This window comes from Aquidulcibacter paucihalophilus (assembly GCF_002105465.1).
In the GTDB taxonomy this organism is placed as follows: Bacteria; Pseudomonadota; Alphaproteobacteria; order Caulobacterales; family Aquidulcibacteraceae; genus Aquidulcibacter; species Aquidulcibacter paucihalophilus.
Genome location: NZ_NCSQ01000084.1, coordinates 1 through 109,523, shown reverse-complemented (window position 1 = coordinate 109,523; position 109,523 = coordinate 1). Strand labels below are relative to the sequence as shown.

The 109,523-nt window shown below is 56.1% G+C and carries 104 protein-coding genes and 1 tRNA gene; 67 read left to right on the top strand and 38 right to left on the bottom strand.

The annotated features are described in order from the left end of the window. Positions 1–864 precede the first annotated feature (864 nt). The 6 genes from B7364_RS07870 to B7364_RS07845 all read right to left on the bottom strand — a co-directional run bounded on the left by B7364_RS07870 (position 865) and on the right by B7364_RS07845 (position 6,074). On the bottom strand, positions 865–1,626 hold the full coding sequence (locus tag B7364_RS07870) for an outer membrane protein (protein WP_085339467.1): 762 nt from the start codon (positions 1,624–1,626) through the stop codon (positions 865–867). A gap of 325 nt (positions 1,627–1,951) precedes the next feature. Next, positions 1,952–2,698, bottom strand: a complete 747-nt coding sequence (locus B7364_RS07865; protein WP_085339466.1) for a gamma-glutamyl-gamma-aminobutyrate hydrolase family protein — start codon at positions 2,696–2,698, stop codon at positions 1,952–1,954. A gap of 10 nt (positions 2,699–2,708) precedes the next feature. Further along, positions 2,709–3,836: an ABC transporter ATP-binding protein gene (locus tag B7364_RS07860; RefSeq protein ID WP_085339465.1), complete on the bottom strand. Its 1,128-nt coding sequence runs from the start codon at positions 3,834–3,836 to the stop codon at positions 2,709–2,711. A gap of 3 nt (positions 3,837–3,839) precedes the next feature. After that, a complete protein-coding gene (locus tag B7364_RS07855) occupies positions 3,840–4,670 on the bottom strand; it encodes an ABC transporter permease (protein WP_085339464.1) in 831 nt (276 codons plus the stop codon). Beyond that, complete coding sequence (locus B7364_RS07850) at positions 4,670–5,566, bottom strand: ABC transporter permease (RefSeq protein ID WP_085339463.1); 897 nt, start codon at positions 5,564–5,566, stop codon at positions 4,670–4,672. The genes B7364_RS07855 and B7364_RS07850 overlap by 1 nt, the downstream gene beginning before the upstream one ends. Before the next feature lie 130 nt (positions 5,567–5,696). Beyond that, positions 5,697–6,074: a RusA family crossover junction endodeoxyribonuclease gene (locus B7364_RS07845; RefSeq protein WP_085339462.1), complete on the bottom strand. Its 378-nt coding sequence runs from the start codon at positions 6,072–6,074 to the stop codon at positions 5,697–5,699. 272 nt (positions 6,075–6,346) lie between these two features. On the opposite strand from B7364_RS07845, the gene B7364_RS07840 reads away from it, so the two are divergent. Next, positions 6,347–6,610 carry a hypothetical protein gene (locus B7364_RS07840; RefSeq protein ID WP_157893571.1) on the top strand — a complete coding sequence of 88 codons (264 nt, stop codon included), beginning with the start codon at positions 6,347–6,349 and terminating at the stop codon, positions 6,608–6,610. Here B7364_RS07840 and B7364_RS07835 read toward each other — a convergent pair. After that, entirely contained in the window at positions 6,607–7,122 is a 516-nt protein-coding gene (locus tag B7364_RS07835) for a dihydrofolate reductase (RefSeq protein ID WP_085339460.1), read from the bottom strand. The two genes, B7364_RS07840 and B7364_RS07835, sit on opposite strands and share 4 nt — an antisense overlap. Positions 7,123–7,145: 23 nt before the next feature. Continuing rightward, positions 7,146–7,919: a ferredoxin--NADP reductase gene (locus B7364_RS07830; RefSeq protein WP_198534100.1), complete on the bottom strand. Its 774-nt coding sequence runs from the start codon at positions 7,917–7,919 to the stop codon at positions 7,146–7,148. 244 nt (positions 7,920–8,163) lie between these two features. On the opposite strand from B7364_RS07830, the gene infA reads away from it, so the two are divergent. The 8 genes from infA (at position 8,164) to B7364_RS07790 (ending at position 15,352) form a co-directional block, all read left to right on the top strand. Then, entirely contained in the window at positions 8,164–8,382 is a 219-nt protein-coding gene (gene infA, locus B7364_RS07825) for a translation initiation factor IF-1 (RefSeq protein ID WP_085339458.1), read from the top strand. A gap of 10 nt (positions 8,383–8,392) precedes the next feature. After that, the gene (locus B7364_RS07820; RefSeq protein ID WP_085339457.1) at positions 8,393–8,968 is read left to right on the top strand and encodes a Maf family protein; all 576 of its coding nucleotides are present in this window, start codon (positions 8,393–8,395) and stop codon (positions 8,966–8,968) included. Next, the gene (locus B7364_RS07815) at positions 8,965–10,059 is read left to right on the top strand and encodes a ribonuclease E/G (protein WP_085339456.1); all 1,095 of its coding nucleotides are present in this window, start codon (positions 8,965–8,967) and stop codon (positions 10,057–10,059) included. Before B7364_RS07820 ends, B7364_RS07815 begins: the two co-directional genes overlap by 4 nt. Next, positions 10,056–10,244 carry a DNA gyrase inhibitor YacG gene (locus tag B7364_RS07810; protein ID WP_085339455.1) on the top strand — a complete coding sequence of 63 codons (189 nt, stop codon included), beginning with the start codon at positions 10,056–10,058 and terminating at the stop codon, positions 10,242–10,244. Before B7364_RS07815 ends, B7364_RS07810 begins: the two co-directional genes overlap by 4 nt. A gap of 21 nt (positions 10,245–10,265) precedes the next feature. Further along, a tRNA-Phe gene (locus B7364_RS07805) sits at positions 10,266–10,341 on the top strand. A 166-nt stretch (positions 10,342–10,507) separates the two neighbouring features. Further along, a complete protein-coding gene (locus tag B7364_RS07800; RefSeq protein WP_198534099.1) occupies positions 10,508–11,500 on the top strand; it encodes a glycoside hydrolase family 16 protein in 993 nt (330 codons plus the stop codon). 72 nt (positions 11,501–11,572) lie between these two features. Next, positions 11,573–12,865: a sugar MFS transporter gene (locus B7364_RS07795; protein ID WP_085339454.1), complete on the top strand. Its 1,293-nt coding sequence runs from the start codon at positions 11,573–11,575 to the stop codon at positions 12,863–12,865. A 15-nt stretch (positions 12,866–12,880) separates the two neighbouring features. Next, positions 12,881–15,352: a glycoside hydrolase family 3 protein gene (locus tag B7364_RS07790; protein WP_085339453.1), complete on the top strand. Its 2,472-nt coding sequence runs from the start codon at positions 12,881–12,883 to the stop codon at positions 15,350–15,352. A 125-nt stretch (positions 15,353–15,477) separates the two neighbouring features. On the opposite strand, the gene B7364_RS07785 is transcribed toward B7364_RS07790, so the two are convergent. After that, positions 15,478–16,983, bottom strand: a complete 1,506-nt coding sequence (locus B7364_RS07785; RefSeq protein WP_085339452.1) for a tryptophan halogenase family protein — start codon at positions 16,981–16,983, stop codon at positions 15,478–15,480. A 165-nt stretch (positions 16,984–17,148) separates the two neighbouring features. Here B7364_RS07785 and B7364_RS07780 point away from each other — a divergent pair, with 165 nt between their 5' ends. The 3 genes from B7364_RS07780 (at position 17,149) to B7364_RS07770 (ending at position 22,822) form a co-directional block, all read left to right on the top strand. Further along, positions 17,149–20,397 (top strand): TonB-dependent receptor, encoded by a 3,249-nt coding sequence (locus tag B7364_RS07780; protein ID WP_232780842.1) that lies wholly within the window; start codon positions 17,149–17,151, stop codon positions 20,395–20,397. A gap of 347 nt (positions 20,398–20,744) precedes the next feature. Continuing rightward, complete coding sequence (locus B7364_RS07775) at positions 20,745–21,791, top strand: LacI family DNA-binding transcriptional regulator (RefSeq protein WP_085339450.1); 1,047 nt, start codon at positions 20,745–20,747, stop codon at positions 21,789–21,791. Between the two features lie 41 nt (positions 21,792–21,832). Continuing rightward, entirely contained in the window at positions 21,833–22,822 is a 990-nt protein-coding gene (locus B7364_RS07770) for an endonuclease/exonuclease/phosphatase family protein (RefSeq protein WP_157893570.1), read from the top strand. On the opposite strand, the gene B7364_RS07765 is transcribed toward B7364_RS07770, so the two are convergent. After that, positions 22,806–23,936: a zinc-binding dehydrogenase gene (locus B7364_RS07765; RefSeq protein WP_085339448.1), complete on the bottom strand. Its 1,131-nt coding sequence runs from the start codon at positions 23,934–23,936 to the stop codon at positions 22,806–22,808. The two genes, B7364_RS07770 and B7364_RS07765, sit on opposite strands and share 17 nt — an antisense overlap. A 155-nt stretch (positions 23,937–24,091) precedes the next feature. Here B7364_RS07765 and B7364_RS07760 point away from each other — a divergent pair, with 155 nt between their 5' ends. The 3 genes from B7364_RS07760 (at position 24,092) to B7364_RS07750 (ending at position 28,585) form a co-directional block, all read left to right on the top strand. Next, positions 24,092–25,339, top strand: coding sequence for a Vps62-related protein (locus B7364_RS07760; RefSeq protein WP_085339447.1), 1,248 nt, complete (start codon positions 24,092–24,094; stop codon positions 25,337–25,339). A 167-nt stretch (positions 25,340–25,506) separates the two neighbouring features. Next, positions 25,507–27,621: an acylase gene (locus B7364_RS07755; RefSeq protein ID WP_085339473.1), complete on the top strand. Its 2,115-nt coding sequence runs from the start codon at positions 25,507–25,509 to the stop codon at positions 27,619–27,621. 25 nt (positions 27,622–27,646) lie between these two features. Beyond that, positions 27,647–28,585 carry an NAD(P)H-dependent flavin oxidoreductase gene (locus B7364_RS07750; protein ID WP_085339446.1) on the top strand — a complete coding sequence of 313 codons (939 nt, stop codon included), beginning with the start codon at positions 27,647–27,649 and terminating at the stop codon, positions 28,583–28,585. Here the strand turns inward: B7364_RS07750 and B7364_RS07745 are convergent, their stop codons facing one another. Both B7364_RS07745 and B7364_RS07740 read right to left on the bottom strand, forming a co-directional pair. Next, positions 28,586–29,806: a pilus assembly protein TadG-related protein gene (locus B7364_RS07745; RefSeq protein WP_085339445.1), complete on the bottom strand. Its 1,221-nt coding sequence runs from the start codon at positions 29,804–29,806 to the stop codon at positions 28,586–28,588. Between the two features lie 147 nt (positions 29,807–29,953). Beyond that, positions 29,954–31,105 carry a hybrid sensor histidine kinase/response regulator gene (locus B7364_RS07740; protein WP_085339444.1) on the bottom strand — a complete coding sequence of 384 codons (1,152 nt, stop codon included), beginning with the start codon at positions 31,103–31,105 and terminating at the stop codon, positions 29,954–29,956. Between the two features lie 261 nt (positions 31,106–31,366). Between B7364_RS07740 and B7364_RS07735 the strand changes: the two genes are divergently transcribed. Together B7364_RS07735 and B7364_RS07730 are read left to right on the top strand one after the other, a co-directional pair. Beyond that, positions 31,367–35,065, top strand: coding sequence for an EAL domain-containing protein (locus B7364_RS07735; protein WP_232780841.1), 3,699 nt, complete (start codon positions 31,367–31,369; stop codon positions 35,063–35,065). Between the two features lie 103 nt (positions 35,066–35,168). Then, on the top strand, positions 35,169–36,371 hold the full coding sequence (locus B7364_RS07730) for a chromophore lyase CpcT/CpeT (protein WP_085339443.1): 1,203 nt from the start codon (positions 35,169–35,171) through the stop codon (positions 36,369–36,371). 3 nt (positions 36,372–36,374) lie between these two features. Here B7364_RS07730 and B7364_RS07725 read toward each other — a convergent pair whose 3' ends face one another. From B7364_RS07725 to dapF, 3 genes are all read right to left on the bottom strand, one after another. Next, positions 36,375–36,596 (bottom strand): hypothetical protein, encoded by a 222-nt coding sequence (locus B7364_RS07725; protein ID WP_085339442.1) that lies wholly within the window; start codon positions 36,594–36,596, stop codon positions 36,375–36,377. Between the two features lie 6 nt (positions 36,597–36,602). Continuing rightward, the gene (locus B7364_RS07720) at positions 36,603–37,892 is read right to left on the bottom strand and encodes an adenylosuccinate synthase (protein ID WP_085339441.1); all 1,290 of its coding nucleotides are present in this window, start codon (positions 37,890–37,892) and stop codon (positions 36,603–36,605) included. Between the two features lie 76 nt (positions 37,893–37,968). After that, positions 37,969–38,802 carry a diaminopimelate epimerase gene (gene dapF / locus B7364_RS07715; protein ID WP_085339440.1) on the bottom strand — a complete coding sequence of 278 codons (834 nt, stop codon included), beginning with the start codon at positions 38,800–38,802 and terminating at the stop codon, positions 37,969–37,971. 322 nt (positions 38,803–39,124) lie between these two features. On the opposite strand from dapF, the gene B7364_RS07710 reads away from it, so the two are divergent. Together B7364_RS07710 and B7364_RS07705 are read left to right on the top strand one after the other, a co-directional pair. Continuing rightward, positions 39,125–39,877 (top strand): SDR family NAD(P)-dependent oxidoreductase, encoded by a 753-nt coding sequence (locus B7364_RS07710; RefSeq protein WP_106407583.1) that lies wholly within the window; start codon positions 39,125–39,127, stop codon positions 39,875–39,877. Positions 39,878–39,880: 3 nt separating this feature from the next. Next, positions 39,881–40,585, top strand: a complete 705-nt coding sequence (locus B7364_RS07705) for a lysoplasmalogenase (RefSeq protein ID WP_085339438.1) — start codon at positions 39,881–39,883, stop codon at positions 40,583–40,585. Here the strand turns inward: B7364_RS07705 and B7364_RS07700 are convergent. Genes B7364_RS07700 through B7364_RS07685 form a run of 4 tightly spaced genes read right to left on the bottom strand, consistent with a single transcriptional unit; the run spans position 40,557 to position 43,702 of the window. Continuing rightward, the gene (locus B7364_RS07700; protein ID WP_085339437.1) at positions 40,557–41,489 is read right to left on the bottom strand and encodes a DMT family transporter; all 933 of its coding nucleotides are present in this window, start codon (positions 41,487–41,489) and stop codon (positions 40,557–40,559) included. The genes B7364_RS07705 and B7364_RS07700 overlap by 29 nt on opposite strands. 12 nt (positions 41,490–41,501) lie before the next feature. Further along, on the bottom strand, positions 41,502–42,356 hold the full coding sequence (locus tag B7364_RS07695; protein WP_085339436.1) for an SDR family NAD(P)-dependent oxidoreductase: 855 nt from the start codon (positions 42,354–42,356) through the stop codon (positions 41,502–41,504). Between the two features lie 30 nt (positions 42,357–42,386). Further along, positions 42,387–42,710, bottom strand: coding sequence for a putative quinol monooxygenase (locus tag B7364_RS07690; protein WP_085339435.1), 324 nt, complete (start codon positions 42,708–42,710; stop codon positions 42,387–42,389). Next, positions 42,707–43,702 (bottom strand): NADPH:quinone oxidoreductase family protein, encoded by a 996-nt coding sequence (locus B7364_RS07685; protein ID WP_085339434.1) that lies wholly within the window; start codon positions 43,700–43,702, stop codon positions 42,707–42,709. Before B7364_RS07685 ends, B7364_RS07690 begins: the two co-directional genes overlap by 4 nt. A 128-nt stretch (positions 43,703–43,830) precedes the next feature. Here B7364_RS07685 and B7364_RS07680 point away from each other — a divergent pair, with 128 nt between their 5' ends. The 14 genes from B7364_RS07680 (at position 43,831) to B7364_RS07615 (ending at position 55,356) form a co-directional block, all read left to right on the top strand. After that, positions 43,831–44,697, top strand: coding sequence for an isoaspartyl peptidase/L-asparaginase family protein (locus B7364_RS07680; RefSeq protein WP_085339433.1), 867 nt, complete (start codon positions 43,831–43,833; stop codon positions 44,695–44,697). 239 nt (positions 44,698–44,936) lie between these two features. Further along, complete coding sequence (argB, locus tag B7364_RS07675; RefSeq protein ID WP_085339432.1) at positions 44,937–45,866, top strand: acetylglutamate kinase; 930 nt, start codon at positions 44,937–44,939, stop codon at positions 45,864–45,866. Further along, positions 45,863–46,585 carry a pyrimidine 5'-nucleotidase gene (locus B7364_RS07670; RefSeq protein WP_085339431.1) on the top strand — a complete coding sequence of 241 codons (723 nt, stop codon included), beginning with the start codon at positions 45,863–45,865 and terminating at the stop codon, positions 46,583–46,585. The genes argB and B7364_RS07670 overlap by 4 nt, the downstream gene beginning before the upstream one ends. After that, positions 46,578–46,895: a cupin domain-containing protein gene (locus B7364_RS07665; RefSeq protein WP_085339430.1), complete on the top strand. Its 318-nt coding sequence runs from the start codon at positions 46,578–46,580 to the stop codon at positions 46,893–46,895. The genes B7364_RS07670 and B7364_RS07665 overlap by 8 nt, the downstream gene beginning before the upstream one ends. Before the next feature lie 8 nt (positions 46,896–46,903). Beyond that, positions 46,904–47,275 carry a tRNA-binding protein gene (locus B7364_RS07660; RefSeq protein ID WP_085339429.1) on the top strand — a complete coding sequence of 124 codons (372 nt, stop codon included), beginning with the start codon at positions 46,904–46,906 and terminating at the stop codon, positions 47,273–47,275. A 102-nt stretch (positions 47,276–47,377) separates the two neighbouring features. After that, positions 47,378–48,229: a 2,3,4,5-tetrahydropyridine-2,6-dicarboxylate N-succinyltransferase gene (gene dapD / locus B7364_RS07655; protein WP_085339471.1), complete on the top strand. Its 852-nt coding sequence runs from the start codon at positions 47,378–47,380 to the stop codon at positions 48,227–48,229. Between the two features lie 8 nt (positions 48,230–48,237). Then, entirely contained in the window at positions 48,238–48,720 is a 483-nt protein-coding gene (locus B7364_RS07650) for a DUF3291 domain-containing protein (protein WP_085339428.1), read from the top strand. 180 nt (positions 48,721–48,900) lie between these two features. Then, positions 48,901–49,872, top strand: coding sequence for a Gfo/Idh/MocA family protein (locus B7364_RS07645; RefSeq protein ID WP_157893569.1), 972 nt, complete (start codon positions 48,901–48,903; stop codon positions 49,870–49,872). A 28-nt stretch (positions 49,873–49,900) separates the two neighbouring features. Continuing rightward, a complete protein-coding gene (gene dapE, locus B7364_RS07640) occupies positions 49,901–51,055 on the top strand; it encodes a succinyl-diaminopimelate desuccinylase (RefSeq protein ID WP_085339426.1) in 1,155 nt (384 codons plus the stop codon). A gap of 54 nt (positions 51,056–51,109) precedes the next feature. Continuing rightward, positions 51,110–51,907 carry a hypothetical protein gene (locus tag B7364_RS07635; protein ID WP_157893568.1) on the top strand — a complete coding sequence of 266 codons (798 nt, stop codon included), beginning with the start codon at positions 51,110–51,112 and terminating at the stop codon, positions 51,905–51,907. Between the two features lie 88 nt (positions 51,908–51,995). Continuing rightward, a complete protein-coding gene (locus B7364_RS07630) occupies positions 51,996–52,595 on the top strand; it encodes a DUF1214 domain-containing protein (RefSeq protein ID WP_085339424.1) in 600 nt (199 codons plus the stop codon). Continuing rightward, positions 52,595–53,149 carry a DUF1254 domain-containing protein gene (locus B7364_RS07625; RefSeq protein WP_085339423.1) on the top strand — a complete coding sequence of 185 codons (555 nt, stop codon included), beginning with the start codon at positions 52,595–52,597 and terminating at the stop codon, positions 53,147–53,149. The genes B7364_RS07630 and B7364_RS07625 overlap by 1 nt, the downstream gene beginning before the upstream one ends. 5 nt (positions 53,150–53,154) lie before the next feature. Further along, on the top strand, positions 53,155–53,871 hold the full coding sequence (locus B7364_RS07620) for a DUF6445 family protein (RefSeq protein ID WP_198534091.1): 717 nt from the start codon (positions 53,155–53,157) through the stop codon (positions 53,869–53,871). A gap of 36 nt (positions 53,872–53,907) precedes the next feature. Beyond that, complete coding sequence (locus B7364_RS07615; RefSeq protein WP_157893567.1) at positions 53,908–55,356, top strand: serine hydrolase domain-containing protein; 1,449 nt, start codon at positions 53,908–53,910, stop codon at positions 55,354–55,356. On the opposite strand, the gene B7364_RS07610 is transcribed toward B7364_RS07615, so the two are convergent. After that, the gene (locus tag B7364_RS07610) at positions 55,353–56,069 is read right to left on the bottom strand and encodes a TonB family protein (RefSeq protein ID WP_085339421.1); all 717 of its coding nucleotides are present in this window, start codon (positions 56,067–56,069) and stop codon (positions 55,353–55,355) included. The two genes, B7364_RS07615 and B7364_RS07610, sit on opposite strands and share 4 nt — an antisense overlap. 212 nt (positions 56,070–56,281) lie before the next feature. Here B7364_RS07610 and B7364_RS07605 point away from each other — a divergent pair, with 212 nt between their 5' ends. Next, a complete protein-coding gene (locus B7364_RS07605) occupies positions 56,282–57,925 on the top strand; it encodes a GMC family oxidoreductase (RefSeq protein WP_085339420.1) in 1,644 nt (547 codons plus the stop codon). Between the two features lie 2 nt (positions 57,926–57,927). Here B7364_RS07605 and pbpC read toward each other — a convergent pair whose 3' ends face one another. After that, positions 57,928–59,943, bottom strand: coding sequence for a multimodular transpeptidase-transglycosylase PbpC (pbpC, locus tag B7364_RS07600; protein WP_085339419.1), 2,016 nt, complete (start codon positions 59,941–59,943; stop codon positions 57,928–57,930). A 242-nt stretch (positions 59,944–60,185) separates the two neighbouring features. Between pbpC and B7364_RS07595 the strand changes: the two genes are divergently transcribed. The 22 genes from B7364_RS07595 to B7364_RS07490 all read left to right on the top strand — a co-directional run bounded on the left by B7364_RS07595 (position 60,186) and on the right by B7364_RS07490 (position 84,642). Further along, a complete protein-coding gene (locus B7364_RS07595; RefSeq protein WP_157893566.1) occupies positions 60,186–61,454 on the top strand; it encodes a terminase large subunit domain-containing protein in 1,269 nt (422 codons plus the stop codon). Between the two features lie 94 nt (positions 61,455–61,548). Further along, on the top strand, positions 61,549–62,490 hold the full coding sequence (locus B7364_RS07590) for a DnaJ C-terminal domain-containing protein (protein ID WP_085339417.1): 942 nt from the start codon (positions 61,549–61,551) through the stop codon (positions 62,488–62,490). 23 nt (positions 62,491–62,513) lie between these two features. Continuing rightward, positions 62,514–63,254 carry a gamma-glutamyl-gamma-aminobutyrate hydrolase family protein gene (locus B7364_RS07585; protein ID WP_085339416.1) on the top strand — a complete coding sequence of 247 codons (741 nt, stop codon included), beginning with the start codon at positions 62,514–62,516 and terminating at the stop codon, positions 63,252–63,254. A gap of 77 nt (positions 63,255–63,331) precedes the next feature. Beyond that, positions 63,332–63,745, top strand: coding sequence for a PepSY domain-containing protein (locus tag B7364_RS07580; protein ID WP_157893565.1), 414 nt, complete (start codon positions 63,332–63,334; stop codon positions 63,743–63,745). Positions 63,746–63,812: 67 nt separating this feature from the next. Beyond that, positions 63,813–64,499 carry a response regulator transcription factor gene (locus B7364_RS07575; RefSeq protein ID WP_085339414.1) on the top strand — a complete coding sequence of 229 codons (687 nt, stop codon included), beginning with the start codon at positions 63,813–63,815 and terminating at the stop codon, positions 64,497–64,499. After that, the gene (locus B7364_RS07570) at positions 64,496–65,881 is read left to right on the top strand and encodes an ATP-binding protein (protein WP_085339413.1); all 1,386 of its coding nucleotides are present in this window, start codon (positions 64,496–64,498) and stop codon (positions 65,879–65,881) included. Before B7364_RS07575 ends, B7364_RS07570 begins: the two co-directional genes overlap by 4 nt. Before the next feature lie 120 nt (positions 65,882–66,001). Continuing rightward, complete coding sequence (locus B7364_RS07565; RefSeq protein WP_085339412.1) at positions 66,002–67,408, top strand: hypothetical protein; 1,407 nt, start codon at positions 66,002–66,004, stop codon at positions 67,406–67,408. A gap of 83 nt (positions 67,409–67,491) precedes the next feature. Continuing rightward, entirely contained in the window at positions 67,492–68,688 is a 1,197-nt protein-coding gene (gene ccmI / locus B7364_RS07560; RefSeq protein ID WP_085339411.1) for a c-type cytochrome biogenesis protein CcmI, read from the top strand. A 74-nt stretch (positions 68,689–68,762) separates the two neighbouring features. Continuing rightward, positions 68,763–69,281, top strand: a complete 519-nt coding sequence (ccmE, locus tag B7364_RS07555; RefSeq protein WP_085339410.1) for a cytochrome c maturation protein CcmE — start codon at positions 68,763–68,765, stop codon at positions 69,279–69,281. 84 nt (positions 69,282–69,365) lie between these two features. Further along, positions 69,366–71,390 carry a heme lyase CcmF/NrfE family subunit gene (locus B7364_RS07550; RefSeq protein WP_085339409.1) on the top strand — a complete coding sequence of 675 codons (2,025 nt, stop codon included), beginning with the start codon at positions 69,366–69,368 and terminating at the stop codon, positions 71,388–71,390. Beyond that, positions 71,387–71,869: a cytochrome c-type biogenesis protein gene (locus tag B7364_RS07545; protein ID WP_085339408.1), complete on the top strand. Its 483-nt coding sequence runs from the start codon at positions 71,387–71,389 to the stop codon at positions 71,867–71,869. The genes B7364_RS07550 and B7364_RS07545 overlap by 4 nt, the downstream gene beginning before the upstream one ends. A gap of 150 nt (positions 71,870–72,019) precedes the next feature. After that, positions 72,020–73,636, top strand: coding sequence for a Do family serine endopeptidase (locus B7364_RS07540; RefSeq protein ID WP_085339407.1), 1,617 nt, complete (start codon positions 72,020–72,022; stop codon positions 73,634–73,636). Positions 73,637–73,659: 23 nt separating this feature from the next. Further along, positions 73,660–74,331, top strand: coding sequence for a response regulator transcription factor (locus tag B7364_RS07535; RefSeq protein ID WP_085339406.1), 672 nt, complete (start codon positions 73,660–73,662; stop codon positions 74,329–74,331). A 5-nt stretch (positions 74,332–74,336) separates the two neighbouring features. Further along, positions 74,337–75,794, top strand: coding sequence for a sensor histidine kinase (locus tag B7364_RS07530; RefSeq protein ID WP_085339405.1), 1,458 nt, complete (start codon positions 74,337–74,339; stop codon positions 75,792–75,794). After that, entirely contained in the window at positions 75,791–78,604 is a 2,814-nt protein-coding gene (locus B7364_RS07525; RefSeq protein ID WP_085339404.1) for a bifunctional [glutamine synthetase] adenylyltransferase/[glutamine synthetase]-adenylyl-L-tyrosine phosphorylase, read from the top strand. Before B7364_RS07530 ends, B7364_RS07525 begins: the two co-directional genes overlap by 4 nt. An 80-nt stretch (positions 78,605–78,684) precedes the next feature. Further along, positions 78,685–79,410, top strand: coding sequence for an EF-hand domain-containing protein (locus tag B7364_RS07520; protein WP_198534090.1), 726 nt, complete (start codon positions 78,685–78,687; stop codon positions 79,408–79,410). 21 nt (positions 79,411–79,431) lie between these two features. Beyond that, complete coding sequence (locus tag B7364_RS07515; protein WP_085339402.1) at positions 79,432–80,025, top strand: sigma-70 family RNA polymerase sigma factor; 594 nt, start codon at positions 79,432–79,434, stop codon at positions 80,023–80,025. Further along, positions 80,022–80,324 (top strand): hypothetical protein, encoded by a 303-nt coding sequence (locus B7364_RS07510; RefSeq protein ID WP_085339401.1) that lies wholly within the window; start codon positions 80,022–80,024, stop codon positions 80,322–80,324. The genes B7364_RS07515 and B7364_RS07510 overlap by 4 nt, the downstream gene beginning before the upstream one ends. A gap of 107 nt (positions 80,325–80,431) precedes the next feature. Then, complete coding sequence (locus B7364_RS07505; RefSeq protein ID WP_085339400.1) at positions 80,432–81,769, top strand: TldD/PmbA family protein; 1,338 nt, start codon at positions 80,432–80,434, stop codon at positions 81,767–81,769. 3 nt (positions 81,770–81,772) lie between these two features. Next, positions 81,773–82,561 (top strand): inositol monophosphatase family protein, encoded by a 789-nt coding sequence (locus B7364_RS07500; protein ID WP_085339399.1) that lies wholly within the window; start codon positions 81,773–81,775, stop codon positions 82,559–82,561. Positions 82,562–82,568: 7 nt separating this feature from the next. Then, complete coding sequence (locus B7364_RS07495) at positions 82,569–82,829, top strand: DUF4170 domain-containing protein (protein WP_085339398.1); 261 nt, start codon at positions 82,569–82,571, stop codon at positions 82,827–82,829. Further along, a complete protein-coding gene (locus tag B7364_RS07490) occupies positions 82,813–84,642 on the top strand; it encodes an ABC transporter ATP-binding protein (RefSeq protein ID WP_085339397.1) in 1,830 nt (609 codons plus the stop codon). The genes B7364_RS07495 and B7364_RS07490 overlap by 17 nt, the downstream gene beginning before the upstream one ends. 6 nt (positions 84,643–84,648) lie before the next feature. Here B7364_RS07490 and B7364_RS07485 read toward each other — a convergent pair whose 3' ends face one another. Continuing rightward, positions 84,649–85,194 (bottom strand): PAS domain-containing protein, encoded by a 546-nt coding sequence (locus B7364_RS07485; RefSeq protein ID WP_085339396.1) that lies wholly within the window; start codon positions 85,192–85,194, stop codon positions 84,649–84,651. Between the two features lie 161 nt (positions 85,195–85,355). Here B7364_RS07485 and B7364_RS07480 point away from each other — a divergent pair, with 161 nt between their 5' ends. Then, entirely contained in the window at positions 85,356–86,270 is a 915-nt protein-coding gene (locus B7364_RS07480) for a hypothetical protein (RefSeq protein ID WP_157893563.1), read from the top strand. A gap of 88 nt (positions 86,271–86,358) precedes the next feature. Here B7364_RS07480 and B7364_RS07475 read toward each other — a convergent pair whose 3' ends face one another. Further along, on the bottom strand, positions 86,359–86,748 hold the full coding sequence (locus B7364_RS07475; RefSeq protein WP_085339394.1) for an MAPEG family protein: 390 nt from the start codon (positions 86,746–86,748) through the stop codon (positions 86,359–86,361). A gap of 175 nt (positions 86,749–86,923) precedes the next feature. Here B7364_RS07475 and B7364_RS17865 point away from each other — a divergent pair, with 175 nt between their 5' ends. The 3 genes from B7364_RS17865 (at position 86,924) to B7364_RS07465 (ending at position 87,969) form a co-directional block, all read left to right on the top strand. Then, complete coding sequence (locus B7364_RS17865; RefSeq protein ID WP_157893562.1) at positions 86,924–87,088, top strand: hypothetical protein; 165 nt, start codon at positions 86,924–86,926, stop codon at positions 87,086–87,088. Between the two features lie 53 nt (positions 87,089–87,141). Next, a complete protein-coding gene (locus tag B7364_RS07470) occupies positions 87,142–87,618 on the top strand; it encodes a YaiI/YqxD family protein (protein ID WP_085339393.1) in 477 nt (158 codons plus the stop codon). Between the two features lie 111 nt (positions 87,619–87,729). Further along, positions 87,730–87,969 carry a hypothetical protein gene (locus tag B7364_RS07465; RefSeq protein WP_085339392.1) on the top strand — a complete coding sequence of 80 codons (240 nt, stop codon included), beginning with the start codon at positions 87,730–87,732 and terminating at the stop codon, positions 87,967–87,969. Between the two features lie 15 nt (positions 87,970–87,984). Here B7364_RS07465 and B7364_RS07460 read toward each other — a convergent pair whose 3' ends face one another. Beyond that, positions 87,985–89,526, bottom strand: coding sequence for a UbiD family decarboxylase (locus B7364_RS07460; RefSeq protein WP_085339391.1), 1,542 nt, complete (start codon positions 89,524–89,526; stop codon positions 87,985–87,987). Between the two features lie 160 nt (positions 89,527–89,686). Here B7364_RS07460 and B7364_RS07455 point away from each other — a divergent pair, with 160 nt between their 5' ends. Together B7364_RS07455 and B7364_RS07450 are read left to right on the top strand one after the other, a co-directional pair. Then, positions 89,687–90,265, top strand: a complete 579-nt coding sequence (locus B7364_RS07455; protein WP_085339390.1) for a DUF2239 family protein — start codon at positions 89,687–89,689, stop codon at positions 90,263–90,265. Positions 90,266–90,270: 5 nt separating this feature from the next. Continuing rightward, a complete protein-coding gene (locus B7364_RS07450) occupies positions 90,271–90,777 on the top strand; it encodes an AAA family ATPase (protein WP_085339389.1) in 507 nt (168 codons plus the stop codon). Here B7364_RS07450 and B7364_RS07445 read toward each other — a convergent pair whose 3' ends face one another. The 4 genes from B7364_RS07445 to B7364_RS07430 all read right to left on the bottom strand — a co-directional run bounded on the left by B7364_RS07445 (position 90,778) and on the right by B7364_RS07430 (position 93,078). Further along, the gene (locus tag B7364_RS07445) at positions 90,778–91,086 is read right to left on the bottom strand and encodes a GNAT family N-acetyltransferase (protein ID WP_085339388.1); all 309 of its coding nucleotides are present in this window, start codon (positions 91,084–91,086) and stop codon (positions 90,778–90,780) included. Positions 91,087–91,091: 5 nt separating this feature from the next. Further along, on the bottom strand, positions 91,092–91,472 hold the full coding sequence (locus B7364_RS07440) for a DUF2237 family protein (RefSeq protein WP_085339387.1): 381 nt from the start codon (positions 91,470–91,472) through the stop codon (positions 91,092–91,094). Further along, a complete protein-coding gene (locus tag B7364_RS07435) occupies positions 91,472–92,338 on the bottom strand; it encodes an alpha/beta hydrolase (protein ID WP_157893561.1) in 867 nt (288 codons plus the stop codon). Before B7364_RS07435 ends, B7364_RS07440 begins: the two co-directional genes overlap by 1 nt. Positions 92,339–92,430: 92 nt before the next feature. Then, the gene (locus B7364_RS07430) at positions 92,431–93,078 is read right to left on the bottom strand and encodes a class I SAM-dependent methyltransferase (protein WP_085339469.1); all 648 of its coding nucleotides are present in this window, start codon (positions 93,076–93,078) and stop codon (positions 92,431–92,433) included. Positions 93,079–93,291: 213 nt separating this feature from the next. Here B7364_RS07430 and B7364_RS07425 point away from each other — a divergent pair, with 213 nt between their 5' ends. Next, positions 93,292–93,711 carry a PEGA domain-containing protein gene (locus B7364_RS07425; RefSeq protein WP_085339385.1) on the top strand — a complete coding sequence of 140 codons (420 nt, stop codon included), beginning with the start codon at positions 93,292–93,294 and terminating at the stop codon, positions 93,709–93,711. Between the two features lie 210 nt (positions 93,712–93,921). Then, positions 93,922–94,116 carry a hypothetical protein gene (locus B7364_RS07420; RefSeq protein WP_085339384.1) on the top strand — a complete coding sequence of 65 codons (195 nt, stop codon included), beginning with the start codon at positions 93,922–93,924 and terminating at the stop codon, positions 94,114–94,116. Between the two features lies 1 nt (position 94,117). On the opposite strand, the gene B7364_RS07415 is transcribed toward B7364_RS07420, so the two are convergent. The 10 genes from B7364_RS07415 to prmC form a co-directional block, all read right to left on the bottom strand. Further along, on the bottom strand, positions 94,118–95,047 hold the full coding sequence (locus B7364_RS07415; protein ID WP_085339383.1) for a fatty acid desaturase family protein: 930 nt from the start codon (positions 95,045–95,047) through the stop codon (positions 94,118–94,120). A 3-nt stretch (positions 95,048–95,050) separates the two neighbouring features. Beyond that, positions 95,051–95,611, bottom strand: a complete 561-nt coding sequence (locus tag B7364_RS07410) for an NnrU family protein (protein WP_085339382.1) — start codon at positions 95,609–95,611, stop codon at positions 95,051–95,053. Beyond that, a complete protein-coding gene (locus B7364_RS07405) occupies positions 95,608–96,288 on the bottom strand; it encodes a CpcT/CpeT family chromophore lyase (protein ID WP_085339381.1) in 681 nt (226 codons plus the stop codon). Before B7364_RS07405 ends, B7364_RS07410 begins: the two co-directional genes overlap by 4 nt. After that, positions 96,281–96,895: a DNA-3-methyladenine glycosylase family protein gene (locus B7364_RS07400; RefSeq protein ID WP_085339380.1), complete on the bottom strand. Its 615-nt coding sequence runs from the start codon at positions 96,893–96,895 to the stop codon at positions 96,281–96,283. Before B7364_RS07400 ends, B7364_RS07405 begins: the two co-directional genes overlap by 8 nt. Then, positions 96,892–97,848: a 4-hydroxybenzoate octaprenyltransferase gene (gene ubiA / locus B7364_RS07395; protein WP_085339379.1), complete on the bottom strand. Its 957-nt coding sequence runs from the start codon at positions 97,846–97,848 to the stop codon at positions 96,892–96,894. Before ubiA ends, B7364_RS07400 begins: the two co-directional genes overlap by 4 nt. A 72-nt stretch (positions 97,849–97,920) precedes the next feature. Next, positions 97,921–98,487, bottom strand: a complete 567-nt coding sequence (locus B7364_RS07390) for a copper chaperone PCu(A)C (RefSeq protein ID WP_085339378.1) — start codon at positions 98,485–98,487, stop codon at positions 97,921–97,923. Next, positions 98,487–99,236 carry a hypothetical protein gene (locus B7364_RS07385; RefSeq protein ID WP_085339377.1) on the bottom strand — a complete coding sequence of 250 codons (750 nt, stop codon included), beginning with the start codon at positions 99,234–99,236 and terminating at the stop codon, positions 98,487–98,489. Before B7364_RS07385 ends, B7364_RS07390 begins: the two co-directional genes overlap by 1 nt. Before the next feature lie 129 nt (positions 99,237–99,365). After that, positions 99,366–100,226, bottom strand: coding sequence for a DUF4167 domain-containing protein (locus B7364_RS07380; protein ID WP_106407582.1), 861 nt, complete (start codon positions 100,224–100,226; stop codon positions 99,366–99,368). 534 nt (positions 100,227–100,760) lie between these two features. Then, a complete protein-coding gene (locus B7364_RS07375; RefSeq protein ID WP_085339376.1) occupies positions 100,761–103,739 on the bottom strand; it encodes a TonB-dependent receptor domain-containing protein in 2,979 nt (992 codons plus the stop codon). Positions 103,740–103,886: 147 nt separating this feature from the next. After that, positions 103,887–104,747 carry a peptide chain release factor N(5)-glutamine methyltransferase gene (gene prmC, locus B7364_RS07370; protein ID WP_085339375.1) on the bottom strand — a complete coding sequence of 287 codons (861 nt, stop codon included), beginning with the start codon at positions 104,745–104,747 and terminating at the stop codon, positions 103,887–103,889. A gap of 179 nt (positions 104,748–104,926) precedes the next feature. On the opposite strand from prmC, the gene B7364_RS07365 reads away from it, so the two are divergent. From B7364_RS07365 to groL, 3 genes are all read left to right on the top strand, one after another. Beyond that, a complete protein-coding gene (locus B7364_RS07365; protein WP_085339374.1) occupies positions 104,927–107,101 on the top strand; it encodes a prolyl oligopeptidase family serine peptidase in 2,175 nt (724 codons plus the stop codon). Positions 107,102–107,285: 184 nt separating this feature from the next. Then, positions 107,286–107,576 carry a co-chaperone GroES gene (gene groES / locus B7364_RS07360; protein ID WP_085339373.1) on the top strand — a complete coding sequence of 97 codons (291 nt, stop codon included), beginning with the start codon at positions 107,286–107,288 and terminating at the stop codon, positions 107,574–107,576. Positions 107,577–107,612: 36 nt separating this feature from the next. Beyond that, positions 107,613–109,259 carry a chaperonin GroEL gene (groL, locus tag B7364_RS07355; protein ID WP_085339372.1) on the top strand — a complete coding sequence of 549 codons (1,647 nt, stop codon included), beginning with the start codon at positions 107,613–107,615 and terminating at the stop codon, positions 109,257–109,259. The last annotated feature ends 264 nt before the right edge of the window (positions 109,260–109,523 follow it).

Sequence of the window (109,523 nt, the reverse complement as noted above, 5' to 3'; positions counted from 1 at the left end):
CTGTTTCACCAAAATGGAGTATCGAGGATGGCCGCGACATCGGGGTAGTCAAGTGTCCGTTTTCGAAGAAAACGGACACTTGACTACCCCGATGTCGCAGAAACAATTGAGGTTGCGGTTGGGTGACCAGAAGGGTCACCAAAGCGCTTCTAGATAAAATATCCAAAACGATGTCATCCCCGCCGGAGCGAAGCGCAGAGCGGGGACCTCCTTGTGCTTGTGCGGCACAGGGTCCCGGATCGGCTCACGCCGTCCGGGATGACACCGTGAAAAAGGTTTTTATCTGGAAGGCTTTGGCGCAGGCTGTGCCTGCCCCAAAGGCCAAACTCACTTGTTGGTGGGCGATTTGACGCGACAAATCGCCCGATCACACTGGATGAAGCGGTTGGGTGACCAGAAGGGTCACCAAAGCGCTTCTAGATAAAAAAACTCTCCCCGCCGCCTCAATGCCATCCCCACCGAAGCGAAGCGCAGAGCGGGGACCCGGTTACGCATGTGCGATACGAGATCCCGGATCGGCTAGCGCCGTCCGGGATGACACCGTGAAAAAGGTTTTATCTGGAAGGCGTTGGTGCAGGCTGTGCCTGCCCCAAAAGCCAAACTCACTTGTTGGTGGGCGATTTGACGCGACAAATCGCCCGATCACGCTAGAGGAAGCGGTTGGGTGACCAGAAGGGTCACCAAACCGCTACTAGACAAAAAGAAATCCAAAGCAGCGCCATCCCCACCGAGACGTGCGCTGCCAGCGGGGGGCCTCGTGTGACTTTGTGGCGCAAGGCCATGCGTCGGCCGATCTTACCTAAAGGGCCGCGCAGCGGGTGCTACGCGGCCCTAGGATTTCTGAATTTGCAATCGGATCGTGACTTAGAAAGTAAACAAAAGGCCCAAGCGGACTTCGCCGCCACGATAATCGGTGCGGGCGACATAATCGATGCCGTTCAAAGCTGCGATCCCGCGCACGGTTGAATTACCGGCGGCGGTAACTGTGCTATCGCCGAGGTCTGTGTACAGATATTCACTGCGCAGAATGATCCCATCATTAATCTGGAACTCTGCCCCGGCACCAAGTGTCCAGCCGGTGAGGGTCTCTTCATTAGTCCCGTTCCAAGCCACTGTCGGCGCACCATTGGCCACAACCGAAGCCTTGGTTTCAACTTGGGCAAAGGCCACACCGCCCGTGCCATAAACAAAGATTTCGTCGGTCAATGAGGTACCAAGTCTGCCCCGCAGCGACCCGCGTAGGCTATATTCCTTGGTGGCTGAAGTTGTGATGCCAGCTGGGGCTAGGCCGGGAATGGGGGCACCAGAGAATGAAGCCGACTTAAAGTCACCGCCGCCAATCACATCGGCTTCCACGCCCCAAACCAGCGCGCCATCGCTCCCGAAATTGAGGCCAAGCACGCCACCATACGTAACACCCTCGACCTTTGGCTTCAGTTGGCGCGGTGCACTATTTGGCACCAAGGTGTTAAAGGCGGATGTGCCAATCGTATCAACATTGCGTTCGGTGCCGATTTGGCTGCCAATCAATACGCCACCATAAAGGCCACCATCTTTGGCCAAGGCGGAACCGGCACTGAAATATAGGGCGATTGCGGCCGTTGCGGCCACTAAAGTTCTACGCATATCTAGCCTCCAAGTTGCAAGAAGGAGTCGCGCGAAACGCGACTGGAAATCAGGCTTCCAGCCGGTCAGTTAGGTTTTCAATCTTTGGGGTCAAATTACAAATAGTTTAACTTTGGGTAACAGCTCCGTGAGCCGTTTGTTACCAGTGAAGCTGGTTCTTGCTGCGGGCAAAACGACAGTTTGTGGGCGCGGGAGAGCTTGCGTTGCCGGGTGCAGCGGCGACCTTGGGGGAAGCTCGCGTCACAAGGTCTGCGACTGGGCTTTGCTGTCCGGGATGACACGATAGAGAAAGTGCACCCGACGCTGATGCGCCCAATATCGCCCCTTAAAGCGACCCACCCCGCAAGACGCGACCCATCAAGCCAAATAGTTGGCGGCTGTTCTCATTGGCTTCGGGCTTCCACTCAGGGTGCCATTGCACGGCAAGGACAGGCCCGCCTCGGGCGGTGCTGGAAAAGGCTTCGACCACGCCATCGGGGGCGCGGGCCTCGACGCGTAAGTCTTTCCCGAGTTTGTCCACGCCTTGATAATGGACCGAATTGACCTTGATTGTGGTTTGGCCGATGGCCGCCAAAATGGCCCCGCCTTCTTCAAGCGTCACGTCATGCTCATGGGCAAACATCGCATCAAAGCTGACCCCATCGGGGGCGTGATGTTGGAGGGCGCGCGCTGGGTCGGCCATGTCGCGCCGCAGCGTGCCACCAAAATGGACATTGAGTTCTTGAAAACCCCGGCAAATGCCAAAGACGGGCTTACCAGCTTTCAGCATCACATCGGCCAAGGCCATCGCCATTTCATCGCGATTGGGATCAAACGGCCCGGGTGCATCGTCACGATCTTCGCCATAGCGGTGGGGCTGCATGTTGGAGGGCGAGCCCGTTAACAACAGTCCTTCGAGGCGGCCTGCCACGGCTTCTGCGTCAACAAAAGCGGGCAGGGAAGGGATCAAGAGCGGAATCGCATCCACATGCGGGCTGACTCCATAAAGATAGCGCTCCATCACCGCTTGGGCATATTCGGTGCCAACATGGCGCTGGCAACAAATCATGCCGAGAATGGGTCGTGCGTTCATCTAGGGGCCTCTAGCTCTGCAGCAAGACAGGGCTATCGCCATGCCAACGCAGCCAGACTTCATCATCCCACGTGAAGTCCTCTTGATCCCAGCGCGACAGATTGGGACGTGAGACCTGCATGCGCCGCCCATTGATCAAGTCGATTTCATAAATGCTCTCGCTGCCGAGATAGGATATTTGGCGGATGGTTCCTGCCGTTACATTGCAGCCTGAGGGCGCGTCTTCAGGTGTCGGCGGGGTAGAGCCCTCTTCACGCTTGAGCAATTCGATCTTTTCTGGACGAATGCCGACCCACATTTTCTCGCCACCCGCACCCGAGACGCCATGGTCAAAGAAGATCCGCCCGCCCAATTCTTCCGACTGGACAATGGCATGGTCGGGCTCGTCAACTTCTAAGGTTCCTTCAAACAAATTTACGCTACCAATGAAGTCGGCTACAAATTTGTTGGCAGGAAATTCATACAGGTTCGAAGGTGTGGCCGTTTGCATCAGCTTGCCCCGGTCCATCACGGCGCAGCGGCACGCCATGGCAAGGGCCTCGTCCTGATCATGGGTCACCATCACAAAGGTAATGCCGATCTTGTCTTGCAGCTCGGCCAGTTCAAAGCGCATGGCTTCACGCAGTTTCGCATCGAGCGCGCTTAACGGCTCGTCCAGCAGGAGAACTTTGGGCTTTTTGACAAGCGCGCGGGCCAGAGCCACGCGCTGGCGTTGACCGCCACTCATCTGATCGGGCTTGCGCTCGGCCAGATGATCCAGCTTCACATCGGCCAAGGCGGCCATGACGCGACCATATTGGTCGGCCTTGGCGACATTATCGAACTTCAAGCCATAGGCGACATTTTCAAACACCGTCATATGCGGGAAAACGGCATAGGATTGAAACACCATGTTCACGGGCCGCTTATTGGGCGGGATGGTCGACATATCGACGCCGTCGATGAAAATCTTGCCTTCGCTCGGCATTTCAAAGCCAGCCAACATCCGCAACAAGGTCGTTTTGCCGCAGCCGGAAGGGCCTAAGAGGGCAAAGAACTCACCGCGCGGGATTTCCAACGTCACGCGGTCAACTGCGGTCACCTTACCATAGCGCTTGGTAACTTCTTCGACCCGAATAATGGTGTCACGATCACTCATGATTTAGCTCTCTTTGGTGGTAGCGGCTTGGGCGCGCAAGGCAAGGACGGTAGCGATCACCGTGATCAGAATGATGATGGTAGAGGCAGCATTGACCTCTGGCGTGACCGAGAAGCGCACCATGGAATAGACTTTGACCGGGAAGGTGATGGTACCAGGCCCGGACGCAAAGAAGGTAATCACAAAATCATCCAACGACAGGGTGAAGGCCAGAAGGCCACCGGCGATCAGGCCGGGTTTCATATGGGGCACGATCACATCGCGAAAGGCTTGATAGCGCGAAGCCCCCAAATCCAAGGCAGCTGCTTCCAATTCTGGATTAAAGCTCTCCAGCCTTGCCCGCACCACAATGGCGACAAAGGGGAAAGCAAAGGTCACATGGGCCAAAATGATCTGGGTTAGATTGAAGGGATAGGGCAGATCGTTGGGGAATCCGATTTTGGCGAAGAACAGCAAGACCGCCACGCCAAAGCAGATTTCAGGCACCACAATCGGCAAACTCATCCCGCTTTCAAGCGGGCCCTTGAAGGGAAATTTGAACCGCCAGAAGGCAAAGGCCATTAAGGCCCCCAGCACAACCGAGACAATCGTACAAACCCCTGCGATCAGAAGCGAGTTGAGTAAAGCTTCGCGCAATTGGGTGTTTTCAAATGCCTTGACGTACCATTTGAGCGTGAACCCCTTCCAGACAATATTGGCCTTGGAATCGTTGAAACTGAATAGGATCAGGATCATCAATGGCGTGTAGAGGAAGATAAACACCCCAGCCAGCCACGCCTTCATCGCGGGCATATTGAGGTAATCTAAGGGCGCGCGGGCGACTTTCCTGGCCATTAGTGTGCGCCCACCTTTCCGCCCTTGCGCTCCATAAAGGCGCGAATGGCAAAGAAAATGAGCGTGATATACATCAGGATAAAGGACAAAGCCGCCCCAAACGGCCAGTCATTGGCGCGCTTGAATTGTCGTTCAATCAGGCTGGCGATCATCAGATCATCCGGCCCACCCAACAGGTCAGGGGTCAGATAGGCCCCAAGGGCCGGGATAAAGGTAATCACAAGGCCGGCCGCAATACCGGGGGCTGCCAGTGGCACGATGATGCGGCGGATGGTTTCCAAATGGCCTGCCCCCAAATCAAGGCTCGCCTCAATCAGGCTTTTGTCCAAGCGGTCGAGCGCGGCATAAAGCGGCAATACCATGAAGGGCAAATGCACATAGACAAGGCCCACCACGACAGCGAACTTGTTGTACAGTAAGGGCAGGGGTTCAAACGTGCCCATTGGCAGCCCGGTAAGGGCCAAAAGACCGTGCACCCCCTCGAGCCCGGAATTGATCACGCCAGAAGTGCGCATCACGGCAATCAGCGCATAGGTCCGGATCAACAGATTGGTCCAGAAGGGCAGCATGACTAACAGCAAAAGCCACATCTTTTGCTTTTCGTCGGCAAAGGTCATGGCCAGGGCCACAGGGAAAGCGACCACAAGGCAAATGATCGTGGTAATGAAGGCGAGGACGACGGAATCGCCCATGACTTTCAGAACTTCAGGCGAAAAGGCCTTCGCATAATTGGCAAATGTACCGGTGATCGCGATATCAACCGCACCAACATTTTCACCGACCGAATAGGCCCAAACAATGGCCATCGGCACAACAAAAAAGATCATAAACCAGATGACCGGCAGCGCGATGGCCGCACCGAAAAAGGTCTTATCTTCGCGCCAATCTTGCATCATCCGCCCTCATGAAGCTTGTCGCGATATTTCAAACGCATACGGCGAAGTCTGTCGAGGGCAATTCGGGCATTTTACTGACTTTGTTGTAACAAATTGTATCTATGCCACGGTGTTGGGCACGCGCGTTGGACTAAGCCTGATCGCCCCGTGGCCAAGCTCGCACCAGGACCCGCTCTGACTCTGCCCAGCGCTTTTCCACCACCAAGCGCATGACTTGCGCATCATCAAAGAAAACCGCGCCCTTAATGCCGTCAAGGACCGCTTTTGCCACATTGTCGAGGTCGATGGCTGGGTAGTCGCGATTGAGATCGATCAGGATTTCGACTTCAAATTCCCCATGCCGCGGGCGAATCTTCATTTCCGTACGCAACAAGCGGTCTAGTTTCTGCTTATAGACTTTGGATTGGGAGGTCACTTCCAAGATCAGGAATTCAGCTAAGGCACCGATCTGGCGGCCCTTGGTTGCACCACTGCCGCGCCAAGGCACGTGTGACTCTGGCTCTGGCATGGGCTTGCTCACCTAGCAGAAGAACTGAATGCGCCCATCATGTCGGTCCAGACGGGCTTTAGCAAGATGAGCTCGGCACCTGAAAGCGCAAGCGCAACCGCTTGGATTTCAGGCATTGGGAAAGTCCATTCAGGTAATTAAATTTGTTTCTGCGCTTGCATGCAAGTTTTCAGCAACTATTTGTAAATTATCTTACGCGTAGGTTGGGTTCAACAGTAAACATCCCTTTTTCGATCGGAACCATTTTTTTGAGTTTGACAGTGGAGGCGAAGATGCAGAATTCCCGCGCCCAAGAAGAACAGTCCCAATTACACGGCGTTCGCATTGATGCCGATGTCGCCCTGCGCATGACACGCACCCTGTGGGAAGTGTTGAGCAGCCATGATCCGGTATTGGGCGAAAAGCTTGCAAGCGCCTTGCAGGCCGAAATTGACAGTGTCGCCTTGCAAGAAGAATTGGATGAAGGCGGCAAGCCCGGCAATGATGGGGCGACGCTGCAGATTCTACGTCTTTATCAGGGCACACAAGCGGCTTAAGCGGCCCGATCCAATATGCGAACCACAAAATCGTGGTCATCCTTTGGCCCAGCGCGAAATTGGGTGCGCGACGTCTCGATCCACGCGCTTTCATCCAGAGCTGGAAAGACAGTATGGCCTTCTGGCGCGGCATCGACATCGGTCAGATAGAGCCGGTCGGCAAAGGGCAAAGCCTCGGCATAGATTTGCCCGCCACCTATCACACAGATTTCGGTTTGCTGGGTGGCCTTTGCCATGGCTTTGGCCGCTTCTTTCGCCAAGCTCAATCTCGACCACACACTGGCACCTGGTGCCACAAAATCCGTATCGCGTGTGATGACCAAATTTGGCCGGCCGGGCAGGGGGCGGCCAATTGAATCCCACGTCTTGCGGCCCATGATGACAGGCTTTCCCAAAGTGACCGCTTTGAAGTTTTTTAGGTCACTGCCCAAACGCCACGGTAAGTCATTATCGACCCCAATCACATGATTGCGGCCACGCGCGACAATGAGGCAAAGCTTGATGGTCTCCATGGTCGAGGCCTAGCACCAATCGCTCAGCCGACAAATGCCTTTTCATAGACAAATTGCCCAGGCTGACTGACTGAGCCCTCGGTAAAGCCTGCTTCTTCAAACATGGTCTTGCAGGAGGCGAGCATTTCCATCGAGCCGCAAATCATGCCGCGATCTTCGTCTGGGTTAAACGGCGGCAGATTATGTTCTTTAAAGAAGCTGCCATCAGCAACGCGGGCGGGCAGGCGGCCTTTAGCGCCCTGTGCCTCGCGCGTGGCAGCCGTGTCATGGATCAATTTGCCGGCTTGGATATAGTCTCCCACCAAGGGATCGTCTTTCAGGCTGGCGACCAACTCAATCCCATAGGTCAGCTCATCTGAAGTTCGGCACGTATGGGTCAGGATAACTTCGTCAAAGCGCTCATAGGTTTCAGGATCGCGGATCAGGCTGGCGAAAGGAGCAATACCCGTCCCCGTCGCCACCATATAAAGCCTTTTGCCGGGCAACAACGCATCGAGCACCAACGTGCCAACGGGTTTGCGCCCGACCAGCACAGTCTGGCCGACTTCAATAGAGCAGAGCTTGGACGTCAGAGGCCCATCGGGCACTTTGATTGAGTAGAATTCCAATTCCTCATCCCAATTGGGGCTGGCAATCGAATAGGCCCGCACCAATGGCTTTCCGGCAATTTCCAAGCCCATCATCACAAACTCGCCCGTCCGAAACCGGAAGGCTGGGGCGCGGGTGGTGCGGAAGCGGAAAAGGCGGTCGGTATAGTGCTGGACATCCAGCACGGTTTCAGTGGTAAAGGCGGACACGGGGATAAAGCTCTCTAATTGGTCTTCTGCCCTTCAGATGGGCGAAAACGGCCCATGCCGCAAGACGGACGCAGAGGAAACTGACAGGAGCTGTGAGAGGAACTGACCTATCTGTGGCACGCAGGCCCCAGTTTAACAGCTTCAACACCCATAGCACTGGCTTTTTACCCCCAAAACAGACTATAGAGCGCGCCAATCACGCTGAGTAGTCAGCCCAATAGGTCATTTGCGGCCGGGAGACCCAATGTCAAAAGAAGAATTGCTCGAATTTCAAGGTACCGTGGTAGAGCTTCTACCCAATGCCACTTTCCGCATCCGTCTTGAAAACGAACATGAAATTATCGGCCACACGGCTGGTAAATTGCGTAAGAACCGCATTCGCGTGCTCGCCGGCGATAAAGTTCTGGTCGAAATGACCCCCTATGACCTGACCAAAGGCCGGGTCACCTATCGTTTCCGGTAAAACAAGTCCCATGAAGCTTATTCTGGCGAGCGCATCGCCGCGCCGACAAGAGCTTCTGGCCAGAGTCGGGATTGTACCCGACACGATTTGTCCAGCTGATCTGGACGAAACACCTCTGCCCCATGAAACGGCGCGCCAGCATGGCTTGCGGCTGGCTTGTGCCAAGGCCGAAGCCATCGCCCTGCAACACCCGCATGATTTGATTCTGGCTGCAGATACCGTCGTGTCGGTGGGGCGCAGACTTTTGCCCAAGGCAGAAACACGCGAACAGGCTTTGGCCTGCCTCCATCTCTTGTCAGGGCGCAATCACCGCGTGACGACCGCCGTCGCCGTCCAACGCGGCGCTGCCAAGGCCAGCCGGGCGGTTGAGACCCGCCTCACATTCAAACGCCTCAGCGAAGCGGAGATCCGCTTTTATCTCGATAGTGAGCAATGGATGGGCAAGGCCGGTGGCTATGGCATTCAGGGCTTGGCTGGGGCGTTTTGCACCCATTTACATGGCTCGTGGGAGGGCGTCATGGGCCTGCCGCTCTATGAGACTGTCTCGTTGCTTGAGGGCTTTGGTTATAAGAGGGTGGTGTCATGAACGCGCCGAAGCCACCCACGCGCGAAATTGTCATTCATGAGCGCATTGGCGAATTGCGGGCTGCCTTATTTGACCGCGACCGGATCGTGGAATTGCGCTTAGAGCGTTGGTCCACCCATGAAAGCCGCGTGCGGTGGGGCCAGATTTATGCAGGCCGCGTGACAGCCATTGATGGACGCATGGGTGGGGCCTTTGTTGATCTGGGCGTGGGCGAGCCTGCCTTTGCGCCTTTTGGGCGTGAGCGTGAGGCTGATCTGCGCGTTGGGGCGGCGGTCGCGGTACGTGTGGTGCGCGAGGCCGAAGGCGGTAAGGGCCCAGCACTCGCCTATGAAGGCCTCGCCCCCCGGGGGCCTTGCCCATGTCTCTTAGAGGATGCCACGCCTTGGCAGGGCTGGCCCGGAGAGCCGCGCGAGGCCGATGAGGACGAGATTGACCGGATTGATGCGGCCTATGAAGCAGCCTTGCAGCCAGAAGTACCTATCGCAGGCGGCGGCCGGCTGACGATAGAGCGTACGCGTGCCTTGACCGCAATTGATGTGGATAGCGCCAATCGCGAAACAGGCGGCAGCGATCCGGCCCGCTTTGCCCGTGGCCTCAATCTCGCCGCTGTGCCCGAAATCGTGCGGCAAATCCGTTTGCGCGGCCTTGGCGGCCTCATCTGCGTGGATTTCACCGGACCGCGCCGTAAAGGCGATGCGGAAGCTTTAACCAAAGCGCTCATCAGTGCCTTTGACGCAGAAAAAAATGGCGGCGTTGCCGCCCCCAAAACCGAGGTCCTGCCCGTTTCGCGTTTTGGCATTGCCGAGATTGCCCGCCAAAAGCGCCGCCAAGCCTTGGCTGACATCTGTCTGGATGCCACGGGCCAACCCACGGCAGAGACTGTGGCCATCGACGGCATCAACCGTCTCGCCGCCGCCTTGAAAGGTGCCAAGGGTCGCAGTGTAACTCTTTATGCCCCAGCCGCACCGCTGGCCTTTTTGGAGGCCGATTCCATCGGTTGGCGGCAAGACATTGCCGAGACGATTGGCGGGCAATTCCAGCTTCGCCTTGGCCGCCCCGGCCAGACCCAATGTGAGGTGGTGATCGCATGAGTCGTACCTGCCCCGAATGTGGCAAGCCCACCGAGCACGCCTATCGCCCCTTCTGCTCCAAGCGCTGTGCCGACCTCGATTTGGGCCGTTGGCTCAATGGTTCGTATGCAATTCCTGTTCAAGAAGAGGATAATGGCATACCCGATGCAGAGGACCCCGTGGACAGAGACAATCTGATCCGCTAAACGCCTGCCTCCCGACAGGTTGCCCGGATAGCTCAGTCGGTAGAGCAGCGGATTGAAAATCCGCGTGTCGCTGGTTCGATTCCGGCTCCGGGCACCACTTTTCTTTCAGTGCCTTATAAATCCTCTCACCGTGACCACCTCTAGACCCTAATTGACAGCGCTGACAATTTGGGGAAGGATGGTCGCTGAGGCACGAGGACTGGCATTGTTGCTATGCAGGTGGGGGTGAGCAAGGCAGACTGTCCCAAAAAGGGGAGGGTGTTGTGGGTCTTTTTTGGGCGGGAAAATGTGCGAGATTGCGGGCGATTAGGCTCGCGTTCATCGGGGCTTCCTTTGCCCTCGGGGCTGGGAATCAGGCCGAGGCACAAAGCGGGGCCACAGAAGTGGAAACCCCTGCCACATGGTCGCTCGTCTGGGCAGATGAGTTTGACGGTCCAGAGATCGACCGGACCAAATGGAGCCATACCGTGGATTGTTGGGGTGGGGGCAATCATGAAAGGCAATGCTATACCGACCGGCCCGAAAACAGCTTCATCAAGGATGGCAAGCTCGTCATTCAAGCCCGCAAGGAGCGCCGTCGCGGCTATGCTTTGCCGCTAGAACAGCGCACCCACAAAGCAGCGCGCGAACAGCAGGTGACATTGCCCTATAGCTCGGCGAAACTGACGACAAAGGGTAAGGCTGATTGGCGCTATGGCCGGATTTCGGTGCGCGCCCGCTTGCCACAAGGCCAGGGCACGTGGCCAGCGATCTGGATGCTGCCCGCCGATGAGGTTTATGGGCCTTGGGCCGCCTCTGGCGAGATTGATATTATGGAGGCAGTCAATCTGGGTGAACCTTGCCCGACCTGCCAAAAGGGGGTTGAAAACACCATTTTGGGAACGCTACATTATGGCGGGGCTTGGCCAAAAAATACTTTTTTGTCGAAAACGACGCCCCTTTTGGGCAATCTTGACGACTTTCATACCTACACGCTGGACTGGGATAGCAGCAAAATGGTGTGGTCGATTGATGGGGTGCCCTATGCCACCCAGACCCCCGCCACCTGGCACACGCTTCAAAGCCCAAGCCGACCGTCAGCCCCCTTTGATCAGTCCTTCTATCTGATTTTAAACCTCGCCATTGGGGGGAATCTGCCCGAAGGCCGCAATCTTCGCGGTGTTTCCCCGAAGAATTTTCCCAAGACAATGGAAATTGATTGGGTTAGGGTCTATAAATGTGAACGCTCACATGATACCGCTATGTGCGGGGACTGAGGGCGGTTTGCCTGTTTGCGAGACCAAATAAGAAACGAAAAGCACCCATAATCTGAGGATAGGAAACCAAAAATGGCCGGACCAAGCGCAGTGAATGTACAGCCGCAAGCGGGCAATGTGAACGACCGAACCTTGTTCTTCATGTCGCTTGCTTTGTTCTTCATCTGGGGTTTTGCGACCGTTTTGATCGATATTCTGATCCCCAAATTCCGCGGGCTCTATAATCTCAGCTATGCCGAAGCCATGCTGACGCAATCGGCTTTCTTTTTGGGCTATTTCGTTTTTTCGATCCCAGCGGGCAATTTGGTGGCCAAAGTCGGCTATATGCGCGGGATTATTGCGGGTCTGGCCGTCATGATTGGCGGTTGCATTTTGTTTGTGCTGGCGACCCATATCGGCATTTACTCAGGTTTTTTGTTTGCCTTGTTCGTATTGGCTGCAGGGATCACCATCCTGCAAGTTGCCGCCAATGCCGTGATCTCCATCGCAGGGGCTGCCGAAACCAGTTCTGCCCGCCTGACTTTGGCGCAAGCCTTCAACAGCTTCGGCACCTTCATCGGCCCCTATGTTGGGGCCAAGCTGATCTTGGAAGGTGGGCCTGAAATTCCAAAGGACATCTCGACCCTCACGCCTGATGCCTTGGCAGCTTTGCGTGAGGCCGAAGCGGCAGCCCTTCAGACCCCCTATCTGGGCATTGCGACGGTTTTGGTGCTGATCCTGATTGTCTTTTATTTGAAGCGCGATCTGTTGCCCCCGTTGACCAAGACCGAAGCCACCTCGGGCCTTGGATTTCATTTGCTGGCCCATAAGAAAATCTTGTTCGGCGTCATTGCCATCTTCACCTATGTTGGTGCCGAAGTGGCCATTGGTTCGGTCTTGGTCAATTATTTGAGCCAGGCCAGCGTGTTGGGCACAAGCGAGGCAGAAGCAGGTAAGTTGGTCGCGCTTTATTGGGGCGGGGCGATGATAGGTCGCTTTGCCGGCTCTTATATTTTAAGCCGCTTCCCCGCCGGCAAAGTTTTGGCGGTGTTTGCTGTGATTGCGATTGCTTTGGCGGCTTCGGCCATGGTGCTGACGGGCCAGATTGCCGCCATCGCCATCCTGTCGATTGGCTTGTTCAACTCCATCATGTTCCCAACCATCTTCTCACAGACCGTCATTGGTCTGAATGATGAGGACACGCCAAAGGCCGCAGCGCTCTTGTGCATGGGCATTGTGGGCGGGGCCATTCTGCCATTGGTGACAGGCTTTACCGCAGATCATGTCGGCCTGTCGGTGGCTTTGATCGTGCCGATCTTGGGCTATGCTTGGCTCGTCTTCTTCGGCCTGTTCGTCCACCGTCAAAACACTGCAGCAGCACAGTAAGCGAAGGCGAAATCGATGATGCTTGCCCAGATGAAGCCCTTTGTCCAAAAATCGTTCCGCGCCTATGCGGCCCCCATCCTCGCCCTCGCCCTCGGGCTTTCTGGATGTGCGTCTGGTTTCCAGCAGGAAGACAAAGTCGAAACCCGGATCACCGAGATCATGAGCAACATGAGTGTCGAGCAGAAAGTCGCTCAACTCATCATGCCCGATATTTCGACCATTACACCTGAGGATGTCGCCAGATATCGTTTTGGGACGATCCTGAATGGTGGCAATTCCGGCCCGTACGGCAATGAGCGCTCGAAGCCGGAAGAGTGGTTGAAACTGGCGGATGCTTTCTGGGAAGCCTCGCGCACACCCCATGCCGATGGCAGCCCCGTCATTCCTGTTTTGTGGGCAACCGATGCCGTACACGGCCATAATAATGTTGTTGGCGCGACGATTTTCCCGCACAATATTGGTTTGGGTGCGACGCGCGATCCTGCCCTGATCCGGGAGATTGGCCGCATCACGGCGGCTGAAATCAAGGTCACCGGCATTGACTGGACCTTTGCGCCAACTTTGGCTGTGGTGCGCGACGACCGTTGGGGCCGCACCTATGAAGGCTATGGCGAGGATAAGGGCCTTGTATCGGAACTGGGCGCGGCCATGGTGGAAGGCCTGCAAGGCATGGGTCCGGACTTCCTAAGCCAAGAACATGTGATTGCTACGGCCAAGCACTTCTTCGGTGATGGCGGCACGGCGGGCATTGATACGGGCGATACCGTCGGCAATGAGGCTGAATTGGTTGAACTCCACGCCTATCCTTACCGCGCGGCATTAAAATCCGGCGCGCAGACGGTGATGGCTTCCTTCAGCAGCATCAATGGCCAGAAGATGCATGGCAGCAAATCCTATTTGACTGAGTTATTGAAGGTCGAAATGGGTTTTGACGGGCTGGTCGTGGGGGACTGGAACGGCCATGGGCGTATCCCGGGCTGTACCAATAAAGACTGCCCAGACTCGATCAATGCCGGCCTGGATATCTTCATGGTGCCCGAGGACTGGAAGGCACTTTTGACCAATACGAAGGCCGCGGTGGAGAGTGGCAAAATCTCGCAAACGCGCTTGGATGATGCCGTTCGCCGAATCTTGCGCGTCAAAATGCGTTATGGCCTGTTCGATCTGCCTGCGCCCTCGGCCCGCAAATTGGGCGGTAAGTTTGAGTTGTTGGGCGCGCCAGAGCATCGGGCGGTTGCCCGTAAAGCCGTGCAAGAATCGCTCGTCTTGTTGAAAAATGACGGCGTTTTGCCGATCAATCCCGGCAAGACCATTCTGGTAGCAGGCGAGGGGGCAGACAATATCGCCAAGCAATCTGGTGGCTGGACCATCTCCTGGCAAGGCGGTGGTGACTTGACCAATGCCGACTTCCCCGGTGCTGAATCCATCTTTGCCGGCATTGCCAAACAGGCCGAGGCTGCTGGCGGTAAAGCCATTCTCTCGGTCGATGGCAGCTATCGCCAGAAACCCGACGTCGCCATCGTGGTATTTGGGGAAAAGCCCTATGCTGAATTCATGGGCGACATCAAAAACCTAACCTATGGCGATGCCAAGCCATTGGCTTTGCTGAAGAAGTTTCAAGCCGAACAAATCCCCGTTGTGGCCGTTTTCCTGACTGGCCGTCCTTTGTGGGTGAATAAGGAACTCAACGCCGCCAATGCTTTTGTCGCTGCTTGGTTGCCCGGCAGCGAAGGCGGTGGGGTTGCCGATGTTTTGTTAAAGACCAAGGATGGCAAAGTCCAAAACGACTTCAAGGGTAAATTGTCCTTCTCATGGCCAAAAGCCTGTGATTCCTATGCCCTTAATCTTGGTGACACCCATTATGAGCCGTTGTTCTCCTATGGCTTTGGCTTGACCTATGGTGCGACAGCTACTTGGAGCCAGCTAGATCAGGGCTGCGCCTTGAGCCAACCAAATGCAGAAAATGACGTCGCGATCTTCGCCAGAGGGCAAAGCATTGCCCCCTTCACGTTGGTGGCTGCCGATGGCAAGGGCCAACGTCTGACTTTGGCTGGCGCGAAGGGCAAAAGCGCTGACGGCTCGGTCGAAGTGGTCGCCTTGGACCGCAATGCGCAGGAAGATGCCCGCACCATCCGCTGGAAAGCAGGTGGCTCATTCGGCTTTGAAGCCTCTGCCGCGCTGAACCCTGCCGCCTTGGCCGCAGGTCGCGCGATCCGGATCGACTATCAAGTCGGCACGCGCCCAAATGGCCCTGTGACTTTGTCGATCGGTTGCGGACCCAATTGCCGCGATGAGATCGATATCACCACGTCCTTGGCCCATGCCGAACAAAAAGGCTGGATGCGTGCAATTCTGCCACTGTCCTGCTTTAAAAAGGGCAGCCCTGTCGGCATGCCTGTCTCGATCCAATCGAGCGGCAGCTTTGAAATGTCGATCTCTGCGGTCACGCTGGTTGATGATGGCGGCGAAACGGCTTGCAGGTTCTGATGCCGTAGGGGGATGTCACCCCCGCCGAAGCAAAGCAACGAGCCGGGACGTCAAAAGCTTGCTCTTCTCCTCTCCCTCTGGGAGAGGGGAGCGCCCGTGCGCCGAGGTGTCCCAGACGGAGCCCCCTACATCGGGGCCGGGCAATAGCGTTGCAGATAGTCCTTATGGCTGGGCATATGCTGGACTACGAATTGGATGGATTGTTCGATCCCGCGTAATTCATCGCTGGTCTTGGGGCTCAAAAGCGCGTCGGCCATCGCATTATGACCCTGCATCGTGATGCCCTGGCCCATCATCACAGCCGCCCAGCTGGTTTCGGTGAAAAGCTCGTCATCCTCGCGGAAAATTTGACCATTGAGGCGGAAGAGGTCGGTTTTTTCGGTCAGGCTTTCAGGCACGACCATGTTGCGGCAATAATTCCAGAACGGGCTGTCGTCGCGGCTGGTGGCATTATAATGCAGGATCAAGAAGTCGCGGATGCGGGCATATTCCTTACCGGTCAGGCGGTTAAACGCATCTTCTTGCGCTTGGGTAATGCCATCGAGCGAAAGAAGGGCAATCAGCTTATTGATCCCGGTATTGATCAGATGGATGGAAGTTGATTCCAAGGGCTCCATAAAACCCGCAGCAAGACCCAAGGCTACGACATTTTTGTTCCAAAACTTCTTCCTTCGCCCGGTGACAAAGCGCAGGAAATTAGGCTCCGCTTGCGGTTTGCCTGCGATATTATGGACCAGAATGTCGAGCGCCTCATCATCACTCATAAAATCGCTGCAATAGACATGGCCATTCCCATTCCTGTGCTGGAGAGGTACTTGCCATTGCCAGCCCGCGCGATGGGCGGTGGCGCGTGTATAAGGTGGGGGTGGGCTGCCATCGTCGCGCTTACAGGGCAGGGCCACAGCGCGATTGCAGGGCAGGAAATTTGACCAATCTTCATAGCCTGTTTTGAGCGCCTGCTCGATCAACAGACCTCTAAAGCCTGAGCAATCGACGAACAAATCGCCATCAATGACAACGCCATTATCCATCGTGACAGAGGTGACAAAGCCCGTTTCGCCATCCAACGCGACATCATTGACCTTGCCTTCAATCCGGATCGCGCCGCGCTTTTCGGCATAAGCCCGCAAATATTTGGCATAGCGGCCGGCGTCGAGGTGATGGGCATAATTGATCGGGGGCAGATCGTCGCGCTGATAATCCTCGGTACGGGCAAAGCGGCCATGATGGGCTGCCATGGTCTCTATATTGAAGATCTGGATCGGCCTTTTGTCGCCTGCCTCTTTAAACTTGTGCCAAATATGGTGGAAGGACACACCGTCGACTTGATAGCCATAATTGCCAAACGGGTGGATGTAGCTATCGCCTATCTTACCCCAATTGACGAATTGAATGCCGAGCTTGAAGCTGCCTTGGACGGCAGACAACATCTCGCGCTCGTCAATTTCCAGCAGGCGATTGAAGTCGAGGAAGGGCGGAATGGTGGCTTCGCCGACGCCAACTGTGCCGATTTGTTCTGATTCGATGACGATGACATTGACTGGCTTACCCGCACGCAAGCGCGACAAAGCGGCGGCTGCCATCCAGCCCGCCGTGCCACCACCTACGATTACGATTGTCTCAATTGCCATGTCTCGTCACCCCCTGAGTCATCTTAACTGTATTTTCTTGCCATCTAGCACGGATGACGCAAATGTGAACGTTCATTTTTTCTTGTGAACGCTCTCAATTCCGGTTATGGCTCGCACAATATGATTAGCTTCCTTCAAAAAAGAAGGGAGTCAGGGGAGGAAAATTTGGCCTATCAACTCAACGCAGGCACCGCCACGTCTCGGTCACGGCGTTTCACCGCTTTGACCACCGCATCCAGTCTCGCCCTTTTGGCGCTGGTTTCTCAGCCTGCTTTTGCGCAGACGGCACCACAACCGGCTAAGCCAGCAGACGCCGCACCCCCTGCCACCCAAGAAGCTGAGGCACCTGCCGAAGTGATCGTTGTGACCGGCTTCCGCCGTTCGTTGCAAAATGCGCAGTCGATCAAGCGCAACCTCGACACCTTCGTCGATGTGGTGACCGCTGAAGACATTGGTGCCTTGCCAGACCGTTCGGTGGCAGAAGCGCTGCAACGCATTCCCGGCATCAATATCTCCCGCTTTGAGCAGCGCAATGACCCAGACCGCTTCTCGGTCGAAGGTTCGGGCGTCATCATCCGCGGTCTGCCCTATGTGCGCTCTGAGTTGAATGGCCGCGATATCTTCTCCGCCAACGGTGGCCGCGAACTTTCCTTCAATGACGTTTCGCCAGAGCTTTTGGGCCGCGTCGAAGTGTTTAAGAATGCCACGGCAGATATGATTGACGGCGGCATCTCCGGCACCGTCAATCTCGTTACCCGCAAGCCGCTCGACAAAAAGGGCCCACGCTTCGCTGGCACGATTGAAAGCAATTACGGCGACATGGCGAAGAAATGGTCGCCTGGCTTCTCCTTCTTGGGTTCCAATACCTATGAAACCGAAGTCGGCACCTTTGGTGTGCAATTGGCCTATGCCCAATCGCAATTGGTAACCAAGACCGACGCGTCGCAAATCACCGACCCTTGCTACCGCGATGCTTCACTGACTTCGGCTTGTATCCGCGTCCGTGCGGTGGGTTCGGGCGGTTTCAGTGGCGGCCAGGCCTTCAACGCATCCAACTTCCCACCAACCAATGCCGTGTTTGTGCCTAAGGGCGCAGGCGTGCGCACCACCGACCTGACGCGCGACCGCGATGCGATCTCGATCGTGGGTCAGTGGGAAAGCAATGACAAGCGCTGGTTGGCCACGCTTGAATATTTGAAAGCAACCACCGAAGCCACCTTGGAAGAATTCTCGGCTTTGGCTCTGGTCAATGACGATGCTTTGTTCCCTGTTGTGGCACCTGGCACGACGGCAACGTTTGCCGGCAATCAGTTTGCCAAGGGTACATTGACCCAGCTTCAGCCATTTACAGGCGGTCGCGGTATCCCAACCGAACTCTTGCGCTTCCAACGCGAAGATCAAGCCTCGACGGAAGATGTGTCCTTCACCTTGAAGTTTAACCCAACCGATCGCATGCGCTTCAACTTTGAAGCTCAGCACATCGCCTCGGACCGAACCGAGAATGGCTTCATCTCGGCGATGCAGACCTATAGCGATGTCTATATCGACAATACGGGTGACACGCCGATCGTGCAGTTCCTGCAGCCCGGTTCGGCAAACTCGCCCGCCAGCTATTTCACTGATCCATCCAAGACCTTCTATTGGTTCTTGCTGGACAACCAAGTCTATAACGAAGGCGAGATGACCAGCGTTCGTCTCGACGGCGAATATGACTTGAAGGAAGATGGCTTCTTCAAGGGCGTGCGCTTTGGTGCGCGTTGGAGTGATCGCTCGCGCATCACCCGCAATGCCAACTTCTCCAACTGGGGCAATTTAGGTGCACCTTGGACCGGTCGCGGTGGCAACTGGAACTGCGGTGACTTCCAAGCCTTCGGCTGCGGTGGCGCTTACGCCAAGGACTTCCCAGGCTCGTCCGCCATTCGCAATCCATTTGGCGACAACTTCCAGCGCGGCAATGTGCCTGTGCCCCTGGGTGATGGCTCTGCCTTCTTCTTCGGCGGCGATAATACGGTTCGCGACTATCTGAGCGGCGAAATCCGCAAGCAGGCTAATGCGATCACCGCTTACACCCTGACCCCGAACGCTTGGTTCCCAATCTCTGCCCGCAACAACAATGTCGCAGGTGGCCCTTGGACTCCAGGTGAAATCTCGGACGTTGAAGAATTGACCTCGGCCGCCTTTGCCCGCGTGGACTTCGGCAAGGAATTTTCCAGCGACTTTAAGATTACCGGTAACATTGGCCTGCGCTATGTGCAGACCACGGTCCAAAGCGCTGGCAATATCCAACTTCCGACCGGCGAATTCTTCGATAACGTCAACATCGTCAACGGCGTCAATATCGGCGGTAATGGCGATGGGATCGTGAGCGTTGCAGAATTGCAAAGAGCCTGTAATGCAGTTCAAGCGGGCCAAGTAGCCCCGGGCTATTGCGGCCTATCGCCGACACGTTTGGCAGCCTTTGGATCCTTCTTTACCGGTGAAAAGCTGGACGATAGCGCCGACATTAAGTTCGACCATGTCTTGCCAAGCTTCAATGCCAAGGCAGACTTTGGCAATGGCATGCTGGTCCGGTTTGCCGCGTCGAAAGGGATTTCACGCCCAGACTTAAATGCCTTCGCCACAGGTGGCGGCATTTCCGACAATACGGCCAGCCTGAAAGCGGGCGGTACTCTGGCAACAGGGCCGCTCTTCCAGATTGGCACAGGTAACCGTTTGCTGCGTCCGATCGAATCCTGGAATTATGACCTGTCCTACGAATGGTATTTTGCCAAAGTGGGTTATGTCTCAGTTTCGGCCTTCATGAAGGACATCCAAGGCATTGTGAATGGCGGGGCCTCGGTCCGCCGCTTCACCAGTCCAAAAGGTGTCAACGGCGATATTCTGGTCAATGGTCCGGTTAATAGCGATGGCGGCACCTTGAAGGGCGTCGAGCTTTCCTATCAGCAGACCTATGACTTCTTGCCGGGCTTGTTGAGCGGCTTGGGTGCCCAATTCACCTATACCTATGTGGATGCCGGTGACTTCAGCAACTCGAACCTCGGCGCCGAGCAGAGCCCATTTGCCGGGTCTACGCCCTTGGCCGGTGTTTCCGAACATACGATCAATGCGGTCGGCTTCTATGAAAAGGGCCCGATTGCGATGCGTTTGGCCTATAATTGGCGGTCGGAATTCCTACAAACCCCGCGCGACGTCATCTTCCCCTTCTCGCCCATTTACGGCGAGGGGACAGGCCAGCTTGACGGCTCAATCTTCTATACATGGAGCCCCCGCGTTAAGTTTGGTATCCAGGGGGTGAACCTGCTCGACGAAGTGACCCAGACCAGTCAAGTCATCGACTTTAAGGGCACACGTGTGACGCGTTCGGCCTTCCGCAACGACCGCCGCTTCACCGTGATGGCACGGGTAGAATTCTAATCTATCCACCTAAAGCGAGCCTTGAGCTAACTCTCAAGGCTCGCTTTTTCCATCCAGTTTCAAGCCTGGTCCCAGTTTAAACTTGCAATCGATTGACTTTGTTTTTGGACCAAAGCAACGATGATCTAAGCTTATCGAGAGTAATCAAATTGCTGTGTAAGTTTGATATATCCTTTGATTCTTTAGGGTTAAGCCGTTAAACCTTTTGTCGGAATTTGTGGCGGGATATCAAGGTCATGACTGTTCCATCGAGAGTAGTTTTTATGCGCGTTGAGTCTGAGTCACCCCCCTTGGAAACCGCACAGATTGCCCGCGCCTATCGGTGTCAGGGGTTGAAGGGGTAGGTTATGGGCCGTCGCAACCAATCGGTCACCATTTCCCATGTTGCCGCCGATGCGGGTGTCTCCTTGCAGACCGTTAGCCGTGTCATCAATAATGAGCCCAATGTGCGCCCGGAAATGAAGGCGCGGGTGCAAGCTTCGATCGAGAAGCTGCATTATGTTCCCTCTATTGCCGCCCAGCGCATGAGTGGTTCGCGCTCTTACCTCATTCTGGTCATCAATGACCGCGAACGGACGATTGCCGAATGGCGGGCGCGTCGTGGGGCTGACTGGGTTGACCAAATGCTTTTGGGGGGCATGTTGACCTGCGCGGAGCATGGCTATCGCATGATATTTGAGCTCGTCGACACCCATAATGACCATGTGGAGCGCGAGCTAAGTGGGACGATCGCCGCGCTTCAGCCCGATGGCATTATTCTAACCCCGCCCCACTCTGAGAACCCCTTGATCACCAATTTGCTCGCCCGGCGCGACATTCCCTTTGCCCGCATCGGGTCCTTAAGTCCGGGCAGTGGGTTTGCCATTCATATGGGCGATGCGGACTCTGCGGCGCAAGCGACCGAGCATTTGATCGGGTTAGGGCATCAGCGAATTGGGTTTATCGCCGGGACGCCAGACTATAATTTGTCGCATTGGCGGGTTGAGGGCTGGCGTAAGGCAATGGCCAAAGCCGGTCTTGCCGAGGCAGGCTTATGTGTCCAAGGCGATTTCAGCTATGAAAGTGGCCGTCTCGCCGCAGCCGCCTTGCTGGACTTACACACTCCCCCGACCGCGATTATCGCGAGCAATGATCAAATGGCCCTCGCGGCTTTGGACATCGCCCATGAGCGCGATCTGCTGGTGCCCAGGGATTTGTCCCTGATCAGCTTCGACAATACACCGGTCGTGCGCTTTACCTCGCCGCAACTGACGGCAATTGACCAGCCTATTGCAGCCACTTTCTCCAAAGCTGTTGAGCTTTTGATCCATCAGGCAACCGCGCCAAGCGCAGAGCCTTATTTGGTTCAAGGAGCATTGGTCGAGCGCGCGAGCACCGCGCCACCCAGATCTTGATTCCCGCATCGCAACACAGGATGCGGATTGGCCTTTGCTTGATGGTGCTCATCGCGCTTCTGGGCGGCTGCCAGCATCTGGATGACCGCAAGCCGCTTGTCTTGGAGACCGTGCAGGCCCCCGCGGTGACACTGCCCCCGCCACAGACGACCCAATTGACTTTGGTGCAATGGAATCTTGGCTATGCAGGCTTGGGTCAGGATGCTGACTTCAAGGCCGATGGCGGTAAGCGCATCCTGCCGCCGTCCAAACACAGCGTGGACCGAAATCTTACGGGCATCGCTGAGCAAGTGAAGGCCCTTGAGGCCGATATCTATCTGTTCCAGGAATTGGCTCGACCCGGTCTTCTGACCTATGGCCGTGATGTCGTGGCAAAAGTCGCAACGGCTTTGCCCGGTACCTCCATGATGATGAGCGCTGACATCGATCACGGCGTGCCTCGCTTAAAGCACGGGTTAGGCGTGGCGACGCGGGTCGGATTGGTTGGCCAAAGCCTTGTCCGCCTCCCGGATGACCCAAAGCGACTGGCCGGGTTCGTGACGCGGCGCTACCATGTGCAGATGCTCGATCTGCGCTTGGCCGATGAACCTTGGACTGTGATCCATCTCCATCTCTCCGCCTTTGATTCAGGCCAAGTTCGCGAGGCACAGTTTCGCGCTGTGTTAGACCTTGCTCAAGCGGCATATGCGCGCGGCCATCATGTGGTGGTGCTCGGGGATTGGAATTTGCGTTTTGCTCCAACCCACTTTCCCTATACCGCCGATCCCGCCGCGCAATTCTGGATTCGCGACATGCCTCAGGCACGCATTCCACAGGGGTGGCATTTGGTGTTTGACCCCCGCACCCCCAGCGTGCGCACCAATGAACAGCCCTATGTCGCCGGGCGAAATTATACTACGATCGTTGATGGCGCACTGGTTTCGCCGGGCGTGGAGGCGTTAAGCGTCACGACCAGCGACACAGGCTTTGCCTTCACCGACCATCAGCCTGTGCGCTACGTGTTGCGGGCCAGGCCTAAAGGCTCGGATTGATCAGATATTTTTCGCCCGTTGCTTTGCGGGCGTAAGCCTGCACATGGTCTGGATGCAACGCCTCGGCCAAGGACAGGGTCGAAGTATAATGGCTAGCAAAAGTTGTCGTCAGCTCGCGCGCCACACGCTGGCGCAAACCGAGGGCCGCCTCGAGGCCAATCTTCTGCAAGAAGGGCGTCAAGAGGAAGCCGCTCACACTCCACGAAAGGCCAAAGCCCCGGTCCAATTCGGTGGGGCGCAGGTCGAGGCCGCCATAAATATAGACTTGCTTGAAGGTGGACGAGCCATAGCGGCTATATTCCTTGGCGTTGCGATTGGCAGCAGCCTCCATCGCATGCAAGATTGAATTGGCCAGACGGCCGCCGCCAATGGCATCAAAGGCGAGGGTGGCTTTGGTTTCTGTGACGGCATCGGTGAGATCAGCTTGGAAAGTCTCTGATGTTGAATCCACAACATATTTCGCGCCAATATCTTTCAGAATTTTGGCCTGTTCAGCGCTTCGGACGATATTGACCAAGGGCACGCCGTCGGCGAGGCAAATCCTATTCAGCATCTGCCCCAGGTTTGAAGCCGCCGCCGTATGAACCAAAGCGACATGGCCTTCACGCTTCATGGTTTCGACCATGGCAAGGGCCGTCAACGGGTTCACAAACATCGAGGCCCCGTCAGCCGCGGTTGCACCATCAGGCAGTGGCGAGCAGTCGCGAGCAAGAATTCTCCGGTAAGTGGCATACATAGAGCCGCCAAACATGCCGACTTTTTTACCAAGTAACCCCGTCGCGTTCGCCCCAGCGCGCACCACCGTGCCCGCGCCTTCATTGCCCACAGCCATAGACGCATCCAAGCGCGGCTTCATCATGCCCATGCGGGCAGGGGGGATGGTTGCAGTTAGGACAGGCCGGTCGGCCGTGCCACTGGCCTCTAGGGTCGCCATATCCGCCGGGCCAAGCAAAAGCCCCAAATCAGACGGATTGATGGGGGAAGCCTCAACCTGAACAATCACTTCATCGGGGCCGGGTTCATCCAGTGTAACCGGCTCGAGATTGAGGACTAATTTGCCCTCCGACGTTACCGTGGACCGCAATTCAAGGCCGTGGAGTTGGGTGGCGCTCATGGTGTTTTCTCCGCAAATTATGATTTTGACCTTAGCTAAACCAGACGGGCGGACTTGTCGCGAAAAATCGCAGGCCGCCTTCTCTCCCCTTCCTGCAGTGCCGCTTCCTTGAGTCGGCCAGAAGCCGATAAAAATTTATAGTTGTAATTTATTGGATGTTACTTATGGTAATTAAATCGGTGGACGAGAAGGAGCAATTTATGAACGAATTTCGGTCTTATGGTGATCTCAAAGTGACGCTTACCTCAGCCTTTAGTTTACGCTACCCAGATTGGGGGAGCGGTGCCCGAATGAATGGTGCATTTTACCACCCCGAGCCTCAGGGCGAGTTTCGCCCCCTTGGTAGCGTCGTTATTGGCAATCACGCTCCTATAAATGGCATGCGCGCTTCCATGTTGGTTGCCGATGGCGGCAATAAAGCGGTTGCGGCTCCGATTGATTATGTCTGGATTTGGAATGATTCCGGCTCAGGGGCTGATTGGGATGGGTCGGTTTGGCGACCAGTGCCGCCACCGGGCTATGTCGCAATGGGTGATGTTGCACAAACAGGTCATGGAAAGCCTTCTGTGAATGATGTGTGGTGTTTGCGGGCAGACCTTGTTGCCGCGGGCCAGTTTGCCGGCGGCTGCGCGTGGCAAGACGCGGGATCGGGCGGGACCCATGATATCGCAGCTTGGCCTGTCATTTTGAAGGACCCATCGGCTGACCCAACCAAAGCTGTCTTTGAGCCAGATACGTTTATCAGCACCACTAATTACTCAACCCCGCCAAATGCCGGCTTGGCCCGTGTGATCTTGGTGCCGCTGGAAGCCAATGTCGTGAACACGCCGGAGGTTGCTCCCAATCTCGAAAGCCGCCAGGCACCGCCTGCGACAACCCAACCCGTTTGCGATCGGCAAGTCACCTTACCCTTCACCTGCTTGTTTGATCGAACCGATCGTCCTTCTTTGGACAAAATCGCCAATCCTTTTTGTACGATTGAACGATGGACCTATTGGTCTTTGGTCCTCTTCAACAACAATACGACTTCGCTGCCGCAGACCCAATCAAAGTCAACCATGGTTGGGATCACCGAAACCGAAAGCAAGTCCTTCTCCCATAGCGTTGGCGTGAAGGTTGGCTGGGAAGGTGGCGTCGGCGTGAAGTGGAAGGTTGAGCTTAATTATCAATTCACCCTGACTACCTCCACCAGCATGGCGGTGATGCGAAGCGACACGGTGCAGCGGTCTTTGACGTCGCCGCCCGGCCACGCTGCTGCCTTATGGGCGCAGTCTTGGCGGTTTGAGGTGATTAGGTCGGATGGCTCTCGTATCGCGCCGGGACTCGCCTTTGAGACCAATTCCTTTGTCCATGACCAATTCCCGCCACCGGCCAACGAAACCTCGATGGCGGTTGTTAGCTAAGGCACGGCACTTCTGGTCATTGGGACCCTCTAGGTGACTGGGGGGTCTCGTTGGTGCGTGTTACACCTTGTGGCGGACCCAGGTCTGCCCCCATAGACTTTGCCCGCAATTGCGTTACCAAGATGGGTCAAGGGCGCGGCTTCATAAGCGCTCACGGGGGCAACATCATGCATAGACGCAGCAAGATCGGCCTGTGGGCTGGTCTTTTAGTCCTGATCCTAGTCGGCGGGGCCTATGCGGCTGGTGTTCGGCTGGCGGTATTCCCTGAGAGCATTCATCCAGCGCCTTATCTTGAAAAGGCAAAAGCCTATAATGCCCTGATTGAGCGCGATAAATTTGGTGTGCCCCATATTTCTGGGCCGCGCGACGTCGATGTCGCCTTTGGCATGGGCTATGCCCATTCTGAAGATGATTTTGCGACCATTGCCGAAGCGGTGCTGACCACGCGCGGCACGATGAGCGAGACCAAGGGCAAGGATGCGGCCATTGGCGATTATCTGGTGCAATTGCTGAAGGTTTGGGACCATGTGCATGCAGGTTATGAGCGTGAGATTGCCCCAGAGACCCGCGCGATCATGCAAGCCTATGCCGATGGGATCAATCTATATGCAGCGCAAAACCCTGCCAAAGTGCCCGCAGGGCTTTTGCCGCTGTCCGGCAAGGATGTCGCGGCAGGCACCGTCTACCGTGGGCCGTTCTTTTACGGGCTGGATAAGGTTTTCAAGTCGATTTTAGAGCCCGCGAAAGGGCCGGACAAAGCCCCGCCAAAGGGGTCGAACAGCATTGCGATTGCGCCCAAGCGCTCCACCGATGGCGCAACCCGCCTTCTGGTCAATTCCCACCAGCCCTATGATGGTATGGTGGCGTGGTATGAGGCCGTGCTTGAAAGCGGTGAAGGCTGGCATGTTGCGGGTGGCTTCTTCCCGGGCTCTCCCTTCATGCTGCACGGTCATAATGCCAATTTGGGTTGGGCCAGCACCGTCAATAAGCCCGATCTGGCCGATGTCTATCGTCTGACCACTGACCCCAAAAAGCCCGGCCACTATCTGTTGGACGGTCAATGGGTGGCCTTTGAAAAGAAGGTCGCCACATTCCGTGTCAAAGTCTGGGGCCCGATCCTGTGGACCGTTAAGCGCGACCTTTTGTGGTCTGTGCATGGACCGGCGCTTGAGACTGATCATGGCGTCTTTGCCGTCAGTTATGCAGGGCAGAATGAACTGCGCCAGCCCAATCAATATATGGCAATCAATAAGGCCAAAAACCTGACAGAATGGCGGGCAGCTATGGCGATGCAGGCCTTGCCCAGTATCAATTTCATCTATGCCGATAGGGCCGGCAATATCGGCTATTTGTCAAATGGCCAATTCCCCGTCCGCAAGGATGGCGTGGAGTGGCAGGGAATTTTGCCGGGTGACCGCAGCGATCTCTTGTGGCAGGGCAGGGTGGCTTTCGACAAGTTGCCCCAGCTTTGGAACCCGCAATCGGGGTTGGTGTTTAACTCCAATAATACGCCACTGGTTGCAACCGATGGCTCAGACAACATTCGCCCAGAAAGTTTAGGCGCGCATTTGGGCTTGCAGACCAATATGACCAATCGCGCATATCGTGTTCTCGAGACCTATGCCCGTGACACGTCCATCTCGGCGGAAGAGTTTGAGGCCTATAAGTATGATTTGGCCTATAGTGACAAAAGCATTTTGGCTGGCCTGATCCGCGAGGTTTTGACTTATGATGCCACGGGCAATCCTGATTTGGCAGAAGCACAGAAAATTCTGAAAGCGTGGGATAGGCGGACCGATCGGAATAATCGCGGCGCAGCTTTAGCGGTGCTTATGGGACAGCCGATTGGCCGTGCGGCGGAAAATGGTGAGCCCCTGCCACCCCTGCGGCCAGCTCTAGATGCGGCCATTACCCAACTCAAAACCCATTTCGGGCGGTTGGACCCCAGCTGGGGCGAGGTTAATCGCTATCGACGCGGCAAGCTGGACTTGCCGATTGACGGGGGCCCCGACGTCTATCGGGCGGTCTATGGGGAGACCCAAAAGGACGGGACATTGACGGCCAATGGTGGCGATACGTTCATCATGTTCGTCAGTTGGGACAAAGAGGGTAATCTAGCCTCGCGCAGCATCCACCAATATGGCTCGGCGACTTTGGATAAAACCTCGCCCCATTATGCCGATCAGGGCGAACTCTTTGTTGCCAAGAAGACCAAGCCGGTTTTGTTCAAACGGGGCGACTTGGCTGGCCAAATTACGCGCAGCTATCGGCCAGGCCGTTAGAACCTCTCATCAAAAGGAAATCCAGATGAACCGCTTTTTGGCCCACACGGGCGCGAAATACCCCATCATCCAAGCCCCCATGGGGTGGATCGCCCGTTCGCAGCTGGCCTCGGCTGTCTGTGAGGCAGGTGGTTTGGGGATCATCGAAACATCTTCGGGTGAAACAGAGAATTGCCAAGCCGAAATCTTGAAAATGAAGGACCTGACCCAAGCCCCATTTGGCGTCAATCTTCCGATCATGTTCTTGAAAAATGACGCGATTTTACAGTTCATTTGTGAGTCTGGGGTGAAATTTGTTACCACGTCAGCTGGCAGCCCAGCCAAATTCATCGCGCCCCTGAAAGCGGCTGGCATTGTCGTCTATCACGCCGTCCCCACGGTCGATGCGGCGCTGAAATGTGTGGAGGCAGGCATTGATGGTCTGGTGGTCGAAGGGGCCGAAGGTGGCGGGTTTAAGAACCCTGAAGAAGTCTCCACCCTTGTGCTGTTGCAGGCGATCCGGCGTGTCACCGATGTGCCTCTGGTCGCAGCAGGCGGCATTTGTGACGGCAAGGGCATGGCTGCGGCCTTCGCGCTGGGGGCTGAAGCCATTCAAATGGGCACGCGCTTTGTCAGCTGTGCCGAGAGCCCCGTGCACCACAATTACAAGCAAGCCATCCTCGATGCCAAAGAGACGGGGACCTACGTCCTCAATAAGAAAGCAAGCCCCTGTATTCGCGCGCTCAAAACCCAGAGAACGGCTGCCATCTACGAGGCTGGTGTGATGCCGCCCGATACGTTTAAGGGCATACTCGACCTCTATTTTGGCGGCGATATGGAGGCGGCTGTCGGCCTCGCAGGCCAAACCTCAGGCCTGATTGACGAGATCAAGACCGCTCATGAGATCATCCATGAGACAGTGGCCGAGTTTCACGCCATTGCTAGCCGGATGGGGGGCATGGCTGCTGCGTCGAACTTTGGCTGATTAGCGCGCCAGCCTTGGCGCGCTTGCCGATGGGCCGACCCCCTGCGGGACGGGCACGCCCGAGCCGACATAATTCTTGTTGATCACCAAGACAGGGTTGTTGTCCAAGGTCAAAGACTTGGCGACAATCACGCTCCAAGCGGAGTCTTGGGCCACATTCCCGGCTGCCGAGATGTAAAGCTCGCTACCGGGTATATAGATGGTTCCGAGCAATTCACGAACCTTGCTGGAGGAAATGGAAAAGCGCTTGGTATTGGTGCGACCTGTCGCAATCAGAAACCCTGCTAATGGACCTGTCTTGCGGGCAGTTAGGTTAACAGTGGAATTTTGTCCAAACGAGAAGGCGCGGTTGGTGTCAAAGATCAAGACAACGTCATCGCCTTTCAGCGTGGCATTGCCATTAAACTCCATCTCGCCTTTGAAATAATGCTCGCCGGGCTCCAAGATCATTTTAGCATTGCCATTGATCGAGATTTGTTCGCAATGCACACCAGGTGGCAAGCTAACAGTTTCGTTGCCGCTGTACTGGATGCTCTCTGCGCTCGTTAAGCAGCCGGAGGGGGGATTAAGGTCAAGCGTCTGAAACGGATCCTCAATCGGCAAAGCTCCCACACTTGCCGCGGGCGTAATCGTGCCTGTCGCAGTCTTAACGGCTTGGACAACGCCGGCCTCAATGCGTGCCAAATTGATAACTGAGATTCCGGAATTGGATTGAACCAAACAGCCCGGTGCTCGAATGATGGCCCGCCCCTTTACATGCGCCCCAATCGCAGCGGTCTGATCGATTTGCAGCACGCAGAGTGGCGTTTTACTTAAGGTTTCCGCTGTGGAGGTGGTCTCGAGCGGTGCATTGCTTGTTACCAAGCCCGAAAACATCGATTGAAACTGCGCCCGGCCAGTCACGCGGACGGTGCCAGCCTGGCGATCAATTTCGACGGTGAAACTGGGCTGGGTGGTGTCGGTCATGCCGCTGATGGCTTGGGTAGCTAAGGCAATAGCCGTGCTGCGAATACCGTCATCGCCACGGGTAGAAACACTAAGTTCCCCTGCGCCTGCCAAAGCTCCGGCATCGACGGCAGCTTGCAAATTCGCTTTGCTTTTGGCGATCCCAGCCATCTCCACGCCGCATAGCACCGCATAACTCAAAGGCACCAGTGCCAAAGCACCAACCAGTGAGATGTTTCCTCGCCGTAATTTTTTGTGGCTTAGTTGGTCAAACATCTTGCATGCCTACTGCTGTTAGTTTGCTCATAGGCCTGCAAGTTAAACATGACATTAAAATGGACGCACAGATTTAACCAGTATTCGTAAACATTAAAAAATTATGATTAGGCTTAGCAAGGATGATGTCTAGTCAGGTACGAATATTCAGTCTAATTCGAGTGGGAATTCCATCTCAATACCAAATCCGACATTTTCGCCGCTGACAAGATGTATTTCACCACCGACAGCCTTCAAGCTGCCAACAGCGGTGGCTAAGCCCAAGCCCAGGCCATCTTCTGTGCGGTGTAAGGCAGAATGACCTTGCTTGAAGGCCTGTATTGCCAGCGCGAAGCTGGTTTGGTCCATGCCTTGGCCTGCATCACAGACGCGGATCGCCACACGGCCCGTGGCGGTTCTTTGCCCGATTACATGAATCGGCGCTTGGCCGTGGGTGAAGGCGTTTTCGATAAGATTGCGCAAAGCCGTCAACAGCAAGTCATAGTCACCGGTGATTTCGCAATTCCCCGTCCGGTCGGCCAGTTTAAGGTCCGTAGACTTGCCACCCGCTCGCAAGGCTTCGCGCGCCGCAGCCTTAATCAAATCTGCTACGGAAAACACCTTTTTGGTGACTTCTATATCGCCCGACAGAATGCGGGCGGATTCCATCAATTGGTCATGCATGCGCCTAAACTTCTCCGCCGCCATCAAGATCTGACGGGCATGGCCTTGAATGGCTGCATTATCGCTATGTCTCTCGATCAGACGGCCAAAGCCCAAGATCACATTGAAGGGCGTGTTAAATTCATGCCGCATCAAGCGCAAAATATTGGTTTTCAGGCCATCGGCTTGTTCTGCCAAGCGGCGGCCTTGACGTTGTTTGGCATCGGCACGGCTGTTGCGCAGCACATAGGATAATTGGTGGCTGACCAAGCGCCAGTTGAGCGGCTTAATCGCAAACGAGGTTGCCCCCGTGCCATAGGCGCGGTCGATTGCCTCCATATCTTCGCGGCCCGTAATGACCACAATGGGCAGATTCTCAAGGCTGGGTTCAGCGCGGACGGCGGCGATCAGCTCAAAGCCATCCATAATGGGCATTTCCAGATCGACCAGGGCAATATCGATCCCGCCTTGCTTCAAGCGCTCGAGGGCCACGCGGCCATCCTCGGCCACTTCAACTTCTATGGTTGGGCTAGATAAATAGACGCCCGCAAATTCTCGCAAAATAGGGTCGTCATCGACCACCAGAATGCGCGCATAATCTGTCGCGACAAATTGGGGTGCCACTTTGGTTTCGGGCGCTTTGCCAAAGTCAGTCATAGGGCGCGACCCTGGCACAGAGGCACGCGAACGCTGTCACCAACGGCCCATAAAGATGGCTGAGAACGGCGTTTTGCACGTTGATTAAACTCCTGTTGCGCACGGGATATAGCTTAAATCAGTTAACCGCCCGTCAAACCAAGTCCTCGCACTGCAGCCCCGTTGTCAGCTTTATCAGTGGCCAAAAACTGTTGGCTTAACCCGCACTTAATGTGTCCGCGCTACTTAATCAGCCTGATGCCACTACCCGGGTTTGATCAGGTGAAATCTCAGAAAAAGCCTCCAAAGCAGAAAGTCCTAAAGGCTAAAAAGCCAAGCTCCATTCGCTCACGTTTGGCGGCACTGGTCTTGGGCTCGGTGATTTTCTCGGTTGTTCCCGTCACCATGATTTTTGCCTATCAAGACATGACCCGCCATGCAGAGGCGCGTTGGTCTGAAATGCGCACGGCAGCACAAGTCTTGGCCAGTAGCGCGGCTGAGGCCGTTCAGGCGCAAGATCGGCAACGGGCCTTTATCGCTATTCGCGCCATTTCTCGCAGTCCGGGGATTGTCTATGCGCGCGTGGAATTGGCCAATGGCATGTCGCTGGCTGAAAATGGCTCTGGCACGCGTTTGCGCAACGATGTGCGGCTGGATAGTGAAAGTGCTGATCCCAATCTTGTCGCGCTGATCACCACCAAATCGGTGGAAGTCGTCTCGCCCATCGAATTGGGTGGACAGGTGTTAGGGCGCGTTGTCGTCGTCCATATGGCCAACGACTTTTTGACCCCGCTGCTCCGCTCCATCGGCAGCGTCTTGGGCATCGCCTTTCTCGCGTTGCTTTTGTCTTTAGAGATTTCCCGGCGCATCCAACGCGCGCTGACCGAACCGCTGACTGACCTGACCAAATCTGTAGCCGCCATTGGCGAGAAGGGCGACTTCTCGCAACGGGTGGAAGCCACCACGACCGACGAAGTTGGCACGCTTGTGACCGGCTTTAACGCCATGTTGGAAGCCATTGGCGAGCGCGACCGCCGCATTGACGCGCACATGCGGGGTCTGGAAGCTGAAGTTGCCGCCCGGACCAGCGATTATTTGGTGGCCCGCGATGCCGCCGAGCGGGCTAATGCCGCCAAATCAGACTTTTTGGCGACCATGAGCCACGAAATCCGCACGCCGATGAATGGCGTGATGGTGATGGCAGAACTTCTGGCTGCCGAATCCTTGCCTGCCAAAGCCAAGCGCCATGCCGATACGATTGTGAAGTCCGGCCGCAGCTTGCTGGCCGTCATCAACGACATTCTCGACTTCTCCAAGATTGAAGCCGGCAAGCTCGAAGTTGAGATTTGCGAGATCAACGTCCTCGATTTGGTCGATGATGTCTTGGCTTTGTTCCATACCAAGGCGCGTGAAAAGGGCTTGGAATTGGTGGCTTCCGCCCACCCCCAAGCGCCCAAGCTGGTTCCCGCAGATTCTGTCCGCTTGGGCCAAGTCATCTCCAACCTTGTGTCTAATGCGTTGAAGTTTACCGAGACCGGCCATGTGTTGGTTCGGCTTGAACCAGACCCCGACAGCCAATTCTGGCGCTTGATCGTGCAAGATACCGGTATTGGTATTGCCGAAGATAAGATTGCCGGCATTTTTTCGGCCTTCTCGCAGGAAGACCAAACCACGACCCGCCGCTTTGGTGGTACGGGTCTGGGCCTATCGATCTCTAAGCGGCTGGTTGAAGCGATGGGCGGCCAGATTGGCGCGACAAGTAAGCAGGGCCATGGCACCAGCTTTCACGTGCGCTTGCCCGCTCTAACCGGCGAGGCCCGCGTTCTGGCGGCTCCACCCCATTTGGAAGAGGCCGATGTCCCCTCCTGCGTGAAGGTGTTTGTCGCAGGCCAAGTCGAAGCTTGGGCGATCAGCCGTCGCTTTGCGGCAGCCGGGGCAGTACTGGGTCAAACAGAGGCCCTGCAGCCCGATCTTCTCATCGCCGACAAAGCCCACCGCACCGAATTGCCCCCCGGCTTTAACCCCAAGAAGCTGGTGCTGATTGCCGATCCAGATGATGCGGCAGCCGATTCCATGGTGCGGGCAGGGCAGGCCGTCGCCGAGCTGCAACGGCCCGTGCGTCATGCCGACTTGGATCATTTGATCAATGCCCTGCGCAATGGCACGAGCTTCGCGATCAGCCAGGGTGGGCTGATGAACCAAGCCATTACTGTCGCTTATCCCGACGCCCGTGTGCTGGTGGTTGACGATGGCGAAGTGAACCGCGAAGTGGCGGTAGAAGCCCTGTCGCGCTTTGAAATCAAGGCTGACACGGCTGTCGATGGCCAAGACGCGCTGAACATGCTGGCGACCAAGGATTATGACTTGGTGCTGATGGACGGCTCGATGCCCGTTTTGGACGGCTTTGAAGCCACGCGCGCGATCCGGAAACTCGAGGCCCAAGAAGGGCGCAAGCGTCTGCCGGTCGTGGCATTGACGGCCCATGTGGTTGGAACCGCCGCCAATGCTTGGGCTGAATGCGGTATGGACGGCGTGTTGTACAAGCCCTTTACTCTGGTGGCACTGGGCGAAATCCTACAAGCCAATCTACCGGCCCATCTGGCGACCAAGGCGCTTGAGATGATGGATGCCCGTTCAGATGATGTGGCGATGTCTGTGGGCGAGCAGGCCGAGGATAGCGGTGAAGACGGACTATTTGACGATGCCGTGATTCTGCCTTTCCTGCGCGATCTGAAAACGCACCGACGCGATTTCGTCGTGCGCGCGGTTGGCCTTTATCGCAATCACGCCCCCAGCACGTTAATCGAGATGCAAGAAGCTTTGGATGCTGGCGATCGCGAGCGTCTGGCAAAAGCAGCCCATTCGCTCAAATCCATGAGCCTTAATATTGGTGCGAAAGCGATAGCCAAGCTTGCCGGTGGCATTGAAGCTGCTGTTCGCATTCACAATACGCCCGTCTCCCCGTCTGAGATTGAGCGCGCGATCGCGCTTTTGCACATGACGCTCGACCGCCTGGCGCAGCTGATGGAAACCGATCTGTCAGAACCTGAGACCCCGGTCATCAAGCCGGAAGTAAAGGCTTCGGTGGTTGAAGTCTTGAGTACGGTGACTTTGTCGCCCGAAGAAAAAGCCTTGCGCGATGAGCTTGAAGCTGATCTTGAGACCGGTGCCCTCAGCATGGTGTATCAGCCGCTCTATGATCGCATGGGCAATCAAGTGGTGTCGGCCGAAGCTTTGCTGCGCTGGGATCGCGGTGGCCGCGCGCGCGTGGGCCCAGACATCTTCATCCCGATCGCAGAAAAGTCTGGCTTCATTGCCCATATCGGCCATTTCGTCCGCCAAGCAGTCTTCAACGACACCGCCGATTGGGGCAATTTGCCCATCGCGCTGAACGTGTCGCCCCTAGAATTGATCGACGAAAATTTTGTCGGCGATCTGAAAGAACTCTTTGCTGAGACAGGTTACAATCCGGCCCGCGTGGTTCTGGAAGTGACCGAAACGGCTTTCTTGGGCGATCCAGACCGCGTGCGGCAATTGTTCGCGCAACTCAAAGCCATGGGCTGTAAGCTGGCGCTCGACGACTTCGGTGTGGGCTATTCCAGCTTGACCTCGCTGCACCGCTTCCCGTTCGACAAGATCAAGATCGACCGCGAATTCGTCACCAGCCTTGATCTCGACCCCAAAACCTCGCGTGAGGCTTTGGCCATCATCCAAGCCGTTTCCAGTATCGGCCGGGCCTTGGGGCGCGAAGTGGTGGCGGAAGGGGTTGAGACGGCAACCCAGCATGCGGTGTTGAAAGCGGCGGGCGTGCATACGTTGCAGGGCTATTTGTTCGGCAAGCCCATGGTGGCAAGCGAATTTGCCCGTTTGTTGACGCCAACGCCTTCCAGCACCAGTCCAACCTTGGTTGGCAGTACCGCTGCGACCATCCCAGCGACCGCACCCTTATCGCCTCATAGCCCTACCGCCCTTGCTTCCTAATCGAACCTGCGGGTATCGCAGAGCGGGGGCTGGCAGGGTCTGACAAAATCATGACATAGTCTTTCGCCTTATTGGGGAAAGCGGGGGCTAAACGGGTTTGGACATGCCGATTACGACACGCCAGCACCATCTTACCGCCGCCCTGTTTGTGGCCGGCATTGCCTGCTTGTTGCCAACAATTTCGGGCGCGCAGGCACCCCCCACAGGCGGTGTTTTGTCGCCACCTTCTGGGGCAACCCAAGCTTTACCGCCCGAGATGACGCCAGAGGGTGTTCTCAAGGAGCTGGTAACCCAATCGATTGCCGAACAGGCCGGCGTGCCAGAACTTGCCGCCCCCACGCCGGTTCCTGTGCCGGTAAAGCCACTCACGCCCGCGATGCAGGAGGTCTTGAATAAGGACCTACTTGACCTCGCCGATTTGTTGACGGGGCGTTGGGACAATGAGTTGCAGACCTTTTTTGAGCCCGAACTCAATGTGCCGCTGCCTTTGCGCCATGAGCGCTTGCATGCCGTGGTCAAGCCAATTGAAGCCCCTGAATTCGGCCCCGTCAGCTTCTATGTCGAGTATCGCAAAGGGGGGGAAACAGGGCCCGTTGCCCGCCAGCGCATCTGGACATTGCGTGTTGATCCTGACCTGAACGGCATTCGCTTGACTGGTTTTGCGCCAAAGGAAGGCAAGCCCTTAGAGGGGGCGTGGCGGCTCGTCGAAGGGGTGGACGGTCTCAAGCCAGGTCAGCTCAAGAAAGATGCTTTCACCCCTGTCATGGGCTGCGACATCATTTGGCGGCGGCGCGGGGAAGGCTTTAGTGGGGCGACGCGGCCCGCCGCGTGTAAGCTTGTGACCAATGCCGATAAGCGCGTGCTGTCGGTCAGCGAGCAGCATGACATTTCGGCCAATGTCTGGGAGGTACGTGACGTTGGCGTGGATGAGCGCGGCGTGCGGGTCTTTGGTGGCAGTGATACCCCCCCGACGCGCCTCAAACGGGCACAGACTTTCTCGTGCTGGGCTTCAGTTGCCAAGGGCGCTGAGCGTGCCACAGTGTCTGACCTTGTGGTACACGACCAAGGTGGCTTGGTGACGGCTGAATTTGCCGGGGGCAGCCCTGCCAAGCTGCGCTTACGTCTGCGCAATGTGGAATGGCCAATTGGTCAAAACCGACCCTCGCTTACCCTCTATCTCTTGAAAGATAGCGATGATCGGGCCGAGGGCTTTGCGTGGGGTGAGCCGACGGCCAACCGCTTGGCCCTGGACGTGGGCGGCACCCAGGTCAGCTGTACCCGCGACCCTCGCGCCTTATGGCGCTAAAGCCTAGCGGCCAAAAAACTTGATAACGACCGCAATCAGAAGCGCGGATAGGCCAATCTTCAAAATCAGATAGGCCCGCATGGCCCGGCCAAGCTTGGCCATATTTTCCTGATGCAGCGCTTGTTCCTCCGGCGTCAGCTCACGCGGGGCATCATCGGCGTCTTCATCATCCCAGCTAGGATTGGGTGGGTTTTCAGCGCCTGTGGACGGTGGCTTTTGCTCCATTAGCGCTTACCCCTCAAATGGATCGCGCACCAAGATTGTGTCGTCCCGCTCGGGGCTGGTGGAGAGAAGGGCGACGGGGCGGGTCACCAATTCTTCGATTCGGCGCACGTATTTGATGGCGTTTGCAGGCAGGTCTTTCCAAGAACGCGCACCGCGTGTGGTTTCCTGCCACCCGTCGAAATACTCAAAGATAGGTTCCACGCTGGCTTGATCTTTCAGGCCCGCGGGGAACCAATCCAAGGCGCGGTCGCCAATCCGATAACCGACGCAAACTTTGAGTTGCTCAAACCCGTCAAGCACATCGAGTTTGGTGAGGGCAAGGCCACTGATACCGCCGACGATGGCAGCCTGACGTACCAACACCGCGTCAAACCAACCGCAGCGACGTGGCCGGCCTGTTACGGTGCCAAACTCATGCCCGCGCTCGCCGATACGTTTGCCGATGTCGTCGAACAATTCGGTGGGGAAGGGGCCTTCGCCGACGCGGGTTGTATAGGCTTTGCAGATACCCAGCACATAGCCCAAGGAATTGGGGCCCATGCCTGTACCGGCAGAAGCTTGGCCTGAAACCGTGTTGGACGAGGTCACATAGGGATAGGTGCCGTGGTCAATGTCGAGCAGTGTGCCTTGCGCGCCTTCAAACAGGATGCGGCGGCCACGACGGCGGGCTTCTTCCAGCACCTTCCATACGGGTTGTGCATAGGGCAAAATCTTGGGTGCAAGGCCGATAAGCTCGGCTTTGATCGCCGCGCCATCGAGCTCAGGCAGGTCGAGCCCTTTGCGCAAGGCGGTGTGATGGGCAAGCAAGCGGTCGATCTTGGCGTCCAGCGCATCGGGGTCAGCCAGATCGGCGACGCGAATGGCACGGCGGCCAACCTTATCTTCATAGGCGGGACCAATGCCCCGACCCGTTGTGCCAATCTTACCCGCACCTGCTTGGGCTTCGCGCGCGCCATCCAAATCGCGGTGTAAGGCCAAGATCAAGGTCGCATTATCCGCAAGCACGAGGATTGAGGGATCAATCATCACACCTTGGTCGCTAACCCGCTTAATTTCATCGAGAAGCGCATGCGGGTCGACCACCACGCCATTGCCAATCACGGACAATTTGCCTTGCACCACGCCCGAAGGCAGGAGCGAGAGCTTATAGACCTTTTCTCCCACAACCAATGTATGGCCGGCATTATGGCCGCCTTGGAAGCGCGTGACCACATCGGCACGATCGCTCAACCAATCCACAATCTTGCCTTTGCCTTCGTCGCCCCATTGGGCCCCGACAACCACCACATTCGCCATGAGTCTAAACTCCCTGCTTGCGCGGGGTGCTTGGGGTCTGACGGCGAACACGTCAAGCTATCAGGCTGCGATCTGCCTAGTTTCCCCGTATTGTGCCTTCGGTTTCGAGGGCGACGGCACCGGTCATAATGACGTGATTATCGCTTTCTCGCCATTCGATCTCCAGCATGCCGCCGTCGACCTGGACCTTAGCGACCCGGTCACATAGGCGGCGGCGAACGGCTGCGACCAAAGCCGCACAGGCCCCCGTGCCACAGGCTTTCGTTAAGCCCGCACCCCGCTCCCAAACCCGCAAACGGATATGATCGCGGGCGACAATTTCTGCAAAGCCGACATTGGTGCGCTCAGGGAAAAGGGGGTGATATTCAATCATGGGCCCGACTGCTTCCACGGGGGCGAGTTCGGCATCTTGAACAAAGAAGACGCAATGGGGATTACCCATGCTGACCACACCAGGCCCATGCAGGATCGGGTCATCAATCGGGCCGACTTGCAGTTCAATCCGGATGGTATCCATCCGCTCTGCCATGGGGATCAACTCCCAATCCAAAATCGGCTCGCCCATATCTACACTGATCCGGTTTTGCCCGACACTGACCGCCCCCAAAAGGCCTGCTTCGGTTTCAATGACCACATTCTCGCGGTTCATCTCGCGCATCACATACCAAGCCACACAGCGCGAGCCATTGCCACAAGCGGCCACTTTCGACCCATCGGCATTCCAGATTTCGGTATAGACATCGGCCATAGGGTTTTTTGGCGGCAGCAGCAGCATCAATTGGTCAAAGCCAATGCCTTTTCCAGCCGATGCCAAGGCTTCGACCGCGCTGGCATTGAGCGTCACAGGACGCTCTCGCGCGTCTAGGACAGCGATTTCATTGCCGAGGCCGTTCATTTTTGCGAATTTCATGGCCTTTATCTAGGCGCATTTGAAGCGAAGTAAAACACCAAGTAGAAACCATCTTCATGCTTTGGTGATGTTAAATGACAAATAATTAATGCAATGCCCCCATTCCGCCGCATTTGCACCCAGATCGCGCCACAAGCGGGGTCGATAAGGACAGTGTCGGTTGGACAGCAGAACATCTCGCAGGTTCTGGTTTCCCAACAGCCCCCCCAGCCCCCCTCCAGGGTCTGCGGACTGCAGTTCAACCGACACACAAGTTTTTTTCCATCGACACTGCGCCCTAATCCACTATCCCTTCTTTGCAAACGCAAAGAGGGGATATTTTTTGACCAAACGCTTGGCTGGCCGTCGCGCCATTATCACCGGGGCCGCTTCGGGCATTGGGCTGGCTACCGCTCATCTCTTCGCGCGCGAAGGGGCCGTGGTGCTTGCGGTTGATCTGCCCGGTGAGAAACTGGTTCAAGCCTTTGCAGGGTCGGGCATAAAAACCCACGGCCAGTCGGTTACCGATTTGGATGCACCAGACCAAATCTTGGCGGCAGCGCGCAGCCATTTGGGCGGGGTCGATATCCTGTTCAATAATGCGGGCATCGCGACCAATAGTCTGGTGGAACGGACCAGTGATGAAGATTGGGACCAAACCCTTGACGTGAACTTGCGGGCCATGTTCCGCCTCACACGTGCAGCGATCCCAGATCTGAAAGCCAGTGCTGCGGGACGAATCATCAATACAGCCTCAGTCATGGCCGAAGGCAGCGGGATGGGATTGGCGGCTTATTCCGCCTCAAAGTCCGGCGTGCAAGGTTTTACGCGTGCGTTGGCCATTGAGCTGGGCAAATATCAAGTCACCGCCAATTGGTTGTTGCCCGGTGCCATCCGCACCGGCATGACCCAAGGCCTATGGGACCAACGGCCAGAGATTGCCGACACCTGGGCCAATAAGGCGGTGCTGCGCCGCTTGGGCGAACCAGACGATATCGCCAAAGTCGCCCTCTTTTTGGCCAGCGACGATGCAGGCTTTATCACAGGCCAAGGCCTTTGCGTCGATGGTGGCCTGTCCTTACGCGTTGGGGGCTAAGGCATGCTGATTAATTTCGCTGAGCCCATGGTTTGGCTATGGATGGTATCGGCTGCGGCAGCGGTCCTTTATGGCCTTATCTTCAACAAACAAGCACCCAATCCGTTGCGCAGTGCCATGAAAACCGCGGCAGTGGCAGGTCTTGCCCTCGTCGTCTGGCAAGCACAAGGCCCAAGTTTTCTCCTCTATGCCCTGGCGGCCAGTGCGATCGGCGATTTATTGCTGGCTGGGCCGGGAGAGAAGCGCTTTATGGCGGGCGTGGCCGCCTTTGCCATCGCGCACGGCTGCTATATCCCGCTGTTTTTTGAGTTTGGCGCGTTTCAACATGGCGTTGGGACGTGGCAGATCGCCCTAGCCCTTGCCCTGCTGGCAACCAGCGCCGGTCTGCTATTTGGTATCCTCTGGCGGCATTTGGGGCCGATGAAGGCTCCGTTGAGCTGCTATTTTGTCATCATTCTGGGCATGTGCTTTTCTGCGCTTGCTTTGCCGGAGAGCCCCTATCTGACCTATGCCATGATTGGTGTGGTGGCCTTTGCGACCTCAGACATGATTTTGGGCGTCGAACTGTTTGCCCTTAAGCCAGGCTCGCCCTGGCACAGCCTGACCAGCCCTGCAGTCTGGACGCTTTATTATGGCGGCCAAGCGCTGATCACGCTGGGCATCCTAAACGAATGGGGTGCTAGGCTGGTGGGGGCCCAAGCGGCTTAGCCGTCTTGGTCTGGCCGTCGCGCAAGGTGATATAGATGGTGGAGATGATCACAATTGCGGCCCCCACCATGGCTAAAGTGTCCGGGATTTCGTGAAAGAAAATAACGCCTGCGCCCGCCACGAGGGGCAGGCGAATATAATCAATCAAGCCCATCAAAGAGGCCTCGCCGGTGGATAAGGCGCGCACATAACAGGACTGGGCGGCAACGCCCGCAAAGCCCATGGCGATCAAAAGGCCCATGGTCTCAAAATCTGGCAAAACCGGATCGAGGATCAAGAAGGGCAGCCCCGCTAAAGTCGTGAACACATTGCCATAGACCACCAAGGTCAAAGACGAATGATCCTTGGTCAGGTCTTTGACCGTCACAAGGGCAAAGGCAAAGGCCAGTGCCGAGACCAAAGCAGCCATCGTTGCAGGATCAATTGTGGTTGCATGGGCCGAAAAATCAGGCTTGGTCATCATCAAGATTCCGACAAAGCCGATGCCGACCGCTGTCCAGCGCCGCCATGCGACTTTTTCCTTCAAGATCACGACAGCTAAGATGGTCATGAACAGGGTGCGCGAAAAGCTTAAAGCCTGGCTTTGGGCTAAAGGCAGATGCACCAGCGCGTAAAAGCCCGCAAAAAAGCCAATCGTGCCATAGCTGGATCGCAAGAGTAGCTTTCCGGGCCTTGATGTCTTCCACACTTTCGGCCCCGCCATCAAAGCAAAGGGTAGAACCGCAACGACCCCCGCAAGCGAGCGCCAGAAGATCAGCATGGCAACGCTGGTGGTTGAACCCAAGCCCTTGGCCAGCACCGCCATCACCAAAAAACCTGCCGCAGATCCCAACATCCACAGCGCACCAAGGCTATTGGGCGACAGCGGCAATTTCTTTTGTGCAGGGCTTGTGAACGGATCCATGAAAGCCCGAATCTAGCTTTGGGGTGACGGCACGGCATCGCCAAAAATGGAAGCCATGGGGGAGGGGGCGGCAGGGTCCCACGCATGGCGTGGACCCACCGTGATCCCGCCATCGACGACCAGATGCGTGCCCGTCATGAAGCTGCCGGCGTCACTCATGAGCAATAAGACCGCTTCGGCAATATCCTTAGGCTGCCCTGCCCGACCAATGGGTTGGGCTGCCCCGCCCTGATGGGCGATGAGGGCGGCAAGTTGATCGGCTTGTTCGCGTGGTAAGCCTAAGGCCGTGCCAAAGATGGAGGTCGCAATCAGGCCCGGGCAAATTGCGTTGACCCGGATATGTTTCGCACACAATTGGGCAGCAGCCACTTTGCTGAAATGGATCACGGCGGCTTTGGCCGTGGAATAGGCAATTGGACCCCACCCAGCTTCAAGCCCTGCGATCGAGGCGGTGTTGACGATCGAGCCACCACCGCGCTTGGCCAGATGCGGCACCGCATGCTTGGTGCCATAAAAAACCGAAGTCACCAGCACGTCAAAAATTGCTTTCCAATCTTTGGACTCGACCTCTTCCAACGGGCTCATAATACCCGCAGAGCCTGCATTATTGAATAGGCCATCGAGCCCGCCGAAATGGCTTGCCGCATCATCCAGAATGGCTTTGACTTGGGCTTCATCGGTGACGTCGCAATGGCGATAAATCAGACGGTCCTTGAAGCGGCTTTCCAGATTGGCCCCTTTTTCATCTTGGATGTCGGCGGCCAAAACAAAAGCGTCTTCTTCAATCAGGCGTTCGACCGTCCCAAGGCCGATGCCACTGGCAGCCCCAGTTACGACAATAACCTTGTGTTTCACGCGTCCAACCATGGTTTTGCTCCCTGAGTAGTGTCGCCGCGTCTAAAGCGCAGCTTTATTGTCGACTTCGAATGAAGTCAGATTGGCGTCACCTAGGCCAAGATCATTCCATTTACTGCGCCAAATCTTGGTATGATTGGCCTCGCGGTGACGCTTGAACGAGGCCATATCTGCCCAGATCTCAAAGACCCGGATGGTCATCGGGTCAAAAGCATCCACAGCATAAGTATAGAGATCGCAGCCTTCTTCTGCTCGAGATGCTGTCGACATCGCTGCCATCGCTGCCAAGACGGGCAAGGTAACACCCCGCCTTGCCCGAAAGGTCCCGGCCACAATCACAGCACCGGGAGGCTTGGCTTCGGTCATAATGTCACAACAACTTTTCCAGTAGCCTTGCGGTCCATCAGATGACGGATCGCCTCAGCGCCCTTTTCCAATGGAAAATGTGCAGAGACATGGGGTTTGATTTTTCCCGCTGCATATAAAGCCATTAGTTCGGCGATGTTTTCCTGATTGGCTTTTGGGTTGCGCGCTGTGAATGCGCCCCAAAAGACGCCCACAATCTGGCAGGACTTCAACAGCGTCAGATTGAGGGGAATGGCTGGAATGCCCGCAGGGAAGCCAATAACCAAGAAGCGGCCTTCCCACCCAATGGCGCGCAAGCTGGCCTCGGCATAAGCACCACCCACGCCATCATAGATCACATCAGCGCCATTGGGGCCGCAGGCTTTTTTGAACAAGTCTGCCAAGGCCTTTTTGCCTTCGGCATCAAATTCGCCTGTTGGGTAGACAAGGCCCTCATCTGCGCCATGGGCCAAGCAGACGTCGACTTTTTCTTGGGTTGAGCAGGCGGCAATGACTTTGGCACCCATGGCTTTACCCAGTTCAACAGCTGCAAGACCAACCCCACCAGCCGCGCCCAGCACCAGCAAAGTTTCGCCCGCCTTCAACTGCCCGCGATCTTTCAAGCCATAATGGCTGGTGCCATAGGTCATGATGAAGGCCGCTGCCTCATCAAACGGCATGCTGTCGGGGATAGGGATGCAGCGCGCAGCAGGCAAAGCGATCTTTTCCGCCAAACCGCCCCAACCGGTGGACCCAATCACGCGGTCACCGACTTTGAGGTGGGTGACGCCTTCGCCAACAGCGGAGACAACGCCCGATACTTCGCCCCCCGGCGCAAATGGACGCTCTGGCTTAAACTGATACTTGTCCTGAATGATCAAGACGTCGGGATAATTGATGCCAACGGCTTTCACATCGAGAATCACATCGCCTTTGCCTGCGACGGGCTCAGGCAATTCCGATAAGCTAAGGGTCTCGGGCATGCCGGGTGAATGGGACAAAAGCGCCTTCATGATGTGTCTCCTGAGCAATCTGTTTTGAAAGGCATAGCGAAGTGCTACGCTTCGCACTAGAGCAGGATGTCTCATTTCTCATTTTTCTTGGGTGTCCTTTTGGGCACCCCGCGTATCGGGAGCATTTCATGGCTTGGGCATTGGCACTTCATGGTGGGGCAGGGCCTGCCCGTGGTCGCACCTATGATCGGGAAGAGGCCCATATGGCCGAAGTCCTCAGGCGGGGGGCCGATATGCTGGAAGAAGGCTTGTCTGCGCTCGATGTCGTGGTTTCCATGGTGCGGGAACTCGAAGATTCAGGCTTCCATGTTGCCGGCAAGGGGGCCTCGGCCAATGGCATGGGTGAGTATGAATTGGATGCCGCGGTGATGGATGGCGCACTGCGACGGGCCGGCGCGGTTGGGGCCTTAGTCGGCTTTCGCTCGCCCATTATGGTGGCACGCGCCGTGATGGAAGAAACCCCGCACGTGCTGCTGGTTGGCGCTGGGGCAAAGGCTTTCGCGCGCGAGATGGGGTTGGAAGAGATTGAAGACCCCGCCGCTTATTACACCCCTGCCGTGCGCCGCCCGGTGGAGCCCGGAGAGCTTGCCCATGGCACCGTTGGCGCTGTGGCCCGCGACATTGCTGGCCGATTGGCGGCGGCGACCTCAACCGGCGGGCTCCTCAACAAAATGCCGGGCCGAGTTGGCGATACGCCTTTGATTGGGGCAGGGACCTGGGCTGATGAGCGCGTAGCCGTTTCTTGTACGGGCCAAGGCGAATATTTCATCCGCGCCGCTGTGGCCGCTGACATCTCAGCCCGCGTCCGCTATGGCGGGCAAACCTTGGCGTCGGCTTGCGCCGGGGCTTTGGCCGATATGGAAACACAAGGCGGCGATGGCGGCTTGATTGCGGTCGATGCCATGGGCAATGTCTCTACGCCCTATGTCAGCGAAGGCATGAAGCGCGGGATTGCCACCCATACGGGGCGCTTTGAGGTGAAGACGTTTCGGTGAGGGGATGCGCGACCGGGTTGGGCTGCCTCTCCGGAGCCCCATTACCCATGATGGATGCCAAATCGCTTGGCACAACTCATCTGTAGGCACTGCCCAGGCTAGGGTACTGGTTGGACGGGTTCAAAGTCAGCATAGCGCGGCCTTGAGCCGTTCTAAAAGCGCCCAAACAGCTTGGCGTGAAGGGCGTAGCCCGCTAAAGCGATCACCCTGCCTGTGAGCCCTTTGGGAATCTATCGCCTATGACTGCTGATACCGCCGCCCCCAGCAAAGCTGAGACCGCTTTTGCAACCGCCAAAACTTTGGCCGAGGCGCTGCCCTTTATCCAGCGCTATGACCGCGAGACGGTGGTGATCAAATATGGTGGCCATGCGATGGGCGATGAGGCGACCGCCCAACGCTTTGCTGCCGATGTGGTCTTGTTGAAGCTGGTCGGCATTCATCCCGTCGTCGTCCATGGCGGCGGACCGCAGATTAGCGCGATGCTCAATCGGGCGGGCGTAAAGTCTGAGTTTGTCGACGGCCTGCGCGTCACCGATACAGCCACGATGGAAATTGCCGAGATGGTGCTGTCGGGTGCGGTCAATAAGCAATTGGCGCATTTGATTACCCAAGCAGGCCGGGAAGCCGATGTGCGCGGCGTGGGCCTGTCGGGCAAGGACGCGCGCCTGTTTACGGTCGAAAAAGTCGTCCGCACCCGCAAGGATCCCGAAAGCTTGATTGAGCAAGTGGTTGATCTGGGCTTTGTTGGCGACCCCAAAGAAGTCGATGCGCAATTGGTCATGACCTTGATCAAGGCTGAGCAAGATTATGTGCCCGTGGTTGCCCCTATTGGCGTGGACCCAGCTGGTGCGACCTTCAATATCAATGCCGATACCGCTGCAGGGGCCTTAGCCGGGGCGCTACATGCTAAGCGCTTCTTGTTATTGACCGATATTGAGGGGGTGAAGGATGGCAATGGCAATCTGATCCCTGAGATGACGATTGCGGACGCACGGGCTTTGATGGCGTCGGGCGTTGCGAATGGCGGGATGATCCCTAAATTAGAAACCGCCATTGCGGCGATTGAATCCGGTGTGGAGGCGGTCGTCATCCTAGATGGCCGGACGCCTCACGCCATCCTCAACGAACTTTTCACCGACTCCGGTTCAGGAACCCTTATTCGCTCATGACCACACGCCCGTTGACCCGACTTTATCAGGCCGAAGATTGGGTCTTTGATCTCGATAACACGCTTTATCCCGCCGAATGTGATTTATTCGCCCAAATTGACGAGCGCATGACTGAATTTGTTGGGCGCTATTTGGGCCTAGATTATGATGCGGCCAAAGCCAAGCAGAAGCATTATTATACCACCTATGGCACCACGCTGAACGGCATGATGCGCGAGCATAACATGCCTGCCAGCGCCTTCCTCGATTATGTCCATGATCTGGACTATAGCCCTGTTGTCCCGGCGCCGAAATTGCGCGCCGCAATTGAAGCTTTGCCCGGCCGGAAACTGGTCTTCACCAATGGCTCGCGCGGTCATGCCGAGCGCACCTTGAAGGCCTTGGGCCTTGAGGATGTTTTCCATGATCTTTTTGACATTGAGGCAACCGGTTATGTGCCCAAGCCCAAGCGGGAAGCTTTCGATGTTTTGATTGACCGCCATGTGGTTGAACCAACCAAAGCCGTGATGGTGGAAGATTTGTCGCGTAATTTGTTGACGGCACACGAACTTGGGTTTTCTACCATCCTTGTCTGGTCATGGAAGGATTGGAGTCATGAACCTGTCGATGGCCGACCTGCCGGGCCTGTCGACGAGACGCCCGATCATGTCCATCACATGACCAATGATCTGACCGCCTTCTTGGAAGCGGTTGTCGAAGCGGGAACCCAGCATGGCTGAGATTCATCAAGACATCACCCAATTCACCGCAGAGCGGGCTTGGGGGGCGCGGGATTTGGCCGAAATTGCCGGGGCGACGGTGCGGCTGCATTGGACCGACAAGCCTTACATCTGGCACACCAATACCGGTGCCGAAGTCTTTATGGTCATCGATGGTGCGGTTGATATGTCCTATAAGGTCGATGGCGTTGAAAAGACCGTACGGCTTGGTCCCAATGATGTTTTTGTCGCCAATGTGGGCGATGAACATATTGCGCGGCCTGTCGGGGCAGCCCGGATTTTGGTGGTTGAAGAAAAGGGTTCGATCTAGGTTTTCCCATGCACCATTTGCACGATCCCCTGGCCCCCGCCGCAGAGCCCATCACCTTTGACGACTTCTTGAAGGTCGATATTCGGGTTGGAACCATTGTCTCGGCCGAAGTGTTTGAGGCGGCGCGTAAACCTTCGTACATTTTGATGATCGACTTTGGCCCAACTTTGGGCGTCAAAAAATCCTCGGCTCAAATCACCACGCATTATCGTCTGCATGACTTGGTTGGGCGTCAAGTTGCAGCTGTGGTCAATTTCCCGCCGCGTCAGATTGGACCCATACGTTCAGAAGTGCTGACTTTGGGATTTCCAGACGCGGATGGCCATGTCGTGCTATTTGCCCCTGATCAAAACGTGCCGAATGGTGGACGTTTGTTCTAATTCCCGCGCACGCGAGTGACGCAAGCGATTGCGTGACGCGCCAAGCACGGGCATAGCAGAAAGCCTTATGGCCAAACCTGCTAGCTGAAAATGACCACGCCCATGACTGATCTCAACCATCTGGAAGCCACCATCAATGCCGCGTGGGAAGACCGGACCGCCATCTCCATTGAGACGACTGGATCTGTACGAGATGCCGTGGGGCAGGCTTTGACCCTGTTGGATCAAGGCGTGGCGCGTGTGGCTTCGCGTGGCGCAGACGGTCAATGGACAACGCATCAATGGCTGAAGAAGGCGGTACTTTTGTCCTTCCGCCTCAATGACAATTATCTGATCGACCCTGAGCATGATCCCCATCCGGTCCAGCATGCTGGGCGCGCCTTTGATAAAGTACCTCTGAAGACCGCGCGCTGGTTAGAGGCTGATTTCCGCGAAGCAGGCTTCCGCATGGTGCCGGGTTCTGTCGTGCGCCGCGGCAGCTTTATCGCCAAGGGCGCGGTTCTGATGCCAAGCTTTGTGAATATCGGGGCCTATGTGGGTGAAAACACCATGATCGACACGTGGGCAACGGTTGGTTCCTGTGCCCAGATCGGGGCTAATGTCCATATTTCGGGCGGCACAGGTATTGGCGGGGTGTTGGAGCCTTTGCAAGCCGGCCCCGTCATCATCGAAGACAATGTGTTTGTGGGTGCCCGTTCTGAAGTGGCCGAGGGCGTGATTGTACGCGAAGGCGCTGTCATCTCGATGGGCGTGTTTTTGGGCGCATCGACCAAAATCATCGACCGGGCCACAGGGGCTGTCTATCGCGGCGAAGTGCCGCCCTATGCGGTAGTGGTGCCGGGCTCTTTACCAGACCCTAAGGGTGGACCCAGCTTGGCTTGTGCTGTGATCGTCAAAACCGTCGATGCACAGACCCGCTCCAAAACAGGAATCAACGAATTATTGCGCGATTAGGAGGCTTCATGTTTCCCCAGCCCGAAAATCATTATCTCGCCCAAATCAATGTCTCCGTATCGCGCTATGATCAGGATGATCCGCGCTTTGCGGGCTTCACCAGCCGCATCGATGCGGTAAATGCCATCGCCGAACGGGCAGAGGGCTTTGTGTGGCGGCTCAAGTCCGACTCTGGCAATGCGATGGATATTCGCGCTTCCGACGATCCGCGTTTCCTAATCAATATGAGCGTGTGGAAGACGGCTGAAGCACTCGAAGACTTTGTATGGAAGACGGCCCATGTCAAAGTCTATAATCAAAAGGCCGAATGGTTTCCTTCACTCGGGACCGCCCATATGGCGTTTTGGTGGGTGCCAATTGGCCATATTCCGACTTATGAGGAAGGTATGGCGCGTCTTGAGACCTTGCGCGCCAAGGGGCCAAGCGAAACGGCTTTTGGCTGGGAAAGCTTGCCTCAAGTCGCGGAATGGCGCTCTAAACGCTGCGGTTAGTGCAATTTTACCGTCCATCTGAGAAATAATCTGGGCTTTGTCACAATTATCACGTTTTCGTGATCGATAGGGCTTGACCCGCTGCTGAACGGTACCACAGTAGAGCCGTTGCGTTTTTATCGATTCGGATAAAGGCTGCGGCCTTTAAGTTTTATCTCCGTAAAGATGAATTGGAAGTGGATGGCTCTTCGGTTCTCTATTCTCGGCGCGGCACGCATTGCCAAACCCGCATTGATCGATCCCTTAGCTGAAAATCCAGATGCAATTCTGGTGGCGATTGGGGCTTCGACGCGTGAGCGCGCGCTGGAATATGCCATGACCCATGCGATCCCCCATGCTGGAACCTACGAGGACGTGATCGCGCGCGATGATGTCGATGTGGTCTATATCGCTCTGCCACCTGCGGGGCATTGTGAGTGGAGCCTCAAGGCCCTTGCAGCGGGCAAACATGTGTTCCTCGAAAAGCCGGCCACGGTGAATGAGGCTGATGCGCGAACCTTGGTAGCTGCGGCCCATAAGGCCGGCAAGCGCTTGATCGAGGCCTTTCATTATCGGTGGCATCCTTTGTTTCGTCGCGCGGTGGACATTGTTCAATCTGGCCAATTGGGCGAGCTTGTTTCAGGCGAAGCGGAATTTTCGGTTCCCATCGTCCGCAATGCGCGGGAGTTTCGTTGGCAAGCCTCCCAAGGTGGCGGGGCATTGGCAGACCTTGGCTGTTATCCCGTCAGTTGGTTGCGCCATTTGGCAGGGGTAGAGCCCATTGTAACCGCCGCCCACCAAGACCTCGAACCCGATGGTGTGGATCGGCGCACAACGGCGCATTTCTCCTTTCCAACCGGCCTTGAGGCCGATGTGATCTGCGATATGGACCCTGAAGGCGGGCGCAAGCCGCCTCGGCTGGAACTTGTTGGTACCAGGGGCCGACTGGATATCGACAATCCTCTCGCCCCCCAATATGGCGCGGAATTGATACTGACCATTGACGGCCAAGAAACCCGCGAAACCTTTCCTCGCCGCCCCACTTTTGCCTATCAGTTCGATGGTGTGGTGGACGCCATTCAAACCGGCAAGCCTGTTTGGACCGAGGGCGCGGACTTGATCGCCAATGCAGCAGCCATGGCTGCGATCCGTCGGGTGGCCGCCTCTGGCTAGAGCCATCAATCTGCCCTAGGTTGGGCTTATGACCACATCTGATTTCGATCCCATTCATTTGGCCTGTGACCTCATCCGCAAGCCCTCAGTCACGCCCGCTGATCTTGGCGCGCTCGACGTGGTGCAACAGGCGCTGGAGGCCTTAGGCTTCCGCGTCAAACGCTATCGGTTCGAAGATATTGACAATCTCTATGCGCGCTTCGGCACCGAGGCCCCCAATTTCTGCTTCGCGGGCCATACAGACGTGGTTCCGACGGGGGATCTGGCACAGTGGTCAGTCGATCCCTTCGAGGCGGCCCTGCAAGATGGTTTGCTGATCGGTAGAGGTGCCGCCGATATGAAGGGCGGGATCGCTGCCTTTGTCGCGGCTACGGCACGCTATTTGGCGAAAAACCCAAAGCCCAAGGGCTCGATCTCCTTCCTCATTACTGGCGATGAAGAAGGCGTCGCGCTGCATGGCACCAAGAGATTACTGCAAGCCATTGCGGCGGAAGGCGAAGTCCTCGATCACTGCGTGGTGGGTGAGCCGACCAATCCAGATGCCATGGGTGACATGATTAAAAATGGCCGCCGCGGCTCGCTCAATTGCACCGTCAGCGTGACGGGTATTCAAGGTCATGTTGCCTATCCTCATAAGGCGGCCAATCCCGTGCGGGCCTTAATCGGCTTTCTGCACCAAATCCAAAGCCATAAGCTTGATGAGGGGGCCGAAGGCTTCCAACCCTCCAATCTCGAAGTTGTGACGATAGATGTGGGTAATCCAACCACCAATGTCATTCCAGAAAAGGCGACAGCCCGTTTCAACATCCGCTTCAATACTGCCCACACCGGTGAAAGCCTGTCTACGTGGCTTCTGGCCGAGGCCCGGCGTGCGGAAGAAGGATTTAACGGCAAGATAGATCTTGCCATCATGGTCTCTGGCGAAGCCTTTTTCACCCCACCAGGACTTTTGACCCACCTCATCCAAGATGCCTGTGAAGCCGTGACCGGGCGCAGGCCAGAATTATCGACTACGGGTGGCACCTCCGACGCGCGCTTTATCAAGGATTATTGCCCCGTGTGCGAGTTTGGCTTGGTGGGCGCGACCATGCACCAAGTCAATGAGCGGGTGGAGACACGCGACATTGAAACCCTGGCCACCATTTATGAAGGCGTGCTGGACCGCTATTTTGCGCAAGTCTAGTCCGTTTTCGGTGCAGGATTGCCCAAAATCACAGAGTCAGCCCAAAAGGGGGAAATGGCGCGCACACCCTTCTTGTTGAACCCCAAATATCTCATGCAGAATTTGCGTGATGGGTTTGATGCGGCCAAGGCGCGCACTGGCTCAGAGGGTGTTTTGGTCGCGCTATCTGCCGGTGGGCTCGTCCTCGCATTTTTGCTTTTAGCCCTCCTAGCACCTTTGGCACTCAATGCGCCGGGCTTTATCTCTTATGGGGTAGGCGTTTTTGTGCTTCTTCTGGTTCTGGCGGCAACAGGGGCTGGGGCGGTCGCCCTTTGGCGCTTGATGGCGCAAGGGGCTCGCGATGGCGCGAGTTCCCAAGTCCAAGCTGCCTCTATTGTTAATGAGCCTGCGATCCAAGCAGCCTTATCGGATGCCGAAGATGCAGGCTTGCGCGCCATGTCTTCCCGTGAGGTGCAAGATGCCATGACAGGCCGCGTGCAGGGCTTGGCCTTGGCTGCTGTTCAATCAGGCGCGCATGTGTTTCTGGTCATCAGGCTGAAGCAGAAACTGTCCTTTAGCCTTATTTTTGCACCGAAAGCGGCCCCGTGGCCGTTCGCGCTGCCGGCCGATGGCGCGCTGACGCCGGTCCCGACGCCGGGTGGCGTGGATGGTTTGGCTTGGGCTACAGATCGCGATCCGGCGCTTGTGTGGACCACCCGTTTGGGACCTGCCTTAGCCATGTCTGCAGCTGGCGGAGAAGCCCCGTTTTTGAGCTTGCGCGCCAAGGCGTTGGTCTTGCGGTGGGACAGCGGCGACGTGGGTACAGCCGCCCTGATCGGGCGAGAACTGTGTCTCGCCATCGCTCAGCCCTGAAGGCCGACCGAAGTGTATTGGGGCTCTATTCTTTCCTGCCCAGTCGCTTAAGCTGACCGCAACAAAGAACTCAGGGGGAGAAGTGCCCATGTGGCGATGGCTAATCTGCGGCGTCTTAGGATTAGGCCTGGGTGTGGGCTCAGCGTTAGCTGTCTCAGGCGGCCTATTCAGTGACGCGAAGCTCGTCTCGGGTCGTTGGTCAACTGACCCAACTGTTGGGGCGGCTGCCGCCAATCCTTGGCTGCGGGCCACCATCGCGCGTGTTGGCCTCCTCGCCTTGACCAAAGAAGAGACAGTTTATTTCAACCGCGATGTCGATGAGGATGGGGCTAAGCTGGTTGAAGGCTGTATCTATGCCTTGGAGGGCGAGGCACTCCCGACCCGCTGGTGGTCCATCACGATTTATGGGGCCAATCAGATGTTGCCGATCAATACAGATGGGGCAAGTTCGATTGATGCAACCCGTGCCCTTGTTGCCCCAGCAACGACATGGGCGGGAACATTAAGTGCGACGCGGCCGACGACGCCCGGGCCATGGCTTTCCAGTAAAGGCGGCGGCACGTTTTCGTTGACCATCCGCCTCTATAATCCACAATCGGTTGAGAAGGCTGCCCTACAGGCCTTGAAACTGCCCCGGGTCAAGAAAATCTCCTGCACCCAAACGCCAACTTCAGGGGGGGGCAACTAATGGCACAAGCAAAGAAGCAAGCCCTGTGGCTGAAACCGCTCGCATTCGGTGTTTTGTTGGCGGTTTTGGGGCATTTATTGACGATCGGCCTTATCCCGAGCGTGATCATGACGATCGCCATGACCCGAATTGGCGAAGCCTCTGGTGGCCTCAACCGTTTGGCACATGGCAATATGGTGACGCCGCAAAACCAACAGATTGTGCGTTCCTCGCCTGATTTGGCCTATTCCACCTGTGCGCTTGACCTTAGCAAGGGCCCCGTCCGGGTCTTTATCGGCAAAGGAGCGGATTATACGTCTGCAGCCTTTTATGCGGGCAATACGGATAATGTCTTCACCTTGAATGACCGCAAAATCGGTCCGGAGGGGGCCCGCATCATGGTGGTCTCGGCCCGTTCGCCCATTGCCGCACGGCCGGGCGAAGTTGTGGTTAGTCTGCCCAGCGATAAGGGGCTGTTGCTGGTCCGCCGGCATGCGCCGAGTCCAGAGGCGTTCAAGCGTGTGCAGGCAGAGCGCACCCAGGATTATTGCCGTGCTGTGATGGATGGGGTGTAAGGCAGGTGCTGCAATCAAATCCGGTTGAGGAATTTGAAACGCAGGGGCGGATCGCACGCGTCTATCACCATGGGCGCGAACCGATCAAAGTGGTGGTGTTGGACAATTATCTGACCGATCCGGTTGCCATGGTTGATCTAGCCATTCAGGGCCCCGGCTTTGCGCCAAATGGCCCCTTTTATCCCGGCATCCGGGCTCCAGTGCCGCCATCGTCGTTTCAAACGCTGTTGGGGCCTTTGGCTGAAATCTTGCCGCGGTGTTTTGACTATTCTGGCCGGGCGGGACTGCGAGAATGCAATTTCTCGCTGGTGACTACCCCGTCCGATCAGTTGCAGCCGATCCAGCGCTTGCCGCATTTTGATAGCCTGGAGTATGGCCGTGTCGCGGCCCTGTTGTATTTGGGACAGGGCGACACGCAAGGTGGCACCGCCTTTTATCGGCAACGCAGTACGGGCTTTGAAAGTGTGGACGCGGGCCGGTTTGCGGCCTTTGAAGCAGCCCTGCATGCCGATGTCGCTCACCACGGCATGCCAGTTTCGGCCTATATTGACGAGACAAGCCCCATCTATGAGTTGATTGGCCGTCATGAAGCGCGCTTCAATCGAATGATTGTCTATCTCAGCTCCAGCCTGCATTGCGCCCATATCCCGAAAGATTTTGCTTTCGACCCAAATCCCGCCACGGGACGGCTGACGGTGAATGCGTTTTTGGGTATGGATTAAGGCGGGTCTCACAGGTTTGAAATGTTAGGATTGGTTATGGTTTCGCGCCGCAGTTCGCTTCGCTCCCTTTTGATTTCCTTTCCATTTCTGGCTGGGCTTTTTGGGGTCGGCCAGAGTGCCGAAGCCGCGCCTGCACAGGCATTGATCGGGCGTTGGGGCGGGGAATTGGTTGCGGGCCCTGCCACGCTGCGCCTCGTCTTGGTCATCCAAGCCAATCAATTGCCGGTTCTTTATTCTGTCGACCAAGGCAACCGACCCATCCCCGCGGATGGCGGCCGTGTCGGCGAGACGGACTTGGATGTAACCTTTTCGGTTATCCGCGGGCGCTTGACCCTGAGTTTGACGGAAAAGGGCTCCTTAGAAGGCACGTGGTCGCAAGGCAGCGCGCGACCTTTGACGTTGTCGCGCCTGGCAGAAGGGGCAGAGCCTGAAAAGAGCGGGCTAAAGGACTTGGCCGATCTTCAGGCCGAGGTGACAGCAGGCCAAACCAAATATCAGATTCCAGCTTTGGTAGGTGGCTTTGCGATCCTGCACGGTCAGGCGAGCGAAACGCGCGAGGCCGTGGCGGGACAGCTTGCTACGTCGGATCCCACCCCGGTGAAGACAAACCAACTCTGGCATGTCGGCTCTATCACCAAATCCATGACGGCCACCTTGGTCGCCCGCTTGGTCGAGCGGGGTCTGTTGTCTTGGGACATGAAGCTGGCTGACGCGTTTGGCGCCCTCGCGCCGGATATGTTGCCCGCCTATCAGGACAGAACGCTCGCCGATTTAATGACGGGCCAAACCAGCATGCCTACCAATTTATCACCCTTGGATATGATTGCGCAGGCGGGTGCGACCGGGCCACGCGAAGGGCGCCTAACTTGGGTCAAAAAGGCCTTCGCCTTAGCCCCTCAAAAAGGCATGGTTTATCCCAATAATGGCTATGTGCTGGCAGGTGCGCTGTGCGAGGCCGTTACGGGCAGGGCCTATGAGGATTTGATGGTGGAAGAAGTGTTCAAGCCTTTGAACCTGGCTTCAGCTGGTTTTGGCCCACCACCTTTAGGCAATCCGCAGGGCCATCGAAAGGCACTTTTGGGCGGCCGCTTAATCGGGGTCGGCCATGGTAGCGAAGCGGATAATCCCGCCTCTATGGCACCTGCTGGCGGCGTGCATATCTCCGTCCCAGACTTGCTAGCCTTTGGTCTTGCCCATAGCCTTGGCCATCAAGGCAGACGGGATGACTATCTCAAAGTCGAAACTTGGCGCTATCTTCATACGCCGCCACCGACATCGGATTACGCATTTGGATGGGTGAAGCGACCCGACGGCAGCCTGTGGCACAATGGGTCCAACACCTATTGGCTGGCAGAATTGAGTTTTGACCCTGAACAATCAGTGGCCATCGCGGCAATTGCCAATCGGTTTGACGCGGATGTTGCCGTGGAGCGGGTTATGGCTGCAGCATCTGCAGAAGCCACAACCCGCTTGGCGAAAGTTTAGTCTTCCAGCTTAAAGCTGATTGTATAACGGGCGGGATAGGCAACTGCGATCCCGTCGATGGTTTGGGGCTGGAAGGTCCAAGCTTCCACCGCTCTGCGCGCCGCTTCGGCAAAACCATAGCCCTTTGGTGCCTCATGGGTCACCATCAGATTGGCGACTTTGCCTTCGGCCGTGACGGTAAAGCTCAACGTCACTTCGCCCGATATCTCGCGGTCGAGCGCTTTGCGCGGAAATACCGGATTAGCCCCAGCTTGACGGACTGGATTAATAACAAGGGGTGGGGCAGGCGGGGTCTGTGGTTTTACCTCTGTCGGCAAGGGATCAATCGTTTGCCCAAGTGTCTCTGTCCCACCCGAGAAGGCCAATGGCCCATCTTGGATGCCGCCAATCGTTAGGCTTTCGACTGGGCCGAGCGGCACAACTTCAGTCGTGGGCCTTTCTGTTAGGGGAGCAGCAGGGTCCGGGGTGTGTTGGGCGTGTTGGCTTTTGACGGGCCGATCTGGTTCCGGCCTAGGCGGGATGATGGGTTTTGGAGGGTCAGGGCGCGCCATATCGATGGGGGGTGGTTCAGGCGCTTGCAGCTTTTGCATGGTCGGCACGTAGGTTAGCGCAAGATAGCCAAGGCCAAGCCACAAGATGCCTGACCCCGTGAGGGCGGCGGTTCGGTACAGCATTTTTTGAGTTGGGGATGCGAGGGCATCGGGCTGTTTCATGGCGTTGTCTCCTAAAATTGGAGCTGAGCAGCTGATTTGCTGGCCAGTGTTATAACAAATACGGGAGATTTCCGTTACGTCAAGCCCAAAGTTTACCTAACGTCATGTTGACGGCAGTGTCATTTTTTCACCCAATGCCCACAAACCGCTTTTCTTTGACATCGTCTCGACTAAGCTAGCGGCAAATCAAAGCAAAAACAGAGGAAACTTGGATGAGCGACGCCAATCTGCCTGCGGGCGAAACCTATGACTATATCATCATTGGCGCGGGTAGCGCGGGATGTGTCTTGGCCAATCGCCTCACTGCTGATCCCAAAATCCGCGTGCTGCTTTTGGAAGCCGGTGGGAAGGATACCTCGCCCTTGATTCATATCCCGGTTGGCTACGCCGAGACGTTGAAGGACCCCAAGGTCAATTGGCTCTATCAGACGGAAGAAGATCCCGGCACCCATGGTCGTCAACATATCTGGCCGCGCGGCAAAGTGCTGGGTGGTTCCAGCTCGATCAACGGCCTGCTCTATATTCGCGGCCAACAGCGCGACTATGATATCTGGCGGCAATTGGGGTGTGAAGGCTGGGGCTGGGATGATTGTGCGCCCTATTTTTTGAAGTCGCAAAACCAAGAACGTTCTGGCTTGCAGGGCCATGCGACCGGTGGCCCGCTCCATGTGTCGGATGTCACCCAAAGGCATCCTGTCTCTGATGCAGTCATTCAGGCGGGTGTTGAAGCCGGTATTCCGCGCAATGATGATGTGAATGGCGAAAACCAAGAGGGGATTGGCTATTACCAATTGACCGTCAAGAATGGCATGCGCTGTTCAGCGGCTGTCGCCTATCTTAACCCGATCAAGCACCGCACCAATCTGACCATCCGCACCTATGCTCTGGCCCATAAGGTCTTGTTTGACGGCAAGCGGGCGACAGGGGTCTTGTTCTCCGTCGATGGCGATTTGCTGACGGCGTCAGCCAAGCAAGAGGTAATTCTCTCGGGTGGAGCGATCAACTCACCGCAATTGCTGCAGCTCTCAGGCATTGGCCCGGCTGAGCTTCTCAAGCGTTATGGCATTGAGGTTAAGGTGGATGCGCCGGGTGTCGGCGAAAATCTGCGCGACCATTATGTCGTCGGCATGCGCTATCGCCTGAAAGCGGGGGTAAAGTCAGTCAATGAAATGACCAAGGGGCTGGCTTTTGTGGGCGAGGTTTTGAAATTCCTCTTCCAACGCAAAGGCCTTTTGACGCTTTCGGCGGCGCATATTGCCGCCTTCGTCAAGACGCGGCCCGACCTCGAAACTCCCGACGTGCAATATCATATTCTGCCAGCCACCATGGACCAGAAGAAGCTGTTTGAAGAGCAGAAAATGGTGTTGGAAGACCAGCCGGGTCTCACCATCGCGCCCTGCCAATTGCGGCCTGAAAGCACCGGGCGCATTCAAATCAAGTCGGCTGATCCCAGTCAGCATGCAGGCATTTGGCCCAATTATCTGGCCGATAGCTTGGACCAACAGACCATTGTCGAGGGTCTGAAGATTGGTCGCCGCATGGCACAAGCCCCCTCTTTGGCCAGCTTGATCGAAGCAGAAATGGAGCCCGGTTCTGGTGTTGTCAGCGACGAAAACTTGCTCGCCTATGCCCGTGAAACCGGCTCTACCATTTATCACCCGGTTGGTACCGCTAAGATGGGCCGGGACCCCATGGCCGTGGTTGACCCCCAATTGCGAGTGATTGGGGTGGAAGGCCTGCGTGTTGTCGATGCTTCCATCATGCCGCGTCTCATTTCGGGCAATACCAATGCCCCAACGATTATGATTGCTGAGAAAGCGTCTGATATGATCTTAGCGGCCCGTCAGGCCGCCTAATTTCAGCGGCCCAGATTGGCGGGCGGCGTCGGTGCGACAGCTGTCTGACTGGGTAATTTGCGTAAAGCGGGTAGGGCTGCGACATCTTGGCCGCCTGCCGCGGCAAACATATCGGCCAAGCTTTCATAAAAAGCTGCCAGCGTATTGGGGCTTGGCCGTTTCAGATCGTCCAACGTGGGTAGCGGGGACAAAGGCTTGCCCTCATGGGCTGCAGCCATGAAGTCTTCCCAGATCAGCGCAGGCAGGGTGCCGCCGGTGACGCCATTCATCGGGCTGGAGCTGTCATTGCCAACCCAGACACCGCAAATAATGTCAGACGTATAGCCAACAAACCAGGCATCGCGGAAGTTTTGCGAGGTGCCAGTCTTGCCCGCGGCCTCGCGGCCGCCTGGCAGGCGCGCACGCTTGCCCGTTCCAAAGGCGACCACGTCGGCGAGCATCGCCGTCATTTGGCGCGCGCGCAAAGGTTCATAGACTTGGACTGGCGCTTTGTTCTCGCGCTGAAAGGCCACCGTACCGCGCGTGGTATCAATCCGTTCGATCAAATAGGGGTCCACCCGCACCCCATCATTGGCCAAGGTGGCGTAGGCGCGGGTCATGTCCAAGAGCGTTACTTCTCCGGCCCCCAGCGAGATGGACAGATTGCGCGGCAGTTCACTGTCAATGCCCAGTCGCTGGGCCAATAAAATCAAGCGATCTATCCCGACTTCAGAGGCCAATTGCACCGCAATCGTATTGACCGAGCGCGTGAGTGCCGTCGACAGCGTCATCGCACCCGAATAGCCGCCATTGAAATTGCGCGGCCGCCAGCCGCCAAAACTAATCGGCTTATCCACCCGGACTGTATCGGGCGTCATGCCTCTTTCGAGTGCCGCTGCATAGACAAAGGGCTTAAAGCTTGATCCTGGTTGGCGTTTGGCCATGGTGGCGCGATTATATTTGCTCTCATCATAGTTACGGCCACCAACAATCGCGAGAATGCGACCTTGGCGATCCATGGCTATCAAGGCGGCTTGGGTCACATCGGTACCGGTGCCATCACCGACCAAGGCCTGCACCGCCTGCACGGCTGCGGCTTGCATTTTGCCATCGACAGTCAGGCGCAAAATACGGTCTGGCGCGACTTGATTGCCGACGCTTTCGACCTCTTTCTGCGCCATATCAATCACATAGCCCATCTGGCCTTCTGGAATATCGGGCGTGACTTTCAAGACCACTGGTTCGCGCATGGTGGCTTCGGCTTGGGCTTGGCTGATGAAGCCGGCTGCGGCCATGCGTTGCAAAACCACCGCGCGCCGCTCGATCGCCGGCGCGGCGGTCAAATCCATCGCCAATCGACCCGGAGCTTTGGGAAGACCTGCCAACATGGCAGCTTCAGCCAAGGTCAACTTGCTTGGATGCTTTGAAAAGAAGCGCCACGCGGCCGCGTCAATCCCATAAGCATTCTGACCAAAATAGATCCGATTGAGATAGATTTCGAGGATTTGCTTCTTGGTCAGTCGGCTGTCGATCTGCCAGGCCAGCACCATTTCCTGCAACTTGCGCTTAAAGGTCTGCTCTGGGCTCAGATAGACGTTTTTGACCAATTGCTGGGTAATGGTTGAGGCCCCCTGCACAGTGTGGCCTGCCGTCATATTCTCAAACACGGCCCGACCGATTGACCATAGATCCACACCACCATGTTCAAAGAAGCGGGCATCTTCAACGGCCAAGAAGGCCTGTAATACGTGGGCAGGCAGGGCATCGACACTGACTTTGCGGCCATAGCGCGGCCCGCGGATGGTGATCGTCTCGCCATTGGCATCGACCATCTCCAGACTTGTCCGGCGATTGGCGGTCCATATTTCTTCGTTAGAGGCAATCTTTGGCAAATCCGAGAAAAAGTGCCGCCAGGTTGCGTAGGTTGTCAGGCAAATGAGGACGATTACGCACACTGCCAGAATGGTCAGTAGGCGCATATGATAGGCTCTGATTTTGGCTTTGCGCTCCAAAAGGTCCGCGCGAAAGACGCCCTGCATCAGCCTGAAACCCGTCCATTAAATGAGGTCAGAGAACGCCGCTGATCCGCCCCATGGGTCAAGCTTTATCCCTGAAGAAATCCTTATCTGAGCCAGTCAAAAGGGCCGATTTTTCGGGCCATTGGCTGTTTGGCGCCCGGTTTTTTCTCGCTTTCTCTCAGACCGATACGCGCCGTGCCTCATCCTTGTCTTCGCTACCAACGACCCGCGCGTTTTGGCGCGCTTGGAGAAAGACATGCAACGTGACAGGCAAGCCGATCAGCCGCCCCACCTGGCCCTTCTCACAGCGAACGACATTTCGCTGGCGTTTCAGCGAGGTTGTCAGCCTGCCCGAAGATCGACGGCACCGATTTGTCGCGGGAATCAATCAAGCACAAGCCGCCCACTTACACAGATTTTGGCCCTTTTGGGCGCGCAACAGCCAGCTGTCGCCCGTCCAAGCATGGCGGACTTGGCTCATTCTTGGCGGACGTGGCTCAGGCAAGACGCGCTCTGCTGCCGAGTGGGTGCGTGAGCAGATGGAAAACGCCCTTTGCTCTCGCATGGCTTTGATTGGTCCCACGTTTGCCGATGTGCGCGATGTGATGATCGAAGGTCAATCGGGCCTACAAGCCATTGCAAGTCCGCATGAGCGACCTCGGTTTGACGTGTCGCGCCGTCGCTTGGTGTGGCCCAATGGCGGCTATGCGCTCCTCTTCTCTGCTGAAGACCCCGATAGTCTGCGTGGGCCGCAATTTGACGGCGCGTGGGGCGATGAAATGGCCGCTTGGCCAAAGCCCGATGCGGTGTTTTCAACCTTGAGACCAGCTTTGCGCTTAGGCGCAGACCCGCAATTGGTTCTATCGACTACACCTCGACCCATCCCGGCTCTCAAAAACCTTTTTGCTGATCCGACCTGCGCGATCACGCGCTCTGCCACCCATGATAATCGGCAATTTCTCACCCATGGATTTGTCGAAGATCTAGCCGCGCGTTGGCATGGTTCGGTTTGGGCGCGGCAAGAACTCGACGGCGAATTGGTTGAAGACCCCGAAGGCGCATTGTGGACGCGCACGCAAATGGCCGAGGCGCGTGCCCTTCAGTTGGATGGCGAGTTTGATCGTATCGTCGTTGCTGTGGACCCACCTGTCGGTGCGGGGGCCAATGCCGATACCTGCGGAATCATAGTGGCTGCCGCATCCGGGGTCGGGCTTAGCCGTCGCGCGATCATTCTAGCGGACCTTTCTGAGCAACGCTTGCAGCCGGTTGACTGGGCTGCGCGCGTTGCCGGTGCCTATGAGCACTTCCGCGCCAATATGATTGTCGCCGAAGCCAATCAGGGCGGGAAAATGAGGTTGAGGGGCCATCTTACCTCTATCCAGCCAGCGATGAGCTGGCCGATTTTGGAGGGCAACAGACCCAAATCACCGTTTCCATTTGTCAGCGCGGGCCCGCCGGTCGCCTGGGCTATCCACTGGAGGAATGTGTCGGCGTGCAACTCAATCGCTAGCCCCCCTTTCGCCGCAAGTTGAGAGCGCCTAAGTCACCTGTTGAGAAAACGGACTGCCCCCGTGAGAAGCATTGGGGCAGGGCGGTTAATGTTGCAGGACTTCAGGAGATCAAGACGTGGCAGAAGAACCTTATGCAGTGCTTGGCGTTCAACGCGGAGCCCCATTTGCCGAGGTTCGAAAAGCTTATCGTAAGCTCGCCAAGGAATTGCATCCGGACGCTAATCCAAACAATAAGGCCGCAGAAGAGCGCTTTAAACGCGTCTCGGCCGCCTTTACTTTCCTCGATGATCCAGACCGCAAGGCAAGATATGATCGCGGCGAGATTGATGCCGATGGCAATCCAAAATTTGCTGGCTTTGGCGGTGGCGGTTCGCGCGGTCCGTTTGGCGGTGGCGACCCGTTTGGTCCTGGCGGGCCGTTTGGTGGGGCTGGGCGTCGGGCTACGGGACCGGGGCAACCCGAATTTGAAGATATGTTTGGCGACTTGTTTGGTGCTGCCTTTGGCGCGCGCGGCGGCCCGCGCCCAGGCTTTCAAGCCGGGACCAAAGGACAAGATATTCAGGCTACCATCAAAATTGACTTTGAAGAGGCAATCGCTGGGACCAAACAACGGGTGAAGGTTGGTGATCGGACAATTGACGTGTCGATCCCTGCTGGGGTTGAAACAGGTCGGACCCTTCGATTGCGCGGCCAAGGGGGTCCAGGCCAAGGTGGCATGCCCGCTGGCGATCTGATGGTGACTGTCACGGTCAAACCCCATCCCGTATTTCAACGCGACGGCGATGATGTGCGGATGGACCTGCCCGTTTCCTTGAGCGAAATTCTTGAAGGTGGACGCGTTGAGGCAACCATTCCCAATGCCACCGTCTCGCTCACCATCCCACCTAATGCAAATTCCGGTACAATCCTGCGCCTAAAAGGCAAGGGTGTGGCACGACCCGGCGCACCTGGGGACTTGTTTATCCGCTTGATCTTGGGCCTGCCTGAGGGTGACAATGCGGAATTGAAGGCGCTTTTGGCCACTTGGTCTCGTCGCGACGAGCCTCCAAAGCGCTAGCCTTGGGCGAAGGATATAGGGCTATGGGACTTTTAGGCGATAAACCAATCATCGGCATCATTCTGGACGAAAACACCAGCCAAGGCGGCGCGTCCTATGACACAGGCAAGAGCTATTTTAAGGCCATTGAGAAAGCTGGCGGTGTGGCTGTGGGGTTGCCCTATGCTGCGGATTCTCTCGAGTTTGCGCGCCAGCAGTGTGCGGGCTTGATGTCGACCGGCGCGCGGATCAAATTCCCTTCCGAATGGTATGTCCATGGACAAGAAAGCTATGCGCCCCAATCAGACCGCTTTGCGATCGAGCGGGCATTGGTTGAAGCATTCTTGGCAGAAGATCGACCTTATTTTGGTATTTGTAATGGCATGCAAATGCTCGGATGCCTATCGGGATGTCGAATGAGCGGGGATGCAAAATCCTATACCGATGGCAGCATTGCCCATGATGACCGGACAACCCGCCATGGCGTAAAGGTCACCGGCGGCACCAAGCTTCATACCATTACTGGCCTCAACCATTTTCACGTGAATAGTTTCCACCGCGAAGCTCTGGTGGAGATTAGCGATCAAGTCGTGATCTCAGCTTATTCTGATGACGGCCTGGTAGAGGCCATTGAACGGCCAGATCGCCGCTTTGTGATGGGGGTGCAATGGCATCCAGAGCGGCTGATTGAGGAGACCCCTGACGCTGCGGCGCTGTTTCAAGCATTTGTGACAGCTGCTTATGATTGGGCGAAAGCGGCCCGATTGCAGCCTTCAGCACTATAATCGAGTGTTTTTTGTATCGTTACCGCATTGTTACAGCCTCAAGAGTGCGGGTAAAGTAACAGGGATCGGCCTCCTCTATGAACGAAACGGATCGATCGCGTTTAGTCCACGTTCAGAACCATACGTGTAATCTTGGCCCTATGAAAAAGCTGATCGCCCTCTTGTTGAGCTCGTCTCTCTTAGCCAGCCTCAGTCTGGTGGGGCCTGCGCAAGCAGGACGGGTCTCTGCGGCACCTTCAAGCCCCACAGGCTTGGTGTTCCGGGCAGATGGGCGTCATGGTGGCCTCTTTCAACTGGCCAGCCAAAACGTCCCCCTCATCCAGGTCTTAGAGATGATAAACGCCATTGAACCCGGCCATCAGCTTGATACGCAACTCGTGACCGAAAATGGGCGTCCCTTTTATATTGTGCGTTGGCAGGCCTCGCGGGGCCGCATCATGATCTTCAAAGTCGATGCCCAATCTGGTCAGATTGTTGGTCGCCAAGGCTAGTTTATCACATTACCGAAGTTCGCCGTCGCGGACAGGCGGGATGTGGTCAGGAGAGGGAGTAGAGTGCATGCGCTGTCTGGTAGTGGAAGATGATCCCGATTTGCGGCGTCAGCTCGAGCGCGCTTTGCAAGATTCCGGCTATGCCGTTGATGTCGCAGCCGATGGCGAAGAAGGTCATTTTCTGGGCGAGACCGAACCCTATGATGTCATCGTGCTTGATCTGGGTTTGCCCCTGATTGACGGCGTGACTGTGCTGGAACGGTGGCGTAATGCTGGTAAAGTCGTCCCTGTGCTGATTTTGACCGCGCGGGATCGCTGGAGCGAGAAGGTCGCTGGCTTTGATGCTGGGGCAGACGACTATCTCACCAAGCCATTCCATATTGAGGAATTATTGGCACGACTGCGGGCGCTTGTCCGCCGCGCGGCTGGCCACGCCACCCCGGCGCTGGAATGTGGCGACCTTCGGTTGGACCCACGCGCCCAACGCGCGACCGTAGCAGGCGATCCCGTAAAACTAACCAGTCACGAGTTGCGCCTTTTGACCTATCTCATGCACCATGTGGGGCGTGTTGTGCCGCGGTCTGAACTGATCGAACATATTTATGACCAAGACTTTGACCGCGATTCCAACACGATCGAAGTCTTTGTTGGCCGACTTCGTAAGAAGATTGGCCAAGATCGGATCGCAACAATCCGAGGTCTGGGCTATCAATTGCTAGATCCAGACGCCACCAGCACGTCGGGTAAAGGGTGAGGCCTCGCCGATCCCTTGCGGGGCGACTGGTTGCCGTCGCCGCCATTTGGTCAGCTTTGGTGCTGGTCGCAACGGGCTATGGCCTGTCGGCTCTGTTTCGCAATTCGGTCTTTGAGGCCTTTGATCGTGAACTAGCCGTCTCCATTGATGCTTTGGCTGCGACGATTGAGACTGATGGTCAAGGGCAATTGCGGGTGCCGCGTCCGCCAACCGATCCGCGTTTTGTCCGCCCCTTGTCTGGCCATTACTGGCGGGTTGTCGATGTCGCGGCAGGCCCGAAGTTAGCAGGTCCAGGGGTTAGTTCGCGTTCTGTCTGGGATGAGCCGTTTGAGCCGCCTTTGCTATTGGTCGAACAGGTCCTTGCCCAACCTGGTCTCACCCAAACGATTGAAATGAGCCGCGACAAAGAGCGCCTGCGGGTAGCTGCCCGACTGGTACAATTGCCAGGGCGGAGCAGTCAGACCCTGTTGATGGTCGGGGCCGACACAGGCGAAGCGGTGGCCGCAGGCGACCGGTTCAATCTGGCATTGTCACTGGGTCTTTTGGCGCTGGCGCTCGGCTTATTGGGGGCGATTTTCCTGCAGGTGCAATTGGGTCTCGAACCCCTGCGTCGCATGGGACGAGAGCTGGCCATGATCCGTAATGGAGAGCGTGACCGCTTGGATGAAGATGCCCCAAAAGAGCTGGCACCTCTGGCCGGGGAACTCAACGCGCTGATTTCCCATAATCAAGAAGTGGTTGAGCGAGCCCGCACCCATGTCGGCAATTTGGCTCATGCCCTCAAGACCCCACTGTCGGTTCTTTTGAATGAATCGAGATACCGGCAAGGCGAGTTTGAAGATCTGGTGGCCCGTCAAGCACAAGCCATGACGCGCCAAGTTGAGCATTATTTGAAGCGGGCGTCGGCTGCCGCACGAGCAGAATCCTTAGGTGCGCGCACCCCGATCGGCCCTGTTATCGAGGATGTAAGCCGCACCCTCGGTCGGCTATTCAAAGCCGATGGAGTCAAGGTTTCAGCCCGGTTTGAGGATAATCTGGTCTTTCGTGGCGAAAAAGAAGATTTGGAGGACTTGATCGGCAATTTGTCGGAAAATGCCTGCAAATATGGGGGCGGGCTTGTGGAAATTACCGCACGCTTGGCCGCAAATGGGCAGATTGAAATCACGATTGAGGATGATGGTGACGGCTTAGAAGGCGATGCCCTAGTTGCGGCCTTGAAACGCGGCGCACGTTTGGATGAAACCTTACCAGGTTCCGGGCTTGGTTTGTCGATTTGCGATGAATTGGCACGCGCTTATGGTGGTAGCCTAAGGCTAGATCGATCTGAATTGGGAGGATTGCGCGCGCTATTATTGCTACCTGCCGCCGAAATATCTGTTTAGATTTAAATTTTACTGTCTTTATCTCTGCAAACACCAAATTAACCCATTTTTGCTACGAAAGCGTGCTGGACGGCTACATTGCATTTGGCCGCAAGTGAGTACCGACTTGAGTTTTCGCAGATGACAGTTCTAACCGACGACAAGATTGCTGCCCTAAAGGCCCTGTTGCTTTCGACCCCGCCTACAACGGCTGGGAAGCTATGGGCGCTTCTGGAGCGCATGAAAGTTCAAGGTGTTCAATCGATCCCGACTGGCGAATTGCTCGATGCCATGCGCGAAGCGGGCATTCCTGCCACCTTTGCAACCGGCCAAGCCCACACCCGCGTCCTTAGTTTCGACCGCTTGTTTTTTGAGCCGTTCGAAAACCTATTCGAAAACGGTCCGCTGCATCGCCTGATGCCGGGTTCCCTGCCGCGCATTGGCTTGGGTCAGGTCTGGAAGCTCATTATTGGCCAGCTTGCGCCTGATGCTTATGTTGACCTTGAGCCCTTAGGAACGGCCGCAAGCTTGCGCGGCGACATGACCCAGGCCCGTGATTATGCCCAGCAAATGCGGGCCGAACTTTTGTCCAATATCCAGGATATCCCACCCGAGCGCTTGAGCGCTTTGTCGAAAATGCCTGAAGCAGCCCATGTTTTGGGCCGCTTAATCCCGCTTCTTGAAGCTGAAAAGGCGGGACGCGAGATTTGGACTGGTGTTCAAAGTTTGCGCGGCGACATGCATGAACAGTCAATCCTGCGTTTGGCAAACGCTGTAAAAGAAGCTGAAAACCGTAGTCCTCAAGCCGCAACTGAAATCTTGCTTTTGACGATGTCGGTTTTGCCCAAGCCATATCAAGCTTTGCGCGTGTTACAGCGCGTGTCGCGTGGCGTGGATGACCGCAAGATTGATACAACCCATTTCGCTGTCGTGAGGCGGCGGGTCATTGCCTTGCTGCGCCGCGAAGGTGCCGTGATTGAGCATGCCGCCCTGGGCGGAACATTTGATGTGGAAGCAGTTGCTGTGGCAATCGACCGCCACAACAAGCTGGTGCATGGTATGACGCGCGATACAATTCTTTCGCCAAATGGTCCGTGGCGGCAAGAATTGACGGCCATTTGTAGCCAAGTGGGCTCGCGGTTAGAAATGATCTGCCATGCAGCGGTCAAAGCACTCGAGCAAGCTTTGCCGATGGATATGGTTCGCAAAAAAAATGCTGGCATGCTCACGGAACCTCGTTACGGGGCGGCGATTGATCCGAACAAGGTTGAAGTGGCGCGGTGCCATATGCAATTCTTGGTGGCTACGCGCCTTTTAGCGCCTCTCGCTGGCTTTGGCGGCTTCCGTGACAATGCGAGCCGGACCTGTGCCGGTCAATTGGATGCGGTGTGCGAAGGTTTGGTTCGGGTTGCACGTGAGGGGGAAACTTCCCCGCATTTTCAAGATTGGATCAACGCTGTCGTTACGTTGATCACCGCTCTAGATGGCCCCATGCCCGCGAAGAATTTTGAGCGGCGGATCTTAGCCTTCCTCAAAAAGGCGGCCTAAGCCGACGATTGATCGCGCAAGCTTGAAGCCTTTGCCTGCGACATTTTCACCCTGAAGCCTTGAACCGGAGGGTGGGAGCGTGCATGTCGCCCTTCATCATGACTCACCTCCCCCCTTTTCTCGTTGCTGGATTGTTTTGGCTTAGCTTGCTTGTTGCCCTCGTGGGGGCAGCCTGGTGGGTGTTGCGGGCAGGCGCGCGGGGTGGCGCGCTTGAAGGCGACCGGGCAGACCTGCAAGTCTATCAGGATCAAATCGCAGAGATAGACCGTGATTTGGCGCAAGGCCGAATTTCAGAAGAGGCCGCACAAGCTGGAAGGCTGGAGATTGGACGTCGGCTCGTCCAAGCTCGTGACCGCACGCTGAGCGAAGGGCCCCGTTTGGGCAAATTGGCATTGACCAGTGTGGCTGCCGCCATCGCGTTGGGGGCAGGGGCGCTTTATCTTCTTTATGGGTCGCCACAAAAGACCGACCAACCCTTTGCCCAACGCGAAGCAGAACTGTTGTCGCGCGCGCCTGAAACCTTGAGCGAAGATGAGATCATGCTCTTGCTGCAGGAACAGGCCAGGAAAGCGCCCGACGACCCAATGCCCCACGCCTTGATGGCGCAAGTCCTCAGTAGCGCCGGGCGCGACCAAGATGCTTTGCGGGCCTTTCAGGCGGCATTGCGCCGCGATCCAAAAAATGCCGAACTGATTGCGGAAACTGGCGCTGTTTTGATGCGTTTGAACAAGGGCGTGGTGGGTGCTGATGCCAAATCAGCTTTCGACGCAGCCCTGCAACTCAACCCGAACTCCGCAAGTGCGCGCTTCTTTCTGGGGCTTGCGGACTGGCAGGCTGGCAAGAAACAAGAAGCTTTGGCATCTTGGCGATCGGCCTATATCGCCAATGAAAAGGAACCTGACAGTCAACGCCAATTAGTCGCTCGTGTAGCAGAGGTCTTGTCACAATTGGATCGTGGGCCAGATGGTGATAGTCAGCCACCGATGGCCGGGATGGCCCAGACAGATCCGGCAGCGCAAAAGGCCTTCATTGACACAATGATTGCCAAACGCGTGGATCGAATCGCTGAAAACCCAGCCGATCCGGCGTTGCGCTTGTCGGCGGCGCGGGTTCTTTTGATGACCGGCAGACTAAAGGAGGCGCGTGATATTCTCACGGTCGGACAAAGCCAGCAGACGCGCGATCCGCTCTTGTCTGCCGTGTACAGCCTCGCGCTTGAAAGTGCGCCGAGCGCGGAAGCTAATGGTGCATCGGGCTCAGCTCCGATGCCGAAAAGGTGAGTGTGTGTGAGGGAAAGGTTTCTTTCCATTTGCGACGTAACGCAGTAGTTTGTGGGAAAGATTGAGTAAGAGCCATGCGCAGACGTGATCGCCGCCTTCTTCTGATTTCTGCAGCAGGGATAGTTCTGCTGGGCGCGACAGCGGTTGCAAGCGTGGCTTTGCGTCAAACGGCCTCTTTCTTTTATTCCCCGACAGACGCGCAAGCCAAGAAACCTGAAGCCGGCACGCAAGCCCGTATCGGCGGTCTTGTAGCCAAGGGCACCGTGGTGCGCAGCGACAATGGCAGCGTAAACTTTATCGTGACGGATATGAAAGCCGACGTGCGCGTCAGCTATCGCGGCGTGTTGCCTGATCTATTCCGGGAAGGGCAAGGCGTTGTGGCCGAAGGCAAGTTTACCGCCCCCGACACGTTTGAAGCCCGCACGATCCTTGCCCGTCACGACGAAAACTATATGCCCAAGGAAGTGGCTGATGCGTTGAAGGCTTCGGGCCAATGGCGTGATGCGCCTTTGCCGGTCAGCCAAAGCAACACCCAAAGCAATTTGGGTACCGGTGCCGGGATGGTGAATCCGGCTCACACCGGTTCGAAGTAAACGTGAACTTGGCCATCGCCAAAATTTCGTTTTGAGCAGTGGAAACAGGTTGAACCCAACAGCCTGCGGGGTACATAGTCGGGTATGATCGCAGAACTCGGACACTTCCTTATCTTCCTTGCCCTTTTCGCCAGCTTTGCACAGGCAGCTACTGGCTTGTGGGGTGGCCATGCACGCGATGGGCGCTTTGCTGCCATGTCAAAAGCCGCATCCGATATTGCATTCTTTGCCATTGCGCTGGCCTTTTTCGCACTTATGAGCGCGTTTATCCGCTCTGACTTTTCCGTCGAAAATGTGGCGAAGAACAGCCATACCCTGAAGCCGCTGCTTTATAAGATTGCAGGCACGTGGGGCAATCATGAAGGGTCCATGGTCCTTTGGTGTCTGATCTCGGCTGGCTTTGGCTGGATGCTGGCGCATTTTTCCAAGGGCTTGCGGTGGGATTTGCGCGCGCGCGCGATTGGCGTTCAAGGCCTTTTGACGGCGGTCATGATGGCTTATCTGGCCTTTGCCTCAAACCCGTTCGTTCGGTTAGATCCAGCCCCTTTGCAAGGGGCTGACCTCAATCCCTTGCTGCAAGATCCTTCGTTGGCAGCCCATCCGCCCTTCCTCTATTTGGGCTATGTCGGTTCTTCTGTGGTTTTCTCCTTGGCGGTTGCAGCTTTGTTGGAAGGGCGCGTTGATGCGGCTTGGGCCCGATGGGTGCGGCCTTGGGCCTTGGCATCTTGGACGTTTTTGACCATTGGGATCGCGCTAGGCTCCTATTGGGCCTATTATGAGCTCGGGTGGGGAGGCTGGTGGTTCTGGGACCCCGTTGAAAACGCGAGCTTTATGCCTTGGTTATTGGGTGCCGCACTTCTGCATTCAGCCATTGTCACCGAAAAGCGTGGAGGTCTAGCCAGTTGGACGGTCTTGCTGGCAATCCTCACATTTTCGCTCTCCCTTTTGGGTACTTTCTTGGTCCGGTCTGGCGTGTTGACTTCGGTGCACGCATTTGCCCTCGACCCTGAGCGTGGCTTCATTATTCTGATGATCCTTGCGGCCTTTACTGGCGGAGCCTTGGCTCTATTTGCCTGGCGCGGTCCAAGTTTGGGTTCAGATCGGGGGTTGTTTGCCCCAATTAGCCGGGAAGGGGCCTTGGTACTCAACAATCTCTTCTTGACCGTGGCAACTGCGACCGTTTTGGTGGGGACGCTCTATCCGCTTTTGGGCGAGGCCGTGTTTAAGCGGGCCTTGTCTGTTGGCCCGCCTTACTTCAACTTGACCTTCACCCCGCTGATGGCGCTGGTGCTCTTGGCTTTGCCCATCGCACCTTATCTGGCGTGGAAGCGCGGAGACATCATGGCCGTGCTGCAGCGCCTATGGGTCGCCGCAGCTTTGACGGCACTAACCATCACCTTAAGCTGGGCCTTTATGGGCGGGAAGGCCTTGGCGGCAATTGGCATCGGTCTTGGTACTTGGCTTGTCTGTGGGGCGATTGCCGAAGTGCTTGACCGCGTCCGATTTGGCAAATTGCCAGCCCCGCAAGTTTGGGCGCGTGTAAAGGGTCTGCAACGTGCGGCATGGGGCATGACCATCGCCCATCTGGGCATGGGCGTATTTGTCCTTGGTGCCGTTTCTGAGACTGCTTTCCGCATTGAACACACAGCCTCGCTCGGCTTGGGTGAATCGACAAGCTTTGCAGGCCGGACGGTAACCCTGAAAGCGGTGACGGCAGAAGAAGGCCCAAATTACTATGCCGACCGGGCGCAATTGATCGTGACCGATGGGAAGCGGGAACTTGTTCTGGCCCCAGAGCGCCGCTTTTATCCCGCCGCCCGCATGCCCACTACCGAAGTCGCTTTGCGGTCGTCTCTGGCTGGCGATGTTTACGCGGCTCTGGGGGATCCCGCTGAAATCAATGGTCGCATGGCATGGACCGTCCGGCTCTATTGGAACCCGCTGGTGGTCGCCATTTTCGGAGGTGCCTTCTTGATGGCGCTCGGCGGGGCTGTGAGTTTGACTGACCGTCGCTTGCGCATTGGCGCGCCGCAACCGGCCAAGTCGAAGCGCGGCGGGGCAAGCACCCCACCGGTTGATCCATCCAGCGTCGGGGTCGCTGCGGAATGAAGCAAAAGCTGATCAAGTTTCTTGTGCTTGGCTGGATGGTTTGCTTCGCAGCGCCGACGGGTGCGTATGCGGTGGAAGCACCCTTGAGTGACCCAGCTTTGGAAGCTCGTGCCCAAAACCTCGCGCGCGAAATCCGTTGCGTGGTGTGCGAGAATGAGCCCGTTGCCTTGTCATCGGCCGAGATTGCCGTTGACATGCGCAAAGCCATTCGTGAGCGTGTTGCCGCAGGCGATAGCGATGCACAGGTTCGTCGCTTTTTTGCCGATCGATATGGCGAGTTTGTTCTCCTTCGCCCGCGTATTGGCATGGACACTTTTGCGCTATGGGGCGCGCCGCTGGCCCTGCTGTTACTTGGCGGCTTGGGCCTTTATATTGCCAGTCGGCGTGGCCACGCTGTGCCAGCGGATATGCCTGCCATTGATGATGCCCAAGCCCTTGCGGCCCTTCGCGAGTTCGAGGCCAAGTCTAAAACAGACTGAAATCGCAATCTAACAGCAAGTTCATCCGATATCTGGTTTTATGACATCATTGTAATGTTTTGGCCATGGTCTGGCCATCTTTGCCCTGTCATAGTGTGGCTAACGCGCGGCTCGAATGGCGGGCTGTTGCACACTGCAGGATGAAGTTTCATGTCGTTGGATAAGCACGGTGAAGATCAGACTACCCATTCTGGCCAAGTGGCTCAGAAGACCAAAGCGCAGCGCTTTTTGCGTCGTCCCGTCCTGACCGGGGCAGCGGCACTCGCGCTCGGCTTGGCAGCCTTTGGCGCAGGTCAGATTCTTTCCCCGAGCCTTTCGACGGCCCAGCAGATTAAGACCCAAGCGCCAAAGGCTGCGGCGACGCTGCCAGGCTTTGCGGACCTTGTCGATCGGGTTTCCCCAGCTGTGGTTTCGCTGGAAGTCGTCGCAGTTGCCGATGAAGATCAGCGCGGCCCTTCGGCAGATGATCTTGAGGGCATGCCACCACAATGGCGCCGCTTCTTTGAACAAATGCCAAACCAGCGCGGTAATGCCCGTCCTCGTGAACAGCGTGGCGGTGGCTCTGGCTTTTTCATCACCTCAACCGGCTACATTGTGACCAATAATCATGTGGTGGAAAAGGCAAAGGAAATCACGGCTACTTTGAAGGATGGCCGGGAATTGAAAGCTACGGTTGTCGGGCGTGATGAACGGACTGATTTGGCTGTTCTAAAGGTTGAAGGCGGCAGCTTCCCCTATGTGCAATTTGCGCCCGAGGCTCGTGTCCGCGTGGGGGATTGGGTCGTGGCCATTGGCAATCCATTTGGTTTGGGTGGCACCGCAACAGCTGGCATTGTCTCGGCTTTGGGACGCGATATTCGTGGCGAAGGCAATAATATTGCCGACTTCATACAGATTGATGCCCCGATCAATCCCGGCAATTCCGGTGGCCCAACCTTTGATATGAGTGGTCGGGTCATTGGTGTGAACACTGCGATCTTCTCGCGTTCGGGTGGCAATGTTGGGATTGGCTTTGCCATCCCAGCCTCCTTGGCCGATCGCACCACCAAACAAATCATTCAGCAGGGAAAAGTTACCTACGGCTGGTTGGGCGTTCTTATCCAAGACACCAGCCGGGAAATGGCCGATAGTTTTGGTCTGGGCAGCGATGTTAAGGGCGCTGTGATTGCCAGTGTTACACCCGGTGCACCAGCGGCAAAGGCAGGCTTGATGCGCGGTGATGTCGTGGTTGCTTTCAATGGCCAGAAGATTGAGGGCTCTGCTGACTTGACCCGTCGGGTTGGACAAACCCAAGTGGGTGAAGTGGTTCGCTTGGATATTGTTGGTGCGAAAGGTGTCCGTCGCACGGTGCCCGTTACCATCACCGCGCGTCCCTCCGAGCAGCAATTGAGCCAAAACGATTCTGCTGGTGCGGGAAGTGCGGCACCCCCATCGGTCCCCGCAACCAATGACCTTGGTTTGAGTGTTGGCCCCTTGTCGGCTCAGGCCCGCACCCGCCTGCGGCTTTCCCCGAATGAAGCTGGGGTCTTGATCTTGGAAGTGGATCCAGATTCGCGCGCAGCCGAACGCGGCATTCGTGCGGGTGATGCAATTTTGACGGCCAATAACGAGGAAGTGCGCTCGGCCGAAGATTTGGATGCGGCAATCGCAGCCGCGCGTGCTGCTGGTCGTTCGTTCATCGGGCTCTTTGTGCAAAGCCAAAGTGGTGGTGGCGGGTTTGTGCCACTGCCTCTGGGCACCCCGTCTAAGCCTGGTTCCAAAAAGTAATCGACGCGTTAGGGGGGAATCCAATGCGTGTTCTCATTGTTGAAGATGCTGGAGAGACCGCACTCTACATGCGGCGTGCTCTAGAAGAGGCGGGCCATGTCGTTGACTTGGCCGCCGACGGTCCCACGGGCGAGATGATGGCACGCGGCGGCGCTTTTGACGTCCTCGTGTTCGACCGGATGCTGCCAAAGAAAGACGGCCTCAGTGTCGTTGCAGACTTGCGGACTGCGGGTATTGCAACGCCAGTCTTGTTCCTCTCCGCTCTGGGCGATGTCGAGCATCGCGTAGAGGGCCTCAAAGCCGGTGGTGATGATTATCTGGCTAAACCCTATGCCGCTAGCGAGCTGATCGCCCGTGTCGAAGCTTTGGGCCGTCGCCACGAAGGGGGAGCCCCTTCAACCCACCTCAAAGTCGGCGAGTTAGAGATGGATCTGCTGGCCCGCGTGGTGCGCCGCGAAGGCCGGAAGATCGACATTCAACCGCGCGAGTTCCGCTTGCTGGAATATTTGATGCGAAATGCCAATCAGGTTGTCACCCGCACGATGTTGCTGGAAAAGGTATGGGATTATCACTTTGATCCACAGACCAATGTGATTGACGTTCATGTGTCGCGCTTGCGGTCTAAGATTGATCGAGAGTTCGATAAGCCCATGTTGCACACGGTGCGTGGTGCCGGGTATCGGCTCGAAGCCTAGGGTCGATGATCAAAAAACTGCTCTTGCCATTGCGGTCGCTGATGCGCACCACGACGTTTCGCGTCGCTATGGCATTTGCAGGACTATTTGCAGGATTTGCAATCCTGCTTTTGGGCTTTCTCTATGCCACTACGGTTGGCCGGCTAGGCTTAGAGGCTGATCGGTTTGCACGACAAGAATTGTCCGAATTAGCTGATATCTGGCAACGCCAGAATGTCGATGGTCTGAATATGGAAGTGATCCAACGCGCCGCCCGCGCCAGTGACTCGCTCTATGTTTTGGTACAGCCAGATGGCAAAGTATTATCTGGCAATATTGATGGCGCGCCAATCGACCTTTCCCAAATTGATAAGCCCGATCCCAATAGTGCGCTAGAGCCCGCGCGCGCTGTGTCATCAGGCTTTAGCTACGAGCGGCCCGATTTAGAGACCGGGAAAATTGAACGTCGGCGGGCACGTGGTCTCTTCCTGGCCGGACCCGACGGCTTCGGCTTATTTGTTGCCCGTGATCTCGGGCCGGGGGTTCAGATTGCAGACCAAGTTGCGCGCGTGATCTGGATGGGTGGGGCAGGGGTCTTGGCCTTCGCCCTCGTCGGCGGCTTTATGGCGGCACGACAGGCCGCGGGGCGCGTGGACGAACTCACGCGCACGACACGGGCAGTTATGGCAGGCGACCTCAAACGGCGGGCAGCTGTGCGGACCATACGACCCGGTGATGGTGATGAGTTTGACGATCTGACCGAAGACCTCAATGCCATGTTGGAACGTATCGATCGTCTCGTTGCGGCCGCACGCACCACAGGCGACTCGATTGCTCACGACTTGCGCTCCCCTTTGACCCGGCTGCGTGCGCGTCTTGAAGGGGCAGCAGCCAAAGCCCAATCCAGCGAGGAATTGCGCGACGCAATTGAAGATGCCCTAATCCAATTAGATGGTGTGGTTGCAACCTTTAATGCGGTTTTGCGTTTATCTCGGTTGGAAGCAGGGGAAGGCGGAAAGCTTGAGCCTTTGGATGTTAGCCTGTTGCTTGGCCAATTGGCCGATTTGTTTGAGCCCGTGATTGAAGAGGCGGGCCTTGTCTTCACGACTGAAATAGAGCCTGAGCTGATGATAATGGCTGATCGGTCCCTTTTGGCGCAATCCATCTCCAATCTTCTGGATAATGCGGTCAAATACACAAGCGAGGGCGAGGTGCATTTGTCGGCTAAACGCTTGCCAGCCAACCAAATGGCTATCAGCATCAAGGATAGTGGCACTGGAATTCCCGTCGATCAGCGAGACCGCGTGCTGGAGCGGTTTGTGCGGTTGGATAGTGCACGTTCTTTGCCGGGCTCTGGTATCGGTCTTTCCTTGGCGGTGGCGATTGCAGAATTACATGGCGGACGGCTGACCTTGGCCGATGGCTTGCCGCGCGGTGAGACGTACGGTCTGGAGGCGCGGTTGATCCTGCCGCTTAAAGTATGATGATTAAGATCAGACCGCTTGGTTCTTTATCGGATGCTTTGGACGCGGCGCGAATGGTTGCTCCTTACCTTGATCGTTTGAGCCAGCGACGCGAGGAAACGACACACGCTATCCTTGATCGACCCGTTTCGGAGGTCTTGGCTGCCAGTCTGGTAGAGGCGGAGCAGGCAAAAGATCTTGCCATGACTGATGCTATGTCCATTCTACGCCACGCCAAAGCCGATACCCACCTTGCCTGTGCGCTTGGCGATTTAAGTGGCGGCCTAGAATTGGGCGATGTGACCTTGGCCCTGTCTAATCTGGCCGACCGAGCCACGCAGACGGCCATGATCTTGGCGAGCCGCGCCGCTGCTAGCCGAGATGCCGCAAGCTTTTTGACGCCCCTTCAAGTTCCGGGCTTTTTTATCATCGCCATGGGTAAGCATGGCGCACAAGAACTCAATTATTCGAGCGATATCGATCTGGCCGCTTTTTTTGATCGCGACGCCTTCCGGGTCGATGATCAGGACGCGGCCAGCGGTGTCTGCGTCCGCCATGTGCAAGCGGTATCGCGCATTCTCGAAGAAGTGACGCCCGAAGGTTATGTGTTTCGGGTTGATTGGCGACTTCGCCCCGATCCTGCCTCAACACCTGTTGCCGTGTCCCTGCGCGCCGCAGAGGCCTATTATGAAAGTGTCGGCCAAAACTGGGAGCGGGCGGCCTTTATCAAGGCTCGACCGATTGGTGGTGATTTCGAAGCGGCCAAAAGTCTTCTCTCGCACTTAAAGCCGTTCATTTGGCGGAAGAATCTCGACTTTGCCGCAATTGACGATGTGCAATCCATCCTGCGACAAATCCATGCCGTTCGTCGTTCAACGGACTTAGATGACCCGGCGTTTGATGTGAAGCTTGGGCGGGGAGGTATTCGCGAGATTGAGTTTTTTGCGCAAACCCAGCAGCTGATTCTAGGTGGGCGCGACCCCAGTTTGCGCGTCCGCGGTACGTTGCAGGCTTTAGATGCTTTGGTGGCAGCCGGCCGGATTGATGCCGCTGCGCGGGATGATTTAGCCCAAGGCTATCGCTTCTTGCGGGCGATTGAGCACCGGATCCAAATGCTAGACGACGAGCAAACGCACAAATTGCCAGCCGATGCCAATCGGCGTGCGCGTGTGGCGGCTTTGTCTGGCCATGCAGACCTTGCCGCCCTTGACCGCGACATACATGCTTGCCGCGACATGGTGCGTACCCGCGTGCGTGAACTATTCCCCGACAGCAAGCCACTATCCAGTCCGCTGGGGTCTTTGGTTTTCACGGGCGTTGAAGATGACCCAGAGACGATTGAGACCATCGCCTCTCTAGGCTTTACCGAACCGAGCCAAATTGCCCGAACCATTCGTGGGTGGCACCATGGCCACATACCGGCAACCCGGACCGCGCGCGCGCGCGAGCTTTTGACCGCCCTAACCCCGGACTTGTTGCAAGCCATTGCAGCAACCGGAGAGGCCGACACCGGTTTCGTGCGCTTCCAAGACTTCTTTGCCGCTTTGCCCGCAGGGGTGCAGGTCTTGTCATTGTTCAAGGCAGAGCCGCTGATCTTAAAGGAAACCTGTGCCACTTTGGCCTTGGCCCCGCGTTTAGGGGCTGTGCTCGCCCAACGTCCGGCCATTCTCGACGCCATGTTGTCGCCGCGCTTCACCGCGCCCCTATCCTTGGATGAACCTCAGACCCGGCTGGAGGTATTGAAGGCTGGGATGGCCCAAGCCCAAGGGTTTGAAGAGAGCCTTGATGCGGTGCGTCGCGCCCATCGCGAGGAAATGTTCCGCATTGGTTTTCAAGTGCTCCATGGTCGCGCGAAAGCCGACGAAGCTGGAATGGCTTATTCCAACCTTGCTGAGGCCAGCCTATCGGCACTCTTGCCGGTTGCTTATGATCTAATGAAGGAAGTCCATGGCTTGATTCCAGGGCGGGTAGCGGTCTGCGCTTGGGGCAAGCTCGGCGGGCAGGAATTGGCAGCCGATTCTGATCTCGACTTGATGATGGTCTATGATGTCGCAGATCCAGACTGCGAATCCGATGGCAGACGGCCAATTAGTGCAGAACAATGGCACACGCGGCTGACGCAGCGCTTGGTATCTGCCTTGTCCGTCCAGACAGCCGAAGGCAGCCTTTATGAAGTCGACATGCAATTGCGACCGTCGGGCCGAGCGGGTCCTGTTGCTGTACGCTTGTCTGCTTTAGAGCGTTATTATGACAGCCAAGCTTGGACGTGGGAGTTTCAGGCGCTCACCCGCTTGCGGCCTGTCGCGGGCGACCGCAGCCTGATGGCTGAAATCGCAGACCTTGCTCAACGGGTACTGCAAAAGCCGCGGCCAACGCAAACCCTTGCCACCGAAATTGTTGCCATGCGGGAGAAAATGGCTGCCGCCCATCCCGTACGCGGTGGCTGGGACGTTAAGCGCCAACGCGGTGGACTGATTGATTTGGAGTTTTTTGCCCAATATCATCAGTTATTGGTCGCTAGTTCAGGCAAGCCCATCGTGCATGCCAATACGTTAGAATCGATCCAAGCCCTTGCCCATTATGGATTTTTGAATGGGGAAGAAGCGGGCCGATTGGTACAAGCTGGGTGTGTACTTCAAAATGTGCGCCAACTCCTCGCGGTTGCAGCTGGTTCTGACTTTGAGCCTAGCCGTGCGGCAGCTGGACTAAAGCAGGCTGTCGCAAACTGTCTTGATGCACCAGACTTTAACACAGCAATTGCCATGTATGAGGACGCACGCGCCCTCATTCGACATCATTTTAATCAGATTACAGCAGTTGCGACGGAATAGTTTTTCCCGCGCGTTTTACGAGCAGATCACCAATGAGCTCGGCCTTCTCCCCAAGGTCGGCTGCACGAAGGAGCCCGATCATGCGTTTGAAGACTGTTATCGCCACCGCCGGCTTTATGATGCTGGCAAGCCCTGTTTTGGCCCAACAGGCACCTCCGCCGCCTCCAGGCGAAGGTCCGGGCTTTTTTGAGCGGGCTGACCTGAATAAGGATGGTGCCATCACGATGGAGGAAGTGCGCACCGCGCGTGTCGCCATGTTTGATCGGGCTGATAAGAATAAAGACGGGTTTGTCACCGAAGAAGAAATGCGCGCGGCCCGTCCTCCACGTCCAGAGGGCATGCCAGGCCGCCCCCCTCGTGAACCGCGCGAGGGCCGTGACATGATGGCTGTGGCAGATGCCAATAAGGATGGTGCGGTTACGCGCGCTGAATTTGACGCGGCAATGAACGCGCGCGCGCAAGAAAAGCAAACCAAGATGCAACAGCGGTCGGCAGACATGTTCACCCGTTTGGATGCCAATAAGGATGGTCGCATTACGCGTGATGAACTCGATGCCATGCGCGGCAAAATGGGCGACAAGATGAAGGCGCGCCGCGACGGTCCTCCGCCACCGCCACCTTTGGGCACGTTTGATGCTAATAAGGACGGAAAAATCAGCCGTGAAGAATGGGTGTCGCGTCCTGATCCGATGTTTGAGCGGGCTGACGCCAATAAGGATGGGCGTTTGACCCGTGAAGAAGCCGCTGCTGCTGCCCGTCAAGGCCGTGATGGTGGTCCGCGTCGCGGCCCCGGTCGTCCTTGGTAAGTCAGGTTAAGGTTGTCTTGCGTGTCAAACCCGATTGTCTTTGATCCCCACGCGGGTTTGATCGCCAAAGCCGGCCGCGGTGATCGTGCGGCAGCGGCTGCGCTGGTCAAGGCTGTTTCGCCAAAACTATGGCGGATCAGCTGGCGTCTCTTACGCGACGCCACTGAAGCCGAAGATGTCACGCAGGAGGCCCTGATCCGCTTGTGGAAGGTCCTGCCAAATTGGCAGATGGGCAGGGCTCGGGTGGAGACGTGGTTACACCAAGTGACCACCAACCTCTGTTTTGACCGCTTACGTAAAGCAGGGCGCTTTGTTGACGAAGATCAAGCGCCCGAGCCGCTCGACCCCGGGCCTATGCCCGATACGAGGCTGCATCAATCCGCTCTGCGTGAGAGTGTGGATGCTGCCTTGGCGGGCCTACCCGACCGTCAACGCGCCGCCATTGTGCTCACCCATTATGAGGAATTGTCCGCAAAAGAGGTCGGCGAGATACTGGGCATTAGTGTGGATGCCGTGGAATCCTTATTGGCACGCGGGCGTCGCGCCTTGCGCCTAGCCCTTGCGCCTGAGAAGGCCGATTTGTTAAAAGCGTCCGTGGAAGGACATGCAGCATGAGTATCATCGATCATCATCCGCTGAATAAAGCTCTGGCTGACGTGCTTAATCACGCGAGCCCTGTGCCTGACATGCCCGCTGCCCGCATTGAAGCGGCTGCTATGGCTGCTTTTGGTGCACAGACTGCCCCTCGTCAGACGTGGGTGAAGACCTTCGGGGCTTTAGCTGCCACGCTGGTTTTGGGTGTTGGTGGCTTCATCTATTACCAGTCGTGGCTGAATGAGCAAAAGGCGCTGACGGCTGATGCCGATGCGTTTGCCGAGCAATTGTTGAGCAGTGATTTGGACTCAGCCCTTTAGGTCTTAGCCCTCGACCAGATGAGGCGACACATTTCTAAAATGGACGCACTGAAGCTTTTGTGCGCAATGGACTTCGCATCGAGTCAAACCCGCTTTAGAAGTACTTCATGAGCTCAAAACTTGATGCAGCCGTCGATCGGCTCCTGTCCCGCGCAAAATCCCTTGGTGCTGAAGCGGCCGATGCGGCCTGTGTTGACCGTAAAAGCCTGTCGGTTTCGGTGCGACTTGGCAATCTGGAATCTGTTGAAAGCGAAGAAAGCCGCTCGGCCGGGTTGCGGGTTTTGATTGGTAAGAAGCAAGCTGGGGCATCGACGTCCGATTTCAGCTTGGCGGCACTCGATGCATTGGCAGAGCGGGTGGTTGCGATGGCAAAGGCTGCTGCCGAAGATCCATGGTGTGGTTTACCCGAGGCAAGTGAACTTGCCAAAAACATGACTGATTTAGAGCTTTGGGACGATACTGAACCCGATATTGCCGATCTGGAAGCCCGTGCTTTGGAGAGCGAAGCGGCGGCACTGGATATTGCAGGCATTACCAACTCAGGCGGCTCGGGCGCGGAATGGGGCGCAAGCCATGTCTATTACGGGGCCAGCAATGGCTTTCGCGGTGGGTATCGGGGCACTTCTTGGGGGCTCGGCTTATCGGCTATTGCCGAGCGCGGTGACCACAAGGAGCGCGACTGGGACAGCGATTCCAGCCGCTTTCTGAAAGATTTGAAGGCTTCTGCTGAGATTGGCCGCAGTGCTGGCCAGCGCACCCTCGCGCGTTTGGGGGCGACCAAACTTGAAAGCTGTGTTGCGCCCGTCATTTTTGAAAATCGGGTTGCTAGTCGACTGATCAGTTTCTTCTTGGGGGCGATCTCGGGCGCTTCGGTCGCGCGCGGTGTTTCGTTCCTGCGGGACAAATTGGGTCAGCAAGTTTTTGCGTCAAATATCCGCATAACTGACAATCCTGTGGAAAAAGGCGGATGGTCGTCGCATCCGTTTGATGGTGAGGGACTGCCTGTCGCGGCACGTGATCTGGTGACAGATGGCGTCTTGCAAACGTGGCTTTTGAATAGCGCAAGCGCCAAGCAATTGGGCTTGAAATCAACGGGCCATGCCAGCTTGAATCCCGGCGGGGCACCGGGGATTGGCTCTAGCAATGTGATGGTCATGCCCGGCACGTATGACCTTGCGGGCTTACAGGCCCAAGCGGGCACCGGGCTTTTGGTGATTGAAACTTTATCGCCCAGTTTCAATCAGAATACCGGCGATTATTCGGTTGGCGTGTCTGGTCTTTGGTTTGAAAATGGGAAGATCGTGCGTCCGGTGAATGAAATCACCGTCGCGGGCAATATGCTCGACATGTATAGCAAGCTTATCCCCGGCACTGATTATGGGGGACGCACCTCCCTTCAATGCCCCAGCCTTTTGATCCCCGCAATGACGATTGCTGGGGCCTGAGGGATGAATCTAGCGGCTGATCTTGCGCTCGCTTTGGAAGCCGCCACAGAGGCCGGTGCCGTTGCCATGCGCTATTTCGGCACGCAGATGGATGTTCGCGACAAATCTCCCAATAATCCTGTCAGTGACGCAGATTTAGTCATAGATGCCTTGCTGAAAGAGCGTCTATTGGCACAGCGCCCGGATTATGGCTGGTTGTCAGAAGAGACCGTCGATGATCAATCGCGCCAAACCGCTCGTTTTTGTTGGGTAGTCGACCCGATTGATGGCACACGCGCCTTTATCAAAGCCAAACCACATTTTACCGTTTGCATCGGTCTGTTGGTCGATAGCCAACCCGTCTTGGGTGTGGTGTTTAATCCCGCAACCGGGGAAATGTTTGACGCCATTCAAGGCGGTGGGGCCCGTCTGAACGGCGTCACAATTCAGCCAAGCCAAATCGATCAGCTTGAAGGCTGCGCCATGTTGGGTGATCCCGGCATGTTTCGACATCCCGCATGGCCAAAGCCCTGGCCTGAAATGGACGTGGTATCGCGCAATTCTATCGCCTACCGGATGTGTTTGGTTGCTGCAGGCCATTATGATGGCGCGATCGCCTTATCGGCCAAGAGCGACTGGGATTTGGCCGCAGCCCATGTGATCGTCGAGGAAGCGGGGGCGCTTGCGACCACACATGAAGGTGCAGCCTTTGTTTACAATAAGGCTGTACCTCTCCAAAAAAGCTTGGTGGTTGCGGGCAAGCCTCTGCATCCCTTACTGATTGAACGCGTCCACCATGTAAAACTGTCGTGAGGAACGAATGGAACGTAAAGCCACCCCAAAGAGACAATTGCTTCACCTCGTGATTGGTGGAGAAGTTCAGGACTTAGAGGATGTTGAGTTTCGCGATCTCAAGGCGATGGATTTTGTTGGCGCTTTTCCTAATTACGCCGAAGCACGCGACGCGTGGAAAAGCGCGTCTCAGCGCACGGTGGACAATGCCCATATGCGCTATTTCGTGATCCATGCCCACCGTTTGATCGATCCAAACGGGCCAACGCCGGATGAAGACGATCACTAAGGCTCCTGCCAAACAATCGGGGTCGAGCACCGATTTGATCAAACGGTTTTGGTCTGGCTGGCTAATTCCGCATGCAGGCGCGTTGTTTTTGGCGACCCTTTTGATGGCGGTTGTCGCCGCAGCTTCGGCTTCATATCCTTGGCTCTTTGGCCAAGTCATTGATGCTCTGGCCAAGCTCAGCGCTGGCCAAGACGCCCGTCCAGAGGTTACCCCTGCCTGGATGGCACCAACTGCGATGGCCGTGGCTGGCCCTTTAGCCATTATAGCGGCCACCATGATCAAGGGGGTCGCTCTATATGCCTCTACCGTCTTGACCAATCGGGTTGCTTTGGCGGCCACGACGAAGCTGCAGCAAGATCTATTCGCCAAGCTTTTGACCTTGGATTTCGCCCGCCTAAGCGCTGAACCCTCAGGCGCATTTTCTGCCCGCTTTCTGAATGACATTAATGCCGTACGCGAGGCCGTCCTGCGTGCAGCAAACAGCTTTGTGCGCGATATTCTGACCTTGATTGGCGTGATTGGCGTCATGATCTTGGGCGACTGGCAATTGGCACTGGTATGCCTTGTGATCCTCCCCTTGGCGATTGGTCCAGTTTCTATGATTGGTGCAAGGTTGCGCAAGACTGCAGCGCGTGCCCAGCATCAGGCGGCTGATTTGGCAGGGGTGGTTGAAGAGAGTTTAGGCGGTATTCGTTTGGTCAAGACCTACGGCTTGGAACAGGCCGAGAGCAGCCGTGTTGGGTCTGCTTTGTCGACACGTATGTCGCTCCTCCTCAAAATGGCCGAACAAAAGGGCAGGGTCGATCCCATCCTTGAAGTCTTGGGCGGGCTAGCCATTGCAGGTGTCTTTGCCTTTGCGGGCTTTCGCATTACCCAAGGGGCGGCGAGCGTGGGCACATTGACCGCCTTCATCGCCTCGCTTTTGTTAGCGGCTCAATCGATCCGCAGTTTGGGTGGCTTAAACAGCGTCTTGCAAGAGGGGCTCTCGGCTTTGGAGCGCTTCTTTTCTGTTTTGGATGAGACCCCCAGCATCGCCGATCGCCCGGCCGCGAAAGGACTGACGCGTGGGCCCGGTCGGATCGAGTTTCAAAATGTCGGCTTTAACTGGCCCAATGGCACAATTGGGCTGGATGGGGTTAGCTTTACAGCCGAACCCGGCCAAACATTAGCGCTGGTAGGACCGTCAGGCTCAGGTAAGTCGACGATCCTCAATCTCATACCCCGCCTGTTTGATCCTACCACCGGGCGGGTGTTGATCGATGGGCAGGATATTGGCCAAGTTACCTTGGCCAGTTTGCGCCAGCACATTGCCCTTGTCAGTCAAGATGCCACATTATTTGATGCCTCGATTGCCGAAAATGTCGCGATGGGTTTGCCCGCGGCAGACGAGGCCGCTATTCGCTCTGCCCTATCGGCGGCGGCTTGTGATTTTGTAGACCGATTGGCAGATGGGATGGCAACCCAGGTGGGACCTCGCGGTTCGCGCCTGTCAGGTGGCGAGCGTCAGCGTCTGTCCTTGGCCCGCGCCATTGTGCGCGATAGTCCCATTTTGCTGCTGGATGAGCCAACAAGTGCGCTGGATTCCGACTCAGAAGCCCGTGTTCAAGAAGCGCTTGATCGCTTCGCTGCCAATCGAACCACGATTGTTGTCGCACATCGTTTATCGACAATCCGTCGTGCCAATCTGATTTTGGTGCTCAATCAAGGCCAAATTGTTGAAGCCGGGACCCACGATCAATTGATTGCGCGTGGTGGCCTTTATGCGGAGCTGGCAACCCTACAGTTTCAAACTGCCTCGCAACCAGAAGTCTAAGCTCGGCTAGTCGCGGCTAACCACGAGGCGTAGGCCTTGGCGTACCGGCATTTCTGGTGTTGGTGGCAAGAGGGCGGTCAATGAGAAGCGTAGAACGGGCTTAGACACAGAAGGTGACTGCTTGAGGGGCTGAAAAAGGCCCAACACACGATCAGCGCCAGCCTTATCCGTCAAAGGCAAGAATACCCACTCAACTTCTGTTCTTTGACCAAAGGCGGCTCCAAACGCAGCTGCACGGGCCAAAGCTGGCCCAGGACCGGCGATGGCAGATTCTAGAAGAGCGCGGATTAAATTCCGATCCGTACCGTGAAATAGGCTGCTGACGTCATGATCGCGTAAATCTCGGCCTGTCCAAAGCTTTAAATCGGCTCCGACTGTCTTGAATGTGAAAACACCCTCGCTGGCGCGCTGCGCCAAAAAGATACGGCCGATCATGGAAGTGGCGTCTTTTGAAAGCGCGGAGCCTGTTTCAGATTGGTCTGCAAGCCCATTTAGGGCCTGCCAAGAGCTCAAAAAAGCCCGGCTCTCTGGATGAAGTGCGCCGTAATGCATGTCTATTTCCTCGATTTAAGCCGCCTTCTGGCCGCTTTCCGAGGAGTAGCGCAGGACTCATGCCAACCCAGTTCGGTGACTTAGGGAGGCGATACTCTCCACACGGGCGAAATTGGCGCCGGACTTGCTGGATGGGTTTAGAAAATTTGGGGAGTCCCACCATGAGTGTTTCAGTTCGATACATCGCCGCAGCCACACTTCTCGCGGCCTTTATGGCATCATCCGCACAAGCGGGTGGCTGCAATAGCTGTGGCACAGGCGGTAACGGCACAACCAATATCCCAGTTGTTCAAGGCCCTTCCGGCGGCTGCTGCGGTTCTGCCACAGGCCATATCATTGGTGTTCCAAATGTTCATGTGCCCGGCCCGAATGTGAACGTCAGCGTTGGCGGCAGCTATTTCGGCGGCACCAATGTTGTGGTGGGCGGTAATACTTATGTTGGTGGCAGCACCACTGTGATTGGCGGCGGTGGCGGTGGCGGCGGCGTCTATATTGGCGGCGGCGGCGGCGGCTTTTCAGCCCCCATGCCCGTAACTGCTGGCCTGATTGATGGCTTGCAAGTTTCAGGCGGCCAAGCCGCAACGGTGATGGAACAATTCCAAGACACCCGTACCATCACAGAAACAGTCGCCATTCGCGCTGTATGTATGGATGACCGTGACACCCCACATCCTGCGTCGCGCACCAATGGTGATGCAAAGGTCGGTTCTGAGTTTGAAGGCGAAGTCTTCCGCTGTATGGCTGGCACCCGCATGCTGGTCACGCTTGGCAAAGTCGTCAATGGCGAAGCCAATTTCGATGGTGGCCGCACCATTTCATGCCAAAAGGGTCAAGCATTGGCCTATCGGGGCGATAAGGGTGCGGTCGGCGCTGCCACGCTTCAATGCGTTGCACAAAAGGCAGAAGCGGATTGTAACGAGCGCTCGCTGCTGCGTCGTTTTGGTCCAGGCATCAAATATGCAACCATCACCCGCACTGAGACCTTTACCAATACCCGTCAGTCAGCAAGCCAGCAAACTGCAACATTCCGCTCATCGATGTTTGTCGATGGTGGGGTTGGCCAAGGCGTATTCTAAGATAAGCGCGTCTTTTTGGGCGCGTTTGGGGGCTGAAGGGTCGCTGCTTTGGGGCAGCGACCCTTTGTCGTTTGGAGGTGCAGCGTTTCTAAAAGGCTGCCCAAACACAGGCTATGCCGATCCAGACCAAGGCGATGAGCGACAAGAGCATGCCGACCATACGCCCAAATGAAGCGCCCTCGACCCGGCTTAAGCCATAAGCATGCAAAACCCGTCCGACCGTTAAGCTTAATCCACCGACATGGATCGCCCAAACGGGTGCACTGGCGATCGCCATGGCACTAAGACCGACTAACGCAATGGGGGCAACTTCGGTTGCATTCGCATGGGCGCGAATAGCTCGAATCAAACCGGGATGCCCGCCGTCACCTAGGCTTATCTTTTCGCGGCGGCGATAGCGGATCACCTGCCAGATCAATGCCAAAATGATCAGTACATTCAGTCCTGTGTATAGGGCGACCGCGGCAGAAGCTGACATAATAGATCCTCTCAAAAAGCCAAACCTGGATGTTCATCAGGCAGATAACATTAAATCGTCATCGAAACAGCCTTTAAGAATGAATGAAAAGGCGCATCATAAACGTGAGGTGTAAGTTTATCGGATTTCAGCACTCGGGTGGTAGCCTGAGCAAAAATGGTGGGGAGGCACGCAGATGCCAGTTATCATTGCAAGTCTCATTTTGGTTTCCTTGGGTAGTTTGGCTCTTTTCCTTGGGCTCAAATTGGCGCGCGTCATGCGTGAGCAGTTTGAAGAACTCATGCCCCAGCGCATGGTAGATTATTCGGGCTTTGTCGACGTCCCGCGCGGGCGCGACTAATTCCTCTTCGGTCTTGGTCTGGTGCTGAGACAGGCTTTCAGCCATAAAGCGGCATGACTCGCCTATTTGTCGACGCCGATGCCTGCCCTGTGAAAGATGAGGTCTACAAAGTCGCGCTCCGTTACGGCTTAAAGACTTTTGTTGTTGCCAATAGCTTCATTCAAATTCCAACCCATCCGCTGATCGAAAGGCTGATCGTTAATACAGGCCCAGATGCATCTGATGATTGGATCGCTGAGCGGTGCCAGACTGGCGATATTGTGATTACCCAAGACATTCCTTTGGCGGACCGGGCTCTAAAGACCGGCGCGCAGGCGATTGGCAACCAAGGCAAGCCCTTTACGCGCGATTCCATTGGCTCAGCCTTAGCCGGTCGGGAAATCGGCGAACATCTTCGCGCCATGGGAGTTGCAACATCAGGACCAAGGCCCTTCGCCGCCAGCGACCGCTCCCGCTTTCTGCAAGAATTAGATGCTGCGGTCCATCGCGCAAGACGCGCGCTTGCTTTGCAGGCTGCCAAGCGTCGTTAAGAAAAGAGAAACCATAAATTGGACCTGAAATCAGACAATTTTTCCTTTTGTAACCCATGATTTGTGTGTGGCGTACTTGCCTTTGAAACCAGTCTCAAACGGGAAGTCGCTATGGAAATTGTCAATGGCTATGTATGTCGCGATTGTACGGACGTATCTTTCGCCAAGAAAAACATAGATCCTGCCCACCCTAGGGGCGGTACGCAACCAATTGAGGCGGCGAAAAACGCTGATAAATATGCTGATGCTGTTCAGTTTGGCGGCGCGCTCACCGAGCTGAATTTACGTCGCTTAGACACTTCTCAAGCAGGCCTTGTAGCCGATAAGCTTCGTCTTGATTTGCGTGTATGAGCGGACCACGCCGGCCTATTTCCAGATTGGCCTGCCGCCTCCTGGTAGACCCAAGCGGCCCCATTTCTGTGTCACAGCATCAATGACCTTCTTGTCCATCCGGATTTCTTCGCCCCACTCGCGGTGGGTTTCAGGATGTATTTTGTTCGTCGCATCGAGACCGATTTTGGAACCAAGACCGCTCTCTGGGCTCGCAAAGTCCAGGTAGTCGATAGGCGTGCGGTCAACGAGTGTGATATCGCGTGCCGGATCCATTCGGGTTGAGACGGCCCACATCACATCCTTCCAGTCGCGCGCATTAATGTCGTCATCGACCACAATGATCCATTTGGTGTACATGAATTGGCGCAAGAAGGACCAAGCACCCATCATCACCCGCTTGGCATGGCCCGGATAGGCCTTTTTCATCGAGATCACGGCGATGCGGTAGGAGCAGCCCTCAGGTGGCAACCAAAAGTCTGTGATTTCAGGAAATTGCTGTTGCAGGAGGGGAATGAACACCTCGTTCAAGGCCTCGCCCAAGACAGAAGGCTCGTCAGGCGGACGACCTGTAAAGGTCGATAAATAGATCGGATCCTTGCGCATCGTGATGCACGAGACTTGGAAGATCGGGAATTTCTCAACTGAATTATAATAACCTGTATGGTCGCCATAGGGGCCTTCATCGGCGAATTCATCCAAGAGCACATGGCCTTCGATGATGATTTCAGCTTCAGCCGGCACTTCAATCGGAATGGTCTTGCAAGGTACGAGGTCGAGCTTACGGCCGCGCATCAGGCCCGCGAACTGATATTCGCTCAAAGTGTCAGGGACGGGAGTGACCGCAGCGAGAATCGTGCCTGGGTCTGCCCCAATGACGACGGCGGCTGGCAAAGGTTCGGGTTTAGTATCTTTCCAGCGCTTATAATGTTGTGCGCCACCACGATGGGCGAGCCAGCGCATAATGGCGCGATCCTTACCCAATTGCTGCATACGATAAATGCCGAGGTTATAATTATCTTGCCGCTTGTCGCTTGGGCCCTTGGTGACGATGAGGGGCCAAGTGATCAAAGGTGCGGGTTCACCTGGCCAGCAACTCTGGATTGGCAGCCGCGACAAATCGATGTCTGCCCCTTCCCAAACGACTTCTTGGCAAGGTGCTTTCGCAAAAACGCCGCCTGAGATTGTGTTTGGCCGCATTTGCATGACGGTCTTTGCAAGCGGCAGCAGATCAAAGGCTTCTTTCAAGCCACGGGGTGGCTCTGGCTGGCGCAAGAAAGCCAAAAGCTCTCCCACTTCGCGCAGGTCTTGCGCGGTGCGGCGGTCTTTACCGTCCATGGTGACGCCCATAGCAACCCGCTCAACCGTGCCAAACAAATTGGTGAGCACTGGCATGCTCGATTTCGACCCATCGGCCATTAAAGCATGCTCATACAGGGTTGCTGGCCCTCCGGTGGCGAGGAGGCGCGTCTGAATTTCTGTCATCTCCAAGACAGTCGAGATCGGCTCGCGCACGCGCACCAGTTTTTGCTCGCTCTCCAACCGCGCCATGAACTCGCGCATGCTTTTATAGGCCATGTGTCCTCCGTCTAACCTCATGTAGTCCGAGGCTGGGGCCAGGTCATCCCTATTTTCAGTCACGTGACAGTGCACACGATGTGACTGCTGTTTAATTTTATCCGGATGATATTGACCTAGAATATTTTATCCGGGTAATAATGACTCACAGGAGCCAATTATGACCTATCAAGAGGATTTACCCGCTATTGCCTTTGCAGGCCCGCAGCTATTGGCCTTTGGTGCGCTGCGGGAGGTGGCGGCGAGCGTCAAACGCAAGCTGGATCAGGACCCAACTCTTTCCGTCTTGGTGTTTCATCGCGACACCAGCCAGCCGATTGAACTCGATTTGCGCGGCAGCCTCGCTGATGTCGTCGCGCGTCTACAACCGGCTGAATTTGCTTCAGTGCGTAAGGTCGGGCGACCCAAATTGGGCGTTGCTGCGCGCGAAGTAACACTTTTGCCGCGTCATTGGGACTGGTTGGCCCGTCAGCCAGGCGGGGCGAGTGTGACGTTGCGAAAATTGGTTGAGGCTGCTCGTCGCGAGACAGAAGGGGCGAATGCGCTGGACGAAGGACGCGAGGCGCTCTATCGATTTATGGCCGCCGTGGCGGGGAATGAACCAGATTATGATGAAGTGTCGCGGGCTTTATTTGCCGGTCAAAAGGCACGCTTTTTATCCTTGATTGGGCGCTGGCCACAGGATGTACAAGCCCATCTTCACCACCTGAGCCTTAAAGCATTTCTAAATGAGGAGTAGGCGTTGTGGCAGAGGCATCATTTCATTTGATCTGCGGTTCGACTGGGGCAGGCAAGTCGACCTACGCGCAAGCCTTAGCGCGTGATCTTGCTGGCCTCCACTTTGCTATTGACCAGTGGATGGTAACTTTGTTTTGGCAGGATAGCCCACAGCCCATTGAGTTTGATTGGACGATGGCGCGCATTGATCGATGTGAGGCCATGATTTTTGAAACAGCAAAACAGGCTGTCTCGATTGGCGTTCCGGTGGTCTTGGATTTAGGGTTTACCAAAGCTGCGCATCGGCAAAAATTTGCCGATCTCGCCAAGCAAGCGCATGCCCCCGTGATCCTGCATGTTCTGGACGTGCCAGTTGAAACCCGTTGGGCGCGAGTCCAAACCCGCAATGCCACGAAGGGTGAAACCTATGCGATGGAGGTTGATCGTTCCATGTTCGACTTTGTCGAGACGATGTGGGAACTGCCCGATGCAGCTGAAATGGCGGCGCTAAATGGTCGGTTTGTGGGAGCCTGACTAAGTGGCCACCCATTCTTGCCATTCTGGGTGGCGATCAATCCAACGTGCGACGTAAGAACAGTGCGGCAGGATGCGGACCTGATCTTTTCTCGCCCGGTTAAGGGCTGCCTCCGTCAGGATGGCCGCCAAACCGTGCCCAGTGAGTGTAGGAGGCACAAAGGTGTGGTCCAATACGCGTATGCCATCAGGCCGGTGATACCAGGTGATTTCGCACAGGTGAGCGCCAGCAGCCATGTCGCCGACAAAGGTAAGCCGGCCCCGGCCTGAACCCAAATCTTCAAACACTGGCTCGGTAATCTGGGGCATAAGCTTTAGGCCTCCGCCGCATAGGATTTGAGGGTTTCAAGCGGCACAACAACCAAAGCCTCTTCATGTGTGGCTTCCAGTATGATTGGGGGTGCACAGCCCGCATCCAGTGCATCTTTCCACCGGGTCAGGCAGACGCACCAGTGATCGCCGGGTTTAAGGCCCGCAAACCTATATTCCGGGCGCGGTGTTATGAGATCATTTCCCACGCGCAATTGATGGGCCAAAAAGGCCTTGGTCACGACGGCACAGACAACATGGGTGCCATGGTCTAAGCCTTCGGTCTCACAACAGCCATTCCTGAACCAACCAGTCAGCGGGTTCATCGAGCAGAATTCAAGTGGTCCACCCAAGACATTGCGGGCAGAAGGATCAAAGCGCCGCATTAGCTTTTGACCTGACTGGCGCAGCCGGGATAGCCGGCCGCCTTTTGGGCTTGGATGAAATTCACAGTGTCGGCTAAGGTTGGGGCGCTGCGCCGTACCACTGGCGAAATTGCACCGAGAATATAGAGGTGCTCGACCCCAGGATAGAGCTTCACATAAGCCAGATTTTTATGCTCGGCCAAGGCAGCCGCCAATTGCTCACTGCGCTTTGGGTCCACTGTTTTGTCTTTGGTGCCGTGGAGCAGCAACATAGGCGGGGCTTTAGTGGCGGCATAGGTGATCGGCTTGGTACTGGGCAGAATTTCGGCTGGGAAAATGCGTTTAAAGACCGGATCGACAGGGGTGAAGTCGTAAGGCCCAGCGATGCCAATAACACCCTTGGCAGCTTCACAAATCGTCGTTGCCTCGGCTGCGAGAAACCGTGGATCCAGCGCAATCATCGCGGCAATATGGGCACCAGCGGAGTAGCCAGCAATGAACACGGGCCGCCCCTTCGCAATCGACTTTTGCGTAAAGGCAAGGGCCTTGGCACCATCTTCGACAAAGGCCGGGAAAATCACTTCTGGATGCAAGCGATAATTGACGACGACGGTTTGGATGCCGCGCGCCGCAAATACAGAACCCAAGAATTTATAGTCATCCTTGGAGCCATATTGCCAAGACCCGCCATGATAGAACACCAGAACGGGCGTGTCGGCTTGCATGACCTTTGGCGAATAGATATCCAACATATGGCGCGGCAATGGGCCATAGCGGATATCGTGCTGAACGGGCCCTGGCGTTTGTGCCACGAGGTTGAGCACCTGTGGCCCAGAGCAGGCGCTTAGGCTGCAAAGCGCCAGAATGGCAGCAAACCAATGTCTCATGTCAGGTCCTTCTTTGTGGTTTCGCGCTTTAGATGTTTCGACCATCACATAGGCCGAATTTGGACCTCTTCAATCGAACAATCGGGCGTTAGTCAAGCAAGGCCCCATACGCGAGTCACTTTGATATCTTGGTCTTCCAATTCGCGTGACACTTCGATTTGGTAGCAGGCGAGCTCTTGGAGCTTATCCTTCGGCAAATAGGTTCGACCAGGATCGCCGATCAGGACAAGAACCCCTCTTTCCTGGCACTTCTGAAGCCAAGCAAATAATGGCTCGGCGATCTCGCGCTCATAAAAGAGGTCGCCGACCAGCAACACGTCTGCCTGTAGCTCTTGGCCAATTATATTGCCTTGATGAGTTGCAAGTTCGACGCCGTTACTGGCTGCATTGAGGGTGATGGCAGCAATGGCGAAAGGATCAATATCAACCGCGACCACTTGGCCTGCACCCGCCAATTTCGCCGCAATGCCGACTAGACCAGAGCCAGATGCCAAATCATAGACTGACTTGCCAGCAACGATCGCTGAATTGTCAAGAAGATAGCGGGCTAACGCCTGCCCACCCGCCCAAGCAAAGGCCCAAAATGGCAAAGGCAGGCCTTGTTGATCCAATTCATCGGCGGTCAATTGCCAAAGAGCGACGGCTTTATCGGCCAAATGTAGGGTGATTTCCGGGCAATGTGGTGGCTGTAGTTTCCGCGTATTGTCGACAATAAAAGACTTATAGCTATCAAATTTCATGACCATTTATCTTTTTGTTTAAGCTGCGACCACCGAAAATCTTTACTGGGGATAACAATCTACACCTGCCGTGATTGACAAGGGTGATCCGGTGTTTAGCTTCAGCCTCATATCGTAAGTTGTGTTGGATAAGCAAAACTAAATGGGATTGGGGCTTGCGATAAATATTCAAACCAGATTTTTCCTGTTTTGCTTGATTTTTTGGGGGAAAGTATGAAGTTTAAATTGGGTGCTGCTGTTGCCATTTCCGCAATGGCGCTGTCTGGCTGCGCGACAATAACGCGTGGTACGAACGCTACATTCACCATTGAAACCATGCCGTCTGGCGCAACGGTTGCGACCACCAATGGCTATGGCTGTTTGGCGACACCCTGTACATTCAAAATGCCGCGCAAATCTGAGTTTATGGTTACGGTCACAAAGCCTGGTTATAAGACCTATACGGGTTCGGTGGTTACAAAAGTTGCCGGTGCTGGCGGGGCGGCAATGGCGGGCAATGTTCTGGTCGGCGGCCTGATTGGGGCAGGTGTGGACGCCAGTTCCGGGGCCATGCTGGATTTGGTACCTAATCCCATGAAAGTAACCTTGGAGCCAGAAGGCGCGCCAGCGCCCGCGAACCAGCCCAACAGCTAATTCTATTGAAAAAAGCGCGGATTAAGGCCTGTTTCAAGCTCAGAAATGGGCCTTTTTCTTTGTATTCATCCCTGAAAAATTCAAGTTGATACTTGACAATTATAGGTCTTCTCCTTAGCAATTTTGATGGCTTAAAGTTGTTTCGTTCGAACATGGCGGCGAGACATAGGCGATTTTGGAGTTTGCTGGGTCGAAATCTGGGGGGAAGTTATGAAGCTCAATTGCGTTGCCCTAGCCGCTTTATCGCTTTTGGCCGTTTCTGGCTGCGCTACCAGCACTGTATCTTCGGCGGATATGGCCGACCAAGCAGCAATTGACCGCCAGATGCCCAGTACTGCCCAGTCGCCTTACGGTGCCATGCCAGCTTTGGAAGCCAACCCAATGCCTGACTTGTTGGAGCCCTAGGTCAAGGGGCCAGCTTTGCCGTTGCAAGCTCCAAAATCTGACGATAGCCGTGCTTAATCTCCATCTTTTCGGTCAAGCCTTTCTGTTTCAAAAGGCTATGTGTGGCTTCCAGCCGATAGCAGGGGATGTACATCCATAGATGATGCTCGGCATGAAAATGGACCCAATAGGGCGCAATTAGCAAACGCTCGATGGGATTGGCATAAGTGGTGCGGGCCAGCCGCCACGGGTCGCTTGGGTCTGGTGTGGCACAGGCATGCTCGCCAATATTGCGTAAGCGGGTGACAGCTGGATACCAGCTTGCTTGGCCAATTAACCAGATGGCGAAGAATGCAAGGGTTTGGCCAGCAGCGGCAAAAATGACAAAGATAGCGGCCTGTGCGCCCAAGAATGTTAAGGCTGTTGAGCGGGCTTCTGGGCTTGCTTGCCCCGGCGAACGCAGAATTCCCCAGAGAGGTTTGAGGGTTTGTTTGAAAAAGGTTTGCCCGGTTAAGTCCCGGATTAGTTTACGCTGATAGCTCTTCTTGCTGATCGGGAAATGGGCAGCAAGGCCCAGGTCAGGATCGTCACTTTGTTGGGTATTGCGGTGGTGCGATAGGTGATACGATCGGTAGCGATACAGCGATGCACCAACTGGTGCACCACACAAAAAATGACCCACAAAGTCGTTGAGTTTTTGATTGGTGCTGAGGCCTCCGTGGGCCGCCTCATGCATCAGGATGGCCAGCCCCAATTGGCGCGCGCCGACTACCATCACCGCGATCAGCCAAGTCACGGGGTTTGGAGCCCAAGCAAATAGCGCAACAGCCAACCCAATCACCACCCACGCATGGGCCACCAAGCCGAGGCCGATCCAGTCATTGCGCTGTCTCAGTTTGGCCCATTCTTCCGGCGTAAAGATGGTTTTGGGATCAATTGTTGGGGCTGGCATGGCTTAGCCGAATACGCTGACGCCGATCAGCACTTTGTGCAGACCCGCACTAAAGGCCACCCAGATTGCCGTACCGCCCCCGATGGCAATCCAGTCGCCCGTCCCCATCGGCAAGCGCACGCGATCGGCCTTGCCAAGGCGGATACGGGCAAATAGGGCCCAAGCAAAGAAACTCCCAAATAGTAGCATGGAGCCCAAATCCCCATTGGCCAAGAGGTGGGACAAAGCCCAGATTTTGACTGCGGCGAGCATGGGGTGCACGACGGCGGCCTTAATCTTGCCGGGCGAGTAGGCCGAAACCAAGAGGATCATAACTGGCAGCATGAGGAGGAGGGTGATGTGGCTGAGGAAAGTCGGCGGCGTCCAGACCGGGATCATACCCGCCGCGCGATACTGGCCATAACCATAAATCAACAGCACAAAGCCCGCCAAGCTAATCAGGGAAAACACGCCGCGATACGGCTGGGCACCCAATTTGGTGGCCATTTGATCACGCGGTCCGCGAAAACGCACAAAGGCATGCGCGCCCAAGAAGATGATGAGTCCTAAGATCAGCAGGGTCATGAGGCAGGTCCTTTTTTGATGAATTGATAGGCGGGGCCACCGGGCACTTTAAACGCATAGGCACCCGATTCCAGCAGGCCGTGTTCTTGATAGCTAAAGCGCTCACCATCCAAGGTCAGCACGGCAGACAGAGTCATTTTCCGGCCCGAGCGCGCCGTGATCGAGCAGGCAGCCGGGATAGATGCCGTCCAGCCTGTCGCTGTTTTGATGACCGGCAAGCTGCAGGCGGGGCCATAAGCGGTCAAATCGTCTAAGGTTATATGTTGGAAAGCAGCCGTGCCGGGCTGTGCGTTTGCAAAGGCTTCTGGGGTTTTGAAGGCGTAAAAGTCCATCACCATTCCGCCGCCCTCTTGTGGGCGAAACACCCATAAACGCTGACGACTAATGGGACTGGTTGCACCGCCACTGCGCCAGACAAGATAGATCGCCTGATCTTTCGGCCCGGCAATCTTAGGAGCCTTTACGCCAAAGAAATGCGCGCTTTGAGCATCCACCCAGGGATAGGGGTTTCCGGCTGCTGGTGGGCGCAAGAGTTCGGCAGGTGCGGCTTTAATTTGGGCTTGATTATCCCAAAATCCGATGAGGGTTTCGGCCGGTGTGCGGGGTTGCAGGCCGCCCACCGTCGCGCATGCACTGAGGCAGAGGCAGAAGGTGGCGATGAGCCAGCCCTTATGCATCGGGTGTCACCGTATCGACGGCGCGCCAACAATACCAGGCCGCTTGGGTGCGGTAGGGGCGCAAATGGTCTGCCATCGTTTTAAACGGCTTTGGCTTAGGCATTTCAGATAGACCATAAGCCATCATCCAACCCTTGCGCACGCCCAAATCGTCGACGGGCCATACATCGGGTCGGCCCAGCGTGAACATCAAATACATTTCCACCGTCCACTGACCGACGCCGCGAACGGCTGTTAGTCGGGTGATGATCTCTTCGTCGGGCAAATGATCGATTTCGGCGCTGTCAGGCACAATGCCGTCCAGTCGCTTTTGAGAAAGATCGCGTAAGGCGGCAAGCTTCTGTCGCGATAGGCCACAGGCGCGCAAAGCCTCGTCTGAATGGTTGAGGAAATGGGTAGGATCTGGTGCCGCTTCTGGATCGCCACACAGGGTCAGCACGCGGCCTAGAATCGTTCCAGCCGCCTTGCCGGACAATTGCTGATACACAATGGCGCGAAACAGGCTTTGATAGGCGCTCTGGCTCTCGCGCGTTGGAATGGGGCATGGGCCATGGGTGGCAATTAAGCGCGCCATGACCGGGTCTAAGGCTGCTAACGCTTCGCTCATCCCAATTCTCCTGCGGATACTAGCCAGCCGACAAGCGCCTGCACCATCAAACCGACCACCAAGATCAAGCCTGCGGTCTTGTTGGATTTAAACAGAGCTAACGGCTCTTTGGCTAGCCCATCCGCCGGCATTTGCCTGACCTGTCCGAGAAGATGCAGACCAAATGCCAACACACCACAAAGGCCGACGATCAGACTGGCCAGAGGTTGATCGGCCAAGAGACAGGCTCCTGCTGCCAAAAGGGTTGTCGCCAGATAAAAACCACCAACCCAGCGCTTGGCGTGATCGCCAAACAATCGCGCCGTCGATTTCACCCCTACCAGCGCATCATCTTCGACATCTTGCTGGGCATAAATGGTGTCATAGCCAATGGTCCACGCCACGCAGGCGGCATAAAGGGCAAGGGCGGATGTATCGAGGCTGCCCATGACTGCCACATAACCCACCAGCACGCCCCAATTGAAGGTAAGGCCCAGCCAAACTTGTGGCCACCACGTAATGCGCTTCATGAAGGGATAAGCTGCCACCATCGGTATCGCGCACAGCGCCATAATTTGGGCCGGAGTCGGCAGGGCAAGTAAGACCAAAAGGCCGACCAAACACTGCGCTAACGTCCAGATCAGGGCTTGTTTGGCGCTGATCAAGCCTGCGGGCAGGGGCCTGCCTGCCGTGCGCTCTACTTTGGCGTCTATATCGCGGTCGACAAGGTCGTTAAAGCTACAGCCCGCCCCGCGCATGGCGATAGACCCAATCACCCAGAGAGCCAAGAGGAGAGCGTCCAGTGCCGAAAAGCCAATCCCGGCGCGGCCCAAAAACTGCCCCATAAAGCACGGTAAGGCCAACAGCCAAAACCCAATCGGCCGATCAAGGCGGGATAGACGCAAATAGGGCTGCCACGCGCGGGGCGCGCGTTCCACAAAGGTGCTGGGTTGGGCGTCAAGAGGAATGGTCACGGGGTCAGGTTTAACGAGGTGTTGGCGTCCCGACTAGGCCTTTGCACCGCACCTCCCGCAGGCAGCATGGACTCAAGGCTTCTTGTCACCATGACCCATCGCGCCGTGATCCACAGAGCCGTGATCCATCTTGCTATGGTCCATGATTTGCACCGTGCCAGTCATGGGAACGACATCTCGCACATGAAAGGTGAGGACCATTGGGCTCTGCTCCGCGAACACAAACGTTACTTTGACCTGATCGCCGTTCTTGAGCTCTTTTGTGGGCTCGAAAAGCATGAGATGTTTGCCGCCGGGTGCAAACTTAATTGAACTTTTGGCCGGGAGTTCAAGTGTATCGAGCTTAACCATCTTCTTCATCCCGCCTTCTGTAACGCTGTCGTGCATTTCAACGCGTTTGAATGCGGGTGAAGCCACCGCAATGATCCGATCTGTCTTGTTAAACGAAGTTTCATAGTCGAAATACCCTGCAGTTGGACGCCCTGCGATCGGAGTGCGAATGACAGGCTCAACGAAAGCGATTGTGCCACCTTCTTCGATTTCGACTTTTGCCTTGAAGTCGCAGCCTGAAACCAGAGTTGTGGTCACAACAAAACCTATCACCAAAGCCGAGCGCAAAGGCTGAAATGCAATCTTCATCAACTCACTCCAATCAAACTTTTTGCGAAACTCGGCCACGCCGGATTGGTGATGACATAGGCTGTGAATAGCTGAACGGCTAGCACGAAAGGCACGCCTATGAGGTAAGCAGCATGGATTGCGCGCCGTGTCGCCAAGTCGTAAATCATCGCACCGGCCATCATCAGAAATTGCATAAGATAACGTGTGAACCAGAAGCCAAAGGTCGTATCGTCGCCAAAGACTTCTGAGAGGGGGCGGCCCATAAAGCGACCAAAGCCTGCCCCCAGCAAAACCGTCGTTGCCAATAGCATCAGGCGCTTGTGGGTGGCCGCTGTTTTCCGAAAGGCAATTGCGGCCCCAAAGAAAATCGGAAAGCTGACCATATCCGACAGGGGCACGATCATGAATTCAAGCTGGCGGCTCTCGCCATTCAGATAATGGAACTTGGCCATATAGAACGTCATAAAGGTGCCAATCACCGTCATGGCCGCGCCAAGACCAATGCCAGCCAGCCCCAGCTTCATATGGGTTTTAAGATTCTGGGTGCGGACCAGCCAAATCTGAACCAGAAAAAACGCCATCCAGCCATAAAACAACACGGCGTGCATATGCACCACAAAGGGCGGCCAAGGCTTTGCGCCTGCCAAATAGAGGCCAAGGCCGGGCACAAATCCCAATAACACCGCCGCAAGGCTTAGCACCCAGAAAATCAAGTAAAAATTGCGCTCGGAGCTTGCAGGTACGTGAACAGGATCGAGAGATGACATGGCTAAAATGCCCCAGTTGAAGGGTCATTAATCACAACCGTGTGATTGCTTGTCAACTTGTCGGTAACAAAAAAGACGGCGAAGCAAATGCCTCGCCGCCCTTTAAATTTCGAGAGAAAGCCGCTTGGTTTAGTCGGCTGTCGGTGTTGGAACCGGGGCCGCCAAGAAAGCGGGCAATTCCGCGCCAAAACCTGAATCCTCACCCTTGGCTTCACGCGGTGGGCGTGGGGCGCGGGGGGGACGTGGGCGACGTTCGCGCGCCGGAGCGGTTTCCGAAGCGGCGACGATTTCTTGGGGTTCGCTAAAGCTTGTCGGCTCAGCAAATTCACTCGGTGGCGCGCTCAACGGACGGGCATAGCCTTCTCCTGAACCGTTAAAGCCCTGCTCTCCACCTGTTTCGCCGCGATTGTCTTGTCGTGGTGGGCGCGAATTTTCGCCTTGACCTTCTTCCCCACCGCCATTGGCTTGATAGGGCATCTCATTACCGAAGCGATCGCGACGGCGGCGGCGGCGGCGGCCAAACCGGTCGTCGTCACCTTCCCCGCGGGGTTCGTTGCGACCCTCGCCACGGTTCTGATCAAAGCGGTTTTCGCGGGGTTGACGGTTTTGATTAAACTCTGGCTGAGGCGCGCCCTCGCTGCCGTCAACGCCTTCGCCTTCAGCGCCTTCCATGGCTTCATTGGTATCGTCACCATCGTCAGACTCATCTTCATAGCCTGCGATCATCATTTCGGTGCGCGGCACAAAAGTTGGCTGCATGGCGCGCAAGACGCGGAAATAATGTTCCGCATGTTGCAGATAATTTTCACCTAGGACGCGGTCGCCGGAAGAATTGGCATCGCGGGCGAGCTGTTGGTATTTCTCAAACACCGTCTGCGCCGAACCCCGGACTTTAATGTCGGGTCCGTTCGACTCATAGGCGCGATTTGGATTGTTGTTTTGTGGTTTTTGGCCTGGATTACGTCCCCGACCGCGTTGCCGCTTCATCATGCAAGCCCTATTTGTTTCCTGGCTGTGGTTTGGCCAATTAGTGCCATGAGCAAGCCTGCAAGCCGGCTTCATGGTTTTTGCGTGACTGCTTCCAAAAGACGTCTGACACGCAAAGATTTAAAAAAGAGAGCGTGGTTTTCGTGCAATTGATCCGTGACCTTGCACAACCGGCTCCAAAAACAGCTATCGCTAACACCTAATCCCGAAATGGATTTCAACGTCTCACGGACAGACTGTATTCACACGATCATTTCCTTGATTCCACAAGCCTCAAATTGCATGTCACTGAAATCAAGACCCAGGGCCAAGATCAGAGTGAAAGCGGATGAAAGGTTTGGGCTAGAGTTGATGGTGTGTCGTTTCCATATACAGGCCCCCCTTTGGGCTGCATCACGGACGAATGATCTCTTAGCTTGATTAGCTGGCGTTGAAAAGACCTAATTCTGCTGGTTTCAGTTAAAACGCGTTGGGGCGCCATGCAAACGGCCCGACCAATCTAGGGTCGGGCCGCTGCTAGGTCGGACAGCATAAAGCTTATTTCGGGCCACCAAAAGCTTTCTTCAAGCCGATCTTATAGGTCCGGCCCAAGGGGTTGCCCGTGAATGGATCGTAATTGAGTTCCAAACGCGCAAAGCTTGGATCCTTGTCGAGGATGTTCTCAATGCCGAAGGTGAAGGTCAGATCATTGTCCATCGCCCAGCGATAAGTCAGGTCGAACGACTGCCAAGCTTCAATCGTTTTGCCCGTAGTGATGGAGGCAGGCGTTCCGGCTACTGCGCTGTAGTTCAAGCTCGGGGCAAAGGGTGCCGTACGCTGGTCTACATATTCATCGATGAAGTTCATCGCTAAGCGGAGTGAATGACCTCCAGTCTCATAAAGACCATAGAGCGTGCCTTTATACTGTGGCAGCGGATAGGCGGTGGTTTGAAAGTTAAGTTTCCCAACCGCATCGAGTGGATCGGCAACCTTCACCCCGCCAATGCTCAATGCCGCAACATCATAGCTCATGGTATAGGTGGCATCTAAGCCGAGCTTCAAATCCCCACCCATCACATCGCGGAACGTATAGTCCACACTGACATCAACCCCATCGGTTAAGACGGCTGAGCCATTGATCACCGTGGTGTTCAGGCGTGAAATATTGGCAGAGTTACACACGCCACCGCTGAAAGTGAATTTAGCTTGGATCGCGGCAAAGGTTGGATTGCCGCAATTGCCGAGCCCGGTTGTTGGGAACAAGGCCGAAACCAAGCCTGCGATTGGCTCGTTCACGATTGGATTGTCAAAGTCAAAGCGCCAATAGTCGATGGACGCCTTGAAATTGCCCATGTCCAGCAAGGCACCCAGATTATAGGTGGTTGCGGTTTCTGGTTCCAGGTTTGGATTACCGAAAATATCAACGGCCCGGAACGTCCCCAAAATGCTCTGCAACGTTGTCACAGAAGTTGGCTGGATGTTGGACACCGACGGAGCCCGGAATGTCGTGCTGGTCGAGCCCCGCAAGGCGAGGGCATCGGTTACTTGCCATTTGGCGGAGAGCTTCGGATTGAAGGTTGAGCCGACGGCTCCACCAAAGTCCTCATAGCGTCCTGCGATTTGGGCTTCAAAGTTACTGGTAAAGGGCAGTCGCAGTTCGAAGAAAGCCGCATTGACGTCTGCACTGACATTGGCAGGGAATGAGCCGGACAAGAATACTGTTGGGCCGGTTACGGCCGCGCAGGTGTTGTTGTTGAAGTCTGGCGAGGAGACGCAAGGCTGTTGGGTTAGATCTGAAAACTTGGAGAAATCAGAGCGGAAGCTATTCTTGCGATATTGATAGCCCAAAGCCCAGCCAATAGGTCCATCGCCCAGCTTGAAGCTGGTTTCGCCATTGATGACGGCATCAAACACGACCAAGCTGGAGGTCTGCTTGGTGCGCACTTCTGGATAGAACCAATCCACTAAAGCGGCGTTGGCTGTACCCAAGGCAGCATTATATTGCGGGTTAGCAACGCCTGTGATGGAATTACCGGGAATGGCGGTGCCAAATGGGCTGAACCACTGACATCCATTGGCCCCCGGCGTATTGGCAGCCACGTTACAATTGGGGCCGCCTAAGCCGCGCAGCGCAAGCTGGAAGCGGTTGACCAAGACGTCATAGCCCGTACGGATACCGGTATCATCCATAGCCGCAAGATTAACGTCATAATTGACGGTGTTGGTCAGTTTCCCTTTCAATCCGACAGACACGCGCACAGCTTCAAAGCTGCGCTCCCCTTGCGAGCCACCACGTGGGTCTTCTGGGGTGAATTTCGGATTGCCGCCAAAGCTGAATGGCCGATAGGCCAACATGTTTACGCCAATCGTGCTGGCAGGGAACAGTCCGGGATTCTTGGCCAAAAGGTCAATATAGCCAGGGTTTGTGACGGGCACGAAGAAGCGCCCGGGCAGACCTGAAATCGCAGGTAGGGCTTGTGCGGAGGGTGCTTGCAAGAAGGCGTAGCTCGGCGAGGTCTTCCATTCTGGCGTGTTGGTATTGGAGATCAGAAGTTCTGCATGCAGCGTGTGGTCTTCATTGATGTCTACATCTGCACTTGCAAACAGCTGTGACCGCTCTTCCTTTTCAACAATGTTGTCATAAGGCGTGAAATGGAAGAAGCAGACGGGTGTGGTCGCGCTAAAGCCCGCAAAGCCACCCAAGCCGGTACAATTTGGTTCCCGCGTAATTCCTGAAACCGGTGCACCCGTCGGGCCGATTGCGATGTAAGTGCCAGGGTTGCCTGCTGCCGACCAACCCCCTTCTGGGTTTGAGAGATAGTCTCGATTGGCCCAATCACGTTCGATCAGCGGCAATTCGCTCTTCATCTGAACGCCGAGCGAGACAAAGAGTTTTGCCCGATCTGTTTGATGGCCCCAAGAGGCGGCGAGCGTGTAATTGCCGTCGGAGCCGTCGATGGCCTTATAGTCGCCACCGACTTCAAAGCCTTCAAGATTGGTGCGCGTGATGAAGTTGACCACGCCGGCCACCGCGTCAGACCCGTAGGTCGCGGCTGCACCGTCCTTGAGCACTTCAACCCGGCCAATTGCAGCGGAGGGGATCAAATTGGTGTCGACCACCGTGCCGACCAACCCGAAGGGGTTGTAGGCCATCCGGCGACCATTCAGAAGCACAAGCGTCCGCTCAGGACCAATGCCGCGCAAATTGACCGAGCCTGCCCCTTCATTGCCTTGCGCCCGGGCATCAAACTGGTTGGTGTCGCCTTGGACCCCGCTTGAGACGTTGAGGAGTTTGATCAACTCAACCGTGCTGGGGGTGCCCGCCTTTTCCAGATCAGCCGAGCTGATCACATTCACGGGTAATGAAGCGCTTTCTGAAGTCCCCCGAATGAAGGAACCGGTTACCACAATAACTTCGACTTCTTTCTTCGGAGCTTCCTCTGTCGTGGTGGATTGTGCGAATGCTTGCGTCGCGCCTGTCGTTATCATAACAGCCAACAGGGCACTTGCCCCGCTGAGCAATGCTTTTCTAGCCATATTGTCCTCCCTTGCCTGTGCAGTCCTTTTTTGGGTGGATCCGCTTCAGACAAGGAAAGTGTGCGACTGGAATTTATATCTGTAAAGGCTTTTTTAGCCCCGAATTTGGCCAACTTTGGTCAAGCGACCTCATGCAAGGCTTTCTCGCTAGGCACGGGTTCCAAAAATGACACGATCTATGTCAGATAAGTCCTTGATCACGCGCAAATTAATCAGTCCCGGGACGGTTTCGGCCAGCGCCATCACGGCGTCGGCTTGCCCAATCCCGAACTCAAAGGCAAATACACCAGAGGGTTTGAGAACGTGCGGCAAGGCAGCAAACAAAATCCGATATGGATCCAGTCCATCCTCGCCACCATCAAGCGCTAAACGGGGATCATGCAGACGCACCTCGTCTTGCAGCGAGTCGATCACCTTTGATGGGATGTAAGGGGGATTTGAGACGACAATATCAAATTCTTCGTCCACGCCCTGATGCCAATTACCCAGCCGCAACTCGACCCGCTCCGACAAGCCATGCAAAGCGGCATTTTCAGCTGCTAGGGCTAGGGCCTCTTCAGAGCGGTCAATACCAACCCCAGTCCAGCTTTTACGCTCGGACAAAAGCGCCAACAAAATGGCCCCAGACCCTGTCCCAAGGTCTAGCACCCGGTTGGGCACATCCACCGCATGCGCCTTCAGGACCAAGTCGACAATAACTTCCGTCTCCGGTCGCGGTACAAGGCCGCGACGATCGCTGATGAGGTCGAGCGTCCAAAACCCCTTCTTGCCAACAATATGGGCAGCAGGCTCGCGCTGTTCGCGGCGTTGCACATAGGTCTCAAAGCGCGCCGCTGCTTCAGGGGTCAAAAGTCGGTGCGGGTCGCCAATCAACGTGGCACGATCTGTTTCGGCAGCTGCCAGTAACAAAATCCTTGCATCGATCACAGGCGTGTCGATCTGTGCCGCTTCCAAACGCTTGCGCGCGGCGGTCCATGCTTTGACGAGGGTGAGGGGTGTGTCGGTCATGGCGAGCAGATAGGAAGTTTGAGGTCGGATGTCATCGTAGGCGGAAGGATTGGCTACAGTAGGGTTCGGCAACGCCTGGGCCTAATGTTTCGATTGACGTTTTTGGATTCCAGATAGTAACGTTTTCGTGATTGCAGCAAGGGTGTTTGATAATACACCAATTGTGTGTGGGGGGGATAATGACAACACGACGGAAATTGATGGCAGGTATTGGCGCAAGCGCTGGCATAGGGCTTATCGGTTTCAAGCCGGCTTATGCCGCAATCAGGCCACCTGTCACTCGGGTCGAGCCTGTTGTCATGACCCGTTTTGGCATCACAACGATCGATCCTTATCGCTGGATGGAGAATCCCAAGGATCCCGATTGGGTGCCTTATGCTAAAGCACAAGGGGCCTATGCGCGCCATGTACTCGACCGCTTGCCGGGGCGCGCAGCACTTGAGAAGCGGATCGCAGCTCTGTCCGGGGCGACTGAAGCGGTTCGTGACCTTCAAAGGGCAGGGAATAATCTCTTCCTCACGGTCCGCCCAGCGGGTGCAAGCAGTGCCCGGCTAGAAGTACAGGGTGAGGATGGAACGCGCCGCGTATTGTTCGATCCCAACACGGCCAAAACCGAAAGTGGGGCCCATGTTTCTTTAGATTGGTGGCGGGCCTCCCCAGATGGTACGCATGTTGTCTATGGTTCTTCACCAGCGGGATCGGAAGAATCTGTGGGCCGTGTGATTCGGGTTGCAGATGGGGTTACGCTCAAGGAGGTTTTTGAGCGCGCTTTATTTGGCCCAGCCTATTGGTTGCCCGATTCCTCGGGTTTCTTCATCAATCGCCTCTCTGACCAAACCATGCAGGGCACGCCGGACTATTTTATGAAGTCGGTTTGTTGGTTCCACAAACTTGGTGACGATCCGAAGGATGATCTCAAAGCCGCGACCTTCGGATTGCATCAAATGGTTGACCTGACCGAGGTTGAGTTTCCGATCCTGATGACAGCCGATGATTCCGATTTTGGACTCTTGTTGGGCATTGATGGGGTGCGCCGCGAACTCAGCATTTGGAGTGCGCCGCTAGAGGGGATCACCAAAGGGCTTCCGGTTTGGACAAAAATATGTTCGCAGGCTGATACGATAACGGGCTTTGCTCATTCCGGTTCGACGCTCTATCTCACTTCGGAAAAGGAAAATCCGCTTGGCCGCGTCGTGGCGGTTGACCTTAAAGAGCCGAGCCTGACCAGCGCCCGCGAAGTGGTTCCCGCCAGCCGGAACCCAATTGAGGCTTTAAGTGTTGCATCCGATGGGCTCTATATCCAAATCATGGATGGAGGTCCCCAGCGGCTGCGCCGTCTCAGTAAAGATGGCAGATTACACGATCTCACAATGCCTTTTGAGGCAGGCATTTATGCGGTTTTCAGCAGTGCAACGCGTCCCGGCCTCGATATGGTTCTGTCTGGATGGCTGCAGCATCGCAGCATTTGGAATTATAATCCCGACACCGATCAATTCTCAGACACCGGTTTGTCGCCCAAGCCGAACATTGATCTGACGCCGTTTGAAAGCAAACGTTACCTTGCCAAGGCCAAGGACGGCACGCAGATCCCTTATGTTGTGATGGCAGCTAAGAATGCGACCAAACGCGGCCCCGCGCCCTGTTTGGCTGATGCTTATGGTGCCTATCAAGTTTCCAATACGCCTTTCGTTAATCCTCGATCGCTGGCCATGATGGAATTGGGCGGTATCCTTATGTTCGCCAGTGTGCGCGGCGGTGGAGATTACGGACGGCCGTGGTACGAGGCCGGCAAAAAGGCCACCAAGTCCAATACGTGGAATGATTACATTGCCTGTTGCGAGGATATGATTGCACGCGGCCTGACCAGTCCTGCCAAGCTAACTATTCGAGGCACTTCCGCTGGCGGGGTGGCGGTTGGCCGCGCCATGACAACCCGACCCGATTTATTCGCTGGTGTGATCTGCGATGTGGGGTGCGTGAATCTGTCCCGTTCGGAAGTCGAACAAAATGGACCAGCCAATTTCCCTGAATTTGGCGACCCTCGGGTGGCAGAAGACTATCGCAATCTGGTCGCCATGGACACCTATTTCACTATTCAGGACGATGTGTCCTATCCGGCAGTCATGGTGATTACGGGCATTACCGATCCGCGTGTCGCGCCACACCAAGGCGGTAAACTCGCAGCCCGCCTACAAGCGCTCCCCAAGCAGAAGAAACCTGTGATCATGCGGGTGACCTTTGACGAAGGCCATGGCATCGGCTCGACGCGCGGGCAGATCGACTCCAAAACTGCAGACGAATATGCCTTCGCTTTATGGCGGGCAGGCGTCCCGCGCTTCCAGCCTCGTGCCTAAGGCTGCGACGCAGTTAAGCCTACTGCATTTTTTTCACCCTCGCCCCTGTTGACACGCAGACAGGCCATCCCTACCTGCACGCTGTGTTAGCAGTCGGGCGAGGTGAGTGCTAAAGCACGACGCCTGTCTGATTGGACGACACTGATTTTCTGAAACCTGACAATCCTCAAAGGGAGCAAGTCAAATGGCATTTCGTCCGCTTGGCGATCGCGTGCTGGTAAAGCGCGTTGAAGAAGAAACCAAAACCAAAGGTGGGATCATCATCCCAGACACCGCCAAAGAGAAGCCACAAGAAGGCGAAGTCGTTGCCGTTGGCCCAGGTGCCCGCGACGAAGATGGCGACCGTATCGCAATGGACTTGAAAGTCGGCGACCGCATCTTGTTCGGCAAATGGTCTGGCACGGAAGTGAAGATCGACGGCGATGACCTTCTGATCATGAAGGAAAGCGACGTCATGGGCGTCCTCGAATCCTAATCTTCCCCTTTTCCTAAAACTTGAAAGGCACCAATCATGGCTGCAAAAATCGTATTGTTTGGTTCTGACGCACGCGACCGCATGCTTCAGGGCGTTGATATCTTGGCAAATGCCGTAAAAGTCACCTTGGGTCCTAAGGGCCGCAATGTGGTGATCGAAAAATCCTTCGGCGCACCACGCACCACCAAGGACGGCGTTTCGGTCGCCAAGGAAATCGAACTGGAGGATAAGTTCCAGAACATGGGCGCACAAATGCTGCGCGAAGTGGCTTCCAAGACCAACGACACGGCTGGCGACGGCACCACCACCGCAACCGTTTTGGCTCAAGCCATTGTGCGTGAAGGCATGAAGGCTGTGTCCTCGGGCCGTAACCCCATGGACTTGAAGCGCGGTATCGACAAAGCTGTAACCGAAGTGGTTGCAGGCCTGAAGGCTTCGGCCAAGAAGGTTTCGTCGAACTCTGAAATCGAACAAGTCGGCACCATCTCGGCCAATGGCGAAGCAGAAATCGGTAAGATGATTGCTGAAGCCATGAGCAAGGTCGGCAATGAAGGCGTCATCACGGTGGAAGAAGCCAAGAGCCTCGAATCCGAACTCGACGTCGTTGAAGGCATGCAGTTCGACCGTGGTTATCTGTCGCCTTACTTCATCACCAATGCCGACAAGATGGAAGTCGCGCTGGATGATCCTCTGATCCTGATCCACGAAAAGAAGCTGTCGAGCTTGCAGCCCATGTTGCCAGTCCTCGAAGCTGTGGTTCAATCGGGCCGTCCATTGTTGATCATCGCTGAAGACGTTGAAGGCGAAGCCTTGGCCACTTTGGTGGTTAACAAGCTGCGCGGTGGCCTCAAGGTTGCTGCTGTGAAGGCTCCTGGCTTCGGCGACCGTCGTAAAGCCATGCTGGAAGACATTGCGATCCTGACCGGTGGTCAAGTGATTTCTGAAGACCTCGGCATCAAGTTGGAAACCGTTTCCATCGAGATGTTGGGCCGCGCCAAGAAGGTCACCATCACCAAAGAAAACACCACCATCGTCGATGGCATTGGTGAAAAGGCCGATATCGAAGGCCGCATCGCGCAAATCAAGCGTCAGGTCGAAGAAACCACCTCTGACTATGACCGTGAAAAGTTGCAAGAGCGTCTGGCCAAATTGGCTGGCGGTGTTGCTGTGATCAAGGTTGGCGGTGCGACCGAAGTCGAAGTGAAAGAGCGTAAGGACCGCGTGGATGACGCGCTGAACGCAACCCGCGCTGCGGTGGAAGAAGGCATTGTGGCTGGCGGCGGTTGCGCCCTGTTGCGTGCTTCGAAAGCCATCACGGTGAAGGGCTCTAACGACGACGAAGAAGCTGGCGTCAATATCGTCCGTCGCGCCTTGCAAGCCCCGATCCGTCAGATCGTGGAAAACGCAGGGGTCGAGGGCTCGATCGTTGTCGGTAAGATCCTTGAAAATGCTTCGGTTTCCTTCGGCTTCAACGCCCAGACTGAAGAATATGTCGACATGATCACCGCCGGCATCATCGACCCCGTGAAGGTCGTTCGCACGGCTCTGCAAGACGCAGCTTCGGTTGCTTCCTTGTTGATCACCACCGAAGCCACTATCTCCGAAGCGCCAAAGAAAAACAGCGGCGGCGCACCCGGCGGTATGCCAGGTGGCATGGGCGGCATGGGAGACATGGACTTCTAAGAAGTCCATTCGACATCTTCCAATTTCAACGAGCGCGGTCCGGCAACGGGCCGCGCTTTTTGTTTGTGCTTGGGCGTCTTCACCCCCCGCGACATCATCCACTCTAGCACGAGGTCGAGAGCGAGGACATTGTGGGCCGCGAGGGATGCCATCGCTTCTCGTTCTTTTGTTCTAGAAGGCTTTGGTGCAGGCCCTGCCTGCCCCAAAGGCCAGACGTTATTGTTGGTGGGCGATTTGGTGGACCAAGGGGATCACCAAAGCGCG

Bases quoted from the DNA above. Each gene is read 5' to 3' on its own strand.
- B7364_RS07870 (WP_085339467.1), bottom strand. From the start codon at position 1,626: ATGCGTAGAACTTTAGTGGCCGCAACGGCCGCAATCGCCCTATATTTC.
- B7364_RS07865 (WP_085339466.1), bottom strand. From the start codon at position 2,698: ATGAACGCACGACCCATTCTCGGCATGATTTGTTGCCAGCGCCATGTT.
- B7364_RS07860 (WP_085339465.1), bottom strand. From the start codon at position 3,836: ATGAGTGATCGTGACACCATTATTCGGGTCGAAGAAGTTACCAAGCGC.
- B7364_RS07855 (WP_085339464.1), bottom strand. From the start codon at position 4,670: ATGGCCAGGAAAGTCGCCCGCGCGCCCTTAGATTACCTCAATATGCCC.
- B7364_RS07850 (WP_085339463.1), bottom strand. From the start codon at position 5,566: ATGATGCAAGATTGGCGCGAAGATAAGACCTTTTTCGGTGCGGCCATC.
- B7364_RS07845 (WP_085339462.1), bottom strand. From the start codon at position 6,074: ATGCCAGAGCCAGAGTCACACGTGCCTTGGCGCGGCAGTGGTGCAACC.
- B7364_RS07840 (WP_157893571.1), top strand. From the start codon at position 6,347: ATGCAGAATTCCCGCGCCCAAGAAGAACAGTCCCAATTACACGGCGTT.
- B7364_RS07835 (WP_085339460.1), bottom strand. From the start codon at position 7,122: ATGGAGACCATCAAGCTTTGCCTCATTGTCGCGCGTGGCCGCAATCAT.
- infA (WP_085339458.1), top strand. From the start codon at position 8,164: ATGTCAAAAGAAGAATTGCTCGAATTTCAAGGTACCGTGGTAGAGCTT.
- B7364_RS07820 (WP_085339457.1), top strand. From the start codon at position 8,393: ATGAAGCTTATTCTGGCGAGCGCATCGCCGCGCCGACAAGAGCTTCTG.
- B7364_RS07815 (WP_085339456.1), top strand. From the start codon at position 8,965: ATGAACGCGCCGAAGCCACCCACGCGCGAAATTGTCATTCATGAGCGC.
- B7364_RS07810 (WP_085339455.1), top strand. From the start codon at position 10,056: ATGAGTCGTACCTGCCCCGAATGTGGCAAGCCCACCGAGCACGCCTAT.
- B7364_RS07795 (WP_085339454.1), top strand. From the start codon at position 11,573: ATGGCCGGACCAAGCGCAGTGAATGTACAGCCGCAAGCGGGCAATGTG.
- B7364_RS07790 (WP_085339453.1), top strand. From the start codon at position 12,881: ATGATGCTTGCCCAGATGAAGCCCTTTGTCCAAAAATCGTTCCGCGCC.
- B7364_RS07785 (WP_085339452.1), bottom strand. From the start codon at position 16,983: ATGGCAATTGAGACAATCGTAATCGTAGGTGGTGGCACGGCGGGCTGG.
- B7364_RS07775 (WP_085339450.1), top strand. From the start codon at position 20,745: ATGGGCCGTCGCAACCAATCGGTCACCATTTCCCATGTTGCCGCCGAT.
- B7364_RS07770 (WP_157893570.1), top strand. From the start codon at position 21,833: ATGGTGCTCATCGCGCTTCTGGGCGGCTGCCAGCATCTGGATGACCGC.
- B7364_RS07765 (WP_085339448.1), bottom strand. From the start codon at position 23,936: ATGAGCGCCACCCAACTCCACGGCCTTGAATTGCGGTCCACGGTAACG.
- B7364_RS07760 (WP_085339447.1), top strand. From the start codon at position 24,092: ATGTTACTTATGGTAATTAAATCGGTGGACGAGAAGGAGCAATTTATG.
- B7364_RS07755 (WP_085339473.1), top strand. From the start codon at position 25,507: ATGCATAGACGCAGCAAGATCGGCCTGTGGGCTGGTCTTTTAGTCCTG.
- B7364_RS07750 (WP_085339446.1), top strand. From the start codon at position 27,647: ATGAACCGCTTTTTGGCCCACACGGGCGCGAAATACCCCATCATCCAA.
- B7364_RS07745 (WP_085339445.1), bottom strand. From the start codon at position 29,806: ATGTTTGACCAACTAAGCCACAAAAAATTACGGCGAGGAAACATCTCA.
- B7364_RS07740 (WP_085339444.1), bottom strand. From the start codon at position 31,105: ATGACTGACTTTGGCAAAGCGCCCGAAACCAAAGTGGCACCCCAATTT.
- B7364_RS07730 (WP_085339443.1), top strand. From the start codon at position 35,169: ATGCCGATTACGACACGCCAGCACCATCTTACCGCCGCCCTGTTTGTG.
- B7364_RS07725 (WP_085339442.1), bottom strand. From the start codon at position 36,596: ATGGAGCAAAAGCCACCGTCCACAGGCGCTGAAAACCCACCCAATCCT.
- B7364_RS07720 (WP_085339441.1), bottom strand. From the start codon at position 37,892: ATGGCGAATGTGGTGGTTGTCGGGGCCCAATGGGGCGACGAAGGCAAA.
- dapF (WP_085339440.1), bottom strand. From the start codon at position 38,802: ATGAAATTCGCAAAAATGAACGGCCTCGGCAATGAAATCGCTGTCCTA.
- B7364_RS07705 (WP_085339438.1), top strand. From the start codon at position 39,881: ATGCTGATTAATTTCGCTGAGCCCATGGTTTGGCTATGGATGGTATCG.
- B7364_RS07700 (WP_085339437.1), bottom strand. From the start codon at position 41,489: ATGGATCCGTTCACAAGCCCTGCACAAAAGAAATTGCCGCTGTCGCCC.
- B7364_RS07695 (WP_085339436.1), bottom strand. From the start codon at position 42,356: ATGGTTGGACGCGTGAAACACAAGGTTATTGTCGTAACTGGGGCTGCC.
- B7364_RS07690 (WP_085339435.1), bottom strand. From the start codon at position 42,710: ATGACCGAAGCCAAGCCTCCCGGTGCTGTGATTGTGGCCGGGACCTTT.
- B7364_RS07685 (WP_085339434.1), bottom strand. From the start codon at position 43,702: ATGAAGGCGCTTTTGTCCCATTCACCCGGCATGCCCGAGACCCTTAGC.
- B7364_RS07680 (WP_085339433.1), top strand. From the start codon at position 43,831: ATGGCTTGGGCATTGGCACTTCATGGTGGGGCAGGGCCTGCCCGTGGT.
- argB (WP_085339432.1), top strand. From the start codon at position 44,937: ATGACTGCTGATACCGCCGCCCCCAGCAAAGCTGAGACCGCTTTTGCA.
- B7364_RS07670 (WP_085339431.1), top strand. From the start codon at position 45,863: ATGACCACACGCCCGTTGACCCGACTTTATCAGGCCGAAGATTGGGTC.
- B7364_RS07665 (WP_085339430.1), top strand. From the start codon at position 46,578: ATGGCTGAGATTCATCAAGACATCACCCAATTCACCGCAGAGCGGGCT.
- B7364_RS07660 (WP_085339429.1), top strand. From the start codon at position 46,904: ATGCACCATTTGCACGATCCCCTGGCCCCCGCCGCAGAGCCCATCACC.
- dapD (WP_085339471.1), top strand. From the start codon at position 47,378: ATGACTGATCTCAACCATCTGGAAGCCACCATCAATGCCGCGTGGGAA.
- B7364_RS07650 (WP_085339428.1), top strand. From the start codon at position 48,238: ATGTTTCCCCAGCCCGAAAATCATTATCTCGCCCAAATCAATGTCTCC.
- B7364_RS07645 (WP_157893569.1), top strand. From the start codon at position 48,901: ATGGCTCTTCGGTTCTCTATTCTCGGCGCGGCACGCATTGCCAAACCC.
- dapE (WP_085339426.1), top strand. From the start codon at position 49,901: ATGACCACATCTGATTTCGATCCCATTCATTTGGCCTGTGACCTCATC.
- B7364_RS07635 (WP_157893568.1), top strand. From the start codon at position 51,110: ATGGCGCGCACACCCTTCTTGTTGAACCCCAAATATCTCATGCAGAAT.
- B7364_RS07630 (WP_085339424.1), top strand. From the start codon at position 51,996: ATGTGGCGATGGCTAATCTGCGGCGTCTTAGGATTAGGCCTGGGTGTG.
- B7364_RS07625 (WP_085339423.1), top strand. From the start codon at position 52,595: ATGGCACAAGCAAAGAAGCAAGCCCTGTGGCTGAAACCGCTCGCATTC.
- B7364_RS07615 (WP_157893567.1), top strand. From the start codon at position 53,908: ATGGTTTCGCGCCGCAGTTCGCTTCGCTCCCTTTTGATTTCCTTTCCA.
- B7364_RS07610 (WP_085339421.1), bottom strand. From the start codon at position 56,069: ATGAAACAGCCCGATGCCCTCGCATCCCCAACTCAAAAAATGCTGTAC.
- B7364_RS07605 (WP_085339420.1), top strand. From the start codon at position 56,282: ATGAGCGACGCCAATCTGCCTGCGGGCGAAACCTATGACTATATCATC.
- pbpC (WP_085339419.1), bottom strand. From the start codon at position 59,943: ATGCAGGGCGTCTTTCGCGCGGACCTTTTGGAGCGCAAAGCCAAAATC.
- B7364_RS07585 (WP_085339416.1), top strand. From the start codon at position 62,514: ATGGGACTTTTAGGCGATAAACCAATCATCGGCATCATTCTGGACGAA.
- B7364_RS07580 (WP_157893565.1), top strand. From the start codon at position 63,332: ATGAACGAAACGGATCGATCGCGTTTAGTCCACGTTCAGAACCATACG.
- B7364_RS07575 (WP_085339414.1), top strand. From the start codon at position 63,813: ATGCGCTGTCTGGTAGTGGAAGATGATCCCGATTTGCGGCGTCAGCTC.
- B7364_RS07565 (WP_085339412.1), top strand. From the start codon at position 66,002: ATGACAGTTCTAACCGACGACAAGATTGCTGCCCTAAAGGCCCTGTTG.
- ccmI (WP_085339411.1), top strand. From the start codon at position 67,492: ATGTCGCCCTTCATCATGACTCACCTCCCCCCTTTTCTCGTTGCTGGA.
- ccmE (WP_085339410.1), top strand. From the start codon at position 68,763: ATGCGCAGACGTGATCGCCGCCTTCTTCTGATTTCTGCAGCAGGGATA.
- B7364_RS07550 (WP_085339409.1), top strand. From the start codon at position 69,366: ATGATCGCAGAACTCGGACACTTCCTTATCTTCCTTGCCCTTTTCGCC.
- B7364_RS07545 (WP_085339408.1), top strand. From the start codon at position 71,387: ATGAAGCAAAAGCTGATCAAGTTTCTTGTGCTTGGCTGGATGGTTTGC.
- B7364_RS07540 (WP_085339407.1), top strand. From the start codon at position 72,020: ATGTCGTTGGATAAGCACGGTGAAGATCAGACTACCCATTCTGGCCAA.
- B7364_RS07535 (WP_085339406.1), top strand. From the start codon at position 73,660: ATGCGTGTTCTCATTGTTGAAGATGCTGGAGAGACCGCACTCTACATG.
- B7364_RS07530 (WP_085339405.1), top strand. From the start codon at position 74,337: ATGATCAAAAAACTGCTCTTGCCATTGCGGTCGCTGATGCGCACCACG.
- B7364_RS07525 (WP_085339404.1), top strand. From the start codon at position 75,791: ATGATGATTAAGATCAGACCGCTTGGTTCTTTATCGGATGCTTTGGAC.
- B7364_RS07520 (WP_198534090.1), top strand. From the start codon at position 78,685: ATGCGTTTGAAGACTGTTATCGCCACCGCCGGCTTTATGATGCTGGCA.
- B7364_RS07510 (WP_085339401.1), top strand. From the start codon at position 80,022: ATGAGTATCATCGATCATCATCCGCTGAATAAAGCTCTGGCTGACGTG.
- B7364_RS07505 (WP_085339400.1), top strand. From the start codon at position 80,432: ATGAGCTCAAAACTTGATGCAGCCGTCGATCGGCTCCTGTCCCGCGCA.
- B7364_RS07500 (WP_085339399.1), top strand. From the start codon at position 81,773: ATGAATCTAGCGGCTGATCTTGCGCTCGCTTTGGAAGCCGCCACAGAG.
- B7364_RS07495 (WP_085339398.1), top strand. From the start codon at position 82,569: ATGGAACGTAAAGCCACCCCAAAGAGACAATTGCTTCACCTCGTGATT.
- B7364_RS07490 (WP_085339397.1), top strand. From the start codon at position 82,813: ATGAAGACGATCACTAAGGCTCCTGCCAAACAATCGGGGTCGAGCACC.
- B7364_RS07485 (WP_085339396.1), bottom strand. From the start codon at position 85,194: ATGCATTACGGCGCACTTCATCCAGAGAGCCGGGCTTTTTTGAGCTCT.
- B7364_RS07480 (WP_157893563.1), top strand. From the start codon at position 85,356: ATGAGTGTTTCAGTTCGATACATCGCCGCAGCCACACTTCTCGCGGCC.
- B7364_RS07475 (WP_085339394.1), bottom strand. From the start codon at position 86,748: ATGTCAGCTTCTGCCGCGGTCGCCCTATACACAGGACTGAATGTACTG.
- B7364_RS17865 (WP_157893562.1), top strand. From the start codon at position 86,924: ATGCCAGTTATCATTGCAAGTCTCATTTTGGTTTCCTTGGGTAGTTTG.
- B7364_RS07470 (WP_085339393.1), top strand. From the start codon at position 87,142: ATGACTCGCCTATTTGTCGACGCCGATGCCTGCCCTGTGAAAGATGAG.
- B7364_RS07465 (WP_085339392.1), top strand. From the start codon at position 87,730: ATGGAAATTGTCAATGGCTATGTATGTCGCGATTGTACGGACGTATCT.
- B7364_RS07460 (WP_085339391.1), bottom strand. From the start codon at position 89,526: ATGGCCTATAAAAGCATGCGCGAGTTCATGGCGCGGTTGGAGAGCGAG.
- B7364_RS07455 (WP_085339390.1), top strand. From the start codon at position 89,687: ATGACCTATCAAGAGGATTTACCCGCTATTGCCTTTGCAGGCCCGCAG.
- B7364_RS07445 (WP_085339388.1), bottom strand. From the start codon at position 91,086: ATGCCCCAGATTACCGAGCCAGTGTTTGAAGATTTGGGTTCAGGCCGG.
- B7364_RS07440 (WP_085339387.1), bottom strand. From the start codon at position 91,472: ATGCGGCGCTTTGATCCTTCTGCCCGCAATGTCTTGGGTGGACCACTT.
- B7364_RS07435 (WP_157893561.1), bottom strand. From the start codon at position 92,338: ATGAGACATTGGTTTGCTGCCATTCTGGCGCTTTGCAGCCTAAGCGCC.
- B7364_RS07430 (WP_085339469.1), bottom strand. From the start codon at position 93,078: ATGAAATTTGATAGCTATAAGTCTTTTATTGTCGACAATACGCGGAAA.
- B7364_RS07425 (WP_085339385.1), top strand. From the start codon at position 93,292: ATGAAGTTTAAATTGGGTGCTGCTGTTGCCATTTCCGCAATGGCGCTG.
- B7364_RS07420 (WP_085339384.1), top strand. From the start codon at position 93,922: ATGAAGCTCAATTGCGTTGCCCTAGCCGCTTTATCGCTTTTGGCCGTT.
- B7364_RS07415 (WP_085339383.1), bottom strand. From the start codon at position 95,047: ATGCCAGCCCCAACAATTGATCCCAAAACCATCTTTACGCCGGAAGAA.
- B7364_RS07410 (WP_085339382.1), bottom strand. From the start codon at position 95,611: ATGACCCTGCTGATCTTAGGACTCATCATCTTCTTGGGCGCGCATGCC.
- B7364_RS07405 (WP_085339381.1), bottom strand. From the start codon at position 96,288: ATGCATAAGGGCTGGCTCATCGCCACCTTCTGCCTCTGCCTCAGTGCA.
- B7364_RS07400 (WP_085339380.1), bottom strand. From the start codon at position 96,895: ATGAGCGAAGCGTTAGCAGCCTTAGACCCGGTCATGGCGCGCTTAATT.
- B7364_RS07390 (WP_085339378.1), bottom strand. From the start codon at position 98,487: ATGAAGATTGCATTTCAGCCTTTGCGCTCGGCTTTGGTGATAGGTTTT.
- B7364_RS07385 (WP_085339377.1), bottom strand. From the start codon at position 99,236: ATGTCATCTCTCGATCCTGTTCACGTACCTGCAAGCTCCGAGCGCAAT.
- B7364_RS07380 (WP_106407582.1), bottom strand. From the start codon at position 100,226: ATGATGAAGCGGCAACGCGGTCGGGGACGTAATCCAGGCCAAAAACCA.
- B7364_RS07375 (WP_085339376.1), bottom strand. From the start codon at position 103,739: ATGGCTAGAAAAGCATTGCTCAGCGGGGCAAGTGCCCTGTTGGCTGTT.
- prmC (WP_085339375.1), bottom strand. From the start codon at position 104,747: ATGACCGACACACCCCTCACCCTCGTCAAAGCATGGACCGCCGCGCGC.
- B7364_RS07365 (WP_085339374.1), top strand. From the start codon at position 104,927: ATGACAACACGACGGAAATTGATGGCAGGTATTGGCGCAAGCGCTGGC.
- groES (WP_085339373.1), top strand. From the start codon at position 107,286: ATGGCATTTCGTCCGCTTGGCGATCGCGTGCTGGTAAAGCGCGTTGAA.
- groL (WP_085339372.1), top strand. From the start codon at position 107,613: ATGGCTGCAAAAATCGTATTGTTTGGTTCTGACGCACGCGACCGCATG.